General features: G+C 70.6%; 101 protein-coding genes and 1 pseudogene (2 of these 102 only partly in view). 72 read left to right on the top strand and 30 right to left on the bottom strand.

Annotation, left to right across the window (positions count from 1 at the left end; genetic code table 11):
• Positions 1-1,134, bottom strand: the 5' portion of a protein-coding gene (locus OG452_RS08495; RefSeq protein ID WP_327295009.1) for a purine-cytosine permease family protein. The gene continues 342 nt to the left of window position 1, outside the view; only the first 1,134 of its 1,476 coding nucleotides appear in the window; it begins with the start codon at positions 1,132-1,134; the stop codon falls past the left edge of the window.
• A 293-nt stretch (positions 1,135-1,427) separates the two neighbouring features.
• Between OG452_RS08495 and ftsY the strand changes: the two genes are divergently transcribed.
• A complete protein-coding gene (gene ftsY, locus OG452_RS08490; RefSeq protein ID WP_327295008.1) occupies positions 1,428-2,648 on the top strand; it encodes a signal recognition particle-docking protein FtsY in 1,221 nt (406 codons plus the stop codon).
• 126 nt (positions 2,649-2,774) lie between these two features.
• Here ftsY and OG452_RS08485 read toward each other — a convergent pair whose 3' ends face one another.
• On the bottom strand, positions 2,775-3,431 hold the full coding sequence (locus OG452_RS08485) for a bifunctional DNA primase/polymerase (RefSeq protein WP_327295007.1): 657 nt from the start codon (positions 3,429-3,431) through the stop codon (positions 2,775-2,777).
• Positions 3,432-3,859: 428 nt separating this feature from the next.
• On the opposite strand from OG452_RS08485, the gene nsdA reads away from it, so the two are divergent.
• The 5 genes from nsdA (at position 3,860) to ffh (ending at position 11,586) form a co-directional block, all read left to right on the top strand.
• Positions 3,860-5,335, top strand: a complete 1,476-nt coding sequence (nsdA, locus tag OG452_RS08480) for a transcriptional repressor NsdA (RefSeq protein ID WP_327295006.1) — start codon at positions 3,860-3,862, stop codon at positions 5,333-5,335.
• A gap of 330 nt (positions 5,336-5,665) precedes the next feature.
• Complete coding sequence (locus tag OG452_RS08475; RefSeq protein ID WP_327295005.1) at positions 5,666-7,027, top strand: ammonium transporter; 1,362 nt, start codon at positions 5,666-5,668, stop codon at positions 7,025-7,027.
• Positions 7,024-7,362 carry a P-II family nitrogen regulator gene (locus OG452_RS08470; RefSeq protein ID WP_327295004.1) on the top strand — a complete coding sequence of 113 codons (339 nt, stop codon included), beginning with the start codon at positions 7,024-7,026 and terminating at the stop codon, positions 7,360-7,362. Before OG452_RS08475 ends, OG452_RS08470 begins: the two co-directional genes overlap by 4 nt.
• A gap of 80 nt (positions 7,363-7,442) precedes the next feature.
• Complete coding sequence (locus OG452_RS08465; RefSeq protein WP_327295003.1) at positions 7,443-9,884, top strand: [protein-PII] uridylyltransferase; 2,442 nt, start codon at positions 7,443-7,445, stop codon at positions 9,882-9,884.
• Positions 9,885-10,041: 157 nt separating this feature from the next.
• Positions 10,042-11,586, top strand: coding sequence for a signal recognition particle protein (gene ffh / locus OG452_RS08460; protein WP_327295002.1), 1,545 nt, complete (start codon positions 10,042-10,044; stop codon positions 11,584-11,586).
• Between the two features lie 95 nt (positions 11,587-11,681).
• Here the strand turns inward: ffh and OG452_RS08455 are convergent, their stop codons facing one another.
• Entirely contained in the window at positions 11,682-12,524 is an 843-nt protein-coding gene (locus OG452_RS08455) for a methyltransferase domain-containing protein (protein ID WP_327295001.1), read from the bottom strand.
• A 220-nt stretch (positions 12,525-12,744) separates the two neighbouring features.
• On the opposite strand from OG452_RS08455, the gene proS reads away from it, so the two are divergent.
• The 18 genes from proS (at position 12,745) to OG452_RS08365 (ending at position 27,236) form a co-directional block, all read left to right on the top strand.
• Entirely contained in the window at positions 12,745-14,199 is a 1,455-nt protein-coding gene (gene proS / locus OG452_RS08450; protein WP_327295000.1) for a proline--tRNA ligase, read from the top strand.
• Positions 14,200-14,539: 340 nt separating this feature from the next.
• Positions 14,540-15,133: a hypothetical protein gene (locus tag OG452_RS08445; RefSeq protein ID WP_266852529.1), complete on the top strand. Its 594-nt coding sequence runs from the start codon at positions 14,540-14,542 to the stop codon at positions 15,131-15,133.
• Between the two features lie 163 nt (positions 15,134-15,296).
• Positions 15,297-15,743: a 30S ribosomal protein S16 gene (rpsP, locus tag OG452_RS08440; protein ID WP_327294999.1), complete on the top strand. Its 447-nt coding sequence runs from the start codon at positions 15,297-15,299 to the stop codon at positions 15,741-15,743.
• Positions 15,744-15,745: 2 nt separating this feature from the next.
• On the top strand, positions 15,746-15,985 hold the full coding sequence (locus OG452_RS08435) for an RNA-binding protein (RefSeq protein WP_164265900.1): 240 nt from the start codon (positions 15,746-15,748) through the stop codon (positions 15,983-15,985).
• A 119-nt stretch (positions 15,986-16,104) separates the two neighbouring features.
• On the top strand, positions 16,105-16,650 hold the full coding sequence (rimM, locus tag OG452_RS08430; protein WP_327294998.1) for a ribosome maturation factor RimM: 546 nt from the start codon (positions 16,105-16,107) through the stop codon (positions 16,648-16,650).
• Positions 16,650-17,471 carry a tRNA (guanosine(37)-N1)-methyltransferase TrmD gene (gene trmD, locus OG452_RS08425; RefSeq protein ID WP_327294997.1) on the top strand — a complete coding sequence of 274 codons (822 nt, stop codon included), beginning with the start codon at positions 16,650-16,652 and terminating at the stop codon, positions 17,469-17,471. Before rimM ends, trmD begins: the two co-directional genes overlap by 1 nt.
• A gap of 131 nt (positions 17,472-17,602) precedes the next feature.
• A complete protein-coding gene (gene rplS / locus OG452_RS08420) occupies positions 17,603-17,953 on the top strand; it encodes a 50S ribosomal protein L19 (protein ID WP_164265897.1) in 351 nt (116 codons plus the stop codon).
• Between the two features lie 33 nt (positions 17,954-17,986).
• Entirely contained in the window at positions 17,987-18,754 is a 768-nt protein-coding gene (gene lepB / locus OG452_RS08415; protein ID WP_327294996.1) for a signal peptidase I, read from the top strand.
• Complete coding sequence (gene lepB / locus OG452_RS08410) at positions 18,747-19,805, top strand: signal peptidase I (RefSeq protein WP_327294995.1); 1,059 nt, start codon at positions 18,747-18,749, stop codon at positions 19,803-19,805. Before lepB (OG452_RS08415) ends, lepB (OG452_RS08410) begins: the two co-directional genes overlap by 8 nt.
• Positions 19,720-20,700 (top strand): signal peptidase I, encoded by a 981-nt coding sequence (gene lepB, locus OG452_RS08405; RefSeq protein WP_327299555.1) that lies wholly within the window; start codon positions 19,720-19,722, stop codon positions 20,698-20,700. The genes lepB (OG452_RS08410) and lepB (OG452_RS08405) overlap by 86 nt, the downstream gene beginning before the upstream one ends.
• Positions 20,701-20,745: 45 nt before the next feature.
• The gene (lepB, locus tag OG452_RS08400; protein ID WP_327294994.1) at positions 20,746-21,498 is read left to right on the top strand and encodes a signal peptidase I; all 753 of its coding nucleotides are present in this window, start codon (positions 20,746-20,748) and stop codon (positions 21,496-21,498) included.
• Entirely contained in the window at positions 21,488-21,976 is a 489-nt protein-coding gene (locus OG452_RS08395; RefSeq protein WP_327294993.1) for an NUDIX hydrolase, read from the top strand. The genes lepB (OG452_RS08400) and OG452_RS08395 overlap by 11 nt, the downstream gene beginning before the upstream one ends.
• Before the next feature lie 54 nt (positions 21,977-22,030).
• Positions 22,031-22,339: a DUF2469 domain-containing protein gene (locus OG452_RS08390; protein ID WP_003965949.1), complete on the top strand. Its 309-nt coding sequence runs from the start codon at positions 22,031-22,033 to the stop codon at positions 22,337-22,339.
• An 84-nt stretch (positions 22,340-22,423) separates the two neighbouring features.
• Positions 22,424-22,783 carry a YraN family protein gene (locus OG452_RS08385; RefSeq protein WP_327294992.1) on the top strand — a complete coding sequence of 120 codons (360 nt, stop codon included), beginning with the start codon at positions 22,424-22,426 and terminating at the stop codon, positions 22,781-22,783.
• Positions 22,783-24,393, top strand: a complete 1,611-nt coding sequence (locus tag OG452_RS08380) for a YifB family Mg chelatase-like AAA ATPase (protein ID WP_327294991.1) — start codon at positions 22,783-22,785, stop codon at positions 24,391-24,393. Before OG452_RS08385 ends, OG452_RS08380 begins: the two co-directional genes overlap by 1 nt.
• Entirely contained in the window at positions 24,390-25,529 is a 1,140-nt protein-coding gene (dprA, locus tag OG452_RS08375; RefSeq protein ID WP_327294990.1) for a DNA-processing protein DprA, read from the top strand. The genes OG452_RS08380 and dprA overlap by 4 nt, the downstream gene beginning before the upstream one ends.
• Before the next feature lie 239 nt (positions 25,530-25,768).
• Positions 25,769-26,605: an RNA polymerase sigma factor WhiG gene (gene whiG / locus OG452_RS08370; protein WP_327294989.1), complete on the top strand. Its 837-nt coding sequence runs from the start codon at positions 25,769-25,771 to the stop codon at positions 26,603-26,605.
• Positions 26,606-26,678: 73 nt separating this feature from the next.
• Positions 26,679-27,236, top strand: a complete 558-nt coding sequence (locus OG452_RS08365; RefSeq protein WP_327299554.1) for a TetR/AcrR family transcriptional regulator — start codon at positions 26,679-26,681, stop codon at positions 27,234-27,236.
• 239 nt (positions 27,237-27,475) lie between these two features.
• Here the strand turns inward: OG452_RS08365 and OG452_RS08360 are convergent.
• A pseudogene (locus OG452_RS08360) lies at positions 27,476-27,799 on the bottom strand (peptidoglycan DD-metalloendopeptidase family protein); the annotation flags it as partial.
• A 523-nt stretch (positions 27,800-28,322) separates the two neighbouring features.
• Between OG452_RS08360 and rpsB the strand changes: the two are divergent.
• The 9 genes from rpsB to OG452_RS08315 all read left to right on the top strand — a co-directional run bounded on the left by rpsB (position 28,323) and on the right by OG452_RS08315 (position 38,282).
• The gene (rpsB, locus tag OG452_RS08355; protein WP_327294988.1) at positions 28,323-29,258 is read left to right on the top strand and encodes a 30S ribosomal protein S2; all 936 of its coding nucleotides are present in this window, start codon (positions 28,323-28,325) and stop codon (positions 29,256-29,258) included.
• A gap of 93 nt (positions 29,259-29,351) precedes the next feature.
• Positions 29,352-30,188 (top strand): translation elongation factor Ts, encoded by an 837-nt coding sequence (tsf, locus tag OG452_RS08350; RefSeq protein WP_327294987.1) that lies wholly within the window; start codon positions 29,352-29,354, stop codon positions 30,186-30,188.
• Between the two features lie 157 nt (positions 30,189-30,345).
• On the top strand, positions 30,346-31,128 hold the full coding sequence (pyrH, locus tag OG452_RS08345; protein ID WP_266852500.1) for a UMP kinase: 783 nt from the start codon (positions 30,346-30,348) through the stop codon (positions 31,126-31,128).
• A 175-nt stretch (positions 31,129-31,303) separates the two neighbouring features.
• On the top strand, positions 31,304-31,861 hold the full coding sequence (frr, locus tag OG452_RS08340; RefSeq protein ID WP_164266826.1) for a ribosome recycling factor: 558 nt from the start codon (positions 31,304-31,306) through the stop codon (positions 31,859-31,861).
• Positions 31,861-32,961, top strand: coding sequence for a phosphatidate cytidylyltransferase (locus OG452_RS08335; protein ID WP_327294986.1), 1,101 nt, complete (start codon positions 31,861-31,863; stop codon positions 32,959-32,961). The genes frr and OG452_RS08335 overlap by 1 nt, the downstream gene beginning before the upstream one ends.
• A gap of 129 nt (positions 32,962-33,090) precedes the next feature.
• Positions 33,091-34,197, top strand: a complete 1,107-nt coding sequence (gene rlmN / locus OG452_RS08330; RefSeq protein ID WP_327294985.1) for a 23S rRNA (adenine(2503)-C(2))-methyltransferase RlmN — start codon at positions 33,091-33,093, stop codon at positions 34,195-34,197.
• A gap of 226 nt (positions 34,198-34,423) precedes the next feature.
• Positions 34,424-35,548, top strand: coding sequence for a thiamine ABC transporter substrate-binding protein (locus OG452_RS08325; RefSeq protein ID WP_405563486.1), 1,125 nt, complete (start codon positions 34,424-34,426; stop codon positions 35,546-35,548).
• A gap of 95 nt (positions 35,549-35,643) precedes the next feature.
• On the top strand, positions 35,644-37,257 hold the full coding sequence (locus OG452_RS08320; RefSeq protein ID WP_327299552.1) for an ABC transporter permease: 1,614 nt from the start codon (positions 35,644-35,646) through the stop codon (positions 37,255-37,257).
• Positions 37,257-38,282 (top strand): ABC transporter ATP-binding protein, encoded by a 1,026-nt coding sequence (locus tag OG452_RS08315; protein WP_327294984.1) that lies wholly within the window; start codon positions 37,257-37,259, stop codon positions 38,280-38,282. The genes OG452_RS08320 and OG452_RS08315 overlap by 1 nt, the downstream gene beginning before the upstream one ends.
• Before the next feature lie 31 nt (positions 38,283-38,313).
• Here OG452_RS08315 and OG452_RS08310 read toward each other — a convergent pair whose 3' ends face one another.
• From OG452_RS08310 to OG452_RS08290, 5 genes are all read right to left on the bottom strand, one after another.
• Positions 38,314-39,420, bottom strand: a complete 1,107-nt coding sequence (locus OG452_RS08310) for an LOG family protein (protein ID WP_327294983.1) — start codon at positions 39,418-39,420, stop codon at positions 38,314-38,316.
• A gap of 98 nt (positions 39,421-39,518) precedes the next feature.
• Complete coding sequence (locus OG452_RS08305; RefSeq protein ID WP_327294982.1) at positions 39,519-40,625, bottom strand: hypothetical protein; 1,107 nt, start codon at positions 40,623-40,625, stop codon at positions 39,519-39,521.
• Positions 40,607-41,341, bottom strand: a complete 735-nt coding sequence (locus OG452_RS08300) for an ABC transporter ATP-binding protein (protein ID WP_327294981.1) — start codon at positions 41,339-41,341, stop codon at positions 40,607-40,609. The genes OG452_RS08305 and OG452_RS08300 overlap by 19 nt, the downstream gene beginning before the upstream one ends.
• Positions 41,342-41,586: 245 nt before the next feature.
• Complete coding sequence (locus tag OG452_RS08295; RefSeq protein WP_327294980.1) at positions 41,587-42,948, bottom strand: aspartate aminotransferase family protein; 1,362 nt, start codon at positions 42,946-42,948, stop codon at positions 41,587-41,589.
• A 2-nt stretch (positions 42,949-42,950) separates the two neighbouring features.
• Positions 42,951-43,454 carry an Lrp/AsnC family transcriptional regulator gene (locus OG452_RS08290; RefSeq protein ID WP_327294979.1) on the bottom strand — a complete coding sequence of 168 codons (504 nt, stop codon included), beginning with the start codon at positions 43,452-43,454 and terminating at the stop codon, positions 42,951-42,953.
• A 223-nt stretch (positions 43,455-43,677) separates the two neighbouring features.
• Here OG452_RS08290 and OG452_RS08285 point away from each other — a divergent pair, with 223 nt between their 5' ends.
• Together OG452_RS08285 and OG452_RS08280 are read left to right on the top strand one after the other, a co-directional pair.
• Positions 43,678-45,117: a gamma-aminobutyraldehyde dehydrogenase gene (locus tag OG452_RS08285; RefSeq protein WP_327294978.1), complete on the top strand. Its 1,440-nt coding sequence runs from the start codon at positions 43,678-43,680 to the stop codon at positions 45,115-45,117.
• Between the two features lie 218 nt (positions 45,118-45,335).
• Positions 45,336-46,514 (top strand): extracellular solute-binding protein, encoded by a 1,179-nt coding sequence (locus tag OG452_RS08280; protein ID WP_327294977.1) that lies wholly within the window; start codon positions 45,336-45,338, stop codon positions 46,512-46,514.
• Between the two features lie 120 nt (positions 46,515-46,634).
• Here OG452_RS08280 and OG452_RS08275 read toward each other — a convergent pair whose 3' ends face one another.
• The 3 genes from OG452_RS08275 to OG452_RS08265 are packed head-to-tail and all read right to left on the bottom strand — an operon-like array spanning position 46,635 to position 48,601.
• On the bottom strand, positions 46,635-46,832 hold the full coding sequence (locus OG452_RS08275; protein ID WP_405563494.1) for a sigma factor: 198 nt from the start codon (positions 46,830-46,832) through the stop codon (positions 46,635-46,637).
• Positions 46,829-47,542: a glycerophosphodiester phosphodiesterase gene (locus OG452_RS08270; RefSeq protein WP_327294976.1), complete on the bottom strand. Its 714-nt coding sequence runs from the start codon at positions 47,540-47,542 to the stop codon at positions 46,829-46,831. The genes OG452_RS08275 and OG452_RS08270 overlap by 4 nt, the downstream gene beginning before the upstream one ends.
• Before the next feature lie 33 nt (positions 47,543-47,575).
• On the bottom strand, positions 47,576-48,601 hold the full coding sequence (locus OG452_RS08265) for an adenosine deaminase (protein WP_327294975.1): 1,026 nt from the start codon (positions 48,599-48,601) through the stop codon (positions 47,576-47,578).
• Positions 48,602-48,707: 106 nt separating this feature from the next.
• Between OG452_RS08265 and OG452_RS08260 the strand changes: the two genes are divergently transcribed.
• Positions 48,708-49,592, top strand: coding sequence for a DUF4190 domain-containing protein (locus OG452_RS08260; RefSeq protein WP_327294974.1), 885 nt, complete (start codon positions 48,708-48,710; stop codon positions 49,590-49,592).
• A gap of 175 nt (positions 49,593-49,767) precedes the next feature.
• Here the strand turns inward: OG452_RS08260 and OG452_RS08255 are convergent, their stop codons facing one another.
• Complete coding sequence (locus tag OG452_RS08255; RefSeq protein WP_327294973.1) at positions 49,768-50,322, bottom strand: NADAR family protein; 555 nt, start codon at positions 50,320-50,322, stop codon at positions 49,768-49,770.
• A 176-nt stretch (positions 50,323-50,498) separates the two neighbouring features.
• Here OG452_RS08255 and OG452_RS08250 point away from each other — a divergent pair, with 176 nt between their 5' ends.
• The 7 genes from OG452_RS08250 to OG452_RS08220 all read left to right on the top strand — a co-directional run bounded on the left by OG452_RS08250 (position 50,499) and on the right by OG452_RS08220 (position 58,403).
• The gene (locus OG452_RS08250; RefSeq protein ID WP_327299551.1) at positions 50,499-52,004 is read left to right on the top strand and encodes a gamma-aminobutyraldehyde dehydrogenase; all 1,506 of its coding nucleotides are present in this window, start codon (positions 50,499-50,501) and stop codon (positions 52,002-52,004) included.
• A gap of 18 nt (positions 52,005-52,022) precedes the next feature.
• Positions 52,023-53,270 carry an ABC transporter substrate-binding protein gene (locus OG452_RS08245; protein WP_327294972.1) on the top strand — a complete coding sequence of 416 codons (1,248 nt, stop codon included), beginning with the start codon at positions 52,023-52,025 and terminating at the stop codon, positions 53,268-53,270.
• 95 nt (positions 53,271-53,365) lie between these two features.
• Positions 53,366-54,517, top strand: a complete 1,152-nt coding sequence (locus OG452_RS08240; RefSeq protein WP_327294971.1) for an ABC transporter ATP-binding protein — start codon at positions 53,366-53,368, stop codon at positions 54,515-54,517.
• A complete protein-coding gene (locus OG452_RS08235) occupies positions 54,514-55,446 on the top strand; it encodes an ABC transporter permease (RefSeq protein ID WP_327294970.1) in 933 nt (310 codons plus the stop codon). Before OG452_RS08240 ends, OG452_RS08235 begins: the two co-directional genes overlap by 4 nt.
• Positions 55,446-56,255: an ABC transporter permease gene (locus OG452_RS08230; protein WP_327294969.1), complete on the top strand. Its 810-nt coding sequence runs from the start codon at positions 55,446-55,448 to the stop codon at positions 56,253-56,255. Before OG452_RS08235 ends, OG452_RS08230 begins: the two co-directional genes overlap by 1 nt.
• Before the next feature lie 47 nt (positions 56,256-56,302).
• Complete coding sequence (locus tag OG452_RS08225) at positions 56,303-57,721, top strand: NAD(P)/FAD-dependent oxidoreductase (RefSeq protein WP_327294968.1); 1,419 nt, start codon at positions 56,303-56,305, stop codon at positions 57,719-57,721.
• 214 nt (positions 57,722-57,935) lie between these two features.
• Positions 57,936-58,403 (top strand): hypothetical protein, encoded by a 468-nt coding sequence (locus OG452_RS08220; protein ID WP_327294967.1) that lies wholly within the window; start codon positions 57,936-57,938, stop codon positions 58,401-58,403.
• A 190-nt stretch (positions 58,404-58,593) separates the two neighbouring features.
• Here OG452_RS08220 and OG452_RS08215 read toward each other — a convergent pair whose 3' ends face one another.
• Positions 58,594-59,175: a phosphatase PAP2 family protein gene (locus OG452_RS08215; RefSeq protein WP_327294966.1), complete on the bottom strand. Its 582-nt coding sequence runs from the start codon at positions 59,173-59,175 to the stop codon at positions 58,594-58,596.
• A 342-nt stretch (positions 59,176-59,517) separates the two neighbouring features.
• Positions 59,518-60,849 (bottom strand): 4-aminobutyrate--2-oxoglutarate transaminase, encoded by a 1,332-nt coding sequence (gene gabT / locus OG452_RS08210; protein ID WP_327294965.1) that lies wholly within the window; start codon positions 60,847-60,849, stop codon positions 59,518-59,520.
• Positions 60,850-61,072: 223 nt separating this feature from the next.
• Here gabT and OG452_RS08205 point away from each other — a divergent pair, with 223 nt between their 5' ends.
• From OG452_RS08205 to OG452_RS08155, 11 genes are all read left to right on the top strand, one after another.
• Entirely contained in the window at positions 61,073-63,454 is a 2,382-nt protein-coding gene (locus tag OG452_RS08205; RefSeq protein WP_327294963.1) for an ATP/GTP-binding protein, read from the top strand.
• Positions 63,455-63,557: 103 nt separating this feature from the next.
• On the top strand, positions 63,558-65,144 hold the full coding sequence (locus OG452_RS08200; RefSeq protein ID WP_327294962.1) for a PucR family transcriptional regulator: 1,587 nt from the start codon (positions 63,558-63,560) through the stop codon (positions 65,142-65,144).
• A 156-nt stretch (positions 65,145-65,300) separates the two neighbouring features.
• Positions 65,301-66,746 (top strand): aldehyde dehydrogenase family protein, encoded by a 1,446-nt coding sequence (locus OG452_RS08195; protein WP_327294961.1) that lies wholly within the window; start codon positions 65,301-65,303, stop codon positions 66,744-66,746.
• Between the two features lie 210 nt (positions 66,747-66,956).
• Positions 66,957-68,894 (top strand): acyl-CoA dehydrogenase family protein, encoded by a 1,938-nt coding sequence (locus tag OG452_RS08190; protein ID WP_327294960.1) that lies wholly within the window; start codon positions 66,957-66,959, stop codon positions 68,892-68,894.
• Between the two features lie 132 nt (positions 68,895-69,026).
• Positions 69,027-70,256, top strand: coding sequence for a 3-phosphoshikimate 1-carboxyvinyltransferase (gene aroA / locus OG452_RS08185; protein ID WP_327294959.1), 1,230 nt, complete (start codon positions 69,027-69,029; stop codon positions 70,254-70,256).
• Between the two features lie 105 nt (positions 70,257-70,361).
• Positions 70,362-71,621 carry a 1-deoxy-D-xylulose-5-phosphate reductoisomerase gene (dxr, locus tag OG452_RS08180; RefSeq protein WP_327294958.1) on the top strand — a complete coding sequence of 420 codons (1,260 nt, stop codon included), beginning with the start codon at positions 70,362-70,364 and terminating at the stop codon, positions 71,619-71,621.
• Positions 71,618-72,922 carry a M50 family metallopeptidase gene (locus tag OG452_RS08175; protein ID WP_327294957.1) on the top strand — a complete coding sequence of 435 codons (1,305 nt, stop codon included), beginning with the start codon at positions 71,618-71,620 and terminating at the stop codon, positions 72,920-72,922. Before dxr ends, OG452_RS08175 begins: the two co-directional genes overlap by 4 nt.
• Before the next feature lie 183 nt (positions 72,923-73,105).
• Entirely contained in the window at positions 73,106-74,260 is a 1,155-nt protein-coding gene (gene ispG / locus OG452_RS08170; protein ID WP_327294956.1) for a flavodoxin-dependent (E)-4-hydroxy-3-methylbut-2-enyl-diphosphate synthase, read from the top strand.
• Between the two features lie 397 nt (positions 74,261-74,657).
• Positions 74,658-75,503: a GNAT family N-acetyltransferase gene (locus OG452_RS08165; protein ID WP_327294955.1), complete on the top strand. Its 846-nt coding sequence runs from the start codon at positions 74,658-74,660 to the stop codon at positions 75,501-75,503.
• A gap of 30 nt (positions 75,504-75,533) precedes the next feature.
• Positions 75,534-76,082, top strand: a complete 549-nt coding sequence (locus tag OG452_RS08160) for a GNAT family N-acetyltransferase (RefSeq protein WP_327294954.1) — start codon at positions 75,534-75,536, stop codon at positions 76,080-76,082.
• Between the two features lie 101 nt (positions 76,083-76,183).
• Positions 76,184-77,878: a proline--tRNA ligase gene (locus OG452_RS08155; protein ID WP_327294953.1), complete on the top strand. Its 1,695-nt coding sequence runs from the start codon at positions 76,184-76,186 to the stop codon at positions 77,876-77,878.
• Between the two features lie 90 nt (positions 77,879-77,968).
• On the opposite strand, the gene OG452_RS08150 is transcribed toward OG452_RS08155, so the two are convergent.
• From OG452_RS08150 to OG452_RS08140, 3 genes are read right to left on the bottom strand one after another with little or no spacing between them, the layout of a single operon-like run.
• Positions 77,969-78,871: an aminoglycoside phosphotransferase family protein gene (locus OG452_RS08150; RefSeq protein WP_327294952.1), complete on the bottom strand. Its 903-nt coding sequence runs from the start codon at positions 78,869-78,871 to the stop codon at positions 77,969-77,971.
• Entirely contained in the window at positions 78,868-79,320 is a 453-nt protein-coding gene (locus OG452_RS08145; protein ID WP_327294951.1) for a ferritin-like domain-containing protein, read from the bottom strand. Before OG452_RS08145 ends, OG452_RS08150 begins: the two co-directional genes overlap by 4 nt.
• Complete coding sequence (locus OG452_RS08140) at positions 79,320-79,838, bottom strand: hypothetical protein (RefSeq protein ID WP_327294950.1); 519 nt, start codon at positions 79,836-79,838, stop codon at positions 79,320-79,322. Before OG452_RS08140 ends, OG452_RS08145 begins: the two co-directional genes overlap by 1 nt.
• A gap of 181 nt (positions 79,839-80,019) precedes the next feature.
• Here OG452_RS08140 and rimP point away from each other — a divergent pair, with 181 nt between their 5' ends.
• The 9 genes from rimP to OG452_RS08095 all read left to right on the top strand — a co-directional run bounded on the left by rimP (position 80,020) and on the right by OG452_RS08095 (position 91,740).
• Complete coding sequence (gene rimP, locus OG452_RS08135; protein ID WP_327294949.1) at positions 80,020-80,517, top strand: ribosome maturation factor RimP; 498 nt, start codon at positions 80,020-80,022, stop codon at positions 80,515-80,517.
• 2 nt (positions 80,518-80,519) lie between these two features.
• On the top strand, positions 80,520-81,533 hold the full coding sequence (gene nusA, locus OG452_RS08130) for a transcription termination factor NusA (protein ID WP_327294948.1): 1,014 nt from the start codon (positions 80,520-80,522) through the stop codon (positions 81,531-81,533).
• Between the two features lie 121 nt (positions 81,534-81,654).
• On the top strand, positions 81,655-81,933 hold the full coding sequence (locus OG452_RS08125; protein ID WP_327294947.1) for a YlxR family protein: 279 nt from the start codon (positions 81,655-81,657) through the stop codon (positions 81,931-81,933).
• 147 nt (positions 81,934-82,080) lie between these two features.
• The gene (gene infB, locus OG452_RS08120; RefSeq protein WP_327294946.1) at positions 82,081-85,185 is read left to right on the top strand and encodes a translation initiation factor IF-2; all 3,105 of its coding nucleotides are present in this window, start codon (positions 82,081-82,083) and stop codon (positions 85,183-85,185) included.
• Positions 85,186-85,339: 154 nt separating this feature from the next.
• Positions 85,340-85,636, top strand: a complete 297-nt coding sequence (locus OG452_RS08115) for a DUF503 domain-containing protein (RefSeq protein ID WP_327294945.1) — start codon at positions 85,340-85,342, stop codon at positions 85,634-85,636.
• Between the two features lie 26 nt (positions 85,637-85,662).
• Positions 85,663-86,142 (top strand): 30S ribosome-binding factor RbfA, encoded by a 480-nt coding sequence (rbfA, locus tag OG452_RS08110; RefSeq protein WP_327294944.1) that lies wholly within the window; start codon positions 85,663-85,665, stop codon positions 86,140-86,142.
• The gene (truB, locus tag OG452_RS08105) at positions 86,139-87,038 is read left to right on the top strand and encodes a tRNA pseudouridine(55) synthase TruB (protein ID WP_327294943.1); all 900 of its coding nucleotides are present in this window, start codon (positions 86,139-86,141) and stop codon (positions 87,036-87,038) included. The genes rbfA and truB overlap by 4 nt, the downstream gene beginning before the upstream one ends.
• A 182-nt stretch (positions 87,039-87,220) precedes the next feature.
• Entirely contained in the window at positions 87,221-90,739 is a 3,519-nt protein-coding gene (locus OG452_RS08100) for a serine protease (protein WP_327294942.1), read from the top strand.
• Positions 90,740-90,786: 47 nt separating this feature from the next.
• Positions 90,787-91,740 carry a bifunctional riboflavin kinase/FAD synthetase gene (locus OG452_RS08095; RefSeq protein WP_327294941.1) on the top strand — a complete coding sequence of 318 codons (954 nt, stop codon included), beginning with the start codon at positions 90,787-90,789 and terminating at the stop codon, positions 91,738-91,740.
• A gap of 28 nt (positions 91,741-91,768) precedes the next feature.
• Here the strand turns inward: OG452_RS08095 and OG452_RS08090 are convergent, their stop codons facing one another.
• A complete protein-coding gene (locus tag OG452_RS08090; protein WP_327294940.1) occupies positions 91,769-92,734 on the bottom strand; it encodes an ArsR/SmtB family transcription factor in 966 nt (321 codons plus the stop codon).
• A 59-nt stretch (positions 92,735-92,793) separates the two neighbouring features.
• On the opposite strand from OG452_RS08090, the gene OG452_RS08085 reads away from it, so the two are divergent.
• Entirely contained in the window at positions 92,794-93,987 is a 1,194-nt protein-coding gene (locus OG452_RS08085; protein WP_327294939.1) for an MFS transporter, read from the top strand.
• Between the two features lie 74 nt (positions 93,988-94,061).
• Here OG452_RS08085 and OG452_RS08080 read toward each other — a convergent pair whose 3' ends face one another.
• The 9 genes from OG452_RS08080 to ctaD all read right to left on the bottom strand — a co-directional run bounded on the left by OG452_RS08080 (position 94,062) and on the right by ctaD (position 106,308).
• Complete coding sequence (locus tag OG452_RS08080; protein ID WP_327294938.1) at positions 94,062-95,066, bottom strand: ABC transporter ATP-binding protein; 1,005 nt, start codon at positions 95,064-95,066, stop codon at positions 94,062-94,064.
• Positions 95,063-96,160, bottom strand: coding sequence for an ABC transporter ATP-binding protein (locus OG452_RS08075; protein WP_405565625.1), 1,098 nt, complete (start codon positions 96,158-96,160; stop codon positions 95,063-95,065). The genes OG452_RS08080 and OG452_RS08075 overlap by 4 nt, the downstream gene beginning before the upstream one ends.
• Positions 96,106-97,011 carry an ABC transporter permease gene (locus OG452_RS08070; protein ID WP_327294936.1) on the bottom strand — a complete coding sequence of 302 codons (906 nt, stop codon included), beginning with the start codon at positions 97,009-97,011 and terminating at the stop codon, positions 96,106-96,108. The genes OG452_RS08075 and OG452_RS08070 overlap by 55 nt, the downstream gene beginning before the upstream one ends.
• On the bottom strand, positions 97,008-98,078 hold the full coding sequence (locus OG452_RS08065) for an ABC transporter permease (RefSeq protein ID WP_327294935.1): 1,071 nt from the start codon (positions 98,076-98,078) through the stop codon (positions 97,008-97,010). Before OG452_RS08065 ends, OG452_RS08070 begins: the two co-directional genes overlap by 4 nt.
• 3 nt (positions 98,079-98,081) lie before the next feature.
• A complete protein-coding gene (locus tag OG452_RS08060; protein WP_327294934.1) occupies positions 98,082-99,974 on the bottom strand; it encodes an ABC transporter substrate-binding protein in 1,893 nt (630 codons plus the stop codon).
• 177 nt (positions 99,975-100,151) lie between these two features.
• A complete protein-coding gene (locus OG452_RS08055) occupies positions 100,152-103,463 on the bottom strand; it encodes an SCO5717 family growth-regulating ATPase (protein WP_327294933.1) in 3,312 nt (1,103 codons plus the stop codon).
• Between the two features lie 311 nt (positions 103,464-103,774).
• Positions 103,775-104,068 (bottom strand): DUF397 domain-containing protein, encoded by a 294-nt coding sequence (locus OG452_RS08050; protein ID WP_327294932.1) that lies wholly within the window; start codon positions 104,066-104,068, stop codon positions 103,775-103,777.
• Positions 104,069-104,187: 119 nt separating this feature from the next.
• Positions 104,188-104,529 (bottom strand): hypothetical protein, encoded by a 342-nt coding sequence (locus OG452_RS08045; protein WP_327294931.1) that lies wholly within the window; start codon positions 104,527-104,529, stop codon positions 104,188-104,190.
• A 54-nt stretch (positions 104,530-104,583) separates the two neighbouring features.
• Positions 104,584-106,308 (bottom strand): aa3-type cytochrome oxidase subunit I, encoded by a 1,725-nt coding sequence (ctaD, locus tag OG452_RS08040; RefSeq protein ID WP_327294930.1) that lies wholly within the window; start codon positions 106,306-106,308, stop codon positions 104,584-104,586.
• Between the two features lie 312 nt (positions 106,309-106,620).
• Between ctaD and rpsO the strand changes: the two genes are divergently transcribed.
• The 5 genes from rpsO (at position 106,621) to OG452_RS08015 (ending at position 112,225) form a co-directional block, all read left to right on the top strand.
• The gene (gene rpsO / locus OG452_RS08035; RefSeq protein WP_250297433.1) at positions 106,621-106,911 is read left to right on the top strand and encodes a 30S ribosomal protein S15; all 291 of its coding nucleotides are present in this window, start codon (positions 106,621-106,623) and stop codon (positions 106,909-106,911) included.
• 382 nt (positions 106,912-107,293) lie between these two features.
• A complete protein-coding gene (locus tag OG452_RS08030) occupies positions 107,294-109,507 on the top strand; it encodes a polyribonucleotide nucleotidyltransferase (RefSeq protein WP_327299550.1) in 2,214 nt (737 codons plus the stop codon).
• Positions 109,504-110,931: a M16 family metallopeptidase gene (locus OG452_RS08025; RefSeq protein WP_327294929.1), complete on the top strand. Its 1,428-nt coding sequence runs from the start codon at positions 109,504-109,506 to the stop codon at positions 110,929-110,931. The genes OG452_RS08030 and OG452_RS08025 overlap by 4 nt, the downstream gene beginning before the upstream one ends.
• A gap of 81 nt (positions 110,932-111,012) precedes the next feature.
• Positions 111,013-111,768 carry a 4-hydroxy-tetrahydrodipicolinate reductase gene (gene dapB / locus OG452_RS08020; RefSeq protein ID WP_327294928.1) on the top strand — a complete coding sequence of 252 codons (756 nt, stop codon included), beginning with the start codon at positions 111,013-111,015 and terminating at the stop codon, positions 111,766-111,768.
• A gap of 4 nt (positions 111,769-111,772) precedes the next feature.
• Complete coding sequence (locus OG452_RS08015; protein WP_327294927.1) at positions 111,773-112,225, top strand: tetratricopeptide repeat protein; 453 nt, start codon at positions 111,773-111,775, stop codon at positions 112,223-112,225.
• A 59-nt stretch (positions 112,226-112,284) separates the two neighbouring features.
• On the opposite strand, the gene OG452_RS08010 is transcribed toward OG452_RS08015, so the two are convergent.
• Together OG452_RS08010 and OG452_RS08005 are read right to left on the bottom strand one after the other, a co-directional pair.
• Positions 112,285-112,845, bottom strand: coding sequence for a hypothetical protein (locus tag OG452_RS08010; RefSeq protein ID WP_327294926.1), 561 nt, complete (start codon positions 112,843-112,845; stop codon positions 112,285-112,287).
• 93 nt (positions 112,846-112,938) lie between these two features.
• On the bottom strand, positions 112,939-113,178 hold the full coding sequence (locus OG452_RS08005) for a hypothetical protein (protein WP_327294925.1): 240 nt from the start codon (positions 113,176-113,178) through the stop codon (positions 112,939-112,941).
• Between the two features lie 197 nt (positions 113,179-113,375).
• Here OG452_RS08005 and thyX point away from each other — a divergent pair, with 197 nt between their 5' ends.
• The 3 genes from thyX to OG452_RS07990 all read left to right on the top strand — a co-directional run.
• Positions 113,376-114,116: an FAD-dependent thymidylate synthase gene (gene thyX / locus OG452_RS08000; protein ID WP_327294924.1), complete on the top strand. Its 741-nt coding sequence runs from the start codon at positions 113,376-113,378 to the stop codon at positions 114,114-114,116.
• A 178-nt stretch (positions 114,117-114,294) separates the two neighbouring features.
• On the top strand, positions 114,295-115,194 hold the full coding sequence (dapA, locus tag OG452_RS07995) for a 4-hydroxy-tetrahydrodipicolinate synthase (RefSeq protein ID WP_327294923.1): 900 nt from the start codon (positions 114,295-114,297) through the stop codon (positions 115,192-115,194).
• A 108-nt stretch (positions 115,195-115,302) separates the two neighbouring features.
• Positions 115,303-115,343 carry the 5' portion of a ribonuclease J gene (locus OG452_RS07990; protein ID WP_327294922.1) on the top strand. 1,645 nt of this gene lie beyond the right edge of the window, so 41 of the gene's 1,686 nt are visible here — the first part of the coding sequence; it begins with the start codon at positions 115,303-115,305; the stop codon falls past the right edge of the window.

Genomic DNA, 115,343 nt, shown 5'->3' with positions numbered 1-115,343 from the left:
GTCCGCGCCGAAGACCCCTATCCACGCCGAGAAGGCCACCGCGAGCAGTGAGAGGAACGCGACGAAGGAGCCGAGGAAGCTTGTCGCCGCCAGCATCAGGATCAGTCCGAGCACCACGCTGATCACGGCGTTCACGGAGACCGCCCAGGCGCGCGGCACCTTGATGCCCAGTGTCAGCGCGGTGAAGCCGGCCGAGTACATCGACATCGCGTTGATCAGGACCATGCCGACCACGGCGATCAGCAGGTACGGGACCGCGATCCACATCGGCAGGACCTTGCCCAGGAAGGAGACCGGGTCGGACGCGTTCGCGAGATCCGGGGTGGAGACCGCCATCACGGCACCCATCAGCACCATCGGCAGGACGACGATGCCCGCGCCGCCGATCGACGCGCCGACCATGCCGGCGCCGGAGGAGCGCCGCGGCAGGTACCGCGCGAAGTCGGGGCCGGAGGGGACCCAGCTGAGACCGCCCGCGGCGATCAGGCCGATGCCCGCGACCAGGGAGGCGGTGGTGCCGGCCGGCTTGGCGAACACGGCGGACCAGTCGGTGTCGGCGATCAGGTAGACCAGCACCAGGACCGAGAAGATCCCGAAGAGATACGTGGACCACTTGTTGCACAGGTGCAGGGCGTTGATGCCGAGGCCCGAGATCAGGAACGTGGCAGCGACGAACAGCAGCAGGGTCACGATGATCAGCGGGGTGCTGCTGTGGATGCCGAAACAGATGTCCAGCACGGTCAGCAGCGCATACGCACCGGTCACCGCGTTGATCGTCTCCCAGCCCCAGCGGGCGATCCAGATCAGCGAGCCGGGCAGCAGATTGCCGCGCTGGCCGAAGACCGAACGGGAGAGGGCCATGCCGGGGGCCCCACCGCGCTTGCCGGCGATGCTGATGAGGCCGACAAGTCCGTAACTGATGACCGGGGCCACGAAGGCGGCGATCAGTGCCTGCCAGAAGTTCAGCTTGTCGGCCACGACCAGGCTCGCGCCCATCGCGAGGAGCAGCACACTGATATTGGCGGCAACCCAGGTCGGGATCAGGTCGCGGACACGGCCTTTGCGTTCGTTGTCCGGGACGGGTTCGAGACCGCGGGTTTCCACCGCGCCTTCGACGTCGGAGGCGTGGGGCATGGGGGTACTCCGTGCACGTGTGAGGGGGAGTTGGGGACAAGAGTGATGTGACGCGCGTAGATGTCGACATCATCGTAGGGCCGCCGGGAAAATTTCAAATAGAGGATTTAGTCCCTTGTGCGATCGGACGAAGGTGCGCAGGGCCGGTCCGTGGGCCAGCGCTGAGCGAGGGCGGCCAGCTCGGAGGCGTTCTGCCGGACGGACTCCGGCGGCGGTGATTGCTCGTACGCGCATCGTCACGGGTTAGCACCTTCTGCGATTCCCCATCTTTCGTGACTGATACTGGGTGGGTTATGGAAATCGTGATCCTTGCTGTAGTCATCGCCCTGGTCGCTGTCGGCGCGATCAGCGGGCTCGTGGTCAGCAGCCGCAAGAAGAAGCAGCTGCCCACGGCACCGCCGAGTGCGCCGACCATCACAGCGCCTCCCGCCGAACCCCAGGTCGGCGAGGACGCTGCCCCACCGCGCGACGAGTCGCGCCGCACCATCGAGGAGGTGGACCTCCCGCCCGCCGACGAGGCCGCGGGCGCCCCCGCCGCGGTCGAGGACCCGGTCGTCGCGGAGCCCGTCGCCCCGCGGATCGAGATCCCGGAACCCACCGAGGGCCGTCTCGTACGGCTGCGCGCCCGGCTCGCCCGCTCGCAGAACTCGCTCGGTAAGGGCCTGCTCACCCTGCTCTCCCGCGACAACCTCGACGAGGAGACCTGGGAGGAGATCGAGGACACCCTGCTCACGGCGGACGTCGGCGTCGCGCCGACCCAGGAGCTGGTCGAGCGGCTGCGTGAGCGGGTCAGGGTGCTCGGCACCCGTACACCGCAGGACCTGCGCACCCTGCTCCGCGAGGAGCTGCTGAACCTGCTCGGTACGGACTTCGACCGCGAGGTCAAGACCGAGGGCGGCCTGGAGACCCCGGGCGTCGTCATGGTCGTCGGGGTCAACGGCACCGGCAAGACCACCACCACGGGCAAGCTCGCCCGGGTCCTGGTGGCCGACGGCCGCAGCGTGGTGCTCGGCGCGGCCGACACCTTCCGGGCCGCCGCCGCCGACCAGCTCCAGACCTGGGGCGAACGGGTCGGGGCGCGCACCGTACGCGGCCCCGAGGGCGGCGACCCGGCGTCGATCGCCTTCGACGCGGTGAAGGAGGGCATCAAGGAGGGCGCCGATGTCGTCCTCATCGACACCGCCGGGCGGCTGCACACCAAGACCGGCCTGATGGACGAGCTCGGCAAGGTGAAGCGGGTCGTGGAGAAGCACGGCCCGCTGGACGAGGTGCTGCTCGTGCTGGACGCCACGACCGGGCAGAACGGCCTGGTGCAGGCGCGGGTGTTCGCCGAGGTGGTGGCCATCACCGGCATCGTGCTGACCAAGCTGGACGGTACGGCCAAGGGCGGCATCGTGATCGCCGTCCAGCGGGAACTGGGCGTACCGGTCAAGCTGGTCGGCCTCGGCGAGGGCCCGGACGACCTGGCCCCGTTCGAGCCAGAGGCGTTCGTGGACGCGCTGGTCGGGGAGTGAACCCGGCCGCCTGAAGACCTGGCCGGCCGAATCAGGAAGAACCGCGAAGGGCCCCACCGCACGGTGCAGATGCGGCGGGGCCCTTCGCGCTGTCCCGCGCCGGCGCCGGCCGGCGCGGGAGGCGTGTCAGGCGGGTACGTGGCGGTGGCAGATGTACGCGAGGGTGCCGAGCAGCAGCCGGGCCTGGGGCGGGCCGCTCGCCGTCTCCAGCGACGGGGGGCGAAGCCAGCGGGCCGGACCCAGGCCCGCGTGGTTCGACGGCGGGGCGGTGATGTGCTCGCCCGGGCCCAGGCCGTGCAGATCGAGGTCCGCGTCGTCCCAGCCCATCCGGTAGAGCAGCTCGGGGAGTTCGCGGGCGGCGCCGGGGGCGACGAAGAACTGAGCCCGGCCGTCCGGGGTCGCGCTCACGGGGCCCAGCGGGAGTCCCATGCGCTCCATCCGGATCAGGGCCGTGCGCCCCGCGGGCTCGGCGACGTCGATGATGTCGAAGCAGCGGCCGACCGGCAGCAGCACCGCGGCGCCCGGTGTCAGGGACCAGGCTTTCGCCGCTTCACCGAGGGTGGCCCCCGCCGGCACCTCGGGCGCGAACCCGAGGGGATGGGCCCCGGGGGACGTGCATCCGGCTTCTCCGCAGGAGCAGTTGCCCGCCGCGGCGCGCGCGCCGGGAACCACGTCCCAGCCCCAGAGCCCGGTGAACTCGGCGACCGCTGTGCTCTGCTGTGTGCGGCCGCGACGCCGGGTGCCGGAGCGGATGTCCCGGATGCCGCCGATAGTGAAGCCCATGCCCCCTCCAACGGGTCGTGCGCGCCGGTGGTTACGACCTGGAGCCTCTCCGTCACCCTGTGTTGCAAACACCCTGATCGGGGAGGTGCGGGGTGACATCGGGGGTGGTGCGGAACGATTCACGCGCCCCGGCGTGCATCGCTCCACCCGATCCTGATCGTCGAGTGTCAAGTGAATCGCGCCTGGCGGCAGGCGGGTTCATTCGAAGGGGTGGCGAATGGTGGCGTTTCCGGGATCGCCCTCGCGAGGTGCGTGATCGTAGGATTACTTTCAGTGCACGAACCCTCGGGTCGGATGCACTCACGGGTATGCCGGGGGCAAGCCGGTTTTCTGTTCGAAGGGGCGCAAGCGCCGGACAGTGAACCTCAACTCGCGGCATTCTGATATGGGTTGGCGTAATGAGGCTTCAGCGGGATGGGGGCGTTCCAGTGGGCGGCAGTGGCGACGGCGAGACGGGTGCCGGCAAACGCCCGAACGAGCGGCTCGGTTCGTGGTTCGTGCGCAGCGGCTGGTCGAAGGGCGAGCTGGCACGCCAGGTGAACCGCAGGGCACGGCAGATGGGCGCACACCACATCAGCACCGACACCTCACGCGTGCGGCGCTGGCTCGACGGCGAGCAGCCGCGTGAGCCCATTCCGCGCATCCTCTCGGAGCTCTTCTCGGAACGCTTCGGCAGCGTCGTCGCCATCGAGGATCTGGGGCTGCGCGCGGCGCACCAGTCACCCTCGGTGTCCGGTGTCGACATGCCCTGGGCGGGCCCGCAGACGGTCTCGCTGCTCAGCGAGTTCTCCCGCAGCGACCTGATGCTCGCCCGGCGCGGCTTCCTCGGCGCGTCGCTGGCACTGGCCGCCGGCCCGACGCTCATCGAGCCGATGCAGCGCTGGCTGGTGCCCACGCCCGCGGGTGAGCCCACCGCGGAACTCCCCGCCGATCACGCACGGCGCCCCTCCAGGCTCTCGCGGCCCGAGCTCGAACTGCTGGAGTCCACCACGGCGATGTTCCGCCAGTGGGACGCCCAGTGCGGTGGCGGGCTGCGTCGCAAGGCGGTCGTGGGGCAACTGCACGAGGTGACCGACCTGCTGCAGGAGCCCCAGCCGGGGGCCACTTCGAAGCGGCTGTTCCGGTGCGCGGCCGAACTGGCCGAGCTGGCCGGGTGGATGAGTTACGACGTCGGTCTCCAGCCCACCGCCCAGAAGTACTTCGTGCTCGCCCTGCACGCGGCCAAGGAGGCCGGGGACAAGCCGCTCGGCTCGTACATCCTGTCCTCGATGAGCCGCCAGATGATCCACCTCGGCCGCCCCGACGACGCCCTGGAACTCGTCCACCTCGCCCAGTACGGCAGCCGTGAGTGCGCCACCCCCCGTACCCAGGCGATGCTGTATGCGATGGAGGCCCGCGCCTACGCCAACATGGGCCAGCCGAGCAAGTGCAAACGGGCCGTGCGGATGGCCGAGGACACCTTCTCCGACGCGGGCTTCGACGGCGAGCCGGAGCCCGACTGGATCCGCTTCTTCTCGGAGGCCGAGCTGAACGGCGAGAACGGCCACTCGTTCCGCGATCTCGCCTATGTGGCCGGCCGCAGCCCGACCTACGCCTCGCTCGCCGAGCCGGTCATCGACAACGCGGTCGCGCTCTTCGAGAAGGACGACGAGCACCAGCGTTCGTACGCGCTGAACCTCGTCGGGATGGCCACCGTCCATCTGCTGAAGCGGGAACCCGAGCAGTCCACCTCCTTCGCCACCCAGGCCCTGCACATCGCCAAACGCGTCCGCTCCGAGCGCGTCAACACCAGGCTCCGCAAGACCGTCGACACGGCGGTCAGGGACTTCGGCGACGTCCCCGCGGTCATCGACCTCACCGAACGGCTCGCCGAGCAGCTGCCCGAGACGGCCGAAGCGGTCTGAGACCACACCACCCACCCACTGAGCGGTACCCAGAGGCCCCGGCCACGACAGTCACCCCGTAATGCCCGACTCGGCTCCCCCGCGCCAGGCCAACAGGGTGACCGTCGTGGCCGGTTTCCGTCCCGCGCGGGGGCGGGCCCGGCCCACACGCACCCGTCCCGCACTTCATCCGGGCGTAACACGCACCACCTCTTCGTCACCGCGGTGAAACATCACGCGGCATCGGCGGAAACGGCGCGGCGTCAGTCTCTGACGCATGACAGGCCGCTGTTCCGCCGCTCCCCACAGCCCCCGCCCGCAGGTGGCCGCACCGACGACGAGGAGACGCCGATGCCCACAGGCATCATGACCCTGGCTGCAGAAGCCCCGAAGCTGTCGTCCGCCAACACCGGGTTCATGCTCATCTGCTCGGCCCTGGTGATGGTCATGACCCCCGGTCTCGCCTTCTTCTACGGAGGCATGGTCCGGGTCAAGTCCACCCTGAACATGCTGATGATGAGCTTCATCAGCCTCGGGATCGTCACGATCCTCTGGGTGCTCTACGGATTCAGCGTCGCTTTCGGATCGGGCAACGGATTCTTCGGCTGGTCCAAGGACTACCTCGGACTCAGCGGCATCGGACTGACCCAGCTGTGGCCTGGCTACACCATCCCGGTCTACGTCTTCGCCGTCTTCCAGCTGATGTTCGCGATCATCACTCCGGCGCTGATCAGCGGTGCGCTTGCCGACCGCGTGAAGTTCACCGCCTGGGCGCTGTTCATCGTGGGCTGGGTCACGGTCGTGTACTTCCCGGTCGCGCACTGGGTCTGGGCGTCCGACGGCTGGCTCTTCAAGAAGGGCGTCATCGACTTCGCCGGCGGCACGGCGGTCCACATCAACGCGGGCGCGGCGGCGCTCGGCGTGATCCTGGTGACGGGCAAGCGCGTCGGCTTCAAGAAGGACCCGATGCGCCCGCACAGCCTCCCGCTGGTCATGCTCGGCGCGGCCCTGCTGTGGTTCGGCTGGTTCGGTTTCAACGCCGGATCGTGGCTGGGCAACGACGACGGCGTGGGCGCGGTGATGTTCATCAACACCCAGGTGGCCACCGCGGCCGCGATGCTGGCCTGGCTCGCGTACGAGAAGTTCCGCCACGGCTCCTTCACCACGCTCGGCGCGGCGTCCGGCGCCGTGGCCGGACTGGTCGCGATCACCCCGTCCGGCGGCGCGGTCAGCCCGCTCGGCGCCATCGCGGTCGGCGCCATCGCCGGTGTGCTGTGCGCCATGGCCGTCGGCCTCAAGTACCGCTTCGGCTTCGACGACTCGCTCGACGTCGTCGGCGTGCACATGGTCGGCGGCGTCGTCGGCTCCCTGCTGATCGGGTTCTTCGCCACCGGCGGGGTGCAGTCCGACGTGGCGGGCGTCTTCTACGGCGGCGGTTTCCACCAGCTCGGCATCCAGGCCATCGGGGTCTTCTCGGTACTCGGCTACTCACTCGTCGCGTCGGCCGGCCTGGCGTTCCTGATCGACCGGACCATGGGGATGCGGGTCACCGAGGACGTCGAGGTCGCGGGTATCGACCAGGACGAGCACGCCGAGACGGCATACGACTACAGCGGGGCGGGCGGCGGCTCCCGGACGGCCGCGAGCGCCCATCGCGACTTGGCGGGCACCGGCCCCATGGCGGGTCCGGCGAACAGGAAGGTGGACGTATGAAGCTCATCACCGCGGTCGTGAAACCGCACCGGCTGGACGAGATCAAGGAGGCCCTCCAGGCCTTCGGCGTCCAGGGCCTCACGGTCACCGAGGCCAGCGGCTACGGCCGCCAGCGCGGCCACACCGAGGTCTACCGGGGTGCCGAGTACACCGTGGACCTGGTGCCGAAGATCCGGATCGAGGTCCTGGCCGAGGACGCGGACGCCGAACAGCTCATCGACGTGGTGGTGAAAGCCGCCAGGACCGGCAAGATCGGTGACGGCAAGGTCTGGAGCGTTCCGGTCGAGACAGCGATCCGGGTCAGGACCGGCGAACGCGGTCCTGACGCGCTCTGAACGACGCTGAAACGACTCGAACGACTCGAACGACTCGAACGACGAGAGACGGGAACTGCCGGGTGACGGGTGCCGACGAGATGACCGGTCAGACGGACGGCCCCGGACCCAGCGATTACGCGGCGGCCCGGCTCCGCCTCCTTCAGGAGAAGGCGGAGCCCGGGCCGCCGCGCCGTTCGGCCCTGGCCCGGCTGACCGACACGTGGATGAACGTGCTCTTCACCCCGGCCGCCGAGGCCGCGGGCGTGCACGGCGCGGCCCTGGTGGCCGTCGGCGGATACGGGCGCGGTGAACTGTCACCGCGCAGCGACCTGGACCTGCTCCTGCTGCACGACGGGAAAGCGGACCAGGCCGCCGTCGCCTCGCTCGCCGACCGGGTCTGGTACCCGGTGTGGGACCTGGGGCTCGACCTCGACCACTCCGTACGGACCCCGGGTGAGGCGCGCAGAACGGCGGGCGAGGACCTCAGGGTCCAGCTCGGGCTGCTCGACGCCCGGCACGTCGCCGGTGACCCGGGACTGACCGCCGGGCTGCGGACGGCCGTACTCGCCGACTGGCGCAACCAGGCGCCGAAGCGGCTGCCCGAGCTGTACGAGCTGTGCCAGGAACGTGCCGAGCGCCAGGGCGAGCTGCAGTTCCTCCTCGAACCGGACATCAAGGAGGCCAGGGGCGGGCTGCGGGACGCCACCGCGCTGCGGGCCGTCGCCGCGTCCTGGCTGGCCGACGCGCCCCGCCAAGGGCTCGACGGCGCCCGCAGACGGCTCCTCGACGTGCGGGACGCGCTGCATCTGGTGACCGGACGCGCCACGGAACGGCTCGCGCTCCAGGAACAGGACCAGGTCGCCGCCGAGCTCGGACTGCTGGACGCCGACGTGCTGCTGCGCGAGGCGTACGAAGCCGCGCGCACCATCTCGTACGCCGGTGACGTCACCTGGCGTGAGGTCAACCGGGTGCTGCGCTCGCGCACCGCGCGCCCCCGGCTGCGCGCCCTGATCGGCGGCGGCAGGACAGCGGCGGCCGAACGGACCCCGCTCGCCGAAGGCGTGGTGGAACAGGAGGGCGAGGTGGTGCTGGCCCGCACCGCCCGCCCCGAACGCGACCCCGTACTGCCGTTGCGGGTGGCCGCCGCGGCGGCGCAGGCCGGGCTGCCGGTCTCCCTGCACGCGGTGCGCCGGCTGGCGGGCGGCGCACGGCCGCTCCCGGTGCCCTGGCCCGCCGAGGCACGCGAACAGCTGGTCACCCTGCTCGGCGCGGGGGAGTCCACGGTGCCGGTCTGGGAGGCGCTGGAGGCGGAGGGGCTGATCAGCGGGCTGCTGCCGGACTGGGAGCGGGTGCGGTGCAGGCCGCAGCGGAACGCGGTGCACACCTGGACCGTCGACCGGCATCTCGTCGAGACAGCCGTACGGGCGTCCTCGCTGACCCGCCGGGTCGGCCGCCCCGACCTGCTGCTCGTCGCGGCCCTGCTGCACGACATCGGCAAGGGCTGGCCCGGCGACCACTCGGTGGCGGGCGAGGTCATCGCCCGGGACGTGGCCACCCGGATCGGCTTCGACCGCGCGGACGCCGAGGTGCTCGCCGTGCTCGTACGCCACCACCTGCTGCTCGTCGAGACGGCGACCCGGCGCGACCTGGACGACCCGGCGACCGTGACCTCCGTCGCCGCGGCGGTGGGATCCGCCACCACGCTGGAACTGCTGCACGCGCTGACCGAGGCCGACGCGCTGGCGACCGGGCCCGCGGCCTGGTCCTCCTGGCGGGCGTCGCTCGTGGACGATCTGGCGGCACGGGTAGCCGCGGTACTGGCGGGCGAGGTCCCCGAAGAACCCGAGGCGGGCGCACCGGGTGCCGAGCACGAGCGGCTGGCCGTCGAGGCGCTGCGCACCGGCGGCCCGGTCCTGGCCCTGCACGCCAGGACCGGGGAACCGCAGGAGGACGGCGCCCCGGAACCGGTGGGCGTGGAACTGCTCATCGCGCTCCCCGACCGGCCCGGCGTCCTGCCCGCCGTCACCGGGGTCCTGGCGCTGCACCGGCTGACCGTACGCGCGGCCGACCTGCGCGCTGTCGAACTGCCCACCGGACTGGGGAGCCAGGCCGACGTGCTGCTGCTGACCTGGCGGGTGGCCGCCGAGTACGGATCGCTCCCGCAGGCCGCGAGGCTGCGCGCCGATCTCGTACGGGCGCTGGACGGCTCGCTGGACGTCCGCGCCAGACTGGCCGAACGGGAGGCGGCCTACCCGCGCCGCCGCGGTGTCCAGGCGCCGCCGCCCCGGGTGAAGGTGGTCCCCGCCGGCTCCCGGCTGGCCACGGTGATCGAGGTCCGTGCCCAGGACGCCCCGGGGCTGCTGTACCGGATCGGCCTGGCCCTGGAGGCGGCCGGGGCGGCGGTGCGCAGCGCGCATGTCTCCACGCTGGGGGCCAACGCGGTGGACGCGTTCTATGTGACGGGACTGGGCGGGGACCCGCTTCCGGCGGAGGCGGCGGCCGGGCTGGCCAGGGAGCTGGAGGCCGGGCTCCGGGAGTGAGCGCGGGCGGGCCCCGGTGCGGGATCACGCGCCGGCACCCGGTCCGGCGCCCTGCTCCGGACCCCTGTCGGGGGCAGGGGCAGACCCGACCCACCCGGTCCGGATACCCTGGGGTCCAACCGTCCCCCCGCTCCCGACCCGAGGATCCGCGACCGCCGTGTTCGATACCCTCTCCGACCGCCTTGCCGCGACTTTCAAGAACCTCCGGGGCAAAGGGCGCCTCAGCGAGGCGGACATCGATGCCACCGCGCGCGAAATCCGTATCGCCCTGCTTGAGGCGGACGTCGCGCTGCCCGTCGTCCGCGCCTTCATCAAGCAGGTCAAGGAGCGTGCGGCCGGCGCCGAGGTCTCCCAGGCGCTGAACCCGGCCCAGCAGGTCATCAAGATCGTCAACGAGGAGCTCATCGGCATCCTCGGTGGCGAGACCCGCCGCCTCCGCTTCGCCAAGCAGCCGCCGACCGTGATCATGCTCGCGGGCCTCCAGGGCGCGGGCAAGACGACCCTCGCCGGAAAGCTCGGCCTCTGGCTCAAGGGCCAGGGCCACACCCCGCTGCTCGTGGCGTGCGACCTCCAGCGTCCCAACGCCGTGAACCAGCTGAGCGTGGTCGCCGAGCGCGCGGGCGTCGCCGTGTACGCCCCCGAGCCGGGCAACGGCGTCGGTGACCCGGTCAAGGTCGCCCAGGACTCGATCGAGTTCGCCAAGACCAAGCAGTACGACGTCGTCGTGGTCGACACCGCGGGCCGGCTGGGCATCGACCAGGAGCTGATGCAGCAGGCCGCGGACATCCGCGACGCCGTCAGCCCCGACGAGGTCCTCTTCGTCGTCGACGCGATGATCGGCCAGGACGCGGTCAACACCGCCGAGGCGTTCCGCGACGGCGTCGGCTTCGACGGAGTGGTGCTCTCCAAGCTCGACGGCGACGCCCGCGGTGGCGCGGCCCTGTCGATCGCGCACGTCACCGGTCGGCAGATCATGTTCGCCTCGAACGGCGAGAAGCTGGACGAGTTCGACACGTTCCACCCGGACCGCATGGCGTCGCGGATCCTCGGTATGGGCGACATGCTCAGCCTGATCGAGAAGGCCGAGCAGACCTTCAGCCAGGCCGAGGCCGAGCAGATGGCCTCCAAGCTGGCCGGCAGCAAGGGCGGCAAGGACTTCACGCTCGACGACTTCCTGGCCCAGATGGAGCAGGTCAGGAAGATGGGCAGCATCTCCAAGCTGCTCGGCATGCTGCCCGGCATGGGGCAGATGAAGGAACAGATCAACAACATCGACGAGCGGGACGTGGACCGCACCGCCGCGATCATCAAGTCGATGACCCCGGCCGAGCGCCAGGACCCGACGATCATCAACGGCTCACGCAGGGCCCGGGTGGCCAAGGGGTCGGGCGTCGACGTCAGCGCCGTGAAGAGCCTGGTGGAGCGGTTCTTCGAGGCGCGCAAGATGATGTCGCGGATGGCTCAGGGCGGTGGCATGCCGGGTATGCCGGGTATGCCGGGCATGGGTGGCGGTCCCGGCCGGCAGAAGAAGCAGCAGAAGCAGGCCAAGGGCAAGCGCAAGAGCGGTAACCCGATGAAGCGCAAGGCGGAGGAAGAGGCCGCAGCCGCCCGCCGTGAGCAGGGCGGCGCGCCGGGCCTGCCGGCCGGTGAGGACGCGAAGAACTTCGAGCTCCCGGACGAGTTCAAGAAGTTCATGGGCTGACCGCGCCGCGCAGCACTACGCAAGCAGAAGCGGCCCGTACCCTCTCGGACATCCGGTGGGTACGGGCCGCTTCGCGGTAGTCAGGGGGCGGGCGGTCAGGCGGTCCGGGCGACCACGTAACGGAAGATGTTCTCCATCCACACCGTGCCGTCGCGCCGCACATGGGGATGGAGCGCCTCGGCGACCTCCTTCTTCACCTGTTCCCGGTCCGTCGCCCGTATCGCCCCGTCGAACAGCCCGGTCGAGAGCAGCCCCCGCACCGCGCTCCGCAGGTCCGCGTAACCGAACGGGCAGGCCACCCGCCCCGATCCGTCCAGCTTCAGCCCGGCCCGCGCCGCGACCTCCTCCAGGTCGTCCCTGCGCGGCTGGCGCACGGCATCGGCCAGTCGGGTGGCGACCCGCAGTACGGCCGATGCCGAGCAGCGCTCGGGCGGCCCCCAGCCGGTCAGGACCACCGCACTGCCGCGCTCCAGCAGCGGCACCGCGTCCTCGACGGCCGGCATTGGCCCGTACGGGTCACCCGTGACGCCGCCCATCGGCTCGAAAGCGGTCAGCAGGTTGTACGGCTCGGCCGTCCCGGCGGAGGCGTCGGCGGGGCCCCCGTGCACCAGCCGGGTCCTGGCGCGCTGTGCGCCCGGCGTACCGTCCGGGCCGTCCGGGAGCATCCGCTCCCGGGCCAGCGCGATGCGCTCGGCGTGCGTGTCCACGCCGGTGACACTCGCGCCACGGGCGGCGGCCATGAGCAGGGCGAGCCCCGAGCCACAGCCGATGCCGAGCAGCCGGGTGCCGCTGCCGGCGTCCAGCCGCTTGTAGACCGCTTCGTAGAGCGGTACCAGCATCCGTTCCTGGATCTCGGCCCAGTCGCGGGCACGTGCGACCGCTTCCTCAGTGGGAGTCGCAGCCACGGACCGGTGGTTCCGGACGAGCGTTGATGACATCGAAGCGCCCCAATTCGCCGAGAGATCAGTTGTGCCCTGTGTGCAAAACCCCCGTGAAGGTGTGCGCGGACTGTCCCTTTGCCAGAGAACTCCGCATCCGCGCGCAAGTCCAGGGGTGGTGAGGCAATGCTTGCGTTCCCGGAATATGCATCCCGACTGTGCGCCTCCGGGAGCGAAAATCAATCACGTTCCCGGAGGAGCCCGCCGTACGATTCGCGCCATGAAAAAGGCTCCCGTTCTCACGCCCCGGGCGGACGACTTTCCCCGCTGGTACCAGGACCTGATCAACAAGGCCGAACTGGCGGACAACGGCCCGGTGCGGGGCACCATGGTCATCCGCCCGTACGGCTACGGGCTGTGGGAGCGGATGCAGCAGGAGCTGGACTCCCGCATCAAGGCCGCGGGCGCTCAGAACGCCTACTTCCCGCTCTTCATCCCCCAGTCTTACCTGACTCGGGAAGCTCAGCATGTCGAGGGATTCGCCCCGGAGCTCGCCGTGGTCACCCACGGTGGCGGCAGAGAGCTCGAAGAGCCGGTGGTGGTCAGGCCCACGTCCGAGACGATCGTCAATGAGTACTTCTCGAAATGGGTGCAGAGTTACCGCGATCTTCCGCTGCTCATCAATCAGTGGGCGAATGTGGTCCGGTGGGAGATGCGCCCCAGAGTGTTCCTGCGGACCACGGAATTCCTCTGGCAGGAGGGCCACACCGCCCATGCGAGCAGGGCGGAGGCCCATGACTACGCTGCGTACATTCACCGGAACGTCTACGCGGATTTCATGGTCAACGTGCTCGGTATCGATGTCGTGCCCGGCCGCAAGACCGCCGCTGAACGGTTCGCGGGCGCGATCAACACCCTGACGCTCGAAGCCATGATGGGGGACGGCAAGGCCCTCCAGATGGGTACCAGTCATGAACTCGGCACGAACTTCGCCAAGGCGTTCCACACCGAGTACCTGTCGAAGGACGGCACCCAGGAACTGGTCTGGCAGACGTCCTGGGGCGCCACGACCCGGCTGGTCGGCGGGGTGATCATGTCGCACGGCGACGACAGCGGCCTGCGGGTGCCGCCCCGGCTCGCGGCCGTGCAGGCAGTGGTCGTCGCCATCAAGGGGGGCGAGGCGGTGGTGAAAGCCCGCGAGATCGGCGCGCGGCTGGAGGCGGCGGGAATCCGGGTCCACGTCGACGACCGCACGGACATCCCCTTCGGCCGCCGGGCCGTCGACTGGGAGCTCAAGGGCGTTCCGGTACGGATCGAGATCGGACCGCGGGACCTGGCGGAGGGGACGGCGGTGCTGGTCCGCCGGGTGGTGGACGCACGCGGTTCCGGTGGCACGGGCAGCTCCGGGGGCCCCGGCGGCAAGGATTCCGTACGGGTGGATGAACTGACCCGGCTGCTGCCCGCGGTGCTCGAAGAGGCGCAGAACCAGTTGCTGCGGGAGTCGCGGGAGCGCCGTGAGGCCCGTACCAGCGAGGTGCGGACGGTCGGCGAGGCGGCCGAGGCGGCGGCCGCGGGCGGCTGGGCCCGGATCCCGTGGGCCCTGCTCGGCCCCGGGGGCGAGGCCGAGCTGGCCGGGCACTCGGCCTCCGTACGGTGTCTGATCGCCGAGGACGGGTCGGTGCCGGAGTCGGACGACGCTCCCGGTAACGTCGCTCTGGTCGCCCGTGCGTACTAGTCGTGCGTACTCAGCCGTGAGCACTGGTCGCGGGTAAGGGCGGCGGTCCGGCCGGCCCCGCTGCGGGGCGTGGCCGACAGTGGCTGGTGATCGGCCGGTGAATCGGCCGAAACGCCCCTTGCGCGCCGACCGGTGGAGTGCGAACCGGCGCGGGGCCCATGGCTACGCGCCGGGGCGTACGAGACCCTAAGTACCACCTTGGTGTGAGCTGTGAGGCTTCTCCGCAGATCAGCGCACCCGCCCTCGTCCGGACGCATCAAGGGCAACTGACGGGTAGGTGCAAATTATTTGGGATGCCCCGGAATAGGAACACAGCGGTACCCCGGCTCGTTGTCACGACGTGAGCACGACACCAACTGTCCTCGCCGCAGAGCTGGCGCAGGCGTGGGCCGATATTCAGCGGTACCACCCCGAGCTGCCGGATCTAGCCGCGCCCGAGTCCCTGATCGGCGAGTCCTCGTCCGCCTGCGGCGCTGAACTCTCCTTCGAGCGACTGCTCCATGAGGCAGTCCACGGCATCGCCGCCGCGCGAGGTGTCCGCGACACCTCCCGCGCCGGCCGCTACCACAACCGCAGGTTCCTGGCGATCGCCGAGGAGATGGGGCTCGACCACCCCGAGGAGCCGCATCCCAGCAGCGGTTTCTCGCTGGTCTCGCTCAACCCCGAGGCGAAGCGCAGGTACCGGCAGACGATCGAAAGACTGCAGCGTGCGCTCAAGGCGCACACCGCGGCGACGGCAGCCGACACCAAACGCTCCTTCCGCGGACCTGCCGCACGGCACGGTTCCTCCGGCGGCGGAGTGCGGGTGAAGGCGGTCTGCGACTGCGGCCGCAACGTCCGGGTCGTTCCCTCCGTGCTGGCCCAGGCGCCCATCGTCTGCGGTGGCTGCGGAAAGGCTTTCCGTATCCCGGAAGTGGTCGCAGCGGCCGGCTGACCCGGGGTACCGCAACGTATGGCACAATGGCTAGCTGTACTCGACAGCCGCACAGGAACCCTCTCGTCCTCCGGCTGACGCGTCCATCGGGCACCCGAGTACCGCAACCCCACGTGGCATCTCGTTGTGCCCAACCACGTCAAGACCAGGAGACACCACTTCCGTGGCAGTCAAGATCAAGCTGAAGCGTCTGGGCAAGATCCGTTCGCCTCACTACCGCATCGTCGTCGCCGACTCCCGTACCCGCCGTGATGGCCGGGCCATCGAGGAGATCGGCCTGTATCACCCGGTGCAGAACCCCTCGCGCATCGAGGTCAATTCGGAGCGTGCGCAGTACTGGCTGTCCGTCGGCGCCCAGCCGACCGAGCCGGTCATGGCGATCCTGAAGCTCACCGGTGACTGGCAGGCGCACAAGGGCCTCCCGGCCCCCGCGCCGCTGCTGCAGCCGGAGCCGAAGGCCGACAAGCGCGCTGCGTTCGAGGCGTTCGCCAAGTCCATCGAGGGCGACGAGCCGAAGGGTGAGGCCATCACCCCGAAGGCGAAGAAGGCCGACAAGAAGGCGGACGAGGCGGCTCCGGCTGCTGAGTCCACCGAGTCGACCGAGGCCTGAGCATGCTCGAGGAGGCTCTCGAGCACCTCGTGAAGGGCATCGTCGACAACCCCGACGACGTACAGGTCGCTTCGCGCAACCTCCGTCGCGGGCAGGTGCTGGAGGTCCGGGTGCACCCCGACGACCTCGGTAAGGTGATCGGCCGCAACGGCCGCACCGCGCGCGCCCTGCGCACCATTGTGGGCGCCATCGGCGGCCGTGGCATCCGGGTCGACCTCGTCGACGTGGACCAGGTCCGCTGAGAAGTAGCTGAACACCGGCTCGGGCCGGGGAGGGCTGAGAAGCCGTCCCCGGCCTTTGTCGTCCGCGGTGCGCGCGGCAACACTGGAACCAGCGGAATCATCAGAATGAGGAGCGAAGCGTGCAACTGGTAGTCGCACGGATCGGGCGCGCCCACGGGATCAAGGGCGAAGTCACCGTGGAGGTGCGCACGGACGAGCCCGAGCTACGGCTCGGTCCCGGCGCGGTGCTCGCCACCGACCCTGCGGCCACCGGGCCGCTGACGATCGAGACCGGCCGGGTGCACAGCGGCAGGCTGCTGCTGCGCTTCGCGGGGGTCACGGACCGGACGGCCGCCGAGGCTCTCCGGAACACCCTGCTGATCGCCGAGGTCGACCCGCAGCAGACCCCGGAGGACCCCGAGGAGTTCTACGACCACCAGCTGATGGACCTCGACGTGGTGCTGTCCGACGGCACCGAGGTCGGCCGGATCACCGAGATCACCCACCTGCCCTCGCAGGACCTCTTCATCGTGGAGCGGCCCGACGGCAGCGAGGTCATGATCCCCTTCGTCGAGGAGATCGTCACCGAGATCGACCTGGAGGAGCAGCGGGCCGTCATCGACCCGCCGCCCGGCCTGATCGACGACAGCAGGGCCGAGGTCGCCGGCGCCAGGGACGACGACTGATGCGGCTCGACGTCGTCACGATCTTCCCGGAGTACCTCGAACCGCTGAATGTCTCGCTGGTCGGCAAGGCGCGCGCCCGCGGCCGGCTCGACGTACAGGTGCACGACCTGCGCGACTGGACGTACGACCGGCACAACACGGTCGACGACACCCCCTACGGCGGCGGCCCCGGCATGGTCATGAAGACCGAGCCCTGGGGCGAGGCGCTGGACGAGGTGGTGGCGGCCGGTTATGAGGCGGGGGCGTCCGGCCCGGTCCTGGTCGTGCCCACGCCCAGCGGCCGCCCCTTCACCCAGCAGGTCGCGGTCGAACTCTCCGAGCGGCCCTGGCTGGTCTTCACACCCGCCAGGTACGAGGGCATCGACCGACGGGTCGTCGACGAGTACGCGACCCGGATGCCGGTGTACGAGGTCTCCATCGGGGACTACGTCCTGGCGGGCGGCGAGGCCGCGGTCCTGGTGATCACGGAAGCCGTCGCCCGGCTGCTGCCCGGTGTACTCGGCAACGCCGAATCGCACCGCGACGACTCCTTCGCCACCGGCGCGATGGCCGACCTCCTCGAAGGCCCCGTCTACACGAAGCCGCCCGAGTGGCGCGGCCGTGGCATCCCGGACGTGCTGCTGAGCGGCCACCACGGGAAGATCGCGCGCTGGCGCCGGGACGAGGCGTTCCGGCGTACGGACCTCAACAGGCCGGATCTGCTGGAGCGCAGCGATCCCGCGTCCTTCGGCAAGAAGGACCGCGAAATGCTCTCGATCCTGGGCTGGAAGCAGGGGCCCGGAGGGCGATTTGGGCGAGAGCCCGGGGACGTGGAAGAATAGGCCGCTGCTGTACGTCCGGCGTGCGCCCCTGCCACAGGGGGAACGACGACCGTCCGACGCGATCAGCTCCCGAAACTCATCACGATGATTCCGTCGATGACCTGTGGCATCGGCGAAGAAAGCAGAAGATCATGTCCAGCCTGCTCAACGACGTCAAGGCCGCTTCGCTGCGGTCCGACCTTCCGGCCTTCCGCGCCGGTGACACGGTCAACGTCCACGTCCGTGTCATCGAGGGCAACCGCTCGCGTATCCAGCAGTTCAAGGGTGTCGTCATCCGCCGCCAGGGTGCGGGCGTCAGCGAGACCTTCACGGTCCGCAAGGTCTCCTTCTCGGTCGGCGTCGAGCGTACTTTCCCGGTGCACAGCCCGATCTTCGAGAAGATCGAGCTCGTGACCCGCGGTGACGTCCGTCGCGCGAAGCTGTACTACCTCCGTGAGCTGCGCGGCAAGGCCGCGAAGATCAAGGAGAAGCGCGACCACTGAGTCCACAGGGCGGCCGGATAAGCTCTGGCCCCGATGGACACCGAAGCACAGCACAAGGAGCGCGACCGCTCACCCGAACCGGATACGTCCGGGGAGGAAGAGCGGTCGCGCTCTGTGCGTATCGCGGCGCTGGTCGGGGGACCGTGGCGCAAGGCAGGGCTGCTTGCCCTCGTCTGCCTGGTGTTCCTGCTTCTGCTGAGTACGTATGTGATGCAGCCGTTCCTCATCCCCAGCGGCTCCATGGAGCCCACGCTGCAGGTGGGGGACCGGGTGCTGGTGGACAAGCTGGCGTACCGGTTCGGCGACGTGCCGCAGCGCGGGGACGTCGTGGTCTTCGACGGCGCCGGCTCGTTCGTGCGGGAGGCGCCCGCGCAGAACCCCGTGACCCGCGTGGTGCACGGTGCGGCGGCGGCGCTGGGTCTGGCCGCGCCCGCCGGCGCCGACTACGTGAAGCGTGTGGTGGGGGTGGGGGGCGACCATGTCGTCTGCTGCGACGAGCGCGGGCGGATCAAGGTGAACGGGCGGCCGGTGGACGAGGCGTATGTGTATCCGGGCAACCCGCCCTCCCAGGTGCCCTTCGACATCGTGGTGCCCGCCGGAACCCTCTGGGTGATGGGCGACCACCGATCCCGCTCCAGCGACTCCCGTGACCATCTCGGGGACCCCGGTGGCGGGATGGTCCCGGTGGGCCAGGTGATCGGGCGGGCCGGCTGGATCGGCTGGCCGTTCAGCCGCTGGACCTCGGTGAAGCGGACCGGGGCCTTCGACCGGGTGCGGGCGGCCGGTGGCAGCCATGGGTAACCGGGGGAGAGCGCGCGGCAGCGGGGAGAGCGCCGAGCGTACGCCGGAGGCGAGCGCCCCTACGGGCGAGCGCGCCCTGCCCACCAGGGCCGAGCGGCGCAGGCTCGCGCGCAAGGTCCAGCGGCGGCGGCGCCGGTCCAAGGCCCAGGAGATACCGGTCCTCATCGTCGTTGCGGTCGTGATCGCGCTGGTGCTCAAGACGTTCCTGGTGCAGGCGTTCGTCATCCCGTCGGGTTCGATGGAGGAGACGATCCGGATCGGTGACCGGGTGCTGGTGGACAAGCTCACCCCCTGGTTCGGCTCGAAACCGCAGCGCGGCGATGTCGTCGTCTTCAAGGACCCGGGCCACTGGCTGCCGCCCGAGGAGAGCAAGTCCCAGAGCTCGCCGTTCCTCGTGAAGCAGCTCAAGGAGGGCCTGACCTTCATCGGACTGCTGCCGTCGGACAACGAACAGGATCTGATCAAGCGGGTCATCGGGGTCGGCGGCGACACCGTGAAGTGCTGCGACAAGGACGGCAGGGTCACGGTCAACGGCGTCCCGCTGAACGAGCCGTATCTCCATCCGGGAAATCCGCCCTCCCAGCTGAAGTTCGAGGTGAAGGTCCCGGCCGGACGGCTCTTCGTGATGGGCGACCACCGGTCCAACTCGGCGGATTCGCGGTTCCACATGGACGGGCCCTACCAGGGGACGGTGCCGGTGAGCGGTGTGGTGGGGCGCGCGGTCGTCATCGCCTGGCCGCTGGGGCACTGGAGCAGGCTCAAGGAGCCCGCCACCTTCGCGTCGGTGGCCTCCCGGGCCGGCCAGGATCCGCCCGGCCCCGGTCCGCGGAGCCTCGCCTCTCAGGATCGGCACGTAAACTTCCCGCTCCCGACTCCTGCGGAACTTCCGCTCGTTATGGGAGTGGTGGGCCTGCGTCTCCCCGGAGGCAGGCGACGGCACGGAGTGAGGAGTGGATGTGGGGGACGTGGCGGTCGGCGCGCGATCCGGACACGAAGAGCCAGAGGACCGGCCAGGGCCGCCCGTTGGTGGCGAGGGAACCGAAGCCTCTGACAGCGGGTGGTCCGACGGGCCCGGCAAGGACGGCGGTCAGCACAGGGCCGGCGACCGGCAGAACGGCCCCGACGGGCCGGACGGCCTCGACGAGGACGACAGGGACGGCGAGAACACCGGCCACAGCGGGCCGAAGAAGCAGCGCTCCTTCTGGAAGGAGCTGCCGCTTCTCATCGGCATCGCGCTGGTCCTGGCCCTGTTGATCAAGACTTTCCTGGTGCAGGCGTTCTCGATCCCCTCCGACTCGATGCAGGACACGCTGCAGCGCGGTGACCGGGTGCTGGTCGACAAGCTGACCCCGTGGTTCGGCTCGGAGCCGGAGCGGGGCGACGTCGTGGTGTTCCACGACCCGGGCGGCTGGCTCGAAGGCGAGCCGACCCCGACTCCGAACGTGGCGCAGAAGTTCCTCAGTTTCATCGGCCTGATGCCGTCCGCCGAGGAGAAGGACCTGATCAAGCGGGTCATCGCGATCGGCGGGGACACGGTTTCCTGCAAGAAGGGGGGCCCGGTCGTCGTCAACGGCAAGGCGCTCTCCGAGAAGTCGTTCATCTTCCCCGGCAACACCCCTTGCGACGACCAGCCGTTCGGGCCGATCCATGTGCCCAAGGGCCGGATCTGGGTGATGGGCGACCACCGTCAGGACTCGCTCGACTCGCGCTACCACCAGCAACTGCCGGGTGGCGGCACGGTCTCCACCAAGGAGGTCGTCGGACGGGCCTTCGTCGTGGCCTGGCCGGTCGACCGCTGGTCGTGGCTGGGGGTTCCCGGCACCTTCGATCAGAAGGGCATCAACGCCGCAGGCGCCGTCGCTCCTGGGGCGCTGGGTCTCGCCGGGGCACTGCCTCTGGTGATCCGGCGCAGGCGCAAGCTGACCCGCGACGGTACCGCCGGGTAAGGTGCGCTCCCAGATTGTTGATCTCCGATATGGGGGAGCGCTGGGATGAGCGGAACAGTACGTACGAGTGACGGAGGCGGCCGGCTCGGCAGTGCGCTGTCGGGTCTGGCCGTGGCCGTTGGCTGCGTGCTCTTTCTCGGAGGGTTCGCCTGGGGAGCGGTTGAGTACAAGCCGTACACCGTGCCGACCGACTCGATGACCCCGACCGTGAAGGTGGGGGACCGGGTGCTGGCACAGCGAATAGACAGCAGTGCGGTGCACCGCGGTGACGTGGTGATCTTCCAGGATCCCGACTGGGGCGATATGCCGATGGTCAAGCGGGTCGTCGGAGTCGGCGGCGACAAGGTCGCCTGCTGTGACACCAGGGGCCGGCTCACTGTGAACGGCAATGGCATCAACGAGCCGTACCTCAATGCCGATCCGCTCTCCAAGGGGCGGGCCTCCGCGATGGGTTTCACCGTGAAGGTGCCCGCGGGGCGGCTCTTCCTGCTCGGTGACGAGCGCACCAACTCGATGGACTCGCGTGTCCACCTCCAGGACGCGGACCACGGCTCGGTACCGCGCTCGACGGTGTCCGCGCGGGTGGACGCCATCGCCTGGCCGCTGAGCGGCGGAACGATCGGGCGGCCGGAGGCCTTCGCCGCGCTGCCCGGCGGGGTCTCGCAGCCCGGGCCGCTGAAGCTGGTCGTGGCGGCTGTGCTGGCCGGAGTCGTGCTGATCCTGGGCGGCTCGGTCTACGGGCCGCTCGCGCGGGGGCTGGGCGGCCGGAAGAAGAAGGTGGCCGTCGGTGTCGGCTGAGCTGCGCGAGGTCGCGCGCGTCATCCTGCTCGATCCGGCCGACCGGGTGCTGCTGATGCACGGGTTCGAGCCCGCCGATCCGGCGCGCACCTGGTGGTTCACTCCCGGCGGAGGCGTCGAGCCGGGGGAGACCCATGAGGAGGCCGCGCTCCGCGAGTTGCGGGAGGAGACCGGCATCGACGCGGTGGACCTCGGCCCGGTGCTGTGGTCCCGGGTGTGCTCGTTCCCGTTCGACGGGCGCCGGTGGAACCAGGATGAACGGTACTTTCTCGGGCGAACCACTCGGACTGCGACCGCCATGGACGGGCTGACCCCGCTGGAGCAGCGCAGCGTCGCGGGGCTGAGGTGGTGGACTTCCGCCGAACTGTCCGCGACGCGTGAGACGGTGTATCCGACCAGGCTCGCCGGGCTGCTGCGCACGCTGCTCGACGAGGGTCCCCCGGCTGCACCGGTGGTCCTGGCCCCGGAAATCGTCTAGGGCGCAGGGGAGCGGCGCACAATAGGGGGACGCACGGCTGAAGGGGAACATGCCATGAGCGCCGAGGACCTCGAAAAGTACGAGACCGAGATGGAGCTGAAGCTCTACCGGGAGTACCGCGACGTTGTCGGCCTGTTCAAATATGTGATCGAGACCGAGCGGCGCTTCTACCTCACCAACGACTACGAGATGCAGGTGCACTCCGTACAGGGCGAGGTTTTCTTCGAGGTGTCGATGGCTGATGCCTGGGTCTGGGACATGTACAGGCCGGCCAGGTTCGTGAAGCAGGTACGTGTACTGACTTTCAAGGATGTGAACATCGAGGAGCTCAACAAGAGCGATCTCGAACTTCCGGGTGGCTGAGTTGTCCACAACCGGCGAGTAATCCACCAAGATCCACAGGGTGGCGGCCCGGGCGGCACAGTCGGTACCGGAGGTGGTGCCGGTATGAACGCACGGGGGGCACTCGGGCGGTACGGGGAGGGGCTGGCGGCGAGGACGCTGGCCGGGTCCGGAATGACCGTCGTCGAACGGAACTGGCGGTGCAGGTCGGGCGAGATCGACATCGTGGCGCGTGACGGCGACGCGCTGGTCGTCTGCGAGGTGAAGACCCGCAGGGAAAGCTCCTTCGAGCATCCGATGGCCGCGGTCACCCCGGTCAAGGCCGACCGGCTCAGACACCTCGCCGAGCGCTGGCTCGCGGCCCACGGCGGGGCGCCGCCCGGCGGGGTGCGGATCGACCTGATCGGGGTGGTGCTGCCCAGGCGCGGGGCGCCCCGGGTCGAGCATGTACGGGGGGTGACCTGATGGGCTTCGCGCGTGCGTGTTCGGTCGCGCTGGTCGGGGTCGACGGCGTGGTGGTGGAGGTCCAGGCGGATCTCGAACCGGGTATCGCCGCCTTCACGCTGGTGGGGCTGCCGGACAAGAGCCTGGTCGAGAGCCGGGACCGGGTGCGGGCCGCTGTGGTGAACTCCGGCGCCGAGTGGCCGCAGAAGAAGCTCACGGTCGGGCTGAGCCCGGCGTCGGTACCGAAGAGCGGCAGCGGATTCGATCTGGCCGTCGCCTGCGCCGTCCTGGGGGCGGCCGAGCGCATCGACCCGAAGGAGATCGCCGATCTGGTGCTCATCGGGGAGCTGGGGCTCGACGGCCGGGTCAGGCCGGTGCGCGGCATCCTGCCCGCCGTGCTGGCCGCGGCGGAAGCGGGATACAGCCAGGTCGTGGTCCCGGAGCAGACCGCGGGGGAAGCGTCGCTGGTGCCCGGGGTCTCGGTGCTCGGGGTACGGAGCCTGCGGCAGCTCATCGCCGTACTGACCGGCGAGCCGGTCCCCGATGAGGAGGCCCCGGTGGCGGGGCGGCCGGACCCGATGCTGGCCGGGTTGATGATGCCGGGCGCAGGGGCCGGAACCGGGCTGACCCTGGGCGCGGGGCCGGATCTCGCGGACGTGGCGGGACAGCCGGCCGCCAGAAAGGCTCTGGAGGTCGCCGCTGCCGGGGCCCACCATCTGCTGCTGCACGGACCCCCTGGGGCGGGCAAGACCATGCTGGCCGAGCGGCTTCCGGCGATCCTGCCGCCGCTGACCAGGCATGAGTCGCTGGAGGTGACGGCGGTCCACTCGGTGGCCGGCATCCTCCCGCCGGGGGAGCCACTGATCGGGACCGCGCCGTACTGCGCCCCGCATCACTCCGCGACCATGCAGTCGCTGATCGGTGGCGGCAACGGCCTGCCCCGGCCGGGGGCCGTGTCCCTGGCACACCGAGGGGTCCTCTTTCTCGACGAGGCCCCTGAATTCTCCGTCCGGGTCCTCGACGCGCTCCGCCAGCCGCTGGAGTCCGGGCATGTGGTGGTCGCGCGCAGCGCCGGGGTGGTGAGACTGCCCGCCAGGTTCCTGATGGCACTGGCCGCCAATCCCTGCCCCTGCGGCAGGCACACGATGAACGGCTCGGGGTGCGAATGCCCGGCCTCGATGGTCCGCAGATACCAGTCCAGACTCTCGGGCCCGCTCCTCGACCGGGTGGACCTCCGGGTCGAGGTGGAGCCGGTGCGCCGATCCGACCTCATGGGTCAGGGTGGTGCGGGCGAGTCGTCGGCCACCGTGGCCGCTCGGGTGCGGGAGGGCCGGGAGCGGGCGGCGGCGCGGCTGGCCGGTACGCCGTGGAGCACCAACAGCGAGGTGCCGGGCCATGAGCTGCGGACCCGCTGGACGGCCGCGCCGGGTGCGCTGGCCGTGGCCGAGCGGGACATGGAGCGCGGACTGCTCACGGCCCGTGGTCTCGACCGGGTGCTGAGGGTGGCCTGGACGGTCGCCGACCTGGCGGGCCGGGACCGGCCGGGCGCCCAGGACGTCGGGCTGGCTCTCCAGCTGCGTACCGGGGTGGACCGGGGGGCGCTGCTCGCGGCCGGGAAGGAGGCCGGATGAGCACGGACGCCGGCGGGGACGAGCGGCTGGCCCGGGCCGCGCTCACCCGGACCGTCGAGCCGGGCGACGAGCTGGGCGGCCGGTTGCTGCGCGAACTGGGGGCCGTGGAGCTGTGGCGGCGGCTGCGCACCATGGCGGACGGCGGGGAGGCGGCATTTCCCGGGGTGAGCGCCAAGCGGCTCGGCGGCTACCGGCTGCGGGCGGCTGCGGCGCACCCCGAACAGGATCTGCGGGCCGCGGAGGCGGGCGGTGGGCGGTTCATCTGCCCAGGGGACCAGGAGTGGCCGGTGCAGCTCGACGACCTGGGAGACGCGCGGCCCATCGGGCTCTGGGTGCGGGGCCGGCCCCATCTGCGGATGTGGGCGCTGCGCTCCGTAGCGGTGGTCGGCGCCCGGGCCTGTACGGCCTACGGGGCGCACATGGCGGCAGCGCTGGGCTCCGGCCTCGCGGAGCTGGGCTGGGTCGTCGTGTCGGGCGCCGCGTTCGGGGTCGACGGGGCCGCGCACCGCGGGGCGCTCGCCGCTGGCGGGGCCACCATCGCGGTGCTGGCCTGCGGGGTCGACACGGTCTACCCGCGCGGTCACGCCGAGATGATCGGACGGATCGCCGAACAGGGGCTGCTCATCAGCGAGTTGCCGCCGGGTGACCACCCCACGCCCAGCCGCTTCATCCTCCGTAACCGCGTGATCGCCGCGCTCACCCGGGGAACCGTGGTCGTCGAGGCCGAATACCGCAGCGGCTCACTGGCCACCGCGCGCAGCGCGCAGAAGCTCGGCCGGTACACGATGGGCGTCCCCGGGCCGGTGACCAGCGGGCTCTCCGCCGGTGTGCACGAACTGCTGCGCTGCGGAGGCCTGCTGGTCACCGACGCGGCCGAAGTCGCCGAGCTGGTGGGGGACATCGGGGACCTCGCACCCGGCAGGCACGGCCCGGTCCTGCCCCGGGACCTTCTCGGCCCGGTCGCCGCCCGGGTCCTGGAGGCGCTTCCCGGCCACGGTGCGATGGCCGGGCACGATGTGGCCCGTGAGGCCGGGACGACAGCAGATGAAGCGCTCGCCAGGCTGTACGAACTCCACTCGTTGGGGTTTGTTGAACGGCGAAGCGAAGGATGGCAGTTGGTGTCGGGGGCGCCATAGATCGCGGACACCCGGCGAGGCGATGCTTGACCTGGGGCAATCGGGTGAAAAGGTGATGTCACAGCCTCGGCAGGGGTCTTCCGGCATCACCTCCGGAACGCGGTCCGCGCGATGACGTCAACCAGGTGCTATGACGTACTCATCGCACCCTGCGATGCTCCAGTCACGCTACGCTCACAAGGAATCCGGCTCAAAACAAGTCCTCACGCAGGTCCCAGCAGAACGGCTCAAGGCAACGAATGCCCCAGCACACGTCCGGGTCTGACCGCGCGGCAGCGCCGCCGGCTGCACGTGGCCACATTCGGCCCCCCGCGCCGTCTTCGCTCGACGAGCTGTGGCGGTCGTACAAGTCAACGGGCGACAGACGGCTGCGCGAGCAGCTGATCCTGCACTACTCGCCCCTGGTGAAGTACGTCGCGGGCCGGGTCAGCGTGGGGCTGCCGCCCAACGTCGAGCAGGCCGACTTCGTGTCCTCCGGTGTCTTCGGGCTGATCGACGCCATCGAAAAGTTCGACATCGAGCGGTCCATCAAGTTCGAGACCTATGCGATCACCCGGATCCGTGGCGCGATGATCGACGAACTCCGCGCGCTCGACTGGATTCCCCGCTCGGTCCGGCAGAAGGCACGCGCCGTCGAGCGCGCCTACGCGACGCTGGAGGCCCAGCTGCGCCGCACTCCGTCCGAGGTCGAGGTCGCGGCCGAGATGGGCATCGCCGTCGAGGAACTGCACGCGGTCTTCAGTCAGTTGTCGCTGGCGAATGTGGTAGCCCTGGACGAGTTGCTGCACGTCGGCGGCGAGGGCGGCGACCGGCTCAGCCTGATGGACACCCTGGAGGACACCGCAGCGGACAACCCGGTCGAGCTGGCCGAGGGCCGCGAGCTGCGCAGACTGCTGGCCCGCGCCATCAACACGCTCCCCGACCGGGAGAAGACCGTGGTCACCCTCTATTACTACGAAGGTCTCACGCTGGCAGAGATCGGCCACGTCCTCGGGGTCACCGAGAGCCGGGTCAGCCAGATCCACACCAAATCGGTACTGCAGCTTCGCGCCAAGCTGTCGGACGTCGGCCGCTGATTCCGCAGGCGAATCGTGCCTGCGCAGAGGGCTTCCGTAAAGTGGGCCCGTGCCCAGGATTCGAGCGGCCTCCGTGGCCGAACACCGAACCATGCAGCGCAGCGCCCTGCTGGACGCCGCCCGCACCCTCCTCTCCGAAGGCGGCACGGAGGCGCTGACCTTCCCCGCCCTCGCCGAGCGCACCGGCCTCGCGCGCTCCTCCGTGTACGAGTACTTCCGCTCACGCGCCGCAGTGGTGGAAGAGCTCTGCGCCGTCGACTTCCCCGTCTGGGCGGCCGAGATCGAGTCCGCGATGGAGCGGGCCCCTGATCCGGCGGGCAAGGTCGAGGCCTATGTGCGCCAGCAGCTGGCGCTGGTCGGTGACCAGCGCCACCGGGCCGTGGTGGCCATCTCCGCAGGCGAGCTCGATGCGGGTGCCCGCGAGAAGATCCGTGCCGCGCACGGCGGTCTCATCGCGATGATCGTCGAGGCGCTCGAAGCTCTCCACCACGACCAGCCGAGACTGGCGGCGATGCTGCTCCAGGGGGTGGTGGACGCGGCGGTGCGGCGTATCGAGACTGGTTCGGCCGAAGACCCCGCCGTGGTGGCCGACGCGGCCGTCGGGATGGCACTGGGCGGTGTCCAGGGCTGACGCCCACCGATGCGCGCGCCCTCCCGGTACTTCCCCGCTTCCCCGTACTCCTCCGCCGCTGCGTCATCCGCGTATCCCGGTCCGGCTCCGGGCGCTTCCCCCGTGATCTCCGGAACCCCGAACACCGGCAGCAGCCTGGACGGCCCCCGGTGCAGCAGCCCGGGCGGGAGCAGCGACAGCGGATTCAGATAGACGTCCCCGCGCAGCAGCCCCCAGTGCAGACAGCCCGACGGGCAGTGGGACGCCCCGTCCTCCCGTACGGCGACCGGCCGGCCGGCGGTGACCTCTTCTCCTTTTGCGACGAGTGCCCGGACCGGTTCGTAAGTCGTGCGCAGGGGTGTGCCCGACACCGCGATGGTGAGCACCCCGTGTCCGGCCACCCGGCCCGCGAACGTGACCCGGCCGGAGGCCGCTGCCAGTACCGGTGTGCCGGGTGCGGCGGCCAGGTCAACTCCGCGGTGCCCCGGTCCGTACGGAGAGGCGGGCGGGTCCCAGCCGTGGACGATCCGTGGTCGGCCGCCCACCGGCCAGCTGCGGTCCGCCGTCGGCACTGGCGTGGGCATGGCCGCGGGCGCCGCCGCCGGCACCCTCAATGCCGACATGGGTGTCGCCCCTGCCGCCACGGCGAACGGCAGCCCGGCCCCCGTGGCGGCGCACACCGCAGCGACCGCGGCCACCGCACAGACCGCGGCCACCACGGCCGGCAGCACGGCGCGCACCGCCACGAGTAACCCGGCGAACCGTGCGTTGCGGTCCGGGGCGTTCGGTTCGCGGGCGTCGTGGCCCCAAGTGGTCTGGTTCAGGCGCATGAGGGAAACCGTCCCCCAGTACGCGGGTTCGCGGGGATCATGGCCGGTATCTGTGGACTACCAGCCGGTTGTGGACATCGCCGTCACCCGGCACCCGCCGGGTCCCGTACACTTCTGGTGGCGATCCGGGTCACCGGGTCGACTTCGCACGCCCCCCATCACCCCCTCAGCGGTCGATGGACGCGCCTCTCGGTCCCTTGTGGCACGGCGCGTGTGGGCGTCAGGCGCGACAGCAATCCTGCGGTCGCGACAACCGAGTACATCAAGGAGTACGGCCATGGCCGTCGTCACGATGCGGGAGCTGCTGGAAAGCGGCGTCCACTTCGGTCACCAGACCCGTCGTTGGAACCCGAAGATGAAGCGCTTCATCTTCACGGAGCGCAACGGCATCTACATCATCGACCTGCTCCAGTCGCTGTCGTACATCGACCGCGCCTACGAGTTCGTCAAGGAGACCGTCGCGCACGGCGGCTCCATCATGTTCGTGGGTACCAAGAAGCAGGCCCAGGAAGCGATCGCCGAGCAGGCGACGCGTGTGGGCATGCCCTACGTCAACCAGCGTTGGCTCGGCGGCATGCTGACCAACTTCTCCACCGTCTACAAGCGCCTTCAGCGTCTGAAGGAGCTTGAGCAGATCGACTTCGAGGATGTGGCCGCCTCCGGCCTCACCAAGAAGGAGCTCCTGGTCCTCTCGCGTGAGAAGGCCAAGCTGGAGAAGACCCTCGGTGGTATCCGCGAGATGCAGAAGGTGCCCAGCGCCGTCTGGATCGTCGACACCAAGAAGGAGCACATCGCCGTCGGTGAGGCGCGCAAGCTCCACATCCCGGTTGTCGCGATCCTCGACACCAACTGCGACCCCGACGAGGTCGACTACAAGATCCCGGGCAACGACGACGCGATCCGCTCCGTCACCCTGCTCACCCGCGTGATCGCCGACGCCGTCGCCGAGGGCCTCATCGCCCGCTCCGGTGCTGCGACCGGCGACCAGAAGCCGGGCGAGAAGGCTGCCTCCGAGCCGCTCGCCGAGTGGGAGCGTGACCTGCTCGACGGTGAGAAGAAGGACGGCGCCGAGGTCGTCCAGACCTCTGCCGAGACCGAGAAGGTCGCTGACGCCGAGGCCGCCGCCGAGACTCCGGTCGCCGAGACGCCCGCTGCCGAGGCCCCTGCCGCCGAGGCGCCCGCCGCCCCGGCCGCGGACGCCGAGCAGGCCTGACCCTCACCGGTTCGGTTGTTGACGGCGGAGGCCTCCGGGCCTCCGCCGTTCACCCGTAAGATCTTTCAGACTTCGAGAGAGAATTTCACGATCATGGCGAACTACACCGCCGCTGACGTCAAGAAGCTCCGCGAGCTCACCGGCGCCGGCATGATGGACTGCAAGAAGGCGCTCGACGAGGCCGACGGCAGCGTCGACAAGGCCGTCGAGGCGCTCCGCATCAAGGGCCAGAAGGGCGTCGCCAAGCGCGAGGGCCGCTCCGCCGAGAACGGCGCCGTCGTCTCCCTCATCGCCGACGACAACACCTCCGGTGTCCTGGTCGAGCTGAAGTGCGAGACGGACTTCGTCGCCAAGGGTGACAAGTTCCAGGCCGTCGCCAACGCGCTCGCCGCTCACGTCGCCGCCACCTCCCCGGCCGACATCGCGACGCTCCTCGCGTCCGAGATCGAGGCCGGCAAGACCGTCCAGGCGTACGTCGACGAGGCCAACGCCAACCTCGGCGAGAAGATCGTCCTGGACCGCTTCGCGCAGTTCTCGGGCGCCTACGTCACCTCGTACATGCACCGCACCATGCCTGACCTGCCCCCGCAGATCGGTGTCCTGGTCGAGCTGGACAAGGCCGACGCCGAGCTGGCCCGCGGTATCGCGCAGCACATCGCCGCCTTCGCGCCGAAGTACCTGGACCGCGACGACGTCCCGGCCGAGGTCGTGGAGGCCGAGCGCCGCGTCGCCGAGGAGACCACGCGCGCCGAGGGCAAGCCCGAGGCCGCCCTCCCGAAGATCGTCGAGGGCCGGGTCAACGGCTTCTTCAAGGACGCCACCCTCCTGGGTCAGCCCTACGCCCTGGACAACAAGAAGTCCGTCCAGAAGGTCCTGGACGAGGCCGGTGCCACCCTGAAGCGCTTCTCGCGCATCAAGGTCGGCATCTGAGTCCGTACACGATCCACCGAAGACCCCGATAGGGTCTGACGCAGCCGCCCGGGTCCGCGCCGGACGGCCGCAGATCTGACGAGGAGGCCATTGCCGCACAGGGAACCGCAAGGAGCCCCGGCAATGGCCTTCTTCGTATGCGCACGAGGAGATCTCCATGGAACAGGCCGACAAAAACGCCGACAGGACCGACGACGGCAGTACCGGCGACGTCAAGAGGCACGGCCGCTTCATGCTGAAGCTGTCGGGTGAGGCGTTCGCCGGCGGCGGCGGCCTCGGTGTCGACCCCGACGTCGTGCACGCCATCGCCCGCGAGATCGCAGCGGTCGTCCGCGACGGCGCCGAGATCGCCGTCGTCATCGGCGGCGGCAACTTCTTCCGCGGCGCCGAGCTCCAGCAGCGCGGTATGGACCGGGCCCGCTCCGACTACATGGGCATGCTCGGTACTGTCATGAACTGCCTTGCCCTCCAGGACTTCCTGGAGAAGGAGGGGATCGACTCCCGCGTCCAGACCGCCATCACCATGGGGCAGGTCGCGGAGCCGTACATCCCGCTGCGCGCGGTCCGTCACCTGGAGAAGGGACGCGTCGTCATCTTCGGCGCGGGCATGGGCATGCCGTACTTCTCCACCGACACCACCGCAGCGCAGCGCGCCCTGGAGATCGACGCCGAGGCGCTGCTCATGGGCAAGAACGGGGTGGACGGGGTCTACGACTCCGACCCGAAGAAGAACCCCGACGCGGTGAAGTACGACGCGCTGGAGTACAGCGAGGTACTGAACCGCAACCTCAAGGTCGCCGACGCGACCGCCATCACCCTCTGCCGTGACAACAGCCTGCCGATCCTCGTCTTCGAGCTGCTGGCTTCGGGCAATATCGCGCGGGCCGTCAAGGGTGAGAAGATCGGGACTCTTGTGAACGACCAGGGCACCCGGGCCTGAGAACCGGGGGACGGCCGCTCAGGAGAGCCAAGGGGCCACGCGGTCACGAGGCCGAGAGGCCGAGCGGCCAACAGGACCGACAAGAACCTGCCGGTCGGACACCGTGCAGGGCAAGACGCGGGTTTACTCCAGGGCCTGAGAACGCGGGTCCACTCAAGACATGCAGGAGCAAGTGGTGATCGAAGAGACCCTCCTCGAGGCCGAGGAGAAGATGGAGAAGGCCGTCGTCGTCGCCAAGGAGGACTTCGCCGCGATCCGCACCGGCCGTGCGCACCCGGCGATGTTCAACAAGATCGTGGCGGAGTACTACGGCGCGCTGACCCCGATCAACCAGCTCGCCTCGTTCTCCGTGCCGGAGGCCAGGATGGCCGTGGTGACCCCGTTCGACAAGACCTCGCTGCGCAACATCGAGCAGGCGATCCGCGACTCGGACCTCGGCGTCAACCCGAGCAACGACGGCAACATCATCCGGGTGACGTTCCCCGAGCTGACCGGTGAGCGCCGCAAGGAGTACATCAAGGTCGCCAGGACCAAGGCCGAGGACTCCAAGATCTCGATCCGCTCCGTCCGCCGCAAGGCCAAGGAGACGATCGACAAGATGATCAAGGACGGTGAGGTCGGCGAGGACGAGGGCCGCCGTGCCGAGAAGGAGCTCGACGACACCACCGCGAAGTACGTCGCGCAGGTGGACGAGTTGCTCAAGCACAAGGAAGCCGAGCTGCTCGAGGTCTGATGAACGACTCTTCCTGGGGTGCCCCGCAGAGCGGCCACCCCGTCGGGGAACGGCGACCCGCCCCCGACCAGGACGCTGTCCCGGCGGGTCCCGCGTACGGCGAGTATGAAGTTGAGCAGACTCGGCCCATGCCCATCGTGCCTGACGCAGGCAGAGACGCCGAAGACGGCGGCCGTCACCAGCACGGCCGTGCCGGCCAAGAACGGGGGGCCGCTCGCCCGGGTGGTCCCCCGTTCCGTGACGAGATGCCGCAGGAGCCTATGACAGCCCCGCCGCCTCCCGAGAAGAAGAAGGCAGGCCGGGATCTGCGGTCGGCGATAGGGGTCGGTCTCGGCCTCGGCGTGGTGGTGGCCGCCTCCCTCTTCATCTGGAAGGCCGCGTTCGTCATCGTGATCGCGGTCGCTGTGGTCGTCGGCCTCTGGGAGCTCACCTCCCGGCTCAGCGAGCGCAAGGGCATCAAGGCTCCGCTGGTGCCGCTCGCGGTGGGCGGCGCCGCCATGGTCGTCGCCGGGTACGCGCGCGGGGCCCAGGGCGCCTGGATCGCCATGGCGCTCACGGCGCTCGCCGTCCTGGTCTGGCGGATGACCGAGTCGCCGGACGGTTACCTCAGGGACGTCACGGCGGGTGTGTTCGCCGCGTTCTATGTGCCGTTCCTCGCGACGTTCGTGGCACTGCTGCTGACCGCCGACGACGGGCCCTGGCGGGTGCTCACGTTCCTGCTGCTGACCGTCGTCAGCGACACCGGGGCGTACGCGATCGGCTGGCGCTTCGGCAAGCACAAGCTCGCACCGCGCATCAGCCCCGGAAAGACCAGGGAGGGGCTGTTCGGGGCGGTCAGCTTCGCGATGGTGGCGGGCGCCCTCTGTATGCAGTTCCTGATCGACGACGGGCAGTGGTGGCAGGGTCTTCTGCTCGGCCTCGCCGTCGCGGCCACCGCCACCCTGGGCGATCTGGGCGAGTCCATGATCAAGAGGGATCTCGGGATCAAGGACATGGGAACGCTGCTGCCGGGCCACGGCGGGATCATGGACCGGCTGGACTCCCTGCTGCCCACCGCACCCGTCGTCTGGCTGCTGATGGTGCTGTTCGTCGGCTCCTGACACCGGCTCCTGGGTCTCGGCTCCCGGGACCGGAGGTACAGCTCTGCTGCCTGCGTCTTCACCGGAGGGAGGGGCGTCGTCCACAGGGCGGCGGACCCTCCCTCCGGTGTCTGCGACACTGGATGAACCATGCCTAAGCCCGGAGAACTCACTTTCGTCGCGCCCCGCGGAGCCAAGAAGCCCCCGCTCCACCTCGCCGACCTCACGCCCGCCGAGCGCAAGGACGCCGTGGCCGGGACCGGCGAGAAGCCGTTCCGCGCCAAGCAGCTGTCGCAGCACTACTTCGCGCGGTACGCCCACGACCCCGCCGAGTGGACCGACATCCCGGCCGCCTCGCGCGAGAAGCTGCGGGAGGCGCTGCTCCCCGACCTGATGAGCGTCGTGCGCCACATCAGCTGTGACGACGACACGACCCGTAAGACGCTCTGGAAGCTGCACGACGGCACACTGGTCGAGTCGGTGCTCATGCGCTACCCGGACCGGGTGACGATGTGCATCTCATCGCAGGCCGGCTGCGGCATGAACTGTCCCTTCTGCGCCACCGGGCAGGCGGGCCTCGACCGCAATCTGTCGACGGCTGAGATCGTCCACCAGATCGTCGACGGTATGCGCGCCCTGCGCGACGGCGAGGTGCCCGGCGGGCCCGCGCGGCTCTCCAACATCGTCTTCATGGGTATGGGTGAGCCCCTCGCCAACTACAAGAGGGTGGTCGGCTCGATCCGCCGGCTGACCGACCCCGAGCCCGACGGCCTCGGCCTCTCGCAGCGCGGGATCACCGTCTCCACGGTCGGCCTGGTGCCCGCGATGCTGCGCTTCGCCGACGAGGGCTTCAAGTGCCGCCTCGCGGTCTCGCTGCACGCGCCCGACGACGAGCTGCGCGACACCCTCGTCCCGGTGAACACCCGGTGGAAGGTCCGTGAGGTGCTGGACGCCGCCTGGGAGTACGCCGCGAAGTCCGGCCGCCGGGTCTCCATCGAGTACGCGCTCATCCGCGACATCAACGACCACGCCTGGCGGGGCGACCGGCTCGGACGGCTGCTCAAGGGCAAGCCGGTCCATGTCAACCTGATCCCGCTCAACCCGACACCGGGCTCCAAGTGGACCGCGTCACGGCCGGAGGACGAGAAGGCGTTCGTCGCCGCCATCGCCGCCCATGGTGTCCCCGTGACCGTACGGGACACTCGCGGCCAGGAGATCGACGGAGCGTGCGGGCAGCTGGCGGCCGCTGAGCGGTAGGGCCCGTGTCACAGAGGTAGGGCCCGTGTAACGTGGGCCGCACATTTTCATATTCCGACAGGGGAGCGCCACAGCGCTGAGAGTGCGGCCATGCCGCAGACCCTCTGGACCTTGCCCGGGTCATTCCGGGTAGGAAGTTCGGTCTCTACTCAAGCTGTTCAGCCCTGCCCGCTCTCCCGCGGGCAGGGCCGCGTCTCTTCCTGGATGTCCATCCCAGGAGGAATCAGTGAGCACCACCAAGCGAGCGCGTACGTCCGGCAGAACGCTGCCCACCAGGAAGCTGGCCGTCACCGCGCTGGCGGCCGCGCTGGGCGTCTCGACGCTCGCCGCCTGCGGAGGTTCCGGCGACTCCGGTTCGGGTGCCAAGAACTCCAAGGTCGTGACGCTGGTCAGCCACGACTCGTTCGCCGCCTCTCCGGCCGTGCTCAAGGAGTTCACGAAGGAAACCGGCTACACCGTCCACGTCCTCAAGAGCGGGGACGCCGGCGCCGCGCTCAACCAGGAGATCCTCAGCAAGGGCTCCCCGCGCGGCGACGTCTTCTTCGGCGTGGACAACACCCTGCTGTCGCGGGCGCTCGACAACGAACTCTTCACGCCGTACCAGGCGAAGGGCCTGGACCAGGTCGACTCCGGGGTACAGCTCGACGCGGCGAAGCACCGGGTCACCCCCATAGACAGCGGCGATCTCTGCGTCAACTACGACAAGAAGTACTTCGCGGACCACAAGATCGCCCCGCCCCGTAGCTTCGACGACCTGATCAAGCCGCAGTACAAGAACCTGCTGGTCACCGAGAACGTGGCCACCTCCTCACCCGGCCTCGGCTTCATGCTCGGCACGGTCGCGAAATACGGCAGCGACGGCTGGCAGGCGTACTGGAAGAAGCTCAAAGCCAACGGCGTCAAGGTCGACGACGGCTGGGAGCAGGCGTACAACAACGACTTCTCCGGCTCGGCAGGTGGCAAGAAGGCCAAGGGCGACCGGCCGCTCGTCGTCTCGTACGCGTCGAGCCCGCCCGCCGAGGTGCTGTACGCCAAGCCGCAGCCGAAGACCGCCCCGACCGGCGTCGCCACCTCCACCTGCTTCCGGCAGATCGAGTTCGCCGGGCTGCTGGACGGAGCGAGGAACGAGGCGGGCGGCAAGGCCCTGATCGACTTCCTGATCAGCAAGAAGTTCCAGGAGGACATGCCGCTCAACATGTTCGTGGACCCGGTGGTCAAGGGCGCGAAGGAGCCCGCGGTGTTCACGGAGTTCGGCGCGAAGGTCACCGCGCCCGAGACCGTCGCGCCCGGCACGATCGCCAAGAACCGTGATCAGTGGGTCAAGTCGTGGTCCTCGATCGTCCTGAAGTAGCGCCCGAGCAGGCCGGGATGGTGCCCGCGGTGCAGGTCGGCCCGCCGTCCGCGGCCGGGGCGGCCCGGCGCCGGACGGCGGTGCGGCTCGCGCTGATGGCGGTGCCCTTCGCGTTCTTCGCGGTCTTCTTCGCGTACCCGGTGACGGCCATTGTCGGCCGTGGTCTCAAGGCGGACGGCAGCTGGCAGTTCGGGCGGATCGGCGACGTGCTGAGCCGGCCCGACATCCTGCACATCCTGTGGTTCACCAGCTGGCAGGCGTGCGCGTCGACCGGCCTGACGCTGCTCATCGCGCTCCCGGGCGCGTATGTCTTCGCCCGGTTCGATTTCCCGTGCAAGCAGCTGCTGCACGCGGTGGCGACGGTGCCCTTCGTGCTGCCCACCGTCGTCGTCGGGACCGCCTTCCTCGCGCTGCTCGGCCGCGGCGGGCTGCTCGACCAGCTGTGGGGCGTACGCCTGGACACCACGGTCTGGGCGATCCTGCTCGCGCATGTCTTCTTCAACTACGCGGTGGTCGTACGGACCGTGGGCGGCCTCTGGGCGCAGCTCGACCCGCGTCAGGAGGAGGCCGCCCGGGTGCTCGGCGCCTCCCGGTTCGCCGCCTGGCGGCGAGTGACCCTGCCCGCGCTGACGCCCGCGGTGGCCGCCGCGGCGCTGATGGTCTTCCTCTTCACCTTCACCTCCTTCGGCGTGGTGCAGATCCTCGGCGGACCCACCTTCTCCACGCTGGAGGTGGAGATCTACCGGGAGACCGCCGAACTGCTGGACCTGCCGACCGCGGCCGTGCTGACGCTGGTGCAGTTCGCAGCGGTAGGAGCGATCCTGGCGCTGCACGCCTGGACCGTACGGCGCCGGGAGACCGCGCTGAGCCTGGTGGACCCGGCGCAGACGGCACGCCGTCCGCGGGGCGCGGCGCAGTGGACGCTGGTCGGCGGGGTGCTCGCGGTGATCACCGTACTGATCCTGCTGCCCCTCGGGGTCCTGGTCGCGCGTTCGCTGGACGGCCCCGGGGGATACGGCTTCACGTTCTACCGGGCGCTCCAGTCGCAGGGGGCCGGCGGCGGTACGTTCCTGGTCCCGCCGGTCGCCGCGATCTGGAACTCCGTGCGGTACGCCCTGGCCGCGACCGGGATCGCGCTGGCCGTCGGCGGACTCGCGGCCGCGGCGCTCACCCGGCGGGCCGGGCGGCTGGTGCGCGGGTTCGACGCTCTGCTGATGCTCCCCCTCGGGGTGTCCGCGGTCACCGTCGGCTTCGGGTTCCTGATCACCCTCGACAAGCCGCCGCTGGATCTGCGGTCGTCCTGGATCCTGGTGCCGCTCGCCCAGGCGCTGGTGGGCGTGCCGTTCGTCGTACGGACGATGCTGCCGGTGCTGCGCGCGGTGGACGGGCGGCTGCGGGAGGCCGCCGCGGTCCTCGGCGCATCGCCGCTGCGGGCCTGGCGCGAGGTGGACCTGCCGATGGTGCGCCGGGCGCTGCTGGTCGCCGCCGGGTTCGCGTTCGCCGTGTCGCTGGGGGAGTTCGGGGCGACGGCCTTCATCGCCAGGCCGGACAACCCGACGCTGCCGGTCGCGGTGGCACGGCTGCTGGGGCGGGCCGGTGAGCTCAACTACGGGCAGGCGATGGCGCTGTCCACGATCCTGATGCTGGTGTGCGCCGTGTCGCTGCTGGTGCTCGAACGCATTCGTACCGAGCGCTCTGGGGAGTTCTGATGCTGCAACTGGACGGTGTGACGGTCCGCTTCGGGCAGCGGGTGGCGCTGGACGCGGTGGATCTGACGGTCGCGGAGCACGAGACGGTCTGTGTGCTCGGCCCCAGCGGCAGCGGCAAGTCGACGCTGCTGCGGGTGGTGGCGGGTCTGCAGCCCGCGTCCGCCGGGCGGGTACTGCTGGACGGGGCGGAGCAGAGCGGGGTGCCGGTGCACCGGCGCGGTGTCGGCCTGATGTTCCAGGACCACCAGCTCTTTCCGCAGCGTGACGTCGCGGGCAATGTGGCCTTCGGACTGCGGATGCGCTCCGTGCCCCGGGCCGAACAGGTCGGCCGGGTCGAGGAGTTGCTGAACCTGGTCGGCCTGCCCGGCGCCGGGAGGCGTGCGGTGGGGGTGCTCTCCGGCGGAGAACAGCAGCGCGTAGCCCTGGCCCGGGCGCTGGCCCCGCGCCCCAAACTGCTGATGCTCGACGAGCCGCTCGGCCAGCTCGACCGCAGCCTGCGCGAGCGCCTCGTCGTCGAACTGCGGCAGCTCTTCGGCCGGCTGGGTACGACCGTGCTCGCCGTCACCCACGACCAGGGCGAGGCCTTCGCACTGGCCGACCGGGTCGTGGTGATGCGGGACGGCCGGATCGCCCAGGCCGGAACGCCGCTGGAGGTCTGGCAGCGGCCGGCTTCGGAGTTCGTCGCGCGGTTCCTCGGCTTCGACAACGTGGTGGCCGCGACAGTCACCGGCCGGGCGGCCGACACCCCCTGGGGCAAGATCCCGGTGCCGGATGGCTCGACGCAGGGGGAGGGCAGGCTCCTTGTGCGGCCCGCCGGAGTGCGGCTCGCCGCGCCGCAGGAGGGGCTGCGCTGCACGGTGGAGGCGCGCACGTTCCGGGGCAGCCACGTGGCCGTACTCCTCAGCCCGGAGCACGGACCGCAGCTGGAGGCCGAGTGCCCGCTGCTGACGGCGCCCGGTGTGGGCGAGACGGTGGGCGCGGTCTTCGAGGCGGCCGACGTGGTGCTGCTGGCCGCGCAGGGGTGAGGGCGCTTCCCGGGCATCCGCCTGCCCGGCGTCAGAAGACCATCCGGGCCAGTGCTTCGGGCGCCTCGTCCACCGTGTCGACCAGTGCGATACGGGACTCCATCGCCCGGCCCTTCGCCAGCGCCTGGAGCAGCGGCCAGGCCGGCAGTTCCTCGGTCCAGTGGGCGCGGTCCACCAGGACCATCGGGGACGGTTCGCCGTACGAGCTGTAGTAGTTCGGGGTCGCGTTGTCGAAGACCTCCTGGACGGTCCCGGCCGCGCCGGGCAGGAAGACGACACCCGCGGTCGAGCGGGCCAGCAGTCCGTCCTCGCGGGTGGCGTTGGCGAAGTACTTGGCGATGTGCCCGGCGAAGGCGTTCGGCGGCTCATGGCCGTAGAACCAGGTGGGGATACCGACCGAGTCCCCGCCGTCCGGCCAGCGGCCCCGCACCTCGAAGGCCGCGCTCGCCCACTCGGAGACGGAGGGGCTGAACGACGGCGCCTTGCCGAGGAGTCCGAGCGCCTCGTCCAGCATTCCGTCGCGGAAGGGCGCGGCGTACGCACCGAGGTTGGCGGCCTCCATGGCACCGGGGCCGCCGCCGGTGGCGACGGTCAGGCCGGTGCGGGCGAGCGTACGGCCCAGCCGCGCCGCCCCCGCGTACTCCGCCGTGCCGCGGGCCATGGCGTGGCCGCCCATCACGCCCACCACCCGTGCGCTGTCGAGGTGTTCGTCGAGCGCGTCCGAGATCGCGTCGTCGTGGATGGAGCGCAGCATCGACGCGAAGATGTCGCCGTTGTTCGCGGTCCGCTGGAACCAGGCGTACGCGCGGGCGTCGGGGGTGTCCTCGTAACGACCGTCCGCCAGGCCTTCGAACAGCTCGTCCGCCGAGTACAGCAGCCCGCGGTACGGGGCGAACGGCAGGCCGGGGACCGGCGGGAAGACGAGTGCGCCCGCCGCGCCCACCGCGGACTCGGCCTCGGGGTGCATGGGGCAGCCCAGGAAGACGGCGCCCGATGTGTCCGCGGAGAGCAGTGCGTCGGTGCGGTCCGTCAGGTCGACGGCCTGGACGCGGTATCCGCCGAGCGGACCCCGGGCAACGGCCCGGTCGAACGCGTCCAGGGTCTCGATCTCGCGGTCACGCTCGGGTGTGGTGGGCATCCGGTCATCGTAGGGGGCGGCCCTTTTCCCCTTTCACGGGGACAGGGCGTCTTTCACGGGGACCGGAGCGTCGCACTGCACCGGGACAGTGGCGTTATTCACCGGGGCAGCGGCGCCGCGGCGAGCACCGCGACCGCCCAGGTCACCCCGGCGAACACCGACAGCAGGGTGGCCGCGCGCAGCACGGCGGCCGACCGCAGCACCCCCGCGGGGGCGAACCCGCGCAGCAGGGCCGCCGTGGTGGGCGCGCGGTCCTGACGTGCCTCGACGGCGGCGCTGAGCAGAGTGGCGGCCGAGCAGGCCACGACGAGTGCGGCGCCCAGCGCGGTCAGCGGACCGGCGAGCCGGGTGCCCGCACCGTGCAGCACGGAAGCGGCGACGATTCCCGAGGCCACCGCGCAGCACACGCCGAGCGGCCGGCCGATCCGGTGGGCTTCCGCCTGCAGCACCCGGCCCGCGAGAAGGCGCACCACCCCCGGCCGTACGCACTGCAGGAGCAGCCCGCACCCATGGGTCAGGGCGGGGCCGACGACCGCGAGCCCCAGCGCGGTCAGGGACCAGCCGGCCGCCACGACCGTCGCGCCGCCGCCGAAACGGCCGTGCACCGGCAGCGCCGCGCCCCCGGCCCGGCTGCCTCCGTACGCCTCGGCCGCGAGCCCCGCCGCGACCAGTGCCACGCCCCGGATCAGCCCCCTCGGGGTGGCGTCCTCCGGGACGGGTCTGCGCTGCCGCACGGCCCAGGCGCTGCTCACGGCGGCGGCCACCGGGGCCGACGCCAGCAGGAGCAGAGCCGCCGGCATCGGCAGCGGGCTGCCGGCCCCCGGCAGCCGGGCGGCGGCGCCGTTCCGCAGATGGAGGAAGAACAGCAGCGCCAACCCGCTGCCCAGCGCACAGGTGAGCGCGGCGGACACCGCCGAGAGTACGGCGCGCCCGGCCGGGCCGAGCCCCGCCGCCGTGGCCCCTTGGCTCGGGCGGATGCTCGGATCGGTACGGGCCACCGCCGCCGCGAGACGCACCGTCGCCGCCAGCGGGATCAGGCACCAGAGCAGCCGCAGCCCGGCGCCGGCCGGCCGCGCCGGGTGCCCCACCGCGTAACCGAGCCCACACAGCAGCAGGATCCCGACACCGGCCGAGGCCGCCGCGACCAGCAGTCTCCGCAGCAGGACGAGGGGGCCGGAGCCGCGGGCTAGACGGAGAGCGAGCACGCGTCGCGCCCCTCGTCACTGGCCGGGCCCGTGCCGCTGAGGGAGGCGGTGCGGCGGCCGTCCCGGAGCAGAACCGTGCGGTCGGCGCAGGCGGCGACCTCGGGGTCATGGGTGGCGAGCACCGCGGTGATCCCGTGTGAACGGGCCGCGGTGATGAGCGTGCGCAGCAGCTGGGTGCCGTCCGCGCCGTGCAGGACGGCCGTGGGCTCGTCGGCGAAGAGCACCGAGGGACCGGCGGCCAGCGCGCGGGCGACGGCCACCCGCTGCCGCTGTGCCTGGAGCAGGGCGTGCGGGCGCTTGCCGGCGCATGTCCCCAGGTCGAGGCGCTCCAGCCACTGGACGGCCGTGTGCTTCGCGGCGCGGTGCGAAGCGCCGTTCAGCAGCAGCGGCAGGGCCGTGTTCTCCCAGGCCGTCAGCTCGGCCACGAGCCGGGGTTCGGGGTCGATCCAGCCGAACCGGGTCAGCCGCAGCCGCTCGCGCGCCACCCGGCCCAGGGTGTGCACGGGACTGCTGTTGAACCAGACCTCGCCCTGCTGCGGTACGAGCTGGCCCGAGAGGCAGCGCAGCAGTGTGGTCTTGCCGCTGCCGCGCGGGCCGAGCACCGCGAGGATCTCCGCCTCGCGCACCCCGAGCGAGACACCCGTGATGGCGGGCGAGCCGCTGTGTGAGTAGTGCGCGGAGCGCGCCCAGAGCACGTCGTTGTCCGGTGGGGCCACTGCGAGCACACCTCGGTTCAGATCTGATGTCGGTCCCCGCACCGGAAAACGGGCCGGGGAGCCGATAGGTCACTGGGCACCGTAGGGACTCGGGGCCGGGGTGCGCGGACAGCACGCGGCCCGGCCGCACCCGTATCCACTCGTACGGGTGCGGCCGGGCCGCGGTGTCACACAGGGTCTCCCGGCCGGACCGGCCGCTCAGGGAACGGGCTGATCCGGGCGGAAGATCCCGGGCCGGTACGCGATCAGATCTTCGCCCAGGCCTCGGTGAGGACCGTGCGCAGGATCGACTCGATCTCGTCGAACGTCGACTGGTCGGAGATCAGCGGCGGCGCGAGCTGGACGACCGGGTCGCCGCGGTCGTCGGCCCGGCAGTACAGACCGGCTTCGTAGAGACCCTTGGAGACGGCGTTGTAGAGGATGCGCTCCGTCTCGTCCTCGTTGAAGGTCTCCTTGGTCGCCTTGTCCTTGACCAGTTCGATGCCGTAGAAGAAGCCGTTGCCGCGGACGTCGCCGACGATCGGCAGGTCGTTCAGCTTCTGCAGCGTCGAGTGGAAGGCACCCTCGTTGTCGAGAACGTGCTGGTTGAGGCCCTCACGCTCGAAGATGTCGAGGTTGGCGATGCCGACGGCCGCCGAGACCGGGTGGCCGCCGAAGGTGTAGCCGTGCAGGAAGGTGTTGCCGTCGCGGTAGAACGGCTCGGCCAGCCGGTCGGAGATGATGCACGCGCCTATCGGGGAGTAGCCCGACGTCATGCCCTTGGCGCAGGTGATCATGTCCGGCACGTAGTCGAACTTGTCACACGCGAACATCGTGCCGAGGCGGCCGAAGGCGCAGATGACCTCGTCCGAGACGAGCAGCACGTTGTACTTGTCGCAGATCTCGCGCACGCGCTGGAAGTACCCGGGCGGCGGCGGGAAGCAGCCGCCGGCGTTCTGCACCGGCTCCAGGAAGACGGCGGCGACTGTCTCGGGGCCCTCGAAGAGGATCTCCTGCTCGATCTGGTCGGCGGCCCAGCGGCCGTACGCCACCGGGTCGTCGCCGTGGATCGGGGCGCGGTAGATGTTGGTGTTGGGAACCTTGTGCGCGCCGGGGACCAGCGGCTCGAAGGGGGCCTTCAGGCCGGGAAGCCCGGTGATGGACAGGGCGCCCGCCGGGGTGCCGTGGTAGGCGACCGCGCGGGAGATGACCTTGTACTTCTGGTGGTTGCCGGTGAGCTTGTGGTACTGCTTCGCCAGCTTCCAGGCGGTCTCGACGGCCTCGCCGCCGCCTGTGGTGAAGAAGACCTTGTTGAGGTCGCCGGGCGCGTAGTTCGCGAGGCGCTCGGCCAGCTCGACGGCCTTCGGGTGGGCGTACGACCAGATCGGGAAGAAGGCCAGCTCCTGCGCCTGCTTGTACGCGGTCTCCGCCAGCTCGTGGCGGCCGTGGCCCGCGTTGACCACGAACAGGCCGGAGAGGCCGTCGAGGTAGCGCTTGCCCTTGTCGTCGTAGATGTAGGTGCCCTCGCCACGCACGATGGTGGGAACGGGCGCGTTCTCGTACGACGACATGTCCGTGAAGTGCATCCACAGGTGGTCGTACGCGGTCTGGCTCAGGTCCTTGCTCATGACTATCGGGTGCCCCACTGGTAGGTCTGTTTTTTCAGCTTGAGGTAGACGAAGCTCTCGGTCGCCCGCACGCCAGGGAGCGCGCGGATCCGCTTGTTGATCAGATCGAGCAGGTGGTTGTCGTCCTCGCAGACGACCTCCACCATGAGGTCGAAGGAGCCCGCGGTCATCACCACGTAGTCGACCTCGTTCATGGTGGCCAGCGCGTCGGCGACCGGGTCGAGGTCGCCCTCGACCGTGATGCCGACCATCGCCTGCCGCCGGAACCCCACGGTGAGCGGGTCGGTGACGGCGACGATCTGCATGACGCCCTGGTCCTGGAGTTTCTGCACTCGCTGGCGGACTGCCGCCTCGGAGAGGCCGACGGCCTTCCCGATCGCGGCGTAGGGCCGCCGGCCGTCCTGCTGGAGCTGTTCGATGATCGCCAGGGAGACGGCGTCGATCGGGGGGGTGCCGTTCCCGTTTCTGGAATCTGCGCTGCGACTGGCCACGCCCACACTGTGCATGAGGTCTCGCCCGTCATGCAAGCCCTGAGCGATGTAATTCGTTGTAGAAAGCCGATTTGGGAACTGAATCCGAAGTTCTGGGTGGTCAGGTATGTCGAAAGCGTCGTCCTTGCGATTAGGGTGGTGTCTCACCCACCGGGACATCCACCGGACATCGACCGGGCACCATCCGTCGGGACATATCCACCACATACCCATCGGGCATCGGAGAGGGAGATTCACTGTGACCACCGAGCTGCGCCGGCTGCGTAACTACATCAACGGGGAGTTCCGGGACGCCGCTGACGGCCGGACCATCGACGTGGTCAACCCGGCCACCGGCGAGGTCTACGCGACCTCCCCGCTCTCGGGGCAGGCGGATGTCGACGCCGCCATGGAGGCCGCCGCCGCGGCGTTCCCCGCCTGGCGCGACACCACGCCTTCGGAGCGCCAGCGCGTACTGCTGAAGATCGCCGACGCCTTCGAGGAGCGGGCCGAGGACCTGATCGCGGCCGAGAGCGAGAACACCGGCAAGCCGCTCGGGCTGACCCGCAGCGAGGAAATCCCGCCGATGGTGGACCAGATCCGCTTCTTCGCGGGCGCCGCACGGCTCCTGGAGGGCCGCTCGGCCGGTGAGTACATGGAAGGGCTGACCTCCATCGTCCGGCGCGAGCCGGTCGGCGTCTGCGCCCAGGTCGCGCCGTGGAACTACCCGATGATGATGGCCGTGTGGAAGTTCGCCCCGGCGCTCGCCGCGGGCAACACCGTCGTCCTCAAGCCCTCCGACACCACGCCCGCCTCCACGGTGCTGATGGCCGAGATCATCGGGGCCGTCGCGCCCAAGGGCGTCTTCAACGTCGTCTGCGGCGACCGCGACACCGGCCGCACGATGGTCGAGCACAACGTGCCCGCGATGGCCTCCATCACGGGGTCGGTACGGGCCGGGGTGCAGGTCGCCGAGTCCGCGGCCAAGGACGTCAAGCGGGTCCATCTGGAGCTGGGCGGCAAGGCCCCCGTCGTCGTCTTCGAGGACGCGGACATCGCCAAGGCCGTCGAGGACATCTCGGTCGCGGGGTACTTCAACGCCGGGCAGGACTGTACGGCGGCCACCCGGGTGCTGGTCCACGCCTCGGTCCACGACGAGTTCGTCACGGCGCTCGCCAAGGCGGCAGCCGACACGAAGACCGGCCAGCCGGACGACGAGGACGTGCTGTACGGGCCGCTCAACAACGCCAATCAGCTGGCCCAGGTCAGCGGCTTCATCGACCGGCTGCCCGCACACGCCAAGGTCGAGGCCGGCGGCCACCGGGTCGGCGACCGGGGCTACTTCTACGCCCCGACCGTCGTGTCAGGCCTGAAGCAGGACGACGAGATCATCCAGCAGGAGGTCTTCGGCCCGGTCATCACCGTCCAGTCGTTCCAGGACGAGGCGGAGGCCCTCGCGCACGCCAACGGCGTGGAGTACGCGCTGGCTTCCTCGGTGTGGACCAAGGACCACGGCCGCGCCATGCGGATGTCCAAGAACCTCGACTTCGGCTGTGTGTGGATCAACACCCACATCCCGCTCGTCGCCGAGATGCCGCATGGCGGATTCAAGAAGTCCGGCTACGGCAAGGACCTCTCGGCCTACGGCTTCGAGGACTACACGCGCATCAAGCACGTGATGACGTCGCTGGACGGCTGAACACCCCTGCCGCAGCCGCCCGTTCCTCCGTTCTGACAACGCATTTCCACCGCTTTCCGCCGCCCCCGTACGGTCCGCCGTGCGGGGGCGGCGTGCGTGTGTGCGTCTGACCTGGACATCTACGGGCACCGGGCCCCGACAAGGTGTCGCGGCCGGGGCCGGTGCTCCGTACGCAGCGTCCATTGCCCGCCGCCGCTGCCGGAGGTGAAGGTGGGCGCATGGCAGATCTTGGTGTGTCCCGGCGTTCCCTCCTCCGTGGTTCCGGCGCGCTGGGCGCGCTGGCCGCGCTCACCGGATGCGGGGTCCCCGCGGCGTACGTGAAGCCGGGGGAGCGGGCCGGACGCGACAGATCCGCGCAGGACGGGAGCCTGGTCTTCGCCAACTGGCCGCTCTACATCGACACCGACGACCACGACCCGTCGAAGCGGCCCACGCTGGACACCTTCGAGAAGCGGTCCGGGGTCAAGGTCACGTACACCGAGGAGATCAACGACAACGACGAGTTCTTCGGGAAGATCAGCCCGGCGCTGATGAACCACCAGGAGACCGGCCGGGACCTGATCGTCATCAGCGACTGGATGGCCGCCCGGTTCGTGCGGCTCGGCTGGGTCGAGGAGATGGACCGGGCCAAGCAGCCGAACGTCGCCAAGTACCTCGACCCGCAGCTCCGTTCGCCCGCCTTCGACAAGGGGCGCAAGCAGAGCGTGCCCTGGCAGTCCGGGATCACCGGCATCGCGTACAACCGGCGCAAGGTCGGCCACGAGATCAAGCGCATGAGCGACCTCTGGGCGCCCGACCTGCGCGGCAAGGTCACCCTGTTCTCCGGGCTCGACGAGGCGTTCGCCCTGCTGATGCAGGGCAACGGCGCCGACATCACCCGCTGGACCGCCCATGACTTCGACACCATGTGCGACCAGGTCGAGAGGCTCGTCCGGCAGAAGCAGATCCGGCGCTTCACCGGCAACGACTACATCAAGGACCTGTCCACCGGCGACGTGCTCGCCTGCCAGGCGTACTCCGGCGATGTGATCCAGCTCCAGGCCGACAGCCCGGACATCGAGTTCGTGGTGCCCGAGGAGGGCGGCGAGCTGTGGGCGGAGTCCATGATGATCCCCAACCTCGCGCGCCACAAAGCCAATGCCGAGAAACTGATCGACTATTACTACGAGCCGGCGGTGGCGGCGAAGCTGGCCGCCTGGGTCAACTACGTGTGCCCGGTCCCCGCCGCACGCGAGGTGCTGGCCTCGTCGAAGGACAAGGAACTGGCGGACCTCGCCGAGGACCCGCTGATCTTCCCCGACGACAAGATGCGCAAGCGCCTCGCCATCGCCCGGGACCTCACGTCGGCTGAGCGGGTCAAGTACGCGAAGCGCTGGAACCAGATCGTGGGTCTTTAGCGAGCCGGCCGGTCGGCCTGGTGCTGCGGCCGGCCCGCCGGTCTTCACCCGGTTCTGCGGTCGGCCGGGCCCGGGCTGCGCACCGCCGGTACGGTGCTCCGCTCCTGTTGACGGCCCTTCCTAGCCCGCCAGCTGGGCAGTGACGACGCGGAGCTTGCCGGGGTTGAGGACCGTACGTACGCGGTCGGCGGCGCTCCACCGGAGACAGGTGTCCTGCACGGCGTCCTCGGCCTCGCTCGCGCTGCCGAGCAGCCGGTACGCGAGCGAGAACAGCCGGGACCTGTGGGACTCGAACTCTGCGGCGGCTCCCGCGGTCATGCCCGCAGCATGCCAGGGCCGCCGGGAGGCGTCCGGCGGAGGACCGCGCGGAGGGCGTCGACGCGGTTGGTGGTGATGGAGTCGACGCCGAAGCCGACCAGTCGGCGCATCGACCGCCCGGTGTCGGGGGTCCAGGCGGAGACCAGCAGCCCGTCCCGGTGCACGCGTGCGCAGAGCTCCGGACTCAGCAGCCCGAAGCGGTAGTTGAGCCAGCGGGGCTTCACCGAGTCGAGCAGGGCGGGGCGCGGCGGTGTAAGCGTGGTCCAGGTCATGGCGATCTCGGCGGCCCGGTCGGCCTCGCGCACGGCGAGCATGGTCGAGGGCCCGGCGCAGTAGTACGTACGGTCGCCCGCCCCGCACTCGTGGACCACGCCGACGACCGCGCGCACCGCTTCCGGGGTGGCGCCCGGCAGATCGATCATGAGGCGGTGGCCGACGGCCGCCGTCAGCGCTTCCCGGAGCGTCGGCACCCTGCCGTCCGTCAGCCCGCGCAGCTCGTCCGCCGTGACCCGGTGGAGCGGCCGGTCGTGGCCCCACAGCCGCTCCAGGGTCGCGTCGTGCAGCAGCACCGGCACACCGTCCCGGGTCAGCCGGACGTCGATCTCCACCGCGTCGGCGCCCCGTTCCAGCGCGGAGCGGACGGACGGCAGGGTGTTCTCACGGAAGAGGTAGGGGTCGCCGCGATGGCCCACGGCAGTGACGGTACGCATGAGGCTATCCTTGCCGACCGCCGCCGCGGGCGGCTACCGGGCGAGCCACTGCGCTGTGTACGAGTCGATCTCGGCTGTCAGCTTCGCCTTGCCCGGTGCGTCGAGGAACGACGCGGTGACGGCGTTCTTCGCGAGCTCCGCGGTGCCCCGCTCGTCCAGCCCGAGCAGGCGGGCCGCGACCAGGTACTCGTTGTTGAGGTCGGTGCCGAACATCGGCGGGTCGTCGCTGTTGATGGTCACCAGCACCCCGGCGTCCGCCATCTCCTTCAGAGGGTGTTCATCAAGCGTGCGGACGGCCCGGGTCGCGATGTTGGAGGTCGGGCAGACCTCCAGCGCGATGCCCTGTTCTGCCAGGTGCGCGAGGAGCTTCGGGTCCTGGACCGAGCTGGTGCCGTGGCCGATGCGCTCGGCGCCCAGGTGGTGCAGCGCGTCCCAGACGGTCTCCGGGCCGGTCGTCTCACCGGCGTGCGGCACCGAGTGCAGCCCGGCCGCGCGGGCCCGGTCGAAATAGGGCTTGAACTGAGGGCGGGCCACCCCGACCTCCGGACCGCCGAGCCCGAAGGAGACAAGCCCATCGGGACGCAGGTCGAGCGCGAGCCGCGTCGTCTCGGCCGCCGATTCGAGTCCGGCCTCGCCGGGGATGTCGAAGCACCAGCGCAGCACGGTGCCGAGTTCGGCCTCGGCCGCGTTGCGGGCGTCCTCGATCGCCTCCATGAAGGCCTGCTCGGGGATGCCCCGGCGGGTGGAGGAGAACGGGGTGATGGTGAGTTCCGCGTACCGGATGTTCTGGCGGGCCATGTCGCGTGCGACCTCGAAGGTCAGCAGCCGTACGTCCTCGGGGGTGCGGATCAGGTCGACCACCGAGAGGTAGACCTGGATGAAGTGCCCGAAGTCCGTGAAGGTGAAGTAGTCGGCGAGCGCCTCGGGGTCGGTCGGCACTATGGAGTCCGGGTGGCGCGCGGCGAGTTCGGCGACGATGCGGGGTGAGGCGGACCCGACGTGGTGCACATGCAGTTCCGCCTTGGGCAGTCCCGCAATGAAGGGGTGCAGGTCGGTCATCGGGTCCTCCGGGTACGGCGAGTTCGCTGGTCGGAGAACATCGTAGGCGGGGGACGGAGCCTCGCGCACAGGCTCTAGCATGACGAGCCGAGGATGGGGGAGGCCCATGTCAGACAACGCACCAAGCCCTTCGGGGGACTCCGAGCCGCCGAGAGACCCATGGGCGCCGCCCGGGCCGAAAGTGCCGCTGGACAAGCAGACGGACCAGCCGGAGACGCCGGGCAGCCCGGTGCACGACCAGCAGACGGTCACGGACATGCCGGCCGCGGGCGCCGACCCGGGCTCCGGACAGCCGGGCCCCACGCAGCCGGGCCCCGGGCAGCCGACCCCCGGGCAGCAGTCCCCGGGCCCGTACATCCCGGGGCAGCAGGGCCCCGGCCAGCACAGCAACTCCGGGCAGCCCACGCCGGTTCCGGGGCAGGTTCCGGGGCAGCACCGCTCCGCACCTGCGGGATTCGCACCGCCCGGATACCCGCCCCCCGGATCCGTACCGCCCCCGCCGGTCGCGCCGAACGGTCCGGGGCAGGGCGCCCCGGGCCCGTACGGCTACCCGTCCTACCCGGGTGCAGCCCCCGGCCCGCAGGGACCCGCCGCCTACGGCTATCCCGGGTACCCGGGCTATCCGGGGTACGGCGGACAGGGCGGCTGGAACACCATGCAGCAAGGCCCCGCCAACGGCTACGGGGTGGCCGCGCTGGTGCTCGGCATCCTCAGCGTGGTCATCTTCTGCGCCTGGGGTCTCGGCATCATCCTGGGGACGCTCGCCCTGATCTTCGGCATCCTCGGCCGCAAGCGGGCCAACCGCGGTGAGGCGAACAACGGGGGGATGGCGCTCGCCGGGATCATCCTGGGACCCATCGGCATCGTGGTCAGCATCACGTTTCTCAGCCTGATGATCTGGGGCATCTCGCACAGCCACGACTCCACCCCCGACTACGGCAGCGACGGCGGCACCTACCCGAGCTCGCTGATCGTCGGCGCCGACCGCTGAGACAAGGCCACTGAGACAAGGCCACTGAGGTACGGCCACTGAGACAAGGCCACTGAGACACGACCGCTGAGCCTGTCCCGGGCGGCCCCACTCGCCCGGGCAGCGCTGACGGCGGCACTCAGTCCCGTCGGCCCCCGCCGGCCCCCGTCGGCCCTCGCGCCGGCACCCCCCGCCGTCAGGCCGCAGCCGTACGCAGCCGCTCCCTGGCGTCCATCAGCGCGAACCCCAGCAGATTGAGCCCGCGCCAGCTGCCCGGCTGTCCGGCCCGCTCGTCGTCCGCCGCGAGCCCGATGCCCCATACCCGGTCCATCGGGCTGGCCTCGACCAGCACCCGGTCCCCGGTGGCCAGCAGAAATTCGCGCAGCTGCGCGTCCGCACCGAACTTGTGCACGCTGCCCTCGACCACGATCCTGTACCGCTCGCGCTGCCATATCCCGTCGTCGAGACCGCGCACCAGCCGCCCCGCCTTCTTGGCCAGTGCGGGGTTCGTCGCGATCAGCGCCGCCTGCTCCGCCTCCGCGTCGCCGAACAGCCGTGCCTTGGCCGCCATCATCCAGTGCTCCGCCGTGGCGTACCGCACGCCGTCGACCACGAAGGGTGACGGCCACCACTGGCTCAGACAGCTCGGCCCGATGCTGCCGTCCCGCCGCGCGGTGTGCCCCCAGAAGTGCAGGAACTTGATCCGCTCCCCGTTGCCGGCCTGCCTGGCCAGCGCCTCGATGCGTTCCATGCACGGGAGTCTGGCAGCCGCCACTGACACTCCGTCGTGGATTTTGCGGCCCACGCGACACATGGTCCACCGATTCCGTTGCGTAACCAAAAGGAAACAACGGAATCACTTGTTGATGAACTACCGCTCTGCCAGGATCGGCACTCAATTCGAGCTTGAGCTACGGAGAGAGCACGATGGTCAACAGCTTCCAGGTGCGGGACCGCTTCGCGGCCGGCGCTCAGTACATCGGCGGGCAGCTGCGCCCCGGTACCTCAGGGCGGACCCAGGACGTCGTGAACCCCGCCACCGGCGAGGTGGTCCTCAGCTACGCGCTCGCCGGCACCGCCGATGTCGACGCCGCCGTCGAGGCCGCCCGCGCGGCCTTCCCCGGCTGGTCCGGAGCCACCCCGGGAGAGCGCTCCGACGCGCTGCACCGCTTCGCGGCCGTACTCGCCGAGCGGGCCGAGGAGTTCGCGTACGCGGAGTCCCTCCAGTGCGGCAAGCCGATCAAGCTGAGCCGCGAGTTCGACGTGCCGGGCACCGTCGACAACGCCTCCTTCTTCGCGGGCGCCGCCCGCCACCTCCAGGGCCAGTCGGCCGGTGAGTACAGCGGCGACCACACCTCGTACGTCCGGCGCGAGGCGATCGGCGTCGTCGGCTCCATCGCCCCCTGGAACTACCCGCTCCAGATGGCCGCCTGGAAGGTCCTCCCGGCCATCGCCGCAGGCAACACCATCGTCCTGAAGCCCGCCGAGATCACCCCGCTCACCTCGCTGATGTTCGCGCAGGCCGCGACCGAAGCGGGCATCCCCGACGGGGTCGTCAACATCGTCAACGGCCTCGGCGCCGAGGCGGGCGAACACCTGGTGGGCCACCCGGACGTGGTCATGACCTCGTTCACCGGATCGACGCCGGTCGGCAAGCGCGTCGCCGAGATCGCCACCGCGACCGTCAAGCGGATCCACCTCGAACTCGGCGGCAAGGCCCCCTTCCTCGTCTTCGACGACGCCGATCTGGAAGCCGCCGTGCACGGCGCGGTCGCGGGCTCGCTCATCAACACCGGCCAGGACTGCACGGCCGCCACCCGCGCCTACGTCCAGCGCCCGCTCTACGACGCCTTCGTCCAGGGCGTCGCCGAACTGATGGGCACCCTCCGCCTCGGCGACCCCTTCGACGAGTCGACCGACATCGGCCCGCTGATCAGCTACGCCCAGCGCGACCGGGTCGCGGCCTTCGTGGACCGCGCCAGGGAGACTGCGCGCGTGGTCACCGGCGGCGCGGCGCCCGGGAACGACGGCGCCTACTACCTCCCGACCCTGATCGCCGACGCAGCCCAGGACAGCGAGATCGTCCAGGCCGAGATCTTCGGCCCGGTCCTGGTCGTGCTGCCCTTCGGCTCCGACGACGAGGGCATCGCCCTCGCCAACGACACCCCCTACGGACTGGCCTCCTCCGCCTGGACCCGGGACGTCTTCCGGGCGAACCGGGCGACCCGTGAGATCCAGGCCGGCTGTGTGTGGGTCAACGACCACATTCCGATCATCAGCGAGATGCCGCACGGCGGTTACAAGGCAAGCGGCTTCGGCAAGGACATGTCCGTGTACTCGTTCGAGGAGTACACCCAGGTCAAGCACGTCATGTACGACAACACAGCGGTGGCCCGCAAGGACTGGCACCGCACGATCTTCGGGGACCGATAAAGAAAGGGCACAGAGCCCATGGAGCAGTTCGAGCCAGACCGTCTCTCCCCGGCCCAGCTGGCCGCCACGCGCCGCACCCTGGCCCGTGGCGGCGGGCCCGTCGCCCGCCGATCGCTCCTGCGCGCCACCGGCGCAGGCGCCCTCACGCTCGGGGGCCTCGCCGCTCTCACCGGCTGCGGTATCCCCGCCGCCAAACGCGACGGCGGGGCCCCGGCCTCCGACGACCACTCGGCCGCGGAGAAGGTGATCAACTTCTCCAACTGGACCGAGTATGTGGACGTCACCGACGACGGAAAGCACCGGCCCACCCTGGAGGGGTTCACCAAGCGCACCGGGATCAAGGTCAACTACACCGAGGACATCAACGACAACGTCGAGTTCTTCGGCAAGATCAAGCCGCAGCTCGCGGCCGGCCAGGACACCGGACGGGACCTCATCATCCTCACCGACTGGCTGGCCGCCAGGCTGATCCGGTTCGGCTGGGTGGAACGGCTCGACGCGTCGCTGCTCCCGCACGCGTACGCGAACCTCTCCCCACAGTTCCGCGACCCCGACTGGGATCCGGGCCGCGTCTACTCGTACCCCTGGGCCGGTGTCCCCACCGTCATCGCCTACAACACGAAGGCGACCGGCGGCCGCAAGGTCGACTCCGTCACCCAGCTCCTCGACGACCCCAGACTCAAGGGGCGGGTGGGTTTCCTCTCGGAGATGCGCGACTCGGTCGGGATGACGCTGCTCGACATGGGCAAGGACCCGGCGAAGATCACCGACGCCGACTTCGACGCCGCGATCGGCCGCCTCCAGAAGGGCGTCGACACCAAGCAGATACGCCGCTTCACCGGCAACGACTACATCAGTGACCTGGACAAGGGCGACATCGCCGCCTGCCTCGCCTGGGGCGGTGACATCACCCAGCTCCAGAACGACAACCCGCATGTCAAGTACGCGATCCCCACCGCCGGTTACCTGACTTCCAGCGACAACATGATGGTTCCGGCCAACGCGCGCCACACCTCCAACGCCGAGCGGCTGATGGACTACTACTACGAGCCAGCCGTCGCCGCGAAGCTCACCGCGTACATCAACTACCTCTCCCCGGTGGACGGTATCCGCGGGGAGCTCGCGAAGATCGCCCCCGAACTGGCGGCCAACCAGCTGATCCTCCCCGATAAGGCGATGACCGCCCGGTCGCACTCCTTCCGCTCGCTCTCCAGCAAGGAAGACGCGGCGTACGAGGAGAAGTTCTCCAGGCTGATCGGGGCCTGATCCGGAACCGCGCGGCCCCCAGGACTCTCCAGCCCCACCGCCCCCTCTGCTCTCTCAGCTCCCCCTCTGTTCCCACGACCCCCGGGACCGTACCCATGACACAGACGAATGAAGGCGGCGACGTCCGCCTCGCCGGGATCAGCAAGACCTACGGGTCCTTCACCGCGGTGCACCCGCTGGACCTGACCGTCCCGCAGGGCTCCTTCTTCGCGCTACTCGGCGCCTCCGGCTGCGGAAAGACCACCACCCTGCGGATGATCGCAGGACTGGAGGACCCCACCACCGGCACCGTCCGGCTCGGCGACCGGGACGTCACCGATCTGCCCCCCTACAAACGCCCGGTCAACACGGTCTTCCAGTCGTACGCGCTCTTCCCGCACCTCGACGTGACCGAGAACATCGCCTTCGGGCTGCGCAGGCGCGGCATCAAGACCGTCAAGAAGCAGGTCGGCGACATGCTCGACCTCGTCCAGCTCGGGGACTTCGCGCACCGCAAACCGCACCAGCTCTCCGGCGGCCAGCAGCAGCGCGTCGCCGTCGCCCGGGCGCTCATCAACCACCCGCAGGTGCTGCTGCTCGACGAGCCGCTCGGCGCTCTCGACCTGAAGCTGCGCCGCCAGATGCAGCTGGAGCTCAAGCGCATCCAGACCGAGGTCGGCATCACCTTCGTCCATGTCACCCACGACCAGGAGGAGGCCATGACCATGGCCGACACCGTCGCGGTGATGAACGGCGGCCGGGTCGAGCAACTGGGCGCTCCCGCCGAGCTGTACGAGAACCCGAACACCACCTTCGTCGCGAACTTCCTCGGTACCTCGAACCTCATCGAGGCCGAAGTCGTCGAGGCAGGGGCCGACATCACCGTCCTGGCGTCGGGGGCCAAGCTCCGGCTGCCCGCCGACCGCTGCAAGGCCGCCACCAGCGCCGGTGACAAGCTGCTCGTCGGGGTGCGGCCCGAGAAGATCGCCCTGGTGCACGCGGACGACGCGGCGGAGATAGCCGACGGCCGCAACCGCATCAGCGGACGCATAGCCGACTCCAGCTTCATCGGGGTCTCCACGCAGTACGTCATCGACAGCCCGGTCTGCCCCGGTCTGGAGGTCTACGTACAGAACGTCGAGCGCGACTCCCGGCTGTCGCCGGGGGCGGATGTCGTCCTGCACTGGAACCCCGGGCACTCGTTCGGCCTCGACGCCGACCAGGCGGTCGACGCCGGCAAGTCGGGCGCCGGGGAGGAGGCCGCGTGACCGTCACCGAGGCCCCGCTCGCCGAGGCCCCCGCGGAGGAGGCCGGCGCCGTACGCAAGCCCCCGGTCCGCAAGCGGCTCGTACCCTACTGGCTGCTGCTGCCCGGCATCATCTGGCTGCTGGTCTTCTTCGCGCTGCCGATGGTCTACCAGGCGTCGACATCGGTGCAGACGGGTTCGCTGGAGGACGGCTTCCAGGTCACCTGGCACTTCCAGACGTACTGGGACGCGCTGCACGAGTACTACCCGCAGTTCATCCGCTCCCTGCTGTACGCGGGCACCGCGACGGTGCTCTGTCTGCTGCTCGGGTACCCGCTCTCGTACCTCATCGCCTTCAAGGCGGGCCGCTGGCGCAATGTGGTGCTGATCCTGGTCATCGCGCCGTTCTTCACGAGCTTCCTGATCCGCACGCTCGCCTGGAAGACGATCCTGGCCGACGGCGGTCCGGTCGTGGGCGTCCTGAACACCCTGCACATCCTCGATGTGACCAGCTGGCTCGGGTGGACCGACGGCAGCCGGGTGCTGGCCACGCCCATGGCCGTGGTCTGCGGACTCACCTACAACTTCCTGCCGTTCATGATCCTGCCGCTCTACACCTCGCTGGAGCGGATCGACGGGCGGCTGCACGAAGCGGCGGGCGACCTCTACGCCACCCCGGCCACCACCTTCCGCAAGGTGACCTTCCCGCTCTCCATGCCGGGCGTCGTCTCCGGCACCCTGCTCACCTTCATTCCGGCGGCCGGTGACTACGTCAACTCCGAGCTGCTCGGCTCGACCGACACCAAGATGGTGGGCAGCGTCATCCAGTCGCAGTTCCTGCGGGTGCTCGACTATCCGACGGCGGCCGCGCTCTCCTTCATCCTCATGGCGATCGTGCTGGTCATGGTCACCGTCTACATCCGCCGATCCGGCACGGAGGACCTGGTCTGATGCTGAGGAACTCCACGCGCTGGCTGCGCCGCAATCTCGTCACCGTCGCCGGGCTGATCACACTCGCCTATCTGATCCTGCCCAACGTCGTCGTGATGGTCTTCTCCTTCAACAAGCCCAACGGGCGCTTCAACATCAGCTGGCAGCGGTTCTCGCTGGACGCCTGGAAGGACCCCTGCGGGGTCGCCGACATCTGCGGCTCGCTGAACCTCTCGCTGGAGATCGCGGTCTGGGCGACGATCGGCTCCACCATGCTCGGCACGATGATCGCGTTCGCCCTGGTCCGCTACCGGTTCCGGGCGCGCGGCGCGATCAACTCGCTGATCTTCCTGCCGATGGCGATGCCCGAGGTCGTGATGGCCGCCTCGCTGCTCACCCTGTTCCTCAACATGGGTGCCCAGCTGGGCTTCTGGACCATCCTCATCGCGCACATCATGTTCTGCCTGAGCTTCGTGGTCACCGCGGTCAAGGCCCGGGTGATGTCCATGGACCCGCGGCTGGAGGAAGCCGCGCGCGACCTCTACGCGAGCCCGGTGCAGACCTTCCTGCGGGTCACCCTGCCGATCGTGTCGCCCGGCATCGCGGCGGGCGCGCTGCTCGCCTTCTCGCTCTCCTTCGACGACTTCATCATCACCAACTTCAACGCGGGGTCGACCGTGACCTTCCCCATGTACGTCTGGGGTTCGGCCCAGCGCGGTACCCCTGTACAGATCAACGTCATCGGCACGGCGATGTTCGTCATCGCGGTGCTGGTGGTACTCGGCGGCCAGCTCATCAGCAACCGCCGGAAGAACAGCACACCGCACTGAGCAGGACCGGAACACCGCACCGAGCAGGACCCGAAGGAGTGGAACCCATGGCCCCAGCTGCCATGACCCGTGCACTTGCCGCATCGCTCGCCGACGCCGAACCCGTGTCGTTCTGGCTGGAGGACCCCGGCAAGCCCGCCGTACTGCCCGCCCTCACCGGTGACGTCAGCTGTGACCTCCTCGTCGTCGGCGGCGGTTACAGCGGTCTGTGGACCGCGCTGCTCGCCAAGGAGCGCGACCCCGGCCTGGACGTGGTCCTCATCGAGGGCAACGAGGTGGGCTGGGCGGCCTCGGGCCGCAATGGCGGCTTCTGCGCCGCCTCCCTGACCCACGGTCTCGCCAACGGTCTCGAACGCTGGCCCGGCGAGATCAAGCAGCTGGAGCAGCTGGGCGCGCGCAACCTCGACGCCATCGAGGACACCGTCGCCCGGTACGGGATCGACTGCGACTTCGAGCGCACCGGCGAGATCGATGTCGCCACCCGGCCGCACCAGGCCGATGAGCTGCGCGACTGGCACCGGGAGACCGCCGAACTCGGCTTCGGGGGCCTGGAGTTCCTCGACCAGGACGCCCTACGGGCCGAGGTGGACTCGCCGACCTTCCTGGCCGGGCTCTGGGACCGGCGCGGCGTCGCGATGCTGCATCCGGCCAAGCTGGCCTGGGGGCTCAAGCGTGCCTGCCTGGACCTCGGCGTCCGGATGTACGAGCGCACCCGCGGCCTCGACCTGGTGCGCTCAGGACCGGGGATGGACGTCCGTACCCCGTACGGCAGGGTCTGCGCCCGGCAGGTGGCGCTGGGCACGAACATCTTCCCCTCGCTGGTCAAGCGGGTACGCCCGTACACCGTCCCGGTCTACGACTACGCGCTGATGACCGAGCCGCTCTCCGGCGAACAGCTGGCGTCGATCGGCTGGCGGGGCCGGCAGGGGCTCGGTGACAGCGCCAACCAGTTCCACTACTTCCGGCTGACCGCCGACCACCGCATCCTGTGGGGCGGCTACGACGCGATCTATCCGTACGGCGGCAGGCTGAGCGCCGAACTCGACCAGCGCCCGGCCACCTATCTGACCCTCGCCGAGCACTTCTTCACCTGCTTCCCGCAGCTCGAAGGGGTCCGCTTCAGCCATGCGTGGGGCGGCGCGATCGACACCTGCTCGCGGTTCTCGGCCTTCTTCGGTACAGCGCACGGCGGGCGCGTCGCCTATGCCGCGGGCTTCACCGGCCTCGGCGTCGGAGCCACCCGGTTCGGCGGCGATGTGATGCTCGACCTGCTCTCGGGGGCCGACACGGAGCGCACCCGCCTGGAGATGGTGCGGAGTAAGCCACTGCCGTTCCCGCCCGAGCCGTTCGCCTGGGCGGGCATCGGGCTGACGAAGTGGTCGCTGGCGCGGGCGGATGAGAACGGCGGCCGGCGCAATCTCTGGCTCAAGTCGATGGACCGCCTCGGTCTCGGATTCGATTCCTGATCCAGCCTTGACCGTGCCTTGATCCGGCCGGTCCCACGGCTCCGGCCGGTCCCACGGCTCCGGCCGGTCCCACGGCTCGGCCTGGTCCCACGGCTCCCGGTCGGCCTGTGACCCACCTCACTGTCATTGGGTGGTCGAACCCGCGTCATGAAGTGCCCTGACCCCGCTCTCTCCCCGTGCACGCACATCCGCGCGTACGAATGGAGGCCGGGCGATGGCTGGCTCGGAGGCAAGGACCGCAGTGGAGTGGCTCGCTTCGGTGGCGCCGGATCCCGGCGCGTGCCGGCGGGCATGGGAACGCGACCCGCACGGGGTGGCCCTCCTGCCCGCCGGGGTGCGCTGGGACGTCCTCATCGTTCCGGGGGAGCTGGGCTATCCGACCCTGGACGTGCTGTCCCGGCTCATCGACCGGCCGGGGCCGGTGCTGGCGGATTTCGGGGAGGCCAGCATGGGCTTCTTCGTACCGGCGGGGACGGCAGCGCGCTGGATCGGCACCGGCGTGCGCGGCGCGGGCAGCGGCACCTGGATCGTGGTGCCGCAGCCGGGCCGGGTGTCCGGCGGGGTGCGCTGGCTCGTCCCGCCGGATGCCGAGGGCACCCTCACCGACCCGGCGCTGCTGGAGATGGCGATGCACGAGGCAGCCGCGCTCCGGGCGGGCGACATTGGTGACGGTCTGGTCTGAACCACCGCCGGTGGGTGTGTGAAACCTTGACAGTCCAATTGGTCTGGACCACGTTGGGCGCGCTTCACCACCTCAATCCCCCCATGCCCGGAGGCAGTTGTGAAACGTCCGGCTGCGGCTCCTGCGCGACCCACGGGACCTGGCCGGGACTGCGCGGGCTGATGGCCTGGTCCGTCGACTGGGACCCTGTTCAGCAATCAGGAGTTCGCGAAGAACTTCGACGCATACAGCTGGCAGTGACCAGCAGCAGAGCCCCGCACAGGAGCCAGCTCGCCAGCACGTCGAGTGGCCAGTGGTAGCCGTGCAGGAGAAGACCGGTGCCCGTCGCCACCGTCAGGATTACGGCGACGGGCACCGGCCAGTTCCGCCGGACGTACGGCACGAGGAGCAGCGCGGCCCCTCCGTACGCCACCATCGCGGTGGCCGAGTGGCCCGAGGGGAAGTACCCGGTGGACGGGTCGAGCGGCCCCGGCCGGGCTGTCCAGAGCTTCAGCGGTACCACCAGGGCCGGCACCGCGGCCATCGCCAGGGCGGCGGCCAGCACGTCCCGGCGGCTGCCGCGCCACAGGGCGTACGCCATCGCCACCACCAGGACAGGTGGCGCCACCTCTGTGTTGCCCAGGTCGGAGAGGGCGCCGCTGAGCCATCCCGGGCCGGTGCCGACGATGTAGTGGTCCACGCGCACATCCAGCCGCAGCAGGGGCCCGCGGACCAGGACCTGCCAGGTGATGAGTGCGAAGAGGAGAACGCAGCCGAACGCGGAGAGCAGCACGCGTCGCAGTTCGGAGAGAGAAGCCGGCCGCCCGGGAACAGGGGGGGTAGTTCCGGGGCGGCCGCCTGGACCGGTGTGCCGCGCGCCCCGGGGGGTGTGGGGCGGGCGGCCATCCGATCGGTGAGGAGATCCGGAGCCCGAAGCTCCGGTGGTGTGCGCGAAGGCACGACCAGGCGCGAGCTGGGGAGGCCCTTGCCTGGGATCGCCCACAGTCACCCGTGAGCGAGGTGTTTCTCTCATCTGTCAGAACCGTACGGCAGGGGAAAGGGGGCCGACAGCCGGAATCGCATCCCGCCATCGCCCCCCCACACGTTCTTCACACGCCCCGCCCGTTACTGGAGGTCACACGCCCGCGAAGGCCTGCTCCAGCAGGTCCAGACCCTCGTTGAGCAGGTCCTCGCCGATGACCAGCGGGGGCAGGAAGCGCAGCACGTTGCCGTAGGTGCCGCAGGTCAGCACCAGCAGACCCACCGCGTGGCACGCCTTGGCCAGAGCCGCCGTCGCCTCCGGGTTGGGGTCCTTCGTGCCCGACTTCACCAGCTCGACCGCGATCATCGCGCCACGGCCGCGGATGTCGCCGATGATGTCGTACTTCTCCTGGACGGCCGTCAGCCGCGCCTTCATGATCTCCTCGATGCGCCGGGCCTTCGCGTTGAGGTCCAGCTCCTTCATCGTCTCGATCGAGCCGAGGGCGCCGGCACAGGCGACCGGGTTGCCGCCGTACGTGCCGCCGAGGCCGCCGGAGTGCGCGGCGTCCATGATCTCGGCGCGGCCGGTCACCGCGGAGAGCGGCAGACCGCCCGCGATGCCCTTGGCGGTGGTGATCAGGTCGGGGACGATGCCCTCGTCCTCACACGCGAACCACTGGCCGGTGCGGCAGAAGCCGGACTGGATCTCGTCGGCCACGAAGACGATGCCGTTGTCCTTGGCGAACTGCGCGACGGCGGGCAGGAAGCCCTTGGCGGGCTCGATGAAGCCGCCCTCGCCGAGGACCGGCTCGATGATGATCGCCGCGACGTTCTCCGCGCCGATCTGCTTGTTGATCATGTCGATGGCCTGGGCGGACGCCTCGGCGCCGGCGTTCTCCGGGCCGCTCGGCCAGCGGTAGCCGTACGCCACGGGCACCCGGTAGACCTCGGGCGCGAACGGGCCGAAGCCGTTCTTGTACGGCATGTTCTTCGCGGTCAGCGCCATCGTGAGGTTGGTGCGGCCGTGGTAGCCGTGGTCGAAGACGACGACGGCCTGGCGCTTGGTGTAAGCGCGGGCGATCTTCACGGCGTTCTCGACTGCCTCGGCGCCGGAGTTGAAGAGCGCCGACTTCTTGGCGTGGTCGCCCGGGGTCAGCTCCGCGAGCGCCTCACAGACCTCGACGTACCCCTCGTACGGGGTCACCATGAAACAGCTGTGGGTGAACTCGGCGAGCTGCGCGGACGCCCGGCGCACGACGGCCTCGGCGGACGCGCCCACGGAGGTCACGGCGATGCCGGAACCGAAGTCGATGAGGCGGTTGCCGTCGACGTCCTCGATGATGCCGCCGCCCGCGCGGGTCGTGAAGACCGGCAGCACGGAGCCGACACCCGATGCGACCGTCGCGTTGCGACGGGCCTGCAGCTCCTGCGACTTCGGGCCGGGGATGGCGGTGACGACGCGGCGCTCCTGCGGAACAGCGGTCATGGGGGACTCCTGTGGGACGAAATCGGACGCTTCCTCTCACAGCAGGCTAGGGGCGCGCCCCGAGACGCGGCATGCTCCGTTCGGTAGTGGTCCGGGTGTGTCGTTGTCCGCGGCGGACATAGCAGCGTGATGACACCCGGTAGCGGGCACGTGGCACTAGATTGAGGCGCGAGATCGAGGCGCACCGCACAGGCCGGACCTGGCTGATCAGGGGGCAGGGGTCATGGACACCGAAGGCACGTACGACGCACGCGGCACCCGGGGGGCCGGCCCCGTGCCGCGGCCCGCCGGGCCGCCGGCCGTCCCGCCCCCGCCGGGCTACGCGCCCGCGACAGGACCGGTGCTCACCGACTGGCTGGCGGCCCCGCGCCACCGGGAGGGGCCCGGCGTCTGGGCGTACGGCCATGTGGAGCGCCCCCCGGAGGCCGAGAACGTGCCCGGCCGCACGCTGCTCAGCGGTGCGGTCATCTCGCTGCTCGCCTGCGTCCTCGTCTGGTCGCTCTGGCGCAACGGCTACATCCCGTACTGGCGCGTCCCGCTGGAGCTGTTCACGCCGGGGGACTGGTGGAGCCGCCAGCGGATGGGCGAACCGGCGCCGCGGGGTGCGGAGAACGCCCTTGAGGTCTACCGGTTCCTGATCGCGGCCGTGCTCCTCTACGGCTTCGGCCGGCTCGGCAACTGGCGCGGGGCCTTCGAGCGTGCCGTCGAGGGCCGCGGACCGCGCGCCCGTGCGACGGCCGCCGCCGCCCTCGCCCTCCTGGTCTGGATGTTCGTCTGGACGGACACCCTGCCGGGGCTCGACATGGTCTTCATGCTGGTCCCGCGGTCCTGGCTGACCGGCGGCGGCGACCGCGTCGTGGCGGCGACCGTGGCCTACACGCTGTACGGGCTGATCACGCTGGCCGTGATCTGGCCGTTCGCCCGGCTGGGCCGCTGGCGCACCCTGCTGCGCCCGGGGCAGCTGCCGCAGCAGCGCGCACCACAGGAGCAGGCACAGGTACAGGCACAGGCGAGGGCGGCCGCCCAGGACCCGTCGGTCCCGGCGCTCGCCGACTGGCCCGAACTGCGCGCCCAGGGGCTGACCGAGCTCGCCGACCGGCTCTCCGACGAGGTGCGCTCCGGGAGGATGAACGACGTGGACTACACCCGCGTCCGGCGCGCCTGGCGCTCGGTCCAGGCGGACCCGGCCCGGCTCGGCTCCTTCACCGAAGCCGTGCGCCGGACCGGCGCCGCCGCGTGCGTGCACCCCTCGGGCGCCCGTGACCTGCCGGTGCGCGCGGCCCGGCACGACCTGCTCGTACGCCAGGTCAGGCTCGGCACGGTCGATCCGGGCGAGCGCAACCCATACGCCAGGCGCGGCAGCGGTCTCGCGCTCGAACCCGAGCTGCTCGGCACCTCGCTGCTTGCCGTAGGACCGCCCGGCGCGGGCAAGACCCGCGACCTGGTGCGGCCCGTGGTGGAGTCCCTCGCCCTGCAGGCACTCGCGGGCCAGGCCGCCGTCATCGCGGTGGCCGCGGCCGGCACCCAGCTCGGTCCCGACGACGCGTACGACGTCGTGGTCAAACCCGGCGACCCCTCGTCCGTCCACGACTTCGACCTCTACGGCGGCGCGACCGACCCCGACGAGGCCGCCGCCGTACTCGCCGAGGCGTTCACCGGCGACCTCCCCGAGGTCGACAGCCGGCGCGCGGCCACCGCGCTCGCTCAGCTGCTCGGCCCCTACCTGGCGGCCCACGGCCGCTTCCCTTCAGTGCCCGACCTGCGGGAACTTCTCGACGGCGTGCCGGCCGCGCTCGCCACCCTGCGCGAGGCGCTCGACGCGGGCGGCCACTTCGGCCTGCAGCGCGAACTCGACGCCCGCGCCCGGCAGTCCGGGACGCCGGGCGATCCAGGACCGGCCCTCGCCGACCGGGTCGCCTCGCTCGACCGGCCCGCCTTCGCCGGGTTCTTCGACACCTCGGGCACGTCGCGGCCCTTCTCGCTGCGCTCGCTCGAACACCCCGTACGGGTCAGGATCGACCTCCCGGAACGGGCGCACGCGGAGGCGTCCCGGGTACTCGCCCGGCTCGTACTCGCCCAGTTCACCGCGAGCGCGGCGGCCCGCGCCGACCGCTCGCTCTTCGCCTGCCTGGTCCTCGACGACGCCACCCGCACCGTCACGGCGGATTCGGTCCGCTCCATCCAGCGGCTGCGCTCCGCGCACGCCGGAGCCGTCCTCGTCCTGCGCAGCCTGAGTGATGTCCCCGAAGACCTGCACACCGCGCTGCTCGGCGCGGTCGGCTGCCGGATGGCGTTCTCCGGGGTGACCACCTGGGAGGGCAGGTCCTTCGCCGAGGCATGGGGCACCGAATGGGTGGAGACCAGGGACGTCACCCAGCGCACGGTCTTCGCCGACCAGCCGCTGACCCGGGCGATCCACTCCTTCCGCAAACTCGTCACCGGCAAGGCGGTGACGACGGACGCCGTCACCGTACGGAGGGTCGAGCGCGAGCGCTGGTCGGCCTCCGACCTGGCCCATTCGGTTCCCGCGGGCCATGCGGTGCTCTCGCTGAGGACCGTGCGCGGTGAGCACGCACCACCCCTTCTGGTGGACCTGCGCGGCTGATCCGGCGCGGGGACCCGTACGCCCTGGCAGAATTGGTGTAGCCGTTCATACGGGGCGGCGCAGTTCTCACCCATTCTTCAGCCGAAGGTCCTACGGTCCCTCCATGCCGCCCACCCTTGCCTCGCTCGTCCACCACTCCACGCTCAAGCTCACCGTGCGTGCCGGGGAGGGCCATCTCGAGACGCCGGTGCGCTGGGCCCACGTCAGTGAGCTGGCCGACCCCGTCCCGTACATGGAGGGCGGCGAGCTCCTCCTCATCACCGCGATGACGCTGGACACCGGGGACCAGGAGGCGATGCGGCGGTACGTACGGCGGCTCGCGAAGGCCGGAGTCGTCGGGCTCGGGTTCGCGGTCGGCGTCCACTACGAGGACATCCCGCCCACGCTGGTCGCCGCCGCCGAGGAGGAGGGTCTGCCGCTTCTGGAAGTCCCCCGGCGCACGCCGTTCCTGGCCATCAGCAAAGCGGTGTCGGCCGCCATCGCCGCCGATCAGTACCGCTCGGTCACCGCGGGCTTCGAGGCCCAGCGCGAGCTGACCCGGGCAGCGCTGAGCGGCGACGGCCCCGGCGACCTGCTGGCGCGGCTCGCTTCGCACGTCGACGGCTGGGCCGCACTGTACGACGCGGCCGGCACCGTCGTGGCGGTCGCCCCCGAGTGGGCCGCCCGCCGCGCCGCACGGCTCACATCGGACGTCGCCCGGCTCGGCGAACGCCCGGCGCCCGCGAGCGCCGTCGTCGGCGGCTCCGACGACCGCGTCGAGCTCCAGTCCCTCGGCACCGGCCGCCGCCCGCACGGCGCGCTGGCCGTCGGCACGGGCGCCCCGCTGGGCACCGCCGAGCGGTACGCGGTGCACTCGGCCATCGCCCTGCTCACCCTGACCACCGAACGCTCCCGGTCGCTGCGGGCGGCCGAGGACCGGCTGGGCGCCGCCGTACTGCGGATGCTGCTCGCCGGGGAACCCGATCACGCGCGCACGGTCGCGGGGGACCTCTACAACGGTCTGCTCGACGCCCCGTACCGGCTGCTCATCGCCGAGGGCAGGTCCGGCGCGCTCCAGGAGCTGGCCGAGTCGCTGGAGGCAGGGGCGTCCCGGGCGGGCGAGATGGTGCTCGTCGTGCCCGAGGGCGAGCGTCTCGTCGTGCTCGCCACCGACGGCGGGGCCGCGGTCACCGCCTGCACCGCGTACGCCCAGCGGATCGAGGCCGTCCAGGCCCAGGCGGAGACCCCGCTCCCCGCGGGCTCCGCGGGTCCAGCCGGCGAGGGCGACCACGTCGTCATCGGCCAGTCCGCGCCGGCCGGCACGATCGCCGCCGCCTCCGCGTACCGCCAGGCCGAACAGGCGCTCTCGGTCGCCCGCCGGCGCGGCCGGGTCCTGGTCGAACACGAGGAACTGGCCACCGGATCCGTGGTGCCGCTGCTCGCCGACGACGCGGTACGGGCCTTCGCCGACGGGATGCTGCGCCCGCTGCACGAGCACGACGCGACCGGCCGCGGTGACCTGGTGGCGTCCCTGCGAGCCTGGCTCGCGCACCACGGCCAGTGGGACGCGGCCGCCGCGGACCTGGGGGTGCACCGGCACACGCTGCGGTACCGGATGCGGCGGGTCGAGGAGATCCTGGGGCGGTCGCTCGACGATCCGGACGTACGGATGGAGCTCTGGCTGGCGCTGAAGGCCACGAGCATGCCCTGAGGAGGCGGGACGCGGCGGCGCCCGGAGCGCCCCGCCCCGCCCCAGGCCATTCCGGCGCGCTGGAGACCCGTACCACTCCACGCCGGACAATCACGGCGCCGCCTTCGCGCCCCTACCGTGGGAGCACCAAACACCACCACGGAAGGGCCGGAACACATGACCTCCACCCACGCCTTCTGGCTCGCCGGCCGCCAGGCCACCGGCGATGACACCTTCGATGTCACCTCCCCCTGGGACGGCCGGCTCGTCGGTACGGTCGCCGTCCCGACCGATGCCCAGGTCGAGGAGGCCGTCGCCGCCGCGCACGCCGTCCGGGACGAGTTCGCCGCGACGCCCGCCCACGTCCGCGCCGCCGCCCTGGACCATGTCTCCCGCCGCCTGGTCGAGCGCACGGAGGAGATCGCCCAGCTGATCACCGCCGAGAACGGCAAGCCCATCAAGTGGGCCCGCGGCGAAGTCGGCCGCGCCGTATCGGTGTTCCGGTTCGCCGCTGAGGAGGCCCGCCGCTACAACGGCGGCGAGGCGCAGCGCCTCGACACCGACGCGGGCGGCGCCGGCCGCCTCGCGCTGACGCGCCGCTTCCCGCGCGGCGCGGTCCTGGGCGTCGCGCCGTTCAACTTCCCGCTGAACCTCTGCGCCCACAAGATCGCCCCCGCCATCGCGGTCGGCGCGCCGATCATCCTCAAGCCCGCCCCGGCGACCCCGCTCTCGGGTCTCATCCTCGGCGAGCTGCTGGCCGAGACCGAGCTGCCCGCGGGCTCCTGGTCGGTCCTTCCGGTTCCCAACGACAAGATGCCCGCCCTCGTCCAGGACGAGCGGCTCCCGGTCATCTCGTTCACCGGATCCGACAAGGTCGGCTTCGCGATCATGGACTCGGTCCCGCGCAAGCACATCACGCTGGAGCTCGGCGGGAACGGCGCGGCCGTGGTCCTCGCCGACTACGCGTCCGAGAAGGACCTCGACTGGGCCGCCGCGCGTATCGCGACCTTCTCGAACTACCAGGGCGGCCAGTCCTGCATCTCGGTGCAGCGTGTGATCGCCGACGCCTCGGTGTACGACCGGCTCGTCCCGAAGATCGTCGACGCCGTGGCCAAGCAGGCCACCGGCGACCCCGCCGACGCGGCCACCGACGTCGGCCCGCTGGTCAGCGAGGACGCGGCCAGGCGGGTCGAGTCCTGGGTCGACGAGGCGGTCCAGGCGGGCGCCAAGCTGCTCGCGGGCGGCTCCCGGGATGGCGCCAGCTACGCGCCGACCGTGCTCGCCGACGTCCCCGCGGACACCACGGTCGCCTGCGAGGAGATCTTCGGCCCGGTCCTGACGCTCACCAGGGTCGACGGCGAGGCGGAGGCGTTCGCCGCGGTCAACGACTCCAAGTACGGCCTGCAGGCGGGCGTGTTCACGCACGACGTGCAGACGGCGTTCCGTGCCCACAGCACCCTGGAGGTCGGCGGTGTGATCGTCGGCGACGTGCCCTCGTACCGTGCGGACCAGATGCCGTACGGCGGCGCCAAGCAGTCAGGCGTCGGCCGTGAGGGCGTGCGCTTCGCGATGGAGGACTACACCTACGAGCGGGTCATGGTCTTCACGGGCCTCGCCCTCTGAACCGGGCGGACTGATCCGGATCAGCCCACGGAGCTGGTCCGGACCGGCGGACCCGATCGGACGCATTCGTCCCCGGCCGGCCACCCCTCACGCACGCGAGGGGTGGCCGTGGTGCGGGTAATGGGGTACACACGGAGAGTAGCGACTACTAGCACCGCCTCGTTGCGGGCAGGTGTGTCCACCCGACATCCGCGGTGAGGAGTACCCCTCATGACCGCACCACTCGACAAGCCCAGGGTCACCGAGCGCGAGGCGCGCCAGGTCGCCGAGGCCGCCCGTGAACAGGACTGGCGGAAACCCAGCTTCGCCAAGGAGCTGTTCCTCGGCCGCTTCCGGCTCGATCTGATCCATCCCCACCCCCTGCCCGACGCCGAGGACGCCCGGCGTGGTGAGGCCTTCCTCGCGAAGCTGCGCGCCTTCTGCGAGACCGGGATCGACGGCGCGCGGATCGAGCGCGAGGCCCGGATCCCCGACGAGACGGTCAACGGGCTCAAGGAGCTCGGCGCGCTCGGCATGAAGATCGACACCAAGTACGGCGGCCTCGGCCTCACCCAGGTGTACTACAACAGGGCGCTCTCGCTGGCCGGTTCGGCCAGCCCGGCGGTCGGCGCGCTGCTCTCGGCCCACCAGTCGATCGGGGTCCCGCAGCCGCTGAAGCAGTTCGGCACCCAGGAGCAGAAGGACACCTTCCTGCCCCGGCTGGCCCGTACCGACATCTCGGCCTTCCTGCTCACCGAGCCGGACGTCGGCTCCGACCCGGCCCGGCTGGCCACATCGGCGGTCCGGGACGGCGACTCGTACGTCCTCGACGGCGTGAAGCTCTGGACGACCAACGGCGTCGTCGCGGATCTCCTCGTCGTGATGGCGCGTGTGCCGAGGACCGAGGAGAGCAAGGGCGGCATCACCGCCTTCATCGTCGAGGCCGACTCGCCGGGCATCACCGTCGAGAACCGCAACGCCTTCATGGGGCTGCGCGGCCTGGAGAACGGCGTCACCCGCTTCCACCAGGTCCGCGTCCCGGCGGCGAACCGGATCGGCCCCGAGGGCGCCGGTCTCAAGATCGCCCTCACCACCCTCAACACGGGCCGGCTCTCGCTGCCCGCGATGTGTGTCGGCGCGGGCAAGTGGTGTCTGAAAATCGCCCGTGAGTGGTCGTCCGAGCGGGAGCAGTGGGGCAGGCCCGTCGGCCGCCACGAGGCCGTCGGCGCCAAGATCTCCTTCATCGCCGCGACCACTTTCGCCCTCGAAGCGGTCGTGGACCTCTCGTCCCAGATGGCCGACGAGGACCGCAACGACATCCGGATCGAAGCGGCGCTCGCCAAGCTGTACGGGTCCGAGATGGGCTGGCTGATCGCCGACGAACTCGTCCAGATCCGCGGCGGCCGCGGCTTCGAGACGGCCGACTCTCTCGCGGCCCGCGGTGAACGGCCGGTGCCCGCCGAGCAGATGCTCAGGGACATGCGCATCAACCGGATCTTCGAGGGCTCGACGGAGATCATGCACCTGCTGATCGCCCGGGAGGCTGTCGACGCCCATCTCTCCGTCGCCGGCGGTCTGATCGACCCCGACACCACCCTGGCGGACAAGGCGAAGGCGGGGGCACAGGCCACCGCGTTCTACGCCCGCTGGCTGCCGAAGCTCGTCGCGGGCCCCGGGCAACTGCCCAGCAGCTACGCGGCGTTCCATCCGTACGGGCACCCGGACCTCGCCGCCCAACTGCGCTACGTCGAGCGCTCCGCCCGCAAGCTGGCCCGCTCGACCTTCTACGCCATGTCGCGCTGGCAGGGAAAGATGGAGACGAAGCAGGGCTTCCTGGGCCGCATCGTCGACATCGGCGCCGAGCTCTTCGCGATGAGCGCGGCGTGCGTACGGGCCGAACTGATGCGTTCGTCGGACGACCACGGCCGGGAGGCCTACCAACTGGCCGACGCCTTCTGCCGGCAGGCCCGTATCCGAATCGAAGAGCTCTTCGGCCGGCTCTGGGCGAACACCGACGAACTGGACCGCAAGGTCGTGTCCGGCGTCCTCTCCGGGACGTACACCTGGCTGGAACAGGGCATCGTCGACGCCTCGGGCGAAGGGCCCTGGATCGCCGACGCGGCCCCGGGGCCCTCCACCGCGGACAACGTCCACCGACGCATCCGCTGATCACGGGCAGACCGCGCCCCTGGGCGGCGCCGGGGCGGTTCACGGCCGGACCGTGGACCGCCCCGGCGGTGAACCGGCCGGATCGTGGACTGCCCCGGCCCAGGTCACGGGCGCACGGCAGAATGTCCGCCCGTGACCGTGACCCAGATCCCCGGCTCCAAGTCCGTGACCGCGCGCGCCCTGTTCCTGGCCGCCGCTGCCAACGGCACCACCACGCTGCTGCGTCCCCTCGTCTCCGACGACACCGAAGGGTTCGCCGAGGGCCTGACCCGGCTCGGATACGCGGTGGAGCGCGGCCCGGACGCCTGGCGCATCGAGGGGCGCCCGGCCGGGCCCGGAGCCGCCGACGCCGACGTCTACTGCCGGGACGGCGCCACCACGGCCCGCTTCCTGCCCGCTCTCGCCGCCGCGGGCCGGGGCACGTACCGTTTCGACGCCTCGGAACAGATGCGCCGCCGCCCGCTGGCCCCGCTCACCCGCGCACTCCGGAAGCTGGGCGTCGACCTCCGGCACGAGGGAGCGGAGGGCCACCACCCGCTGCGGATCGCGGCCCGCGGCATCGGGGGCGGCGAACTGACCCTGGACGCGGGCCAGTCGTCGCAGTACCTCACCGCGCTGCTGATGCTCGGCCCGCTCACCCGGACGGGGCTGCGCATCACCGTCACGGACCTCGTCTCCGCCCCGTACATCGACATCACGCTCGCGATGATGCGCGGTTTCGGTGTCACGGTGGCCCGCGAGGGAAACGTGTTCACGGTGCCGCCCGGCGGCTACCGCGCCACCGAGTACGCCATCGAGCCCGACGCCTCCACGGCCGGCTACTTCTTCGCCGCGGCCGCCGTCACCGGACAGACGGTGACCGTGCCAGGGCTCGGGACGGGCGCGCTCCAGGGCGATCTGCGCTTCGCCGGGGTGCTCGGCCGGATGGGCGCCGACGTCCGTACGACTGCGAGCGGCACCACGGTCACCGGGCCCGGCACGCTCGGCGGGCTCACCGTGAACATGCGAGACATCTCCGACACCATGCCGACCCTGGCCGCGATCGCCCCGTATGCGTCGGGGCCGGTCCGGATCGAGGACGTCGGCAACACCCGGGTGAAGGAGTGCGACCGGCTTGAGGCGTGTGCGGAGAACCTCCGCGCGCTCGGCATCGAGGCCGCCACCGGACCCGACTGGATCGAGATCAGGCCGGGCACACCGCGGCCCGCCCGGATCCGCACGCACGGCGACCACCGCATCGTGATGTCCTTCGCCGTCACCGGCCTGCGCACGCCCGGCATCACCTTCGACGACCCCGGCTGTGTACGGAAGACCTTCCCCGGCTTCCACGAGGCGTTCGCGGAGCTGCGGCGCTCCTGGTGAAGCGCCCGCGCCGCGGCGAAGGGCGCCGACGGCGCGGGCGCCCCGACAACTCCCGCGCACCCGAACCGGGGCTCACTGTCCTGACGCCCGCCTTATGCGGCAACAATGGGGGGCATGAGCGACAGCCCTGCCACCCTCGCCGACCCGCACACCGTCTTCGACCCGCTCGAAGGACGCCGGGACATCGTCGTCCTCGGCTCGACCGGGTCCATCGGCACCCAGGCCATCGACCTGGTGCTGCGCAACCCCGACCGCTTCCGGGTGACGGCGCTCTCCGCCGCCGGCGGGCGGATCGCCCTGCTCGCCGAGCAGGCGCGCCGGCTCGGTGTCCGTACCGTCGCTGTCGCCCGTGAGGACGCCGTGCCCGCGCTGCGAGAGGCGCTGGGCGCGGAGTACGGAACAGAGCCGCTCCCGGAGGTCCTGGCCGGGCCCGACGCCGCGAGTGAACTCGCCGCGTCCGACTGCCACACCGTGCTCAACGGCATCACCGGCTCCATCGGCCTCGCGCCCACCCTCGCCGCCCTGACCGCGGGCCGTACGCTCGCCCTCGCCAACAAGGAGTCGCTGATCGTCGGCGGCCCGCTGGTGAAGGCGCTGGCGAAGCCCGGCCAGATCATCCCGGTCGACTCCGAGCACGCCGCGCTCTTCCAGGCACTGGCGTCAGGGAAGCGCGCCGATGTGCGCAAGCTGATCGTCACCGCGTCCGGCGGACCGTTCCGGGGCCGGACCAGGGCCGAGCTGGCCGACGTCACACCCGAAGCGGCGCTGGCCCACCCGACCTGGGCGATGGGACCCGTCATCACCGTGAACTCGGCGACCCTGGTCAACAAGGGTCTTGAGGTCATCGAGGCGCATCTGCTGTACGACGTCCCGTTCGACCGCATCGAGGTCGTCGTGCACCCCCAGTCGTACGTCCACTCCATGGTCGAGTTCACCGACGGCTCGACGCTCGCCCAGGCCACCCCTCCCGACATGAGCGGCCCGATCGCCGTCGGAATCGGCTGGCCGCAGCGGATCCCGGACGCCGCTCCCGCCTTCGACTGGACGAAGGCGTCCAGCTGGGAGTTCTTCCCGCTGGACACCGAGGCCTTCCCGGCCGTCGGACTGGCGCGGCACGTCGGAGCCCTGGGCGGCACGGCTCCCGCGGTCTTCAACGCGGCGAACGAGGAGTGCGTCGACGCCTTCCTGAACGGAAAGCTGCCCTTCAACGGGATTATGGATACGGTCACCGCAGTCGTGGCCGAGCATGGTGAGCCCCGTACGGGAACCTCTCTGACGGTCGCGGACGTCCTGCAAGCGGAGACCTGGGCACGTGCCCGGGCCCATGAACTCGCCCAGAAGGCCACAGCGGAGGCTCGCGCATGAGCACGATCGTGTTGACGGTCATCGGCATCGTCATCTTTGTCTTCGGGCTGCTCTTCTCCATCGCCTGGCACGAGCTGGGCCACCTCTCGACGGCGAAGCTCTTCGGTATCCGCGTCCCGCAGTACATGGTCGGCTTCGGCCCGACCATCTGGTCGCGGAAGAAGGGCGATACGGAGTACGGGTTCAAGGCGATTCCGGCCGGCGGCTACATCCGCATGATCGGTATGTTCCCGCCGGGACCGGACGGCAGGATCGAGTCCCGGTCCACCTCCCCCTGGCGCTCCATGGTCGAGGACGCGCGGTCCGCGGCCTTCGAGGAGCTGGAGGAGGGCGACGAGGAGCGGCTGTTCTACACCCGCAAGCCGTGGAAGCGCGTGATCGTGATGTTCGCGGGCCCCTTCATGAATCTGATCCTCGCGGTCGTGATCTTCATGGGGGTCGCGATGTCCTTCGGCTTCGAGACCCAGACCACGCAGGTCGCCGGTGTGCAGAAGTGCGTCATCTCGCAGAGCGAGAAGCGTCAGACCTGCGAGAAGGGCGACCCGGTCTCGCCCGCCAGGGCGGCGGGCCTGAAGGAGGGCGACAAGATCGTCGCCTTCGACGGCGCGAAGGTCTCCACCTGGGCCGAGCTGTCGGACCACATCCGCAACACCATCGGCCCGGCCACCATCACCGTCGTACGTGACGGGAAGCAGCAGACCCTGCACGCCAAGCTCGCCAAGAACATGGTGGCCCGCAAGGACTCCAACGGGGACGTCGTCCCCGACAAGTACGTCCCGGCCGGCTACCTCGGTTTCGCCGCGCAGACCGAGATCAAGCCGCTGTCCTTCGGCGCCTCGGTGGGCCGGATGGGCGACATGGTGGGTAACGGCGTCGACTCGATCGTCGCGCTGCCGTCCAAGATCCCGGACCTCTGGAACGCGGCCTTCGACGGCGGCCAGCGCAAGGCCGACTCGCCGGTCGGCGTGGTCGGCGCGGCGAGGATCGGCGGCGAGGTCATGACGCTGCACGTGCCCGCGCAGAACCAGCTGGCGATGATGCTGTTCCTGCTGGCCGGATTCAATCTCTCGCTCTTCCTCTTCAACATGCTGCCGCTGCTGCCGCTGGACGGCGGGCACATCGCGGGAGCCCTGTGGGAGGCGCTGCGGCGCAATCTGGCCAAGGTCTTCAGGCGGCCCGACCCGGGCCCGTTCGATGTCGCGAAGCTGATGCCCGTCGCGTACGTCGTCGCCGGGGTCTTCGTCTGCTTCACCCTGCTCGTGCTGGTGGCTGACATCGTCAACCCTGTCAAAATCACCTGAAACCAGGCGGAAAACAGCGGCCGCGCACCCTGGGTGTGCGGCCGCTCACCTTTGGGGTGGTTTAGAGCGCGGATGTTCGTGCGCCGCCCCGGGTGACGTAATCTCGGTGGCCGAAGCCCGTTGATTCCGGGACCTCGAACTGATTCCGGGACCTCGATCCACACCCTTGGGGATGCACTGCGCATGACTGCGATTTCTCTCGGAATGCCGGACGTTCCGATCAAGCTCGCCGACCGGAGGATCAGCCGCAAGATCCAGGTCGGCACGGTGGCCGTCGGAGGAGACGCACCCGTCTCCGTGCAGTCGATGACCACGACGCGGACCTCGGACATCGGGGCGACGCTTCAGCAGATCGCGGAGCTGACGGCTTCCGGCTGCCAGATCGTGCGGGTGGCGTGCCCGACGCAGGACGACGCGGACGCGCTGGCGACCATCGCGAAGAAGTCGCAGATTCCGGTCATCGCCGATATCCACTTCCAGCCGAAGTACGTCTTCGCGGCGATCGACGCGGGTTGCGCTGCGGTGCGGGTGAATCCGGGCAACATCAAGCAGTTCGACGACAAGGTGAAGGAGATCGCGCTCGCGGCCTCCGACGCCGGGACGCCGATCCGGATCGGCGTGAACGCGGGCTCGCTGGACGCGCGGCTGCTGAAGAAGTACGGCAAGGCGACACCCGAGGCTCTGGTCGAGTCGGCGCTGTGGGAGGCCTCCCTCTTCGAGGAGCACGGCTTCCGCGACATCAAGATCTCGGTCAAGCACAACGACCCGGTGGTCATGGTCAACGCCTACCGGCAGCTGGCCGCGCAGTCCGACTACCCGCTGCACCTCGGTGTGACCGAGGCGGGCCCCGCCTTCCAGGGGACCATCAAGTCCGCCGTGGCCTTCGGCGCGCTGCTCAGTGAGGGCATCGGCGACACCATCCGGGTCTCGCTCTCGGCGCCGCCCGCCGAGGAGGTCAAGGTCGGCATCCAGATCCTGGAGTCGCTCAACCTCAGGCAGCGCCGCCTGGAGATCGTCTCCTGCCCCTCCTGCGGCCGGGCCCAGGTCGATGTGTACAAGCTGGCCGACCAGGTGTCCGCCGGACTCGAGGGCATGGAGGTCCCGCTGCGCGTCGCCGTGATGGGCTGTGTCGTCAACGGCCCCGGCGAGGCGCGCGAAGCGGATCTCGGTGTGGCCTCCGGCAACGGCAAGGGCCAGATCTTCGTGAAGGGCGAGGTCATCAAGACCGTCCCGGAGTCGAAGATCGTCGAGACCCTGATCGAGGAGGCGATGAAGATCGCCGAGCAGATGGAACGTGACGGCATCGCATCCGGCGAGCCCGCGGTCTCCGTCAGCTGAACGTTCTGTCAGCTGAACGCTCTGTCGGCCGAAGGCTCTGTCAGTTGACTGCTCTCGGCCGGCTGCTCTGCCGCGGAGCTGCTCGTGAGCTGAGCCGCTCCGCCGGCTGAGTCCGCCGGCTGAGACCGCTCTGTGAGCTGAACCACCACATCGGCTGAACCGCTCCGGTGGCGCGCGGGACAGGACCCTCCGCAGGAAGGGCCTCTCCCGCGCGAGCGGTGCCGCGATGCATCTCCGGGTACAGTTCGGAGACCAGCAGACCGTGTGACTCCGCCCTGACGGGCTTCTCGCGGTGACGCGACGGCCAATCCGTGACCGTCGCCGGACAGACGCGCTGCAACGCTACAAGAAGCGCGATGCCGTGACATTGCCCCGAAGGAGCGTTGGAGCGACCCTTGTGTTGACGCAGACCACCACCCGCGTCCTCGAACCCGGCGAACTCGACGCTGCGCTCGAGATCCTGCACAGCGATCCCGTCGTCAACGCCTTCGTGACGTCCCGCGTCCAGGTCGCCGGACTCGACCCGTGGCGGCTCGGCGGCGAGATGTGGGGCTGGTACACCGGCGGCCGGCTCCGCTCGCTCTGCTACTCCGGCGCCAACCTCGTCCCGATCTGCGCGGGCCCCGACGCCGTACGCGCCTTCGCCGAACGCGCCCGCCGGGCCGGCCGCCGCTGCTCCTCCATCGTGGGCCCCGCCGAGTCCACCGCGCTGCTGTGGCGGCTGCTCGAACCGAGCTGGGGCCCCGCCCGCGACGTCCGCGCCCACCAGCCGATGATGGTCACCGAGCAGCCGTCGGCCGACATCGCGCCGGACCCGCTCGTCCGCCGCATCCGCAAGGACGAGCTGGAAGTGGTCATGCCCGCCTGCGTGGCCATGTTCACCGAGGAGGTCGGGGTCTCCCCGATGGCGGGGGACGGCGGACTCCTCTACCAGGCACGCGTCGCCGAACTGGTCGGCTCCGGCCGCTCCTTCGCCCGGATCGAGAACGGCCAGGTCGTCTTCAAGGCCGAGATCGGTGCCGCCACCTCACTGGCCTGCCAGATCCAGGGCGTCTGGGTCGCCCCGGAGTTCCGCGGCCGCGGCCTCTCCGAGACCGGCATGGCCGCGGTTCTGCGCTATGCGCTCGCCGACGTGGCCCCCGTGGTCAGCCTGTACGTCAACGACTTCAACTCCGCGGCGCGCGCCTCCTACCGCCGGGTCGGCTTCCGCGAGGTCGGAGCCTTCATGAGCGTCCTGTTCTGACACCGGAGTTCTGCGGTTAGGGTGCCGACCATGGATGACGCAGTGGTCGGGCCGGTCGATCTCGCCGGACGAGTGGACGAAGCGCTGGCCGTGCAGGCCCTCGCGTTCGGCCTCAGCGAGGCGGAGGTCGCCGTACGCCGCCACATCGTGCTGCGCCATCTGCAGAACCCCGGCGCCCGCGCCCTCGGCGCGACGGCGTCCGACGGCCGCCTGGTCGGTTTCGTGTACGGGATGCCCAACAGCCGCGCCCACTGGTGGTCCACGGTGGTCGAGCCGTATCTGCGCTCCACCGGCACCGACTTCTGGCTCGACGACTCCTTCGTGATCACCGAGCTGCACGTCCACCCCGGATTCCAGGGCCGGGGCACCGGCCGCGCGCTGATCACCGCGATCACCGACAGCGCCGCCGAACCGCGCTCGATCCTCTCGGCCATCGACCGGGAGTCCCCGGCCCGCGGTCTCTACCGCTCCCTGGGGTACACGGACCTCGCGCGGCAGGTCCACTTCCCCAGCGCGGGAATGCCGTACGCGGTGATGGGCGCCCCGCTCCCGCTGCTCCGCCCGGCCAGGCGTCCGTAACCGATTTCCGCCCGCCCGCCGGGCACGGTTAACCTCCTGACATCACTTACGGGGGTCCGGGGGGCGTCCCCCGGAAAACACAGCCAAGCAGGAGAGTCACCATGGCCCAGGTCCAGCGCATGTCCCGGTTGATGGTCAAGACCTTGCGCGACGACCCGGCGGACGCGGAGACGCTCAGCCACAAGCTCCTGGTCCGCGCCGGTTACGTACGCCGCAACGCGGCCGGGATCTGGACCTGGCTGCCGCTGGGCAAGAAGGTCCTCGACAACGTCTCCCGCGTGGTGCGCGAGGAGATGGACGGCATCGGCGCGCAGGAGGTCCTGCTCCCCGCGCTGCTGCCCAAGGAGCCCTACGAGGCGTCCGGCCGCTGGGAGGAGTACGGCGACCTGCTCTTCCGCCTCAAGGACCGCAAGGGCGCCGACTACCTCCTCGGCCCGACGCACGAGGAGATCTTCACCCAGACCGTCAAGGACCAGTGCACGTCCTACAAGGACCTGCCGGTGATGCTCTACCAGATCCAGACGAAGTACCGGGACGAGGCGCGTCCGCGCTCCGGAGTGCTGCGCGGCCGTGAGTTCCAGATGAAGGACTCGTACTCCTTCGACACCACGGACGAGGGCCTGGCCGAGTCCTACCGGCTGCACCGTGAGGCATACATCAGGATCTTCGAGCGCCTCGGTCTCGACCACCGGATCGTCTCCGCCGTCTCCGGCGCCATGGGCGGCTCGGCCTCCGAGGAGTTCCTGGCGCCGGCCGCCGCAGGCGAGGACACCTTCGTGGACTGCCCGCAGTGCGACTACGCGGCCAACACCGAGGCGGTCACCTTCACCGCCCCCGTGGTGGACGCCGCCGAGCACGGCGCCGTCGAGGAGCTGGACACCCCCGACACCCCGACGATCGAGACGCTGGCCGCGCACCTCGGCGTGCGCGCGTCCGCGACCCTGAAGAACCTGCTGGTGAAGGTCGACGGCGAGATCGTCGCCGTCGGTGTGCCCGGCCACCGGGAGGTGGACCTCGGCAAGCTGGGTGAGCACCTGGCCCCCGCCGTGGTCGAGCTGGTCACCGCCGAGGACTTCGAGGACCGCCCCGACCTGGTACGCGGCTATGTCGGCCCGCAGGGTCTCGAGAAGGTCCGGTTCATCGCCGATCCGCGGATCGCGGCCGGTACGGCCTGGATCACCGGCGCCAACAAGCCCGGCAAGCACGCGCGCAACGTGGTCGCCGGACGCGACTTCGAGGTGGACGACTACCTCGACGTCGTGGTCGTCGAGCCCGGCGACCCCTGCCCGTCCTGCGGCGCCGGCCTCAAGCTTGACCGCGCGATCGAGATCGGCCACATCTTCCAGCTGGGCCGCAAGTACGCGGACACCTTCCAGCTCGACGTGCTGGGCCAGCAGGGCAAGCCGGTCCGGGTCACCATGGGCTCGTACGGCATCGGCGTCTCCCGCGCCGTGGCGGCGCTCGCCGAGCAGTCCGCGGACGACAAGGGGCTGTGCTGGACCAAGGAGGTCGCACCGGCCGACGTGCACGTCGTCGCCGCGGGCAAGGCGCTCCAGACCGAACTGGCCCTGGACGTCGCCGAGAAGCTGGGCGCGGCCGGTGTGCGGGTGCTCGTCGACGACCGCGCCGGGGTCTCTCCCGGGGTGAAGTTCACCGACTCCGAGCTGATCGGGGTCCCGCAGATCCTGGTCGCGGGCCGGCGGGCGGCGGACGGCGTCCTCGAACTCAAGGACCGGCGCACGGGCGAGCGCGAGGAGCTCACGGTCGCCGAGGCGATCGAGCGGCTGGCCGGCTGACGCGTACGGGTCCGGGTGCTGGGGGCGGGCCGGGGAGAAGCCCGGCCCGCCCCCAGCACCCGGCGGCCGGCCCGTTCGGAGCCGGCCCGTTCAGAGCCAGCCCGCGAACTCCAGCAGCAGCTCTCCGTCCTGCCGCCGTCCCGCCGCGACCGCCCGTACCCCCGACTCCACCGCCCGGAACAGGGTCCAGCCGTGCAGCCGCGCGTGCTCGACCTCCAGCGAGTCCGCCAGCCGGTTCACCCGGCGCCGCACCGTGGAGGGACCGACAGCGGCGGCGACCAGGTCGTCCACCCGGTCGCGCACCAGCCGGGCCAGGTCGTACGCCCGCTCGCCGACCACCGGGTCGGGACCCACCGCGAGCCACGGGGCGCGCTCGCCGGCGAGAACCTTGCTCTGGCGGAAGTTGCCGTGCAGCAGCACACTCTCCGAACCCGAGGCGAGCAGTTCGTCGCGTGCCGAGAGCGCCGCGTCGACCAGGGGGACGACCAGCGGCTCGGCCGTCGCGCGCATCGCCGCGGCCTGCCGGGCGGTCCGCTCGGCCACCGTCTCGAAACCGTGCGCGTCCGGCGGCGCCACCCAGAGCTTGCGCACCGTGCCCGCGGCCTCCAGGAGGGCCTTGGCCTCAGGCAGCGAGTGCAGCGAGACCTCCGGGTGCAGACGCTCTAGGAGCAGAGCGGTGTCGCCCGGGGCAGCGTCGTCGAGCAGCTGTACGGCGCCCCAGCCGTTCCAGTGCGCCAGCGCGGCCCGCTCCAGACCGGGCCGGGCGAAGGGCGGAGCCAGCTTCAGTACCGCATGCGTCCCGTCGGCGCGGCGCACCAGCACGATCAGGGCGCTGCGGCCCCCCGGGGCCTGCACCCGCTCGGCGGTCAACTCCCGTACGCCGATGGCCCCTTGCATATCAGTCTGAATCCGGCTGAGCCAGTCGGCCGCGGCGGCGTCCCCGTACGTCTCGCCGAGCGCCCGGACAAGCCGCTGCGGCGGTTCGAAAGTCATGCGTGCGTGGTTCCCTTTCCGGCAGCCTCTGCGGCCCGCTCGGCGAGCCCCGGAAAGGCTACGCTGCCGTCGCCGCGCCACCGCGCAGCCCGCACGGCGGCCTCCCGCAGGGCCAGCGCCGCCTCGTGCCGCAGCGGCCCCTGTCCGGCCCGCACCAGGTCGGAGTAGACATCGGCCACCCGGTCCTCCAGAACCGCCGCGAGCCGGACCGCGTCGCCCTGCCCCGCCACCTCGAAGGGCAGCGCATAGGCGGCCGACGCCGCGACCGGCTTCCCGCCCAGCCCCTGCACGGTCCTGACCAGCGCGTCACGCCGGGCGCGGTGGGTGTCGTACGCCTGGCGGGCCTCGGTCCTGCGCGCCGGGGCGACCCGGCCGCCGACGACGCCGTACCCGTACACGGCGGCGTGCTCGGCGGCCAGTGCGGCCTGCGCCGCTTCGAGTGCGCTCATCAGTGGTCCCCCTGGGTCAGCAGATACGCGTGGACGGCGGAAGCCGCCGCGACCGAGGCCAGCAGCCGCGCCAGCTCCGGCGGGGCACCGGCCAGCGCTGCGGTGTGCGCGTCGGTGGCCCGCCGCTCGGCCGCCGCGAGGGCCTTGAGGGCGGCCGTCCGGTCCGCCGGCACCGCGGGCGGCGCCGGCGCGGGCGACGCTTCCCGGGAGGCGCCGGGTGCCGGGGCACCGGCGGGCGGTGCCAGCGCCTTGACATGCAGCGCCACGGCGTCCCGCAGCGGGCGCGCCAGTCTCTCCGTGGCCTCGTCCCGGTGCTGGGCGAGCACCGCGTCGTACAGCGCGAGCAGGGCGCCGCTGGTCCGCGCCGAGCGCTGCCTGAGCATCGTCCCGGTGCCGGGGGCGGCCGCGCCGTGTGTACGGTGGGCGGCGGACCGCTCCGAACATCCGGTCAGGAGTGCGGCACCGGCAGCCGCCGCCGTGCTCAGCACACTCCTGCGTGTGGTCCCCGTGCCCAGCACGTGTGTCTCCCTCGGCCCGAAGTGATCACCGCAGGCGAGCGTACCTGCGGGTCAACACAGCGAGGACGGCAACACCCCTGGCGACCGGATACCCTTTGAGCTGACACGCGACGATCAGACACGCGGCGATCGAGAAACGCGACGATCCCACAACAGCACACGCGGCCGAGGAGTCACCCGGATGAGCACCACCCAGAGCGAGAGGCTGCGCGGGCTGCTGGAACCGCTCGTCGCCTCCAAGGACCTGGATCTGGAAGAGATCGAAGTCTCCCGGGCCGGCCGGCGTGGCGTACTGAGGATCACCGTGGACTCCGACGACGGCGTCGAGCTCGACACCTGCGCCGAGCTGAGCCGGGCCATCTCCGAGAAGCTCGACGAGAGCGACGTGATGGGCGACGGCGAGTACGTACTCGAAGTCAGCTCGCCGGGCGCCGACCGCCCGCTGACGGAGCACCGCCACTACGTACGGGCCACCGGCCGGCTGGCCAGGCTGACGCTGACCGGGGGCGATGAGCTGGTCGCGCGCATCCTCGCGGTGGACGCCGACGGCCTCGACCTCGAAGTGCCGGGCGTGAAGGGGCGCAAGCCGACCGCCCGCCGGGTGGAGTTCGCGGAGATCGCCAAGGCGCGCGTGGAACTGGAATTCAACCGCAAGGACAAGAAGGAAGAGGAGGCGTAGCCATGGACATCGACGTAAAGCTTCTGAAGGGCTTGGCGAAGGAGAAGGAGATTTCCTTCGACCTGCTGGTCGAGGCGATCGAGTCGGCCCTCCTCATCGCGTACCACCGCACGGAGGGAAGCCGCCGCCTCGCCCGCGTGCGCCTCGACCACGACAACGGTCATGTGACGGTCTGGGCGAAAGAGGACCCGGCCGATCTCGAAGAGGGCCAGGAGGCCCGGGAGTTCGACGACACCCCGTCCGACTTCGGCCGGATCGCCGCGACCACGGCCAAGCAGGTCATCCTGCAGCGGCTGCGGGACGCGGAGGACGACCTGACCTTCGGCGAGTACGCCGGGCGCGAGGGCGACGTCGTCGCCGGGGTCGTCCAGCAGGGCAAGGACCCGCGGAACGTGCTGGTCGACATCGGCAAGCTGGAAGCCATCCTGCCGGTGCAGGAGCAGGTGCCCGGCGAGACCTACTCGCACGGCCTGCGGCTGCGCACGTACGTGGTCCGGGTGGCCAAGGGTGTCCGCGGCCCGTCCGTGACCCTCTCCCGCACCCACCCCAACCTGGTGAAGAAGCTCTTCGCACTGGAGGTCCCGGAGATCGCGGACGGATCGGTCGTCATCGAGGCCATCGCCCGCGAGGCCGGTCACCGCAGCAAGATCGCCGTACGGTCGACCCGGTCGGGGCTCAACCCGAAGGGCGCCTGCATCGGCCCGATGGGCAGCCGGGTGCGCAACGTCATGGCCGAGCTGCTCGGCGAGAAGATCGACATCGTGGACTGGTCGGACGATCCGGCCGAGATGGTGGCCAGCGCGCTCTCGCCGGCCCGGGTCAGCAAGGTCGAGATCGTCGACCTCGCCGCCCGCTCGGCGCGGGTCACGGTCCCCGACTACCAGCTCTCGCTGGCCATCGGCAAGGAAGGGCAGAACGCCCGCCTCGCCGCGCGGCTGACCGGCTGGCGCATCGACATCCGCCCGGACACCGAGCCGGACGGCGGCCCGTCCGGCATCCGGGGCGACGAGGCCTGAGCCTCCGGTCCCGGCTGTGCGGCCGGGACCGTAACTGCACGATTACGGAAAACTTCAGGACAACATCCGTTCGATTCCTGCCCCAATCGGGTGGGGTCGTTACGGGGAGGTAGACTTAAACGTGTCTGGCCGGACAGTCGACCGAGCGTGCCCTGAGCGAACCTGCGTGGGATGCCGGGAGCGGACGGCCAAGAGCGAACTGCTGCGCATCGTCGTGGTCGAGGGCAAATGCGTCCCTGATCCGCGCGGTACGCTGCCCGGCCGGGGTGCGTATCTGCACCCCGCCATGGTCTGCCTCGACCTGGCGGTCCGCCGCCGGGCGTTCTCCAGGGCCTTCAAGGTCAGGGGTCCGCTCGACAGCGCGGAGCTGAACGAGTATGTCGGGCAGGCAGCACCGTAATAAGTGAACGGCACGGGTCCCCGTGCGGTCAGGTACCTCGCGAGTTGGAAGTAGGTCGAGATTGCGATGAGCACTCGATGAGTACGCGATGAGTACGCCCATGAAGTAGCGACGGTCCGGCGGTAACCCGGACCTAAAAGGAGCGAAGTGGCTAAGGTCCGGGTATACGAACTCGCCAAGGAGTTCGGAGTTGAGAGCAAGGTCGTCATGGCCAAGCTCCAAGAACTCGGTGAGTTCGTACGTTCGGCGTCCTCGACGATCGAGGCGCCGGTTGTACGCAAGTTGACTGACGCTTTGCAGGGGCCCGGCGGCAACGCCGGCAAGTCCGCTGCCAAGCCCGGCGCGCCCCGCAAGGCCGCGCCCTCCCCCGCACCCCGTGCGGGTTCCACGCCCGCGGCGCCGTCTCCGGCCGCCGCGGCCCGTCCCGCTGCCCCGAAGCCCGGTGTCCCGGCCCCCAAGCCGGCCGCCGCCGAGGCTCCGCAGAGCAGCGCCCCCAGCACCCCGTCGGCTCCGTCCGGTCCGCGTCCGGGCCCCAAGCCCGCGGCCAAGCCTGCTCCGGCGGCTCCGGTGCCGGCAGCCGAGTTCTCGGCGCCCGCCCCGGCCCAGCCGACGGCGCCGCAGACCCAGCGTCCCTCGGGTGCCACCCCTGGTCCCCGTCCCACGAACGCCCGTCCGGCCCCGGCCGGCGGTCAGCGTGACGGCGGCCGCGGTGGCGAGCGTCCGGCACGGCCGGCCGGTCAGGGCGCCCCGCGCCCCGGCGGCAACCGTCCGTCCGGTCCCCGTCCGGGCAACAACCCGTTCACCTCCGGTGGCTCCACCGGCATGGCCCGCCCGCAGGCACCCCGTCCCGGTGGCGCCCCGCGTCCCGGCGGCGGCCAGGACCGCCCCGGCGGCCCGCGTCCGCAGGGTGGTCCCGGTGGCGCTCCGCGTCCCCAGGGCCAGGGTCAGGGCGGCGCCCGTCCCAGCCCCGGCGGTATGCCCCGTCCGCAGGGCGGCGCGCGTCCGGCCGGTGGACCTGGCGGCGCCCCCGGCGGTAACCGTCCCAACCCCGGCATGATGCCGCAGCGTCCGGCTGCCAGCCCCCGTCCCGGTGGCGGTCCCGGCGGTGGCGGTCGTGGTCCCGGCGGCGGCGCAGGCCGTCCCGGCGGCGGCGCCCGTCCGGGCGGCGGCGGCTTCGCCGGCCGTCCGGCAGGTCCCGGCGGCGGCGGTCGTCCCGGCGGCGGCGGTGGCTTCGGCGGCCGTCCCGGCGGCGGCGCTCCCGGTGGTGGCTTCGGTGGACGTCCCGGTTTCGCGGGCCGTCCCGGCGGCCCCGGTGGCCGCGGTGGCACACAGGGTGCCTTCGGCCGTCCCGGCGGGCCCGCCCGCCGAGGCCGCAAGTCGAAGAGGCAGAGGCGCCAGGAGTACGAGGCCATGCAGGCCCCGTCGGTGGGCGGCGTCATGCTGCCCCGCGGCAACGGACAGGCCGTCCGGCTGTCGCGCGGTGCCTCCCTCACCGACTTCGCGGAGAAGATCAACGCCAACCCGGCGTCGCTCGTCGCCGTGATGATGAACCTCGGCGAGATGGTCACGGCCACGCAGTCCGTCTCCGACGAGACGCTGAAGCTCCTCGCGGACGAGATGAACTACGTCCTGGAGATCGTCAGCCCGGAGGAGGAGGACCGCGAGCTGCTCGAGTCCTTCGACATCGAGTTCGGCGAGGACGAGGGCGGCGAAGAGGCTCTCGTCTCGCGCCCGCCGGTCGTCACCGTCATGGGTCACGTCGACCACGGTAAGACCCGGCTGCTCGACGCGATCCGCAAGACGAACGTCATCGCGGGCGAGGCCGGCGGCATCACGCAGCACATCGGTGCCTACCAGGTCTCCTCCGAGGTCAACGGCGAGGACCGCCGTATCACCTTCATCGACACCCCGGGTCACGAGGCGTTCACCGCCATGCGTGCCCGTGGTGCGAAGTCCACCGACATCGCGATCCTCGTGGTGGCGGCGAACGACGGTGTGATGCCCCAGACGATCGAGGCGCTGAACCACGTCAAGGCGGCCGGTGTGCCGATCGTCGTCGCGGTCAACAAGATCGACGTCGAGGGTGCCGACCCGACCAAGGTGCGCGGTCAGCTCACCGAGTTCGGTCTGGTGGCAGAGGAGTACGGCGGCGACACGATGTTCGTCGACATCTCCGCCAAGCAGGGTCTCCACATCGATTCCCTCCTGGAGGCCGTCGTCCTCACCGCCGACGCCTCGCTCGACCTGCGGGCCAACCCGGAGCAGGACGCGCAGGGTATTGCGATCGAGTCCCACCTGGACAAGGGCCGTGGTGCCGTCTCGACCGTCCTGGTCCAGCGCGGCACGCTGCGCATCGGTGACACGATGGTCGTCGGCGACGCGTACGGCCGGGTCCGGGCGATGCTCGACGACAACGGCAACAACCTCGAGGAAGCGGGTCCCTCGACCCCCGTCCTCGTGCTGGGTCTCACCAACGTCCCGGGTGCCGGCGACAACTTCCTGGTGGTCGACGAGGACCGTACGGCCCGTCAGATCGCCGAGAAGCGTGCCGCCCGCGAGCGCAACGCCAACTTCGCCCGCAAGGGCGTCAGGTTCTCCCTGGAGAACCTGGACGAGGCGCTCAAGGCCGGTCTGGTTCAGGAGCTCAACCTCATCATCAAGGGCGACGCGTCCGGTTCGGTGGAGGCTCTCGAGTCCTCGCTGCTCCAGCTCGACGTCGGCGAAGAGGTCGACATCCGGGTCCTGCACCGCGGTGTGGGTGCGGTCACCGAGTCGGACATCGACCTGGCGACCGGCTCCGACGCCATCGTCATCGGCTTCAACGTGCGCGCCGCAGGGCGTGCCGCGCAGATGGCCGAGCGCGAAGGTGTGGACGTCCGGTACTACTCGGTCATCTACCAGGCGATCGAAGAGATCGAAGCGGCCCTCAAGGGCATGCTCAAGCCGGAGTACGAAGAGGTCGAGCTCGGCACGGCGGAGATCCGCGAGATCTTCCGCTCGTCCAAGCTGGGCAACATCGCCGGTGTGCTGGTCCGCTCCGGCGAGGTCAAGCGCAACACCAAGGCGCGCCTGCTGCGTGATGGCAAGGTCATCGCGGAGAACCTCAACATCTCCGGTCTGCGCCGCTTCAAGGACGACGTCACCGAGATCCGCGAAGGGTTCGAGGGTGGTATCAACCTCGGCAACTTCAACGACATCAAGATCGACGACGTCATCGCGACGTACGAGATGCGCGAGAAGCCCCGCGGCTGATCCGTATCGCGGTTGATCCGTGCAGCGTCAGTCGGGGCCGCTCGGCGGGAGTTATATCCGTCGAGCGGCCCCGGCCGTTGCGTGTACGGTTCTGGTGTCCCTGCCAAGCGGTTGGCGGGGCGCGACCCCGAACCGGCGGGACATCCGGACATGCATGTATGTAGGGACACTGTCCTTCGATCTCCTGCTCGGCGACGTACGGTCGCTGAAGGAGAAACGCTCCGTCGTCCGGCCCATCGTGGCCGAACTCCAGCGCAAGTTCGCGGTGAGCGCGGCCGAGGTCGGCGACCAGGATCTGCACCGCAGAGCCAGGATCGGCCTCGCTGTGGTGTCCGGCGGGACGGAGCACCTCACTGATGTACTCGACCGGTGCGAGCGGCTTGTCGCCGCCCGGCCCGAGGTGGAGCTGCTGTCCGTACGGCGGCGGCTGCACAGCGACGAAGACGATTGAGCAAGGCTCTAGAAGGAGACGGACCAGTGGCCGACAACGCGCGGGCGAAAAAGCTGGCGGACCTCATCCAGGAGGTGGTCGCCGAGAAACTGCAGCGCGGCATCAAGGACCCCCGTCTGGGCACGCACGTGACCATCACGGACACCCGCGTCACCGGTGATCTGCGGGAGGCCACGGTCTTCTACACGGTCTACGGGGACGACGAGGAGCGGGCGAGCGCGGCAGCCGGTCTGGAGAGCGCCAAGGGCATCCTGCGCTCGGCGGTCGGCGCCGCGGCGGGGACGAAGTTCACCCCCACCCTCGCCTTCGTGGCGGACGCCCTGCCGGAGAACGCCAAGGCGATCGAGGACCTCCTCGACCGGGCCAGGGCGTCGGACGCCAAGGTGCGCGAGGCGTCGTCGGGCGCCAAGTACGCCGGCGGCGCCGACCCGTACCGCAAGCCGGAGGACGAGGCCGATGAGGCCGCCGCGTCCGGCGACGACGACGGGGACAACGCCTCCGCATGACACAGCAGAACACCGTGCCGGACGGACTTGTCATCGTCGACAAGCCGTCCGGCTTCACTTCGCACGACGTCGTGGCCAAGATGCGCGGGATCGCCAGAACCCGCCGGGTCGGCCACGCGGGCACCCTCGACCCGATGGCCACGGGCGTCCTCGTACTCGGCGTCGAGAAGGCCACCAAGATGCTCGGTCATCTGGCGCTGACCGAGAAGGAGTACCTCGGTACGATCCGGCTCGGCCAGAACACCGTCACCGACGACGCCGAGGGTGAGATCACCTCGTCCACCGACGCCTCGGCGGTGACCCGGGAGGCCATCGACGCAGGGGTGGCCCAGCAGACCGGCGCCATCATGCAGGTGCCGTCCAAGGTCAGCGCCATCAAGATCGACGGAAAGCGTTCGTACGCGCGGGTGCGCGGCGGCGAGGAGTTCGACATCCCGGCCCGCCCGGTGACGGTCTCCTCGTTCCAGGTGTACGACGTCCGCCCGGCCGTCGCCGACGACGGGACGCCCGTCGTCGACCTGGTCGTCTCGGTTGTCTGCTCCTCCGGCACGTACATCCGCGCCATCGCCCGCGACCTCGGCACCGCCACCGGGGTCGGCGGCCATCTGACGGCGCTGCGCCGGACCCGGGTCGGCCCGTACGGGCTCGACACGGCCCGGACGCTCGACCAGCTCCAGGAGGAGCTGACCGTCATGCCGGCCGCGGACGCCGCCGCTGCCGCGTTCCCCCGGTGGGACGTGGACGAGAGGCGGGCCAGGCTGCTGCTCAACGGCGTCCGGCTCGACATGCCCGGGTACCCGGCCGGGGCCGTGGCCGCCTTCGGTCCCGACGAGCGCCTTCTCGCCCTGGTCGAGGAGGAGAACGGCAAGGCGAAGAGCCTCGCCGTCTTCGGCTGACCCACCGTGGAGCGGGCAGGGCCGCTTGCCCGCTCCACGATCCCCCTCGCAAGGGGTCTGTCCAGCCTGGCCCCGGGATTCACTCGTTCGGCCAGGCGCTCGGAGTGAATGCCCGGAGCGCAAGGGGGCGCTTTCGGCCGGTGTCCTTCTCCCGGCGATCACCGCGCGCCTACGGTCGGACCATGGGAAGCGGGGACCGGGAGACGCTGGTACGCATTTGCGATCCGGCGGGACGGCCGAGGGGCACCGGCTTCGTCGCCGATGACCGGGGCACGGTGGTGACCAGCCATGAGGTGGTCACCGGCCTCACCGGAGCCGTGCTGTACGGAGCGGACGGCCGGACGTGCTGCGCCGGGTCCGAAGCGATCACCGCCCTGCCCGAACTGGGGTTGGCCCTGCTCCGCAGCGAGCACCTCGGCGTACCGCCCCTGCCGCTGGCCGTCCGGGACACGGTCGGGACCGGCAGCTATGTCCGCGTCGCCGCACTGGGCTGGCGCGCCGCGCGCGTGCTGGGCGAGACCGCGGTGAGCTACGCGGCGGACGGCCGCCGTCACCGGCTCGCCGCCCTGGAGCTGGCGCTCGGCACCCAGGGCAGCGACGCGCTCCGGCCGGGCAGCGCGGCGGCGGGCGGCCCCGTCGTGGACGAGGCGACCGGTGCCGTGCTCGGAGTGCTCGGAACCGCGCTCCAGGGCGACCGCCCGGTGGCCGGTCTCGCGGTTCCGCTGCGCGGCGCCGCGCTCGCTCCGCTGCTGCGGCGCAACGCCGCGACCGTCCCCGGTTACGGCCAGGATCTCAACCTCGCGGGCGTCCTTGAGCTGACCGCCACATCGGTCGGCGCTTCGGGCTCCCCTGAGCTCTGGCGTGACCCCGTTGAGCGGCCCGGCATCGCCGCCCCGCTGGACGCCTTCCAGTCGGCCGGCGGTCCCGTACTCGGCCTGGTCGGGGCCCCCGGTACGGGGCGGACGACGGAGCTGGCCGCCCTCGCCGCCCGCCGGGCCCGCGGGGCGCAGCCCGCCCCCACGGTCTGGCTGCGCGGCGCCGATCTGCGCGCCGCCGACGTCTCGGTCGCCGACGCGGTGGCCCGTACGGTCCGGCAGGCCGGGCGGATCGTGGGCGCCGATCGGTGCGGCGGGCTGGATGGCGCCACCCCGGAGAGGATCGCCGACCTCGCGGCCGCAGCCGGGCAGCCCCTGCTCATCCTGCTGGACGGGCCGGAGGAGATGGCGCCGCTGCCGGCCGGCGCGCTGCCGGAGTGGGCCCGGGCCACCACGCGCTGGCTGTGCGCGCACGGGGCGCGGATGGTGGTCGCCTGCCGCCCCGAGTACTGGGAGCAGGCGGCCGGGCTCCTGGGCCCCCGGGGCGCGGACTGCGTACGGATCGGGGATCTGCCGCCCCACGAGGCCGAGCGGGCCCGGCAGCGCTACGGCATCCCCGAGGAGATGCTCGCCCCGGAGGAGGCGGGCCATCCGCTCACCCTGCGGATGCTCGCCGAGGTGCGCGCCGCGATCCCCGGCGGGGTGGACGGCAGGCCCGCTCGCGAGGACGTCTTCACCGCGTACCTGGATCTGCTCTGTCTGCGGACCGCCGTACGGATCGCGGCCGACCGGCGCCCCGCACCCCGGGGCGCGGCGGTGCGGCGCCTCGCCGCCGGGGTCTCGGGCCGGGTGCACGAGGCGGCGCGGCGCTGTCTGGGCCCCGGGCAGGGGGAGCTGGACCGCGCCTCCTTCGAGGAGCTCTTCCCGTGGCGTACCGGCTGGGCGTCGGCCGTGCTCACCGAGGGGCTGCTGACCCCGGCGGGCGCCGGATACCGCTTCGCGCACGGCGAGCTCGCCGACTGGGTGCAGGGCGAGCACCTCGACGTGGACAGCGCGCTGTACGCGCTGGTGCACCGCCGCGCGGCGCAGCCGCCCGTGACCGCGGCCCGCCTCCCGGAGCGCACGGAAGCCGCCCCCGTGAAGCGTCCGCCGACCGTGCCCAGGCACCGGGCGGGACCGGTGGTTCAGGCGCTGCTGCTGCTCGGGCGCCGACACGGCCACCACGAACTGGGGCGTCGGCTGCGCGAGTTGATCGAGGCTCTGGACAGGATGCAGGACATGCCGACGGAGCCGCGCGTGCCGCGGCCGGGCCGGGAGGCGGGCACCGCGGCGGAGCCCGCGCTGCTCCCCGATCCGGAGTGGTGGGCCGCGCGGCTGCTCGCCGATGTGCTGCTGCGCGTCCCCGACGCCCGCCCGTACATCGGCGTACTGCGCCTGCTCGCCGACCGGATCACCCTCCTGTCGGTCCGCGCGGGCGGCCCGCGCGGGCTCGGCGGATTCCGCACCTTCGACAGCGCGTTCTGGGAGCGGCTGCGGCTCGGTGAGAGCCACCGTCTCGACCTCCTGCGGCGGCTGGTGCCCGCCGACGGCGTCCCCGGCGCGCGGGTCGCCGACCGCTATCTGGACGCCGCCGCCCGGCGGCTCGCCGCCGAGCCCAGGGCCGTACAGCCGCTGCTGTGCCGCTGGTTCGGCGACGAACGGCTGCTGCCGTCCGACGACGGCGCGGAGCTGCGGCCCACCGTCGCCGGCGCCGCGCAGGCGCTGCTGTACACCCGGCGGGGACTGGCCGTCGACGACCTCGCCGAAGCGCTCGCCGCCGCCGACCACCCCCGCGCCGACGAACTGCTCGCCGCGCTCGCCGAGGACGAGACCTCCGCGCTCTGCCGCGCCGTGGACCGCTGGGCGCACGACGACCGGCCCGAGCGCCGGGCGGTCGCGGCCCGTCAGGCCACGCGCGCCGCCGTACACGCCAGGACCGGCGCCGACCGCGAGCTGCTGCGGTATGCCGCACTCGCCCTGCTCGCCCGCCCCGGCGACAGCGGGCTGCACGGCTCCGCCCTGGCCCTGCTCATCAGCGACCCGCACACCCGCGCCCGGCATCTGCCGCGTGCCCTGGCCCTGTTCGAGTCCGGCCGGCCGGAGCTGCCCGCCGCGGCGCTCGCCGCCGCTCTGGCCACCCACCCCGAGCCGGTGTTCGCCGCCTTCGAGGCCGTCCTGCGGACGCGGCCGGACACCGCCGGCCCGGTGCTGAGCGCGCTCGCCGGGATCAGCGCCCCCGCCCCGGCCCGCCGCGCCGCCGCGCTCGTCCACGAGTACATCGACCGCCACCCGGCGGGCGCGAGGCACGCCGCGGCGTTCGTCGACCGCCGCCTGGAGGACGGCCCGGCCGCCCGCGCCGTCATCTTCCCGCTGGTCACCGGTTTGCTGCGGGGCCGCCCGAGCTCCGTGCGCGCGGCGCTCGCCCCGGTACTCGCCGCGCCGGGGGGCCAGGACTCGCGTGCGATGCGGGCCGAGCTGCTCGACGTACTCCTGGAGTACGAGCGGTACGAGGCCAGGGACGGTCTGGCCGTGCTTGAGGTCCTGGTGCGGACCGCGGCGCGCGGGGCCGACCGCCGCGCGGAGCCCCGGACCCGCGAGCTGGTCCGCCGCGCCGGACTGCTGCTGGTCCGTACGCCCGACGGAGCGGCCGTACTCGACCGGCTCCTGGTCGAACTGTCCACGCAGTGGCCCGTCTTCGCCGGACAGCTCGCCGACTGGATGGCCTGCGCGCCCCAGGAGTGGGCCGTCGTCGTCGGCCCGGGCGCCCGCCTCGCGGTCGGCAAACTGGGCGCCCCGATGCCGATGCACGCCGCGAGCGCCGGACATGGCAGTCTTAGACCTGCGTAACTGCAGGCATTGATCATGTACACGGGTTCGGGCGAGGAGCGGTCTCAGTGCAGCGCTGGCGTGGCTTGGAGGACATTCCCCAGGACTGGGGACGCAGCGTCGTCACCATCGGCTCCTACGACGGGGTGCACCGCGGCCATCAGCTGATCATCGGGCGGGCCGTGCGGCGCGCTCGTGAGCTGGGCGTTCCCTCCGTGGTCGTCACCTTCGACCCGCACCCCAGCGAGGTCGTGCGCCCCGGCAGCCACCCGCCGCTGCTCGCGCCGCACCACCGCCGCGCCGAGCTGATGGCGGAGCTGGGCGTGGACGCGCAGCTGATCCTCCCCTTCACGACCGAGTTCTCGAAGCTGTCGCCCGCCGACTTCATCGTGAAGGTCCTGGTCGACAAGTTGCACGCGCGCGCCGTCATCGAGGGCCCCAACTTCCGCTTCGGCCACAAGGCGGCCGGCAATGTCGGTTTCCTCACCGAGCTGGGCGCGACGTACGACTACGAGGTCGACATCATCGACCTCTCGGTGAGCGGGGAGGCGGGCGGCGGCGAGCCGTTCTCGTCCACCCTGACCCGCCGCCTCGTCGCCGAGGGCGACATGACGGGCGCGGCCGAGATCCTGGGCCGCCCGCACCGCGTCGAGGGCGTGGTGGTCCGCGGCGCGCAGCGCGGCCGCGAGCTGGGCTTCCCCACGGCGAACGTCGAGACGCTCCCGCACACCGCGGTCCCGGTGGACGGGGTGTACGCGGGGTGGCTGACCGCGGACGGCGAACGGATGCCCGCGGCGATCTCGGTGGGCAGCAACCCCCAGTTCGACGGCAGCGAGCGCACCGTCGAGGCGTACGCCATCGACCGCGTCGGCCTCGACCTGTACGGGATGCACGTCGCCGTCGACTTCCTCGCGTATGTGCGCGGTATGGAGAAGTTCGACTCGATCGACGCGCTGCTGGTGGCCATGGCGGACGACGTGAAGCGCTGCCGGACGCTGATCGAGGCGTACGAGTCGCACTGACGGCGGGCGCCCCGGCAGGGGGCACGGTTCAGCCCTGCGCCGCCACCAGCACGTCCCCGGCCGTCGTCCGGCAGTAGAGCACCGACCGCCCGGCCCGCCGTCTGAACACCAGACCGGCGTCCAGCAGGACCTTGAGATGGCGGCCCACCGACCCCAGGACCTGGCCCGAGAGCGCGACCAGCTGCGTGGTGCTCTTCGGAGTGTCGAGCAGCAGCAGCACCCCCGCCCGGCCGCTGCCCAGCAGCCGGCCGAGCGTCTCGGGCACGGCCGCCCGGGCCGGCTCCGACAGCTGGCCCGTACAGGGGTAGACGGCGGAGAAGCGGTGCGGCCTCTCCCATGAGACCCAGCCGCTGCGCCCGCTCGCCGGAAGGAACAGCAGCTGCGCTCCCGAGAGCTCCTGCGGCTCATAGGCGCCGTGGTTGACCCGCAGCCGCCCCTCGCCCAGCCAGCGCATCCCCGGCCGGATGTCGTCCAGCGCCGCCGCCCAGCCGCCCTTGGTGAGCATCCGGGTGCGCGCCAGGATGTCCGCCTCGAAGAGGCGCCGCCGCCGGGGCCAGTACGGCAGCACGGTCTCCGTCCACACCCACTCCAGCAGGTCGGCCGCGCGGTCCGGCAGATCGTCCCGGTCCAGGGCGGCGGGCAGCCGGCCGCCCAGCCCGAAGGCCAGATCGCGGCGAGCCTCGGCCGACGGGGTGGCGCGGACCCCGGCCAGCTCGCGGTGGAAGTCCGACTCGTCATCGGACGGTGGCGTGGGCGACAGGAAGTCGGCGATCCAGTGCGGGCGCAGACCGGTCCGTACCAGCAGCCGGGTCACCGGATCGGCGTCCAGCAACTCCCGGTAGGCGGGCCGGTGCACAGCCAGCCAGGACCGCTCATCGGAGTACCCGGTCTGCCCGGACTCCAGCATCACCAGACAGGCGAAAGCCTCGCTGAACTGGGAGATCACAAACCGGCTGCGCGCCAGCGTGTCCGCGTCGATGATCCACAGCCCCATGTTCCGCCCCCCGGCGAAACATTAACCCCCTGCCCCGGCGCCCGGTCAGAATCCGGTCCATGCGCACCTACCGACAGCTCTTCGGAGTACCGGAGTTCACGCCGCTCTTCGTCTCCGCCTCGCTCCTGGGCGTGGGGTCGACCGTCAGCGGCATCGCACTGGCCTCGCAGGTCTTCTCCGCCACCCACTCACCGCTGCTCGCCGCGCTGAGCATGTTCGGCGGCTCCTTCGCCCAGGCCGTCGGCGCGGTGGCGCTGCTCTCCGCAGCCGACCGGCTGCCGCCCCGGGCCGCGGAGACCGGCCTCGCGGGGCTCGCCGCCGCGGGCGCCGCCGTCCTCGCGTTCCCGGGGCTGCCGGTCCCGGCCACCTTCGCGGTGCTGTTCGGCCTCGGCCTGGCCGGATCGGTGGGCGGCGGAGTGCGGTACGGCCTGCTGGCCGAGCTCCTTCCCAAGGAGGCGTATGTGCTGGGGCGTTCGGCCCTCAACATGTCAGCCGGGGTCACGCAGATCGCCGGATTCGCGGTCGGCGGTGTGCTGGTCGCCGCACTGTCCCCGCGCGGCGCCCTGCTCGTCGCCGCCGCTCTCGCCCTGGCCGCGGCGGCCGTCGCGCTCGGCGGCCTGAGCAGCCGGCCGGCCCGGGCGGCGGGCCGACCCTCGGTCCGGGAGACCTGGCGCGTCAACCGGCTGATCTTGTCGTCCGCGCCGCGCCGGTATGTCTACCTCGCGCTCTGGGTGCCCAACGGGCTGATCGTCGGCTGCGAGTCGGTCCTCGTGCCGTACGCGCCCCGGCACGCCGGGCTGCTGCTCGCGGCCGCCGCGACCGGGATGCTGGCCGGGGACGTGGCGGTCGGCCGGCTCGTGCCGCCGCGCCGGCGGCCCCGGCTCGCCACCCCGCTGCTGCTCCTCCTCGCCGCGCCCTATCTGCTGTTCGCGGTCCGGCCGGGTCTGCCGCTCGCGGTGGCCGCCATCATGCTCGCCTCGGCCGGGTACGCGGCGAGCCTCGTCCTGATGGAACGTCTGGTGGGGCTGACGCCCGACGACATCCAGGGCCAGTCGCTCGGTCTGCACACCTCCGGGATGCTGACACTCCAGGGCGTGGGGGCCGCCCTGGCCGGCGCCGTGGCCCAGCACACGTCCGCCGCGACGGCCATGGCGGTGATGGCCGCGGCGTCCGTCGCCGTATCGCTGGCCCTGATACCCGGGCTGCGGGCGGGGGCCCCGGCGCCCGCCGCCCCGGGGCCGCCAGCTCCGTGACCGCAGCGGCACACCGCTTCGGGCGCGCTGCCTCAGGAACGCCGCCCCCCAGGAACACCGCCCCAGGAACCGCCTCAGGAGGCCGGTACGGTCCCAGCGGACTTCGACGCAGCGGCCCAGTGGCACGCCACCGCGTCATCTCCGCCACCCGCCAGCACCGGCAGATCCTTCGTACGGCAGGCATCGGCGACCCCCGCACGCTCCGCCTCGCCCGAGGCGAGGATGTGGCAGCGGGCGTGGAACCGGCACCCGGACGGCACCCTGGACGGGTCCGGCGGCTCACCGGTGAGCACCACCGGCTCGGTCGACGCATCCGGCATGACCGACAACAGCGCCTGAGTGTAGGGGTGTTGGGGCGCCGTGAGGATCCGGTCCACGTCACCCGTCTCCACGATCCGGCCGAGATACATCACCGCGACCCGGTCGGCGATGTTCCACGCGAGCCCCAGATCGTGGGTGACGACCAGGGCCGAGAGGCCCAGCTCGTCCCGCAGCCGCAGCAGCAGGGCGAGGATCTCACCGCGCACCGACGCGTCCAGGGACGCCACCGGCTCGTCCGCCACGATCAGTTCGGGATCGAGCACCAGCGCCCCCGCGATCACCACACGCTGGCGCTGACCGCCCGACAGCTCGTGCGGATACTTCAGGAAGAACCGCTCGGGGGGCCGCAGTCCCGCCCGGGAGAGCGCCTCGGACACCTTGGCCCGCTCGTCGCCCGTGAACCCGTGGATCCGCAAGCCCTCGGCCACCGCCTCGTACACGGTGTGCCGCGGGTTGAGCGAACCGCTCGGGTCCTGGAGCACCAGCTGGACCCGCTTGCGGTACGCCTTGAGGGCGCGGGCGGAGAGGTCCAGTGGTTCGCCCGCGAAGGCGACCTCGCCCGACGTCGGCCGTACGAGTCCGAGCAGCGTGCGGGCGAGCGTCGTCTTGCCGCACCCCGACTCACCGACCAGGGCCACGATCTCGCCGGGCCCGATATGGAGGTCCACCCCGTCGACGGCGCGCGCCGGGGAGGCTCCGCGCCTGCCCGGGAAGGCGACCTCCAGCGCGGTGGTGCTCAGCAGGGGAGGGGTGGTCATGAGGTGCTCCTTGCTTCCTCGGCGCCGGGGTCCGCGTTCGTGCCGTCACCAGGCTCTGCGACCGCCACCGCTACCGCGCCGGTGCCCGGCTGCACCAGCAGACAGGCCGCCTGCCGCCCCGGCCCGGCGTCCCGCAGCTCCTGCCCGCTGGTCGCGCACTCGTCCAGCGCGACCGGGCAGCGCGGATGGAACGTACAGCCCGACGGCAGCGCGGCCGGGTCCGGCGGGTCACCTGGCAGCCCGCGCGGGGCACGCCGGGACGCGGGGTCGCCGATGCGCGGGAAGGCGCCGGACAGCGCGGTGCTGTACGGGTGCGCCGCAGCGGTGAAGACCTGCTGCGCCGGGCCCTCCTCGACCACCCGGCCCGCGTACATCACGGCCAGCCGGTCGCAGGTGTCGGCGAGCACCGCCAGGTCATGGCTGATCATCAGCAGGCTGATGTCCTGGTCCGCGACCAGCTGCTCGATCAGCCGCAGGATCTGGGCCTGGATCATCACGTCGAGCGCGGTGGTCGGCTCGTCGGCGACGATCACCTGCGGGCCGCAGGCCAGCGCCATCGCGATCATCACCCGCTGCCGCTGTCCGCCGGAGAGCTCGTGCGGATAGGCCTCCGCCCGCGCCGCCGGCAGCCCGACCTGCTCCAGCAGCTCGCGGGCGCGTGCGCGGGCCGCGGCCGGGGTCGCCTGGTGGTGTACGAGCAGCGGCTCCGCGATCTGGTCGCCGATCCGGTGCACCGCGTTGAGGGAGTGCATCGCGCCCTGGAAGACGATCGAGGCGCCCGCCCACCGGACGGCCCGCAGCCGCCCCCACTTCATAGTCAGGACGTCCTCACCGTCGAGCAGGATCTCGCCGCTCAGCGTCGCCGACGCGGGCAGCAGCCGCAGCAGCGCCAGCGCCAGGGTCGACTTTCCGCACCCCGACTCACCGGCGATCCCGAGCTTCTGCCCGGCACCGACGGTCAGGTCCACCCCGCGCACGGCGGGCACGGCGGCCGCACCCGACCCGTAGGTCACGTGCAGGTCCTTGATTTCGAGGAGGCTCAACGTCCCACCCCCAGCTTCGGGTTGAGCACGGCCTCCACGGCGCGGCCGCAGAGGGTGAAGGAGAGCGCGACGAGGGCGATGGCGATACCGGGGGGCGCCAGATACCAGAAGTGCCCCGAGGACACCGCGCCTGCCTCGCGGGCGTCCTGGAGCATCCCGCCCCAGGAGATCACCGTCGGATCGCCGAGTCCGAGGAAGGCCAGGGTCGCCTCGGTGAGGATGGCGTTCGAGATGCCCAGCGTGGTCTGCGCGAGCACCAGCGGCACCACATTGGGCAGCACGTGCCGGGTCATCACATGGCCGTGGCCGCCGCCGAGCGCCCTGGCGCGTTCGATGTACGGACGGGACTCCACAGCGATGGTCTGCGCCCGCACGAGCCGCGCCGTGGTCGGCCAGCTGGTGACGCCGATCGCCAGGATCACCGTCCAGACCGAGTGATCGAGCACGGTCGCCAGCACGATGGCCAGCACCAGGGTCGGCATCACCAGGAACCAGTCGGTGATCCGCATCAGCACCGTCGCGAACCAGCCGCCGAAGTGGCCCGCGATGATCCCGACCAGGGTGCCGATGGCCACCGAGAGTGCGGCGGCCAGCAGCCCCACGGTGAGCGAGATCCGGGCGCCCCAGACGAGCAGCCCCAGCACCGAGCGCCCGAACTGGTCGGTCCCGAGCGGGAACTCACCGCTGGGCGACTCCAGCGGCGAGCCCGGAGCCTTGGTCACACTCTGTACGTCGCCGCCGACCAGCAGGGGCGCGGCCAGCGCGATCGCCGCGATGAGGACGAGACCGGCCAGCCCGAAGACCCCGGCCCGGTGGGTGCGGTACTGCTGCCAGAAGCGGGCCAGGGAGTCGCGCTGCCTGGCCCGGGCGAGCGAGCCCGCCGTCGGTTGTGCGGTCGTCATCGGCCCACCCTGGGATCGAGCAGCGGATAGAGCAGATCGGCGAGCAGGTTCATCACGATCATCGCGCCCGCGAAGACCACGAACAGCCCCTGCACCAACGGCAGATCGGGCACGCTCAGCGCCGAGTAGAAGAGACCGCCGACGCCGGGCCAGGAGAACACCGTCTCGACCAGGATCGAACCGGCCGCCACATGCCCGAAGTTGATGAAGATCATGGTCATGGTCGGCAGCATGGCATTGGGCACGGCGTGCCGGCGGCGCACCAGAACGTCGCGCAGCCCCTTGGCCCGCGCCGTCGTCAGATAGTCGCTGCCCATCTCGTCCAGCAGCGAGGAGCGCATCACCAGGAGGGTCTGCGCGTAACCGACCGCTACGAGAGTGATGACGGGCAGCACCATGTGGTGCGCCACATCGGTGACGTACGCGAAGCCGGACAGACCGCCGGACTCCATGCCGCCGGTCGGGAACATTCCGGGGATCGGGCCGATGCCGACCGAGAACACGATGATCAGCAGCAGCCCGAGCCAGAAGGCGGGCACCGACCACAGGGTCAGCGCCACCCCGGTCGAGAGCCGGTCGCCGAGCCCCCCGTGCCCCCAGGCGGAGCGGGTGCCGAGCCAGAGGCCGAGCGCGGAGTAGATCACCACGGCGACACCGGTGAGCAGCAGTGTCGCGGGCAGTTTCTGCGCGATCAGCTGCCCGACGGGGGCGTGGAACTGGTACGAGATGCCCAGATCGCCGCTGAGCGCCTTGGTGCAGTACTGGGTGAACTGCTGCCAGACCGGCAGATCGAGCCCCAGCTGCTTGCGCAGGGCGAGCAGCTGCCCATGGGTGACCGGGCGGCCGTGCGTCATCGTACGGACCGGGTCGCCCGGGATGATCCGGAACAGGAAGAAGCTGGTGACCAGGACAGCGAACAGCGAGACGGCCGCGCCGCCGAGCTTGCCCGCCACGTACAGCAGATACGCGGTCGCGTTACGGGTGCGGGGGCCGGACGGCCCGGTCTTGATCTGGACCGGGCCGTCGGCCGCACCCTCCGCGAGCGGAGTGGTGCTAGCAGCGCTCATGGGTTATTCACGGTCTTCCGCGGTGGAACGGCGGCGCAGGGCGACGAAGCCTCCGAGCCCGATGACGATGACAGCTGCCACGATGCCGATGACGAGCCCCGTCGAGGAACCCGACGACTTCGAGGTGCTGTGGTCGGCGGGGACCGCCGACCACCAGCTCCAGTAGCCGTCCTGGCCCCAGATGTTGCCCGCCGCCTGGGGCATCGTGTCGATGGACTTGATCTGGTCGGTACGGTACGCCTCGACCGCGTTCGGATAGGCCATGACATTCATGTACCCGGTGTCGTACAGCCGCGACTCCATCTGCTTCACCAGATCGGCCCGTTTGGCCGGGTCGTACTCGGCGGCCTGCTGGGCGTAGAGGCCGTCGAACTTCTTGTCGCAGATGAAGTTGTCCGTGGCACCCGTGTCCTTGGGCGTGTCGGGCAGCGCCGCACAGGTGTGGATGGAGAGGACGTAGTCCGGGTCGGGATTGACCGAGTACCCGTCGAAGGCCAAATCGTACTGGCCGGCCAGCCAGGGGTCGGACACGTTGTCGAGACAGCTCATCTTGAGCCCGATGCCCAGCTTGCCCCACCACTCCTGCATGTACTGGCCGATGGCCTTGTCGTTCGGGTCGGTGGCGTGGCAGAGCAGCCGGAAGCTGAGCGGCTTGCCGTCCTTGCCGACGCGCTTGCCGGCACCGTTCTTCTTGTAGCCCGCCTGGTCCAGCAGGGTTGCCGCCTTGGCCGGGTCGTAGGCGATCTGCTGGCTCGCCGACGGTTTCCAGAAGTAGCTGGAGAAGCGCGGCGGGATATAGCCGGCGCCCTGCACGGCATGCCCCTGGAAGACCTTGTCGATGATGGTCTTGGTGTCGGTCGCGGCGAACAGCGCCCGGCGGACCCGGGGGTCGAGCAGGGCGGGGTTGCCGTTGCCGATCTTCTGGCCGTTCTTGGCCTTGGCGCCCGGGTTGGTGGCGAGCGCGTAGAAGCGGCGGCCGGGGGCGTCGTTGACCTTGATGTTCTTCTCGGTCTTCAGGGCTGCCGCCTGAGCGGGTGTGAGGCCCTGGACGAAGGAGACCTCACCCTTCTCCAGGGCGGCGACCGCGGCGTCGTTGTCCTTGTAGTACTTGAAGTCGAGCTCGTCGAACTTCGGGGCGCCCCGCCAGAACGTCCTGTTCGGCTTGAACTTCAGATACTGGTCGACCTTGTAGTCGGTCAGGAGGAAGGGGCCGTTGCCGACGACCGGGAACTGCTTGTCGTTGTTGAACTTCGAGAAGTCCTTGACGCTCTCCCAGACGTGCTTCGGCACGATCGGCACGTCGAGCGCGGTCATCGTGGCCTGAGGCTTCTTCAGCTGCACGACCAGCGTCTGCGGATCGGGCGCCGTGACCTTCTTGAAGTTCGAGGTGAAGCTGCCGTTGGCGGTGGCGGCCGCACCGTCCGTCATCATCTTGTTGAACGTCCAGGCCGCGTCGTCGGCGGTGGCCTGCTGCCCGTCGGACCACTTGGAGTTCTTACGGATGGTGAAGGTCCAGGTCAGCTTGGAGGCCGACGACTTCCACGTGGTGGCGAGACCCGGGACGGTGTGGCCGTCCTTGACGTCATAGTTCGTCAGGTAGTCGTACATCAGGCGCAGCGCGGTGGTGGACACCAGGCGTGTGGCGAGGAACGGACTCATCGAGTCGACGCTCTGATTGACGGCGACGGTGAGGACCTTCTTGCCACCGGAGCCGTCCCCTGAGCCGGATTCAGCCGTGTCCGCCGCCTTGGCTGTTGCGGCGTGGGCCTGTTGGGGAGCCGGGTTCAGCGGGGTCGCGGCGGCGGCCATCAGGGCGAAGGCGGTCGCACCGGTGGCCAGGAGCAGACGGGAACGGGATCGGTGCTGGATTGTGCCGGTCGGAACTCTTCTGTCCATGGGCGTTGACCTCGCGTCAGGGTGAATCATGGAGTCGCCAGCTGGTGAAGCGAAGGTTTATCAGCGGTGGTTTAGACATGTCAACGGTCGTCAAGACCGTGCCTGGTCTGCACAAATGTCTGAAGGCCCACACCGTTCGCACGGTGTGGGCCTTCAGTGGTCTATACCCTTATCGCCTTACTGCTGAGGGGCCGCCGGTGCCTGCGGGGGCTGCTGCTGAGGCCACCCGGCGGGCGGCACGGGTCCCTGCGACTCAGGCTGACCGGGCTGACCGGGCTGACCTGGGTGTCCCTGCTGCTGCGGCTGGGGGAGCGGCTGTCCCGGCTGCTGCTGCCAGGGCTGCCCCGGCGGGGGAGGCTGGCCGGGCTGTCCCGGATGCCCCTGACCCTGTTGTCCCGGAGCCTGTTGCCCCTGACCCTGCTGTCCCGGCCGGCCGGGCTGCGCCGACTGCTGCTGCCAGCCCCCTTGCTGCGGCGGATAGGGCTGCTGCGGGGGCTGGCCCTGCGGAGGCTGCTGACCTCCGTAGGGCTGCTGCGGTCCTTGAGGTGCCTGCGGCCCCTGGGGCGGGTACGGCTGCTGCCGACCGGGCAGCGGCGGGGCCATGTGCGGAGGCGAGGCCTGGCCGCTGCCGGTCCACAACCCCTGCGCCTGCTGGGCGCGTTGGAAGTCCTCGGCGACCAGGGCGGAGAGGTTGAAGTACGCCTCGCGGGTCTTCGGCCGCATCATGTCCAGGTCGACCTCGGCACCCGCCGACAGGTGCTCGTCGAACGGCACGACGACGACCGCACGGCAGCGGGTCTCGAAGTGCTGCACGATGTCGTCGACCTTGATCATCTTGCCGGTCTCGCGGACCCCCGAGATCACGGTGAGCGACCGGGCGACCAGGTCCGAATAGCCGTGCGCCGAGAGCCAGTCGAGCGTGGTGCTCGCACTGGAGGCGCCGTCGACGGAGGGGGTGGAGACGATGATCAGCTGGTCGGCGAGGTCGAGTACGCCCCGCATCGCGCTGTAGAGCAGCCCCGTACCGGAGTCGGTCAGGATGACCGGGTACTGCTTGCCCAGGACGTCGATGGCCCGGCGGTAGTCCTCGTCGTTGAACGTGGTGGAGACGGCGGGGTCCACGTCGTTGGCGATGATCTCCAGACCGGAGGGCGCCTGCGAGGTGAACCGGCGGATGTCCATGTACGAGTTGAGGTGCGGGATCGCCTGGACCAGGTCTCGGATGGTGGCCCCGGTCTCACGCCGTACCCGCCTGCCGAGCGTTCCGGCGTCCGGGTTGGCATCGATCGCCAGGATCTTGTCCTGCCGTTCGGTGGCGAGCGTGGCGCCCAGCGCGGTCGTCGTGGTGGTCTTGCCGACACCGCCCTTGAGGCTGATGACGGCGATCCGGTAGCAGGAGAGGACCGGCGTCCGGATGAGTTCGAGCTTGCGCTGCCGCTCGGCCTCCTCCTTCTTGCCGCCGATCTTGAAGCGCGAACCACCGGCCGGACCGCTGCGACTGCTCTTCGTCTTCTGCTTGTTGCGGATCAGCCGGTCGGACGACAGCTCGACGGCCGCCGTGTACCCGAGCGGCGCACCCGGAACCGAACGCTCCCGCTGATCATGGGCAACGGGCTGCGGCCACGCGGCTCCGGTGCGGGGGTCGACGGGGGCGCCGGGCTGCTGGGCCTGCCGGGGATCCTGGGCCTGCGGATTCTGCTGCGCGGGCAGGTTCGGGGCAGGGGCACCGGGCTGCGGGAAGCCGTAGCCTGATTCGGGGTGCTGCTGAGGCTGCTGTGCCTGGGGTGCCTGCGGCTGCTGCGGTGCGGGGAGGTCGGGGGCCGGCTGCGGGAATCCGTAACCGGCCTGCCCCTGCGGAGCCTGCTGCTGCGGGAACCCATATCCGCTGTGCGGCGGCTGAGGTGCCTGGGGCGGCAGTGGTTGCTGCGGGAACCCGTAACCAGGCTGCGGCTGCTGCGGCTGTTGGGGTGCGGGGAGGCTGGGGGCCGGCTGCGGGAACCCGTAACCGGCCTGTCCCTGCGGAACCTGAGCCGGGGGAGGCGTGCCCGGTGTCTGTTGCTGGGGCTGCTGTGGCTGCTGAGGGGCAGCAGGCTCGGGGGACCGCGGGAAGCCGTAACCACCCTGCTCGCCGGCCGGCTGGGCGGTCTGCGGGGGCCAGGACGGCGGCGCCGGGGGAGCCGCCGGACCGACCGCGGGCGGGCCCTGCGGCTGCGGCTGGTGCGGCCCGGGGTACGGCTGCGACTGATCGGCGCTCGGCGTGCTCACCGGCCACTGCGGAGCGGGCGGCGGCGCGGCGGGCTGGAACGCGGGCGGCAGCGGCGGCAGTTCACTCTGCGGCGAAGCGGAGGGCGCGGGTGCCCAGGGCTGGGCGGGCGCGGGAGGCGCGTCCTGCGGCTCCGGGTCGTCCGGAACGTGCGGCGGCACCGCGTCCTCGACTGCCTCGGTTGGCGCGGGTACGGCGTCGGCGGCCTCTCGGACGGGCCCGGCCGCCGCTCCGGAATCCGCCCCGAAGTCACTCCGCCTGTCAGTGCCGCGCGGAGTGCCGGGCAGGTCGAACGAGGCGGCGACATCCGCGAACGCGTCGGACCGATAGGGGCCGGGAGACCCGCTGGACGTTCCGGCCGTCGGAGCGGGGGCGGGCGGGGTGCTCTCCGGCTCGGTGCCCGGAGGGGTCCAGGGCCGCTCCCGCGCGGCCTTCGCAGCCGCTTCGAGCTTCTCGAACTCACGCTTCAGCGCGGCGGGGGAGAACTTCATGGTGTCCGCGCTCTCCACCTCACCCCCACCGAACGCCTCGGCTGCCTTCTCGGGCGCACCCTTCGGGCCCGGTTCTGCTGCCGGCTCCGGTTCCTGGTCCTGAACGACCGGTGCGACGGGCTCGGACGCCGACTCGGGCTCATCTCCGGCCTCGGACACGGAATCACCGAATGACTCCGGGGCAGATTCCGCATCGGCCCGGGACTTCGGCTCCTGATCGGACTCCGGCTCCTGCTCGGGAGCCCCGTCCGATTCGTGCATCCGGTCCCACTTGGAATCCGCGTCCGCTTCGGGCGCCGCGCCAGTACCCGGCTCCGCTGGACGTCCGGCCCGCGTCTCCGGTGCTTCCTTCGTCTCCGGTTCTTCCTTCTCCGCAGCGGCCGGCGCCGGGCTCCAGTTCGGCTGGAACCCGCCCGTCAGCGGCAGCCCCGGCACAGCCGCAGGCCCACCGACAGGACCGGTGGGCTGCACCTGAGGCACCTGAGTCACCTGGGGCATCTCGGGCCGAGGCACCGGCGGAGCGGGCGGCGGGGGAGTGGGAGCGGGCGGCGGATCGGCCGGTGCCGGCTCCTTCGCCTGAGCGTCCGAAGCCTGAGCGTCCGAAGCGTTCTGCGTGTACCAGGCGGGAGGGGTGTAGTCGATGGTGAACTCACCCGTCTCGGCGGGATCCGCGTCGGACTGATCGTCGACGGGTGTGTTCGGTCCCCCGCGAATCTCGTCCCGATCGCTGTTCACAATGCCTCCCGCTGGTGTGCTCTAGCACCCTCGTGCCGTAGTGGATGGGGGGCGACCGTTGTCGTCCGATCCGCCTGGCTCTCCCCGTGAGGACGCGAACACCCCGTTTGCGGGTTCTGGCCCGCGCCCCCGTCCCAGCCTAATCACCATTCGTACCGGGACGGCATGACGGAGTGCACCGTCGGGCGTGACCTTTACGTCAAGGGGCGCCCGAAACAGGCCCTGTTACGCCACAAGGCATCGGTCATAACGGAAGGAAGGTGCCGAAAGTCGCCCAAAATCGATCCGTCGTGGCCGTCCCCTGCCCCGGGCTACTCCGCGGCGCTCGTCATCCCGCCGTTGTGGGGTGCGGGCTCCAGGTCGAATTCGCCGTCGCGGGCGCCCAGCACGAAAGCGCGCCATTCCGCTTCCGTGTACCGCAGCACTGTTCCGTGGTCGACGGACGACCTCATGGCCACGGCCCCGTCCGGCAGATACGCGATCTCGACCCGCTCCTCGTGCTCCGAGGTGCCGGGCGCGCCCTGCCACTCGACACCGGAGATGTCGAGGGCGTAGAGCTCTTCCTTCTCGCGTTCCTTGCGGTCCTTGTCGTGTGCGTCAGCCATGGCTGCCCGGTCCCTTCACCACGTACGAACAAGCTGTTCGCTCACCCTACTTGGAGAGACCGGTCCCGCTCATGGGTTCCGGGCGACGTGGATCCGGGATGACGGCGGGTGCTGCGTGGTCACCGGCTGAGCAGCGCGATCGCCGTATACGTACCGCTCACCGCACCGACTGCCATCACCGTCACCGACACGCAGCGCCGCTTCAACTGCTCATAGCGCGCGGTGTACTCGCCGCGCAGCTCGGCCGCCCGGCCCGAGATCCGTACGAGCACGGCCCGGGAGACGGCCACCCGGTCGGCCGTGTAGACGCGTTCCACCTCGTCCCGCTGGGCCGTTGTCAGCCAGGGCAGCTGGCCGGCGAAGCGGGCCGCCTGCCGCCGGGCCTCCTCCAGTTCCGCGCTCCACAGCAGATACCCCTCGATCCGCACGAGACCGCGCGCGGTGTCTTCGTCGGTTGCCACGCCGTCTCCTCGCCGTCCCTTCCGCTTCTCTTCTTCTCCTCTTCTTTCGCTGCGCTACTCGTCCCCGGCGCCGGTGGATGAGGGGGCGCCCGCTGTGTGCCCCGCTGCTTGGAGAGCGTTGACCGCGGGGTAGTGGAGGTCGAACGCCGGGCCCTCCGAGCGGATCCTCGGAAGGGTCGTGAAGTTGTGCCGGGGCGGCGGGCAGGATGTCGCCCATTCGAGCGAGCGGCCGTAGCCCCACGGGTCGTCGACCGTGACCGGCTTGCCGTACTTGGCGGTCTTCCAGACGTTGTAGAAGAACGGCAGCAGCGAGAGCCCCAGCAGGAAGGAGCTGATGCTCGAGATGGTGTTCAGCGTGGTGAAGCCGTCAACGGCGAGATAGTCCGCGTACCGCCGCGGCATACCCTCCGCGCCCAGCCAGTGCTGCACCAGGAACGTGCCGTGGAAACCCACGAAGAGCGTCCAGAAGTTGATCTTGCCGAGCCGCTCGTCCAGCATCTTGCCCGTGAACTTCGGCCACCAGAAATAGAACCCGGCGAACATCGCGAAGACCACGGTCCCGAACACCACGTAATGGAAGTGCGCGACCACGAAGTACGAGTCGGACACATGGAAGTCCATCGGGGGCGAGGCCAGGATGACACCGGTCAGACCACCGAAGAGGAACGTGACCAGGAAGCCGATGGACCAGAGCATCGGTGTCTCGAAGGACAGCGACCCCTTCCACATCGTGCCGATCCAGTTGAAGAACTTCACACCGGTCGGCACCGCGATCAGGAAGGTCATGAAGGAGAAGAACGGCAGGAGCACACCGCCGGTGACGAACATGTGGTGGGCCCACACCGTCACCGAGAGCCCCGCGATGGAGATCGTGGCCCCGACCAGGCCGATGTAGCCGAAGACCGGCTTGCGGGAGAACACCGGGATGATCTCGGTGACGATCCCGAAGAACGGCAGGGCGATGATGTACACCTCCGGGTGCCCGAAGAACCAGAAGAGGTGCTGCCACAGCAGGGCCCCCCCGTTGGGCGCGTCGAAGACATGGGCGCCGAACTTGCGGTCCGCCTCCAGCACGAGCAGCGCGGCGGCCAGTACGGGGAAGGCCAGCAGCACGAGCACGGCGGTGAGCAGCGTGTTCCACACGAAGATCGGCATCCGGAACATCGTCATACCGGGGGCGCGCATGCAGATGATCGTGGTGATGAAGTTGACCGAACCAAGGATCGTGCCGAAGCCCTGGAAGGCCAGCCCCATGATCCACAGGTCCGCGCCGACCCCGGGGGAGTGGGTCTGGTTGTTCAGCGGGGAGTATGCGAACCAGCCGAAGTCGGCCGACCCGTCCGGGGTGAGGAACCCGCCCATCACGATCAGCGCACCGAACAGGTACAGCCAGTAGGCGAAGAGGTTCAGCCGCGGGAACGCCACATCGGGCGCCCCGATCTGCAACGGCATGATCCAGTTGGTGAAGCCGATGAACAGCGGCGTCGCGAACATCAGCAGCATGATCGTGCCGTGCATCGTGAAGGCCTGGTTGTACTGCTCGTTCGACACGATCTGCGTACCCGGCCGCGCCAGCTCGGCTCGCATCAGGAGCGCCATCACGCCGCCGATGCAGAAGAAGGCGAACGATGTCGTCAGATACATCGTTCCGATCGTCTTGTGATCGGTCGTGGTCGCCCAGGTGACGATGAACCTTCCGGGACTCCTGCGGCGTACCGGTACCTCGCTGTCGTAATCGTCATCGGACGTGGGTGAGTCCTCGGTGGCCCTCGTCGTCACTGCGCTGCTCCTGCTGCTGTGGTCGCGCCCTGACGGGCTGGACAGCACAGGAGCATGGCGCAGCTCAAGCCGAAGGGATCTGAGGCGGCGTGGCGTGGCGCGCGGCTTGAGCCATTCGGGTCCACGGACGGGAGCAGGGGCGCGGGCCGGCCGACTCGGAAAGGCTGATACGCTGTGTGACGGCCGTCTGTGTACGCGCCTCCGGATGACCTGGAGGCTGCGCCCAGCGGACCCCGCCTCCCGAGTTACGGAAGCTCCCCAGCGTATTCGACCTGGGGCACTCGGTGGCCTGAAGACTCACGAGGAGTATGCGTGTCGCTCGACGCCGCTACGAAGAAGCAGATCATGACCGAGTTCGGCCAGAAGGAAGGCGACACCGGTTCCCCCGAGGTTCAGGTCGCCATGCTCTCGCGTCGCATCTCGGACCTGACTGAGCACCTCAAGATGCACAAGCACGACCACCACTCCCGCCGGGGTCTGCTGATCCTGGTCGGCCAGCGTCGCCGCCTTCTCCAGTACCTGGCCAAGAAGGACATCCAGCGCTTCCGTGCGCTGGTCGACCGCCTCGGCATCCGCCGCGGTGCGGCCGGCGGCGCCAAGTAGGAACGTTGTGCGAGGGAGCGGGCCCCATTTCCTGGGGACCGCTCCCTTTGCCGTACGTGCCACTGCTGTACGTGCGGAACCCGGACCGGGCTCAGTAATCTGGGTGTGCACGGCAGTACAGAACGCTGCGGTACCGAACGCCGCAGTACGGAACACGGCAGTACCGAACACCGCAGTACGCAGAACCGCAGTACCGAATGCTGCAGTACCGAACGAGGGGAAGCGCCCTCCAGCCGCCGCCGGTCCTCGGTAGTGGCCCCCGGGAAACATCACCCGGGTGCTCCGATCGAAGACCGGCCCCGCAACCATGGAGCGCTTCTCCGCCCCGTTCCCCGCCACACGGGCTGGGGGACGAAAGACGACGAGTATGGAGAAAACGCTAGTGGAGAACGAGACCCACTACGCCGAGGCCGTTATTGACAACGGAACCTTCGGCACCCGCACCATCCGCTTCGAGACGGGCCGCCTCGCCAAGCAGGCCGCCGGCTCCGCCGTGGCGTACCTGGACGACGACACCATGGTGCTGTCGGCCACCAGCGCTTCCAAGAAGCCCAAGGACCAGCTCGACTTCTTCCCCCTCACGGTGGACGTCGAGGAGCGGCAGTACGCGGCCGGCAAGATCCCCGGCTCCTTCTTCCGCCGCGAGGGCCGCCCCTCCGAGGACGCGATCCTCACCTGCCGTCTGATCGACCGGCCGCTGCGCCCCTCCTTCAAGAAGGGCCTGCGCAACGAGATCCAGATCGTCGAGACGATCATGGCGCTCAACCCCGACCACCTGTACGACGTGGTCGCGATCAACGCCGCCTCCTGCTCCACGATGCTGGCCGGCCTGCCCTTCTCCGGCCCGATCGGCGGCACCCGCGTCGCTCTGATCAAGGGCCAGTGGGTCGCCTTCCCGACGCACACCGAGCTTGAGGACGCCGTCTTCGACATGGTCGTCGCGGGCCGCGTGCTCGACGACGGCGACGTCGCGATCATGATGGTCGAGGCCGAGGCCACCGAGAAGACCATCCAGCTGGTCAAGGACGGCGCCGAGGCCCCGACCGAAGAGGTCGTCGCCGCCGGTCTCGAAGCCGCGAAGCCCTTCATCAAGGCGCTCTGCAAGGCACAGTCCGACCTCGCCGCCAAGGCCGCCAAGCCCACCGGCGACTTCCCGGTCTTCCTCGACTACCAGGACGACGTCCTGGAGGCGCTCACCGCCGCGGTCAGGACCGAGCTCGCCAAGGCGCTCACCATCGCCGGCAAGCAGGAGCGCGAGGCCGAGCTGGACCGCGTCAAGGAGATCGCCGTCGAGAAGCTGCTCCCGAAGTTCGAGGGCCGCGAGAAGGAGATCTCCGGCGCGTACCGCGCGCTGACCAAGTCCGTCGTGCGCGAGCGCGTCATCAAGGACAAGGTCCGCATCGACGGCCGCGGCGTCACGGACATCCGTACGCTCGCCGCCGAGGTCGAGGCCATCCCGCGTGTGCACGGTTCGGCGCTCTTCGAGCGTGGCGAGACCCAGATCCTGGGTGTCACCACCCTCAACATGCTCCGCATGGAGCAGCAGCTGGACACCCTCTCCCCGGTGACCCGCAAGCGCTACATGCACAACTACAATTTCCCGCCGTACTCCGTCGGTGAGACCGGCCGCGTGGGCTCGCCCAAGCGCCGCGAGATCGGCCACGGAGCGCTCGCCGAGCGCGCCATCGTGCCGGTGCTGCCGACGCGCGAGGAGTTCCCGTACGCGATCCGCCAGGTCTCCGAGGCGCTGGGCTCCAACGGCTCGACGTCCATGGGCTCGGTCTGCGCCTCCACCATGTCCCTGCTGAACGCCGGTGTGCCCCTCAAGGCCGCCGTCGCCGGTATCGCCATGGGCCTCATCTCGCAGGAGATCGACGGCAAGACGCACTACGTCGCCCTCACCGACATCCTCGGTGCGGAGGACGCCTACGGCGACATGGACTTCAAGGTCGCCGGCACGAAGCAGTTCGTGACCGCGCTGCAGCTCGATACCAAGCTCGACGGCATCCCCGCCTCGGTCCTGGCCGCCGCGCTGAAGCAGGCCCGTGACGCCCGCCTCCACATCCTCGACGTGATGAACGAGGCCATCGACGTCCCGGACGAGATGTCCCCGAACGCCCCGCGGATCATCACCGTCAAGATCCCGGTGGACAAGATCGGTGAGGTCATCGGCCCCAAGGGCAAGATGATCAACCAGATCCAGGAGGACACCGGCGCCGACATCACGATCGAGGACGACGGCACCATCTACATCGGTGCCCAGCAGGGTTCGCAGGCCGAGGCCGCGCGCGCCACGATCAACTCGATCGCCAACCCGACCATGCCGGAGGTCGGCGAGCGTTACCTGGGCACGGTCGTCAAGACCACGACCTTCGGTGCGTTCGTGTCGCTCATGCCGGGCAAGGACGGCCTGCTGCACATCTCGCAGATCCGCAAGCTCGCCGGTGGCAAGCGCGTGGAGAACGTCGAGGACGTGCTCGCGGTCGGCTCCAAGGTCCAGGTCGAGATCGGCGAGATCGACTCCCGCGGCAAGCTCTCCCTCGTCCCCGTCATCGAGGGTGAAGAAGACGAGAAGAAGGACGACGCCGACAAGTGACGTCCCGTAGTTCCGTGACGACGGCCCGCACCTCATCGGAGGCGCGGGCCGTCGCCCGTACCCAGAGCCACCTCACGGACGAGAACGGCAGCAGTGCATTCAAGGACGGAAACGTGAGCAACGCCGGAGCACAGTCCAGCGACACGGTCCGCAGGACCGTCCTCCCGGGCGGTCTGCGCATCGTCACCGAGACCGTCCCCTCAGTACGCTCGGCGACTTTCGGGATCTGGGCGAACGTCGGATCCCGCGACGAGACGCCGTCCCTCAACGGAGCCACCCACTACCTGGAACACCTCCTCTTCAAGGGCACCGAGAAGCGCAGCGCCCTCGACATCTCCGCCGCGGTCGACGCCGTCGGCGGCGAGATGAACGCCTTCACGGCGAAGGAGTACACCTGCTACTACGCGCGGGTCCTGGACAGCGATCTGCCACTGGCGACAGACGTCGTCTGCGACATGCTGACCGGTTCGCTGATCACCGCCGATGACGTCGAGGCCGAGCGTGGCGTCATCCTCGAAGAGATCGCGATGACCGAGGACGACCCCGGCGATGTCGTACACGACCTCTTCGCGCAGACGATGTTCGGCGACACCCCGCTCGGCCGCCCGGTTCTCGGCACCGTCGACACCGTCAACGGGCTCAGCCGCAGCCAGATCGCCCGCTTCTACAAGAAGCACTACGACCCGACGCACCTCGTCGTCGCCGCCGCGGGCAACATCGACCACGACACCGTGGTACGCCAGGTCAGCGATGCGTTCGAGCGCGCGGGCGCGCTGTCCCGTACCGACGCGGTACCGGTGGATCCGCGCACCGGGTCCCGCACCCTGCGCTCCGCGGGCGGCGTCGACCTGCTGAACCGCAAGACCGAGCAGGCGCACATAGTCCTCGGGATGCCCGGCCTGGCCAGGACCGACGACCGGCGCTGGGCGCTCGGTGTCCTCAACACCGCACTCGGCGGCGGCATGAGCTCCCGTCTCTTCCAGGAGGTACGGGAGAAGCGCGGCCTCGCCTACAGCGTGTACTCGTACACCTCGGGCTTCGCCGACTGCGGGCTCTTCGGCGTCTACGCGGGCTGCCGCCCCAACCAGGTCCACGACGTCCTGAAGATCTGCCGGGACGAGCTCGACCGGGCAGCGGGCGAAGGGGTCACCGACGAGGAGATCCGCCGCGCGATCGGCCAGCTCGCCGGTTCCACGGTGCTCGGCATGGAGGACACGGGGGCGCTGATGAACCGCATCGGCAAGAGCGAACTGTGCTGGGGCACCCAGCTGTCGGTCGACGAGATGCTGGAGCGGATCACCGCGGTCACCCCTGACGAAGTCCGCGCGGTCGCCCAGGACATATTGGGACAGCGCCCCTCGCTTTCGGTGATCGGGCCGCTGAAGGACAAGCAGGCCGACCGCCTCCACGAAGCGGTCTCCTGAGCTGAACCGTCCGTAGCTGAACCGTCTGTGAAACGCGTCAGCCATGACGCGTGAAGCGCGAGCGATGAAGGAAGAGCAAGCATGAGCAGCAAGCTGCGCGTCGCGGTCCTCGGCGCCCGGGGCCGTATCGGCTCCGAAGCCGCACGGGCCGTCGACGCCGCCGACGACATGGAACTGGTCGCCGCCCTCGACCGCGGCGACGAGCTCGACGCACTCACCGCGTCCGGAGCGCAGGTGGCCATCGACCTGACGCACCCCGACGCGGTGATGGGCAACCTCGAATTCTGCCTACGCAACGGAATCCACGGCGTCGTCGGCACCACGGGCTGGACCGAAGACCGCCTCGCGCAGCTCCGCTCCTGGCTCGCCGACTCCCCGGAGACCGGCGTCCTCATCGCCCCGAACTTCTCCATCGGCGCCGTGCTCACCATGGCGTTCGCCCAGGCGGCAGCGCGTTTCTTCGAGTCCGTCGAAGTGATCGAGCTGCACCACCCGAACAAGGCGGACGCCCCGTCGGGCACCGCGCAGCGCACCGCTCAGCTCATCGCGGCCGCCCGCGCCAAGGCCGGCTGCGCCCCGCAGCCGGACGCCACGAGCACCGCACTGGACGGCGCCCGCGGAGCCGACGTCGACGGCGTCCCGGTGCACTCCGTACGGCTGCGCGGCCTCCTGGCCCACCAGGAGGTGCTCCTCGGCGGCGAGGGCGAGACCCTCACCATCCGCCACGACTCCCTGCACCACAGCAGCTTCATGCCGGGCATCCTGCTCGGCACGCGCCGCGTGGTGGCCACCCCCGGCCTCACCCTCGGCCTGGAACACTTCCTCGATCTGAGCTGACCCGATGCGCGCAAAGATCACCTACCTCGTCACGGCCGCCGTCCTGGTCTTCTACTTCGTCCTGGTCGGCAGCCGGGGGGTGCTGCTCATCGAGAACGGCACGCTGCTCACGGTCACCTTCGGCGTGGCGGTGCTGATCCTGCCGCTGATCGGCATCTGGTTCCTCTGGAAGAACACCCAGTTCGTCCGGCGGGCCAACCGGCTCGCCGCCGAACTGGACGCCGAAGGCGGCCTGCCCGTCGACGAGTTGGTACGTACGCCCAGCGGCCGGATCGACCGCGACTCGGCCGACGCGGTCTTCGTCCGCCGCAAGGAGGAGACCGAGGACAGCCCGGACGACTGGCGCTGCTGGTTCCGCCTCGCGGTCGCCTACCAGGACGCCAGGGACACCCCGCGCGCCCGCAAGGCCATGCAGCGGGCCATCGCCCTGCACGCGGGCAGGCCCGTCAGTATCTGACGGGCCTGCGGGTCGCCGGGAAATCCTCCGCCCGGCCGGGCTGGTTTCTCCACGGCCGCTCAGCCGAGCCGGTACTCCGCACCCCAGGCCTCGACCGTGTCCGCTGCCCGGTCGAAGGCCTCGTGGCGTGCCAGGAAGTCGGCACTGTGGTCGGTGAGCAGCGGCGACAGCCGCTCACCGTTCCGCTGTACGAGCAGAAGCGCCTCGCCCTGTACCGTGCGCGGCAGCCCCAGCCAGCGGACCGGCTGCTGCACCGTGCGGACGGCCGCGGTACGGCCCCAGGGCACGGTCACCGTCTTGAAGAAGCCCACCCGCCGCACTCCGTGCCTGCTCACCCAGGTGCCCATCCGCAGCAGCCGCAGGGCGCAGGCCACCACTACGAGGCCGAGTACGAGAGTGACGCCCGCACCCGACACCGCGCCGGCGAAAGCGATGATCATCGCCGCCAGCAGGACGAACGAGGCGAGCAGCAGAAGCAGAGCTGCCGCCCCGACCCGCCAGGGTCCTGGGCGGTAGGGGCGGCGCCACTGGTCGTGGTCGTCGAACGGCAGCGCGACGTCGCCGGCATTCTCGGCGGCTGCGTCAAACGCGCGGTCGGCCGTCAGGAAAGGCAGGGGCACGACTGATCCTCACTCACAAGCACGCTCGATTGGCTGTGCCCGGTGAGGCTACCGATGAGATCATCGCCCGACCACCCCAGGGGTCCGGACGAGTCAGTGGCCGTGGGCCGCTTCGGACTGATGTGTCTGCGCGGGCGTCTGATCGGCTGCCAGAGCAGGCAGCCCCAACAGTAGCGAGCCCGTCAGGCCCGCGACGACGGTGAGGCCGACGAGCACACGGCCGGCCAGCTGGGAGGCGCTGGGGCGTTGACGGGGCGGCGGTTCGATGTTGCTACGGAAGCGGTCTGCGTCAGCGACGAATGCGAACGGGACGGCCTCTCGCCGGCGGAACATAGGGGCACTTCTCCTTGGATCACGAGACTTCCGGTTCCACTCTGGTTCCACAGATTCAGACGTCCAAAGCAGCCGATCGGTGCCCGATTTCCACGAATGGGCAGAACTTTTCTGCTGACGGTTCGTCGGCCCTGGATGTCGGTGCCGCGCCGTAGAGTGGGCGCCGCCCGAGCGATGCAATTGGAAGGACCCCGCCGGTGAGTGACACTCCCACCTCAGACCCCAAGCCGAGCTTCCGCAGCGACGTCACCGTCGAGCTGGTGAAGCACAGCGCGAGCGACTCGGACGTGCTGTGGGCGGCCCGAGTCTCCACGGCGGGTGAGCAGTCCCTCGAAGAGCTCCGGAAGGACCCGGAGCGCTCCAAGGGCCTCATCAACTATCTGATGCGGGACCGGCACGGCAGCCCCTTCGAGCACAACTCGATGACCTTCTTCGTCAGCGCCCCGATCTTCGTGTTCCGTGAGTTCATGCGGCACCGTGTCGGCTGGTCGTACAACGAGGAATCCGGCCGCTACAGGGAGCTGGAGCCGGTCTTCTACGTACCGGGAGAGTCCCGAAAGCTGGTCCAGCAGGGCCGTCCCGGCAAGTACGAGTTCGTCGAGGGCACCGCGGCCCAGCAGGAGCTCACCGGCCGAGTCATGGAGGACTCCTACCGGCAGGCATACGAGGCCTACCAGGAGATGCTGGCCGCCGGTGTGGCCCGCGAGGTGGCCCGTGCGGTGCTGCCCGTCGGCCTGTTCTCCTCGATGTACGCGACGTGCAACGCCCGGTCGCTGATGCACTTCCTCGGCCTGCGTACCCAGCACGAGCTGGCGCGGACGCCGTCCTTCCCGCAGCGGGAGATCGAGATGGTCGGCGAGCAGATGGAAGGGCACTGGAACAAGCTCATGCCGCTGACCCATGCGGCCTTCAACAGCAACGGCCGGATCGCCCCATAAGGCACGCATGTGCGACTGGGCCGCGTGAGGTGTCCGGATTGCACCCTTTGCTGAAGTTCATCTAGGCTGATCAAACGGACCCGGCACTGCTTGAACCCCCGAGCAGGCAGTGCCGGGCTCCGTAGCTCCCGTCCCCCGAGGGGACGCAGCGCACTGAGCAGCGAGTAGCGTGGTACCCATGGCTCCGATCTCCACTCCGCAGACCCCCTTCGGGCGGGTCCTCACCGCCATGGTCACGCCCTTCACGGCGGACGGCGCGCTCGACATCGACGGCGCGCAGCGGCTTGCCACCCATCTGGTGGAAGCAGGCAATGACGGCCTGGTTGTCAACGGCACCACCGGTGAGTCCCCGACCACCAGCGACGCGGAGAAAAACGACCTCGTGCGGGCGGTACGGGAAGCGGTCGGAGACCGTGCTCACGTCATCGCGGGCGTGGGCACCAACGACACCCGGCACAGCCTGGAGCTGGCCCGAGCGGCCGAGACCGCGGGAGCGCACGGCCTGCTCGCCGTGACGCCGTACTACAACAAGCCGCCGCAGGAGGGCCTGCTCCGGCACTTCACCGCCATCGCGGACTCCACCGGGCTGCCCGTCATGCTGTACGACATCCCGGGCCGCAGCGGTGTGCCGATCAACACCGAGACGATCGTCCGGCTGGCCGAGCACCCGCGCATCGTGGCCAACAAGGACGCCAAGGGCGACCTCGGCCGCGCCAGCTGGGCCATCGCGCGCAGCGGCCTGGCCTGGTACTCGGGCGACGACATGCTGAACCTGCCGCTCTTCTCGGTGGGCGCGTGCGGATTCGTCTCCGTCGTCGGCCATCTCGTCACCCCTGAGCTGCGAGCCCTTCTGGAGGCCTACCTCGCGGGTGACGTCCAGAAGGCGACCGAGATCCACCAGCGTCTGCTGCCCGTCTTCACCGGTATGTTCCGGACGCAGGGCGTGATCACGACGAAGGCCGCACTGAGCCTCCAGGGCCTGCCTGCCGGACCGCTCAGGCTCCCTCTGGTGGAACTTGCCCCTGAGGAGACGGCCCAGCTCAAGATCGATCTTGCCGCCGGCGGGGTAGAACTTTAAACACAGACTTCACAACTGAATACGCAAGATCACTCTGACAACTGCAAGTGCACGAATCATGCGCGCCACGTGCCTCAGGTACGTGGCGTGTGTGGTGAGGAGAGTCTTTTGAGTCATCCGCATCCTGAACTCGGCGCACCGCCGAAGCT

The sequence above is a fragment of the Streptomyces sp. NBC_01197 genome, from assembly GCF_036010505.1.
Lineage (GTDB): Bacteria > Actinomycetota > Actinomycetes > Streptomycetales > Streptomycetaceae > Streptomyces.
Note: the sequence above shows the minus strand (reverse complement) of the source record. Positions and strands in the feature narration are given on the sequence as shown.

Excerpts from the sequence above, each read along its gene's own strand:
- ftsY (WP_327295008.1), top strand. The coding sequence starts at position 1,428 with ATGGAAATCGTGATCCTTGCTGTAGTCATCGCCCTGGTCGCTGTCGGC.
- OG452_RS08485 (WP_327295007.1), bottom strand. The coding sequence starts at position 3,431 with ATGGGCTTCACTATCGGCGGCATCCGGGACATCCGCTCCGGCACCCGG.
- OG452_RS08475 (WP_327295005.1), top strand. The coding sequence starts at position 5,666 with ATGCCCACAGGCATCATGACCCTGGCTGCAGAAGCCCCGAAGCTGTCG.
- OG452_RS08470 (WP_327295004.1), top strand. The coding sequence starts at position 7,024 with ATGAAGCTCATCACCGCGGTCGTGAAACCGCACCGGCTGGACGAGATC.
- OG452_RS08465 (WP_327295003.1), top strand. The coding sequence starts at position 7,443 with ATGACCGGTCAGACGGACGGCCCCGGACCCAGCGATTACGCGGCGGCC.
- OG452_RS08455 (WP_327295001.1), bottom strand. The coding sequence starts at position 12,524 with ATGTCATCAACGCTCGTCCGGAACCACCGGTCCGTGGCTGCGACTCCC.
- proS (WP_327295000.1), top strand. The coding sequence starts at position 12,745 with ATGAAAAAGGCTCCCGTTCTCACGCCCCGGGCGGACGACTTTCCCCGC.
- OG452_RS08435 (WP_164265900.1), top strand. The coding sequence starts at position 15,746 with ATGCTCGAGGAGGCTCTCGAGCACCTCGTGAAGGGCATCGTCGACAAC.
- trmD (WP_327294997.1), top strand. The coding sequence starts at position 16,650 with ATGCGGCTCGACGTCGTCACGATCTTCCCGGAGTACCTCGAACCGCTG.
- rplS (WP_164265897.1), top strand. The coding sequence starts at position 17,603 with ATGTCCAGCCTGCTCAACGACGTCAAGGCCGCTTCGCTGCGGTCCGAC.
- lepB (WP_327294996.1), top strand. The coding sequence starts at position 17,987 with ATGGACACCGAAGCACAGCACAAGGAGCGCGACCGCTCACCCGAACCG.
- lepB (WP_327294995.1), top strand. The coding sequence starts at position 18,747 with ATGGGTAACCGGGGGAGAGCGCGCGGCAGCGGGGAGAGCGCCGAGCGT.
- lepB (WP_327294994.1), top strand. The coding sequence starts at position 20,746 with ATGAGCGGAACAGTACGTACGAGTGACGGAGGCGGCCGGCTCGGCAGT.
- OG452_RS08390 (WP_003965949.1), top strand. The coding sequence starts at position 22,031 with ATGAGCGCCGAGGACCTCGAAAAGTACGAGACCGAGATGGAGCTGAAG.
- OG452_RS08385 (WP_327294992.1), top strand. The coding sequence starts at position 22,424 with ATGAACGCACGGGGGGCACTCGGGCGGTACGGGGAGGGGCTGGCGGCG.
- OG452_RS08380 (WP_327294991.1), top strand. The coding sequence starts at position 22,783 with ATGGGCTTCGCGCGTGCGTGTTCGGTCGCGCTGGTCGGGGTCGACGGC.
- dprA (WP_327294990.1), top strand. The coding sequence starts at position 24,390 with ATGAGCACGGACGCCGGCGGGGACGAGCGGCTGGCCCGGGCCGCGCTC.
- whiG (WP_327294989.1), top strand. The coding sequence starts at position 25,769 with ATGCCCCAGCACACGTCCGGGTCTGACCGCGCGGCAGCGCCGCCGGCT.
- rpsB (WP_327294988.1), top strand. The coding sequence starts at position 28,323 with ATGGCCGTCGTCACGATGCGGGAGCTGCTGGAAAGCGGCGTCCACTTC.
- tsf (WP_327294987.1), top strand. The coding sequence starts at position 29,352 with ATGGCGAACTACACCGCCGCTGACGTCAAGAAGCTCCGCGAGCTCACC.
- pyrH (WP_266852500.1), top strand. The coding sequence starts at position 30,346 with ATGGAACAGGCCGACAAAAACGCCGACAGGACCGACGACGGCAGTACC.
- OG452_RS08335 (WP_327294986.1), top strand. The coding sequence starts at position 31,861 with ATGAACGACTCTTCCTGGGGTGCCCCGCAGAGCGGCCACCCCGTCGGG.
- rlmN (WP_327294985.1), top strand. The coding sequence starts at position 33,091 with ATGCCTAAGCCCGGAGAACTCACTTTCGTCGCGCCCCGCGGAGCCAAG.
- OG452_RS08320 (WP_327299552.1), top strand. The coding sequence starts at position 35,644 with ATGGCGGTGCCCTTCGCGTTCTTCGCGGTCTTCTTCGCGTACCCGGTG.
- OG452_RS08315 (WP_327294984.1), top strand. The coding sequence starts at position 37,257 with ATGCTGCAACTGGACGGTGTGACGGTCCGCTTCGGGCAGCGGGTGGCG.
- OG452_RS08310 (WP_327294983.1), bottom strand. The coding sequence starts at position 39,420 with ATGCCCACCACACCCGAGCGTGACCGCGAGATCGAGACCCTGGACGCG.
- OG452_RS08295 (WP_327294980.1), bottom strand. The coding sequence starts at position 42,948 with ATGAGCAAGGACCTGAGCCAGACCGCGTACGACCACCTGTGGATGCAC.
- OG452_RS08290 (WP_327294979.1), bottom strand. The coding sequence starts at position 43,454 with ATGCACAGTGTGGGCGTGGCCAGTCGCAGCGCAGATTCCAGAAACGGG.
- OG452_RS08280 (WP_327294977.1), top strand. The coding sequence starts at position 45,336 with ATGGCAGATCTTGGTGTGTCCCGGCGTTCCCTCCTCCGTGGTTCCGGC.
- OG452_RS08275 (WP_405563494.1), bottom strand. The coding sequence starts at position 46,832 with ATGACCGCGGGAGCCGCCGCAGAGTTCGAGTCCCACAGGTCCCGGCTG.
- OG452_RS08270 (WP_327294976.1), bottom strand. The coding sequence starts at position 47,542 with ATGCGTACCGTCACTGCCGTGGGCCATCGCGGCGACCCCTACCTCTTC.
- OG452_RS08265 (WP_327294975.1), bottom strand. The coding sequence starts at position 48,601 with ATGACCGACCTGCACCCCTTCATTGCGGGACTGCCCAAGGCGGAACTG.
- OG452_RS08260 (WP_327294974.1), top strand. The coding sequence starts at position 48,708 with ATGTCAGACAACGCACCAAGCCCTTCGGGGGACTCCGAGCCGCCGAGA.
- OG452_RS08255 (WP_327294973.1), bottom strand. The coding sequence starts at position 50,322 with ATGGAACGCATCGAGGCGCTGGCCAGGCAGGCCGGCAACGGGGAGCGG.
- OG452_RS08250 (WP_327299551.1), top strand. The coding sequence starts at position 50,499 with ATGGTCAACAGCTTCCAGGTGCGGGACCGCTTCGCGGCCGGCGCTCAG.
- OG452_RS08245 (WP_327294972.1), top strand. The coding sequence starts at position 52,023 with ATGGAGCAGTTCGAGCCAGACCGTCTCTCCCCGGCCCAGCTGGCCGCC.
- OG452_RS08240 (WP_327294971.1), top strand. The coding sequence starts at position 53,366 with ATGACACAGACGAATGAAGGCGGCGACGTCCGCCTCGCCGGGATCAGC.
- OG452_RS08230 (WP_327294969.1), top strand. The coding sequence starts at position 55,446 with ATGCTGAGGAACTCCACGCGCTGGCTGCGCCGCAATCTCGTCACCGTC.
- OG452_RS08225 (WP_327294968.1), top strand. The coding sequence starts at position 56,303 with ATGGCCCCAGCTGCCATGACCCGTGCACTTGCCGCATCGCTCGCCGAC.
- OG452_RS08220 (WP_327294967.1), top strand. The coding sequence starts at position 57,936 with ATGGCTGGCTCGGAGGCAAGGACCGCAGTGGAGTGGCTCGCTTCGGTG.
- gabT (WP_327294965.1), bottom strand. The coding sequence starts at position 60,849 with ATGACCGCTGTTCCGCAGGAGCGCCGCGTCGTCACCGCCATCCCCGGC.
- OG452_RS08205 (WP_327294963.1), top strand. The coding sequence starts at position 61,073 with ATGGACACCGAAGGCACGTACGACGCACGCGGCACCCGGGGGGCCGGC.
- OG452_RS08200 (WP_327294962.1), top strand. The coding sequence starts at position 63,558 with ATGCCGCCCACCCTTGCCTCGCTCGTCCACCACTCCACGCTCAAGCTC.
- OG452_RS08195 (WP_327294961.1), top strand. The coding sequence starts at position 65,301 with ATGACCTCCACCCACGCCTTCTGGCTCGCCGGCCGCCAGGCCACCGGC.
- OG452_RS08190 (WP_327294960.1), top strand. The coding sequence starts at position 66,957 with ATGACCGCACCACTCGACAAGCCCAGGGTCACCGAGCGCGAGGCGCGC.
- dxr (WP_327294958.1), top strand. The coding sequence starts at position 70,362 with ATGGGGGGCATGAGCGACAGCCCTGCCACCCTCGCCGACCCGCACACC.
- OG452_RS08175 (WP_327294957.1), top strand. The coding sequence starts at position 71,618 with ATGAGCACGATCGTGTTGACGGTCATCGGCATCGTCATCTTTGTCTTC.
- ispG (WP_327294956.1), top strand. The coding sequence starts at position 73,106 with ATGACTGCGATTTCTCTCGGAATGCCGGACGTTCCGATCAAGCTCGCC.
- OG452_RS08160 (WP_327294954.1), top strand. The coding sequence starts at position 75,534 with ATGGATGACGCAGTGGTCGGGCCGGTCGATCTCGCCGGACGAGTGGAC.
- OG452_RS08155 (WP_327294953.1), top strand. The coding sequence starts at position 76,184 with ATGGCCCAGGTCCAGCGCATGTCCCGGTTGATGGTCAAGACCTTGCGC.
- OG452_RS08150 (WP_327294952.1), bottom strand. The coding sequence starts at position 78,871 with ATGACTTTCGAACCGCCGCAGCGGCTTGTCCGGGCGCTCGGCGAGACG.
- OG452_RS08145 (WP_327294951.1), bottom strand. The coding sequence starts at position 79,320 with ATGAGCGCACTCGAAGCGGCGCAGGCCGCACTGGCCGCCGAGCACGCC.
- rimP (WP_327294949.1), top strand. The coding sequence starts at position 80,020 with ATGAGCACCACCCAGAGCGAGAGGCTGCGCGGGCTGCTGGAACCGCTC.
- nusA (WP_327294948.1), top strand. The coding sequence starts at position 80,520 with ATGGACATCGACGTAAAGCTTCTGAAGGGCTTGGCGAAGGAGAAGGAG.
- OG452_RS08115 (WP_327294945.1), top strand. The coding sequence starts at position 85,340 with ATGTATGTAGGGACACTGTCCTTCGATCTCCTGCTCGGCGACGTACGG.
- truB (WP_327294943.1), top strand. The coding sequence starts at position 86,139 with ATGACACAGCAGAACACCGTGCCGGACGGACTTGTCATCGTCGACAAG.
- OG452_RS08100 (WP_327294942.1), top strand. The coding sequence starts at position 87,221 with ATGGGAAGCGGGGACCGGGAGACGCTGGTACGCATTTGCGATCCGGCG.
- OG452_RS08090 (WP_327294940.1), bottom strand. The coding sequence starts at position 92,734 with ATGGGGCTGTGGATCATCGACGCGGACACGCTGGCGCGCAGCCGGTTT.
- OG452_RS08085 (WP_327294939.1), top strand. The coding sequence starts at position 92,794 with ATGCGCACCTACCGACAGCTCTTCGGAGTACCGGAGTTCACGCCGCTC.
- OG452_RS08080 (WP_327294938.1), bottom strand. The coding sequence starts at position 95,066 with ATGACCACCCCTCCCCTGCTGAGCACCACCGCGCTGGAGGTCGCCTTC.
- OG452_RS08070 (WP_327294936.1), bottom strand. The coding sequence starts at position 97,011 with ATGACGACCGCACAACCGACGGCGGGCTCGCTCGCCCGGGCCAGGCAG.
- OG452_RS08065 (WP_327294935.1), bottom strand. The coding sequence starts at position 98,078 with ATGAGCGCTGCTAGCACCACTCCGCTCGCGGAGGGTGCGGCCGACGGC.
- OG452_RS08060 (WP_327294934.1), bottom strand. The coding sequence starts at position 99,974 with ATGGACAGAAGAGTTCCGACCGGCACAATCCAGCACCGATCCCGTTCC.
- OG452_RS08050 (WP_327294932.1), bottom strand. The coding sequence starts at position 104,068 with ATGGCTGACGCACACGACAAGGACCGCAAGGAACGCGAGAAGGAAGAG.
- dapB (WP_327294928.1), top strand. The coding sequence starts at position 111,013 with ATGAGCAGCAAGCTGCGCGTCGCGGTCCTCGGCGCCCGGGGCCGTATC.
- OG452_RS08015 (WP_327294927.1), top strand. The coding sequence starts at position 111,773 with ATGCGCGCAAAGATCACCTACCTCGTCACGGCCGCCGTCCTGGTCTTC.
- OG452_RS08005 (WP_327294925.1), bottom strand. The coding sequence starts at position 113,178 with ATGTTCCGCCGGCGAGAGGCCGTCCCGTTCGCATTCGTCGCTGACGCA.
- dapA (WP_327294923.1), top strand. The coding sequence starts at position 114,295 with ATGGCTCCGATCTCCACTCCGCAGACCCCCTTCGGGCGGGTCCTCACC.